Source organism: Humidesulfovibrio sp., assembly GCF_030689645.1.
Taxonomy (GTDB): Bacteria; Desulfobacterota; Desulfovibrionia; order Desulfovibrionales; family Desulfovibrionaceae; genus Humidesulfovibrio.
This window is the reverse complement of the sequence record NZ_JAUYFU010000024.1, coordinates 1-113073: the sequence shown is the minus strand read 5'-3', so window position 1 is coordinate 113073 and position 113073 is coordinate 1. Positions and strand designations below refer to the sequence as shown.

The 113073-nt window shown below is 62.1% G+C and carries 109 protein-coding genes, 5 tRNA genes and 2 pseudogenes (1 of these 116 only partly in view); 38 read left to right on the top strand and 78 right to left on the bottom strand.

Features of this window, described 5'->3' with window-relative positions; all coding sequences use genetic code 11:
- Positions 1-2886, top strand: partial view of an efflux RND transporter permease subunit gene (locus Q8O35_RS03875; RefSeq protein WP_305570797.1) — the 3' portion only. It extends 237 nt beyond the left edge of the window; 2886 of the gene's 3123 nt are visible here — the last part of the coding sequence; the start codon falls outside the window, past its left edge; it ends in the stop codon at positions 2884-2886.
- Between the two features lie 103 nt (positions 2887-2989).
- On the opposite strand, the gene Q8O35_RS03870 is transcribed toward Q8O35_RS03875, so the two are convergent.
- From Q8O35_RS03870 to Q8O35_RS03845, 6 genes are all read right to left on the bottom strand, one after another.
- On the bottom strand, positions 2990-3277 hold the full coding sequence (locus Q8O35_RS03870; RefSeq protein ID WP_305570795.1) for a metal-sensitive transcriptional regulator: 288 nt from the start codon (positions 3275-3277) through the stop codon (positions 2990-2992).
- Positions 3278-3614: 337 nt separating this feature from the next.
- A complete protein-coding gene (locus Q8O35_RS03865; RefSeq protein ID WP_305570793.1) occupies positions 3615-4715 on the bottom strand; it encodes a rhodanese-like domain-containing protein in 1101 nt (366 codons plus the stop codon).
- A gap of 72 nt (positions 4716-4787) precedes the next feature.
- Positions 4788-5507 (bottom strand): formate dehydrogenase subunit gamma, encoded by a 720-nt coding sequence (locus Q8O35_RS03860; protein ID WP_305570791.1) that lies wholly within the window; start codon positions 5505-5507, stop codon positions 4788-4790.
- Positions 5494-6276: a 4Fe-4S dicluster domain-containing protein gene (locus tag Q8O35_RS03855; protein WP_305570789.1), complete on the bottom strand. Its 783-nt coding sequence runs from the start codon at positions 6274-6276 to the stop codon at positions 5494-5496. The genes Q8O35_RS03860 and Q8O35_RS03855 overlap by 14 nt, the downstream gene beginning before the upstream one ends.
- Positions 6273-8468 (bottom strand): molybdopterin-dependent oxidoreductase, encoded by a 2196-nt coding sequence (locus Q8O35_RS03850; RefSeq protein WP_305570787.1) that lies wholly within the window; start codon positions 8466-8468, stop codon positions 6273-6275. The genes Q8O35_RS03855 and Q8O35_RS03850 overlap by 4 nt, the downstream gene beginning before the upstream one ends.
- 75 nt (positions 8469-8543) lie before the next feature.
- Entirely contained in the window at positions 8544-8861 is a 318-nt protein-coding gene (locus tag Q8O35_RS03845; protein WP_305570785.1) for a cytochrome c, read from the bottom strand.
- A 219-nt stretch (positions 8862-9080) separates the two neighbouring features.
- On the opposite strand from Q8O35_RS03845, the gene Q8O35_RS03840 reads away from it, so the two are divergent.
- The 4 genes from Q8O35_RS03840 to Q8O35_RS03825 all read left to right on the top strand — a co-directional run bounded on the left by Q8O35_RS03840 (position 9081) and on the right by Q8O35_RS03825 (position 14696).
- Positions 9081-10745, top strand: a complete 1665-nt coding sequence (locus tag Q8O35_RS03840; protein ID WP_305570783.1) for an FmdE family protein — start codon at positions 9081-9083, stop codon at positions 10743-10745.
- A gap of 154 nt (positions 10746-10899) precedes the next feature.
- The gene (locus tag Q8O35_RS03835; RefSeq protein ID WP_305570781.1) at positions 10900-11880 is read left to right on the top strand and encodes a serine/threonine protein kinase; all 981 of its coding nucleotides are present in this window, start codon (positions 10900-10902) and stop codon (positions 11878-11880) included.
- Positions 11881-11905: 25 nt separating this feature from the next.
- Positions 11906-12361, top strand: coding sequence for a universal stress protein (locus Q8O35_RS03830; protein WP_305570779.1), 456 nt, complete (start codon positions 11906-11908; stop codon positions 12359-12361).
- A gap of 112 nt (positions 12362-12473) precedes the next feature.
- Positions 12474-14696, top strand: coding sequence for a caspase family protein (locus Q8O35_RS03825; protein WP_305570777.1), 2223 nt, complete (start codon positions 12474-12476; stop codon positions 14694-14696).
- Positions 14697-14875: 179 nt separating this feature from the next.
- On the opposite strand, the gene Q8O35_RS03820 is transcribed toward Q8O35_RS03825, so the two are convergent.
- Positions 14876-15412 (bottom strand): hypothetical protein, encoded by a 537-nt coding sequence (locus tag Q8O35_RS03820; protein WP_305570775.1) that lies wholly within the window; start codon positions 15410-15412, stop codon positions 14876-14878.
- Positions 15413-15599: 187 nt separating this feature from the next.
- Between Q8O35_RS03820 and carB the strand changes: the two are divergent.
- From carB to Q8O35_RS03785, 7 genes and pseudogenes are all read left to right on the top strand, one after another.
- Positions 15600-18833 (top strand): annotated as a pseudogene (carB, locus tag Q8O35_RS03815) (carbamoyl-phosphate synthase large subunit).
- 105 nt (positions 18834-18938) lie between these two features.
- On the top strand, positions 18939-20342 hold the full coding sequence (gene purF / locus Q8O35_RS03810; RefSeq protein ID WP_305570773.1) for an amidophosphoribosyltransferase: 1404 nt from the start codon (positions 18939-18941) through the stop codon (positions 20340-20342).
- Between the two features lie 81 nt (positions 20343-20423).
- Positions 20424-21434 carry an SIS domain-containing protein gene (locus Q8O35_RS03805; RefSeq protein WP_305570771.1) on the top strand — a complete coding sequence of 337 codons (1011 nt, stop codon included), beginning with the start codon at positions 20424-20426 and terminating at the stop codon, positions 21432-21434.
- A 3-nt stretch (positions 21435-21437) separates the two neighbouring features.
- A complete protein-coding gene (locus tag Q8O35_RS03800) occupies positions 21438-21977 on the top strand; it encodes a zinc/iron-chelating domain-containing protein (protein ID WP_305570768.1) in 540 nt (179 codons plus the stop codon).
- A 48-nt stretch (positions 21978-22025) separates the two neighbouring features.
- The gene (locus tag Q8O35_RS03795; protein ID WP_371133092.1) at positions 22026-24371 is read left to right on the top strand and encodes a penicillin-binding protein 1A; all 2346 of its coding nucleotides are present in this window, start codon (positions 22026-22028) and stop codon (positions 24369-24371) included.
- 280 nt (positions 24372-24651) lie between these two features.
- The gene (locus tag Q8O35_RS03790; RefSeq protein ID WP_305570764.1) at positions 24652-25458 is read left to right on the top strand and encodes a PhzF family phenazine biosynthesis protein; all 807 of its coding nucleotides are present in this window, start codon (positions 24652-24654) and stop codon (positions 25456-25458) included.
- 106 nt (positions 25459-25564) lie between these two features.
- Positions 25565-26491, top strand: coding sequence for an AEC family transporter (locus Q8O35_RS03785; protein ID WP_305570762.1), 927 nt, complete (start codon positions 25565-25567; stop codon positions 26489-26491).
- A gap of 195 nt (positions 26492-26686) precedes the next feature.
- Here Q8O35_RS03785 and Q8O35_RS03780 read toward each other — a convergent pair whose 3' ends face one another.
- Complete coding sequence (locus Q8O35_RS03780) at positions 26687-27991, bottom strand: DUF401 family protein (RefSeq protein WP_305570760.1); 1305 nt, start codon at positions 27989-27991, stop codon at positions 26687-26689.
- Positions 27992-28139: 148 nt separating this feature from the next.
- Between Q8O35_RS03780 and Q8O35_RS03775 the strand changes: the two genes are divergently transcribed.
- On the top strand, positions 28140-28676 hold the full coding sequence (locus Q8O35_RS03775) for a hypothetical protein (protein WP_305570758.1): 537 nt from the start codon (positions 28140-28142) through the stop codon (positions 28674-28676).
- On the opposite strand, the gene Q8O35_RS03770 is transcribed toward Q8O35_RS03775, so the two are convergent.
- Positions 28673-29212: a tetratricopeptide repeat protein gene (locus Q8O35_RS03770; protein WP_305570756.1), complete on the bottom strand. Its 540-nt coding sequence runs from the start codon at positions 29210-29212 to the stop codon at positions 28673-28675. The genes Q8O35_RS03775 and Q8O35_RS03770 overlap by 4 nt on opposite strands.
- 127 nt (positions 29213-29339) lie before the next feature.
- On the opposite strand from Q8O35_RS03770, the gene Q8O35_RS03765 reads away from it, so the two are divergent.
- From Q8O35_RS03765 to Q8O35_RS03745, 5 genes are all read left to right on the top strand, one after another.
- Positions 29340-31139: an aldehyde ferredoxin oxidoreductase family protein gene (locus tag Q8O35_RS03765; protein WP_305570754.1), complete on the top strand. Its 1800-nt coding sequence runs from the start codon at positions 29340-29342 to the stop codon at positions 31137-31139.
- Positions 31136-32392: a class II aldolase/adducin family protein gene (locus tag Q8O35_RS03760; RefSeq protein WP_305570751.1), complete on the top strand. Its 1257-nt coding sequence runs from the start codon at positions 31136-31138 to the stop codon at positions 32390-32392. Before Q8O35_RS03765 ends, Q8O35_RS03760 begins: the two co-directional genes overlap by 4 nt.
- An 87-nt stretch (positions 32393-32479) precedes the next feature.
- The gene (locus tag Q8O35_RS03755) at positions 32480-33388 is read left to right on the top strand and encodes a DMT family transporter (RefSeq protein WP_305570749.1); all 909 of its coding nucleotides are present in this window, start codon (positions 32480-32482) and stop codon (positions 33386-33388) included.
- Between the two features lie 2 nt (positions 33389-33390).
- Positions 33391-34137, top strand: a complete 747-nt coding sequence (locus Q8O35_RS03750) for a M48 family metallopeptidase (RefSeq protein ID WP_305570747.1) — start codon at positions 33391-33393, stop codon at positions 34135-34137.
- 158 nt (positions 34138-34295) lie between these two features.
- The gene (locus Q8O35_RS03745) at positions 34296-34877 is read left to right on the top strand and encodes a rhodanese-like domain-containing protein (RefSeq protein ID WP_305570745.1); all 582 of its coding nucleotides are present in this window, start codon (positions 34296-34298) and stop codon (positions 34875-34877) included.
- 57 nt (positions 34878-34934) lie between these two features.
- Here Q8O35_RS03745 and Q8O35_RS03740 read toward each other — a convergent pair whose 3' ends face one another.
- Positions 34935-35783, bottom strand: a complete 849-nt coding sequence (locus tag Q8O35_RS03740) for a 1,4-dihydroxy-6-naphthoate synthase (RefSeq protein WP_305570743.1) — start codon at positions 35781-35783, stop codon at positions 34935-34937.
- 155 nt (positions 35784-35938) lie between these two features.
- Here Q8O35_RS03740 and Q8O35_RS03735 point away from each other — a divergent pair, with 155 nt between their 5' ends.
- The 4 genes and pseudogenes from Q8O35_RS03735 to Q8O35_RS03720 all read left to right on the top strand — a co-directional run bounded on the left by Q8O35_RS03735 (position 35939) and on the right by Q8O35_RS03720 (position 39706).
- On the top strand, positions 35939-36625 hold the full coding sequence (locus tag Q8O35_RS03735; protein ID WP_305570741.1) for a TetR/AcrR family transcriptional regulator: 687 nt from the start codon (positions 35939-35941) through the stop codon (positions 36623-36625).
- 46 nt (positions 36626-36671) lie between these two features.
- Positions 36672-37718 (top strand): annotated as a pseudogene (gene mqnE / locus Q8O35_RS03730) (aminofutalosine synthase MqnE); the annotation flags it as partial.
- 54 nt (positions 37719-37772) lie between these two features.
- Positions 37773-38861, top strand: coding sequence for a cyclic dehypoxanthinyl futalosine synthase (gene mqnC / locus Q8O35_RS03725; protein ID WP_371133091.1), 1089 nt, complete (start codon positions 37773-37775; stop codon positions 38859-38861).
- Positions 38861-39706 carry a menaquinone biosynthetic enzyme MqnA/MqnD family protein gene (locus Q8O35_RS03720; protein WP_305570739.1) on the top strand — a complete coding sequence of 282 codons (846 nt, stop codon included), beginning with the start codon at positions 38861-38863 and terminating at the stop codon, positions 39704-39706. Before mqnC ends, Q8O35_RS03720 begins: the two co-directional genes overlap by 1 nt.
- A 19-nt stretch (positions 39707-39725) precedes the next feature.
- Here the strand turns inward: Q8O35_RS03720 and Q8O35_RS03715 are convergent, their stop codons facing one another.
- The 48 genes from Q8O35_RS03715 to Q8O35_RS03480 all read right to left on the bottom strand — a co-directional run bounded on the left by Q8O35_RS03715 (position 39726) and on the right by Q8O35_RS03480 (position 72061).
- The gene (locus tag Q8O35_RS03715; protein ID WP_305570737.1) at positions 39726-40622 is read right to left on the bottom strand and encodes a selenium metabolism-associated LysR family transcriptional regulator; all 897 of its coding nucleotides are present in this window, start codon (positions 40620-40622) and stop codon (positions 39726-39728) included.
- Positions 40623-40745: 123 nt separating this feature from the next.
- On the bottom strand, positions 40746-41162 hold the full coding sequence (gene rplQ, locus Q8O35_RS03710) for a 50S ribosomal protein L17 (protein WP_305570735.1): 417 nt from the start codon (positions 41160-41162) through the stop codon (positions 40746-40748).
- Positions 41152-42192, bottom strand: a complete 1041-nt coding sequence (locus Q8O35_RS03705) for a DNA-directed RNA polymerase subunit alpha (RefSeq protein WP_305570733.1) — start codon at positions 42190-42192, stop codon at positions 41152-41154. Before Q8O35_RS03705 ends, rplQ begins: the two co-directional genes overlap by 11 nt.
- A 12-nt stretch (positions 42193-42204) precedes the next feature.
- A complete protein-coding gene (gene rpsD, locus Q8O35_RS03700) occupies positions 42205-42831 on the bottom strand; it encodes a 30S ribosomal protein S4 (protein WP_305570731.1) in 627 nt (208 codons plus the stop codon).
- A 17-nt stretch (positions 42832-42848) separates the two neighbouring features.
- Positions 42849-43235 carry a 30S ribosomal protein S11 gene (rpsK, locus tag Q8O35_RS03695; protein ID WP_305570729.1) on the bottom strand — a complete coding sequence of 129 codons (387 nt, stop codon included), beginning with the start codon at positions 43233-43235 and terminating at the stop codon, positions 42849-42851.
- Between the two features lie 103 nt (positions 43236-43338).
- Complete coding sequence (gene rpsM, locus Q8O35_RS03690) at positions 43339-43719, bottom strand: 30S ribosomal protein S13 (RefSeq protein ID WP_305570727.1); 381 nt, start codon at positions 43717-43719, stop codon at positions 43339-43341.
- Between the two features lie 18 nt (positions 43720-43737).
- On the bottom strand, positions 43738-43851 hold the full coding sequence (rpmJ, locus tag Q8O35_RS03685; protein ID WP_089271614.1) for a 50S ribosomal protein L36: 114 nt from the start codon (positions 43849-43851) through the stop codon (positions 43738-43740).
- 135 nt (positions 43852-43986) lie between these two features.
- Entirely contained in the window at positions 43987-44757 is a 771-nt protein-coding gene (gene map / locus Q8O35_RS03680) for a type I methionyl aminopeptidase (protein WP_305570720.1), read from the bottom strand.
- Positions 44758-46077 (bottom strand): preprotein translocase subunit SecY, encoded by a 1320-nt coding sequence (gene secY, locus Q8O35_RS03675; RefSeq protein ID WP_305570718.1) that lies wholly within the window; start codon positions 46075-46077, stop codon positions 44758-44760.
- A gap of 6 nt (positions 46078-46083) precedes the next feature.
- Positions 46084-46530: a 50S ribosomal protein L15 gene (rplO, locus tag Q8O35_RS03670; RefSeq protein ID WP_305570716.1), complete on the bottom strand. Its 447-nt coding sequence runs from the start codon at positions 46528-46530 to the stop codon at positions 46084-46086.
- Positions 46527-46700 (bottom strand): 50S ribosomal protein L30, encoded by a 174-nt coding sequence (gene rpmD, locus Q8O35_RS03665; protein WP_305570714.1) that lies wholly within the window; start codon positions 46698-46700, stop codon positions 46527-46529. Before rpmD ends, rplO begins: the two co-directional genes overlap by 4 nt.
- A gap of 32 nt (positions 46701-46732) precedes the next feature.
- Positions 46733-47224, bottom strand: coding sequence for a 30S ribosomal protein S5 (gene rpsE / locus Q8O35_RS03660; protein ID WP_305570712.1), 492 nt, complete (start codon positions 47222-47224; stop codon positions 46733-46735).
- 11 nt (positions 47225-47235) lie between these two features.
- On the bottom strand, positions 47236-47595 hold the full coding sequence (gene rplR / locus Q8O35_RS03655) for a 50S ribosomal protein L18 (RefSeq protein WP_305570710.1): 360 nt from the start codon (positions 47593-47595) through the stop codon (positions 47236-47238).
- Positions 47596-47607: 12 nt separating this feature from the next.
- Positions 47608-48147 carry a 50S ribosomal protein L6 gene (gene rplF / locus Q8O35_RS03650; protein ID WP_305570707.1) on the bottom strand — a complete coding sequence of 180 codons (540 nt, stop codon included), beginning with the start codon at positions 48145-48147 and terminating at the stop codon, positions 47608-47610.
- A gap of 12 nt (positions 48148-48159) precedes the next feature.
- Positions 48160-48543 (bottom strand): 30S ribosomal protein S8, encoded by a 384-nt coding sequence (gene rpsH, locus Q8O35_RS03645; RefSeq protein WP_305570705.1) that lies wholly within the window; start codon positions 48541-48543, stop codon positions 48160-48162.
- Positions 48544-48562: 19 nt separating this feature from the next.
- Positions 48563-48748 carry a type Z 30S ribosomal protein S14 gene (locus Q8O35_RS03640; RefSeq protein ID WP_305570703.1) on the bottom strand — a complete coding sequence of 62 codons (186 nt, stop codon included), beginning with the start codon at positions 48746-48748 and terminating at the stop codon, positions 48563-48565.
- Positions 48749-48760: 12 nt separating this feature from the next.
- Positions 48761-49300, bottom strand: coding sequence for a 50S ribosomal protein L5 (gene rplE / locus Q8O35_RS03635; RefSeq protein WP_305570700.1), 540 nt, complete (start codon positions 49298-49300; stop codon positions 48761-48763).
- 9 nt (positions 49301-49309) lie between these two features.
- Positions 49310-49630, bottom strand: coding sequence for a 50S ribosomal protein L24 (rplX, locus tag Q8O35_RS03630; RefSeq protein ID WP_371133088.1), 321 nt, complete (start codon positions 49628-49630; stop codon positions 49310-49312).
- A 30-nt stretch (positions 49631-49660) separates the two neighbouring features.
- Positions 49661-50029 (bottom strand): 50S ribosomal protein L14, encoded by a 369-nt coding sequence (gene rplN / locus Q8O35_RS03625; RefSeq protein WP_305570698.1) that lies wholly within the window; start codon positions 50027-50029, stop codon positions 49661-49663.
- 8 nt (positions 50030-50037) lie between these two features.
- Complete coding sequence (rpsQ, locus tag Q8O35_RS03620; RefSeq protein WP_305570696.1) at positions 50038-50304, bottom strand: 30S ribosomal protein S17; 267 nt, start codon at positions 50302-50304, stop codon at positions 50038-50040.
- A 4-nt stretch (positions 50305-50308) separates the two neighbouring features.
- A complete protein-coding gene (gene rpmC, locus Q8O35_RS03615) occupies positions 50309-50503 on the bottom strand; it encodes a 50S ribosomal protein L29 (protein WP_305570694.1) in 195 nt (64 codons plus the stop codon).
- Complete coding sequence (rplP, locus tag Q8O35_RS03610) at positions 50503-50919, bottom strand: 50S ribosomal protein L16 (RefSeq protein ID WP_305570692.1); 417 nt, start codon at positions 50917-50919, stop codon at positions 50503-50505. Before rplP ends, rpmC begins: the two co-directional genes overlap by 1 nt.
- Positions 50920-51558, bottom strand: a complete 639-nt coding sequence (rpsC, locus tag Q8O35_RS03605) for a 30S ribosomal protein S3 (RefSeq protein ID WP_305570690.1) — start codon at positions 51556-51558, stop codon at positions 50920-50922. It abuts the gene before it with no gap.
- A gap of 9 nt (positions 51559-51567) precedes the next feature.
- Positions 51568-51900: a 50S ribosomal protein L22 gene (gene rplV, locus Q8O35_RS03600; RefSeq protein ID WP_305570688.1), complete on the bottom strand. Its 333-nt coding sequence runs from the start codon at positions 51898-51900 to the stop codon at positions 51568-51570.
- 12 nt (positions 51901-51912) lie between these two features.
- Positions 51913-52191, bottom strand: coding sequence for a 30S ribosomal protein S19 (rpsS, locus tag Q8O35_RS03595; protein ID WP_305570686.1), 279 nt, complete (start codon positions 52189-52191; stop codon positions 51913-51915).
- A gap of 9 nt (positions 52192-52200) precedes the next feature.
- Positions 52201-53031 (bottom strand): 50S ribosomal protein L2, encoded by an 831-nt coding sequence (gene rplB, locus Q8O35_RS03590; RefSeq protein WP_305570684.1) that lies wholly within the window; start codon positions 53029-53031, stop codon positions 52201-52203.
- Positions 53032-53033: 2 nt separating this feature from the next.
- On the bottom strand, positions 53034-53324 hold the full coding sequence (gene rplW / locus Q8O35_RS03585; RefSeq protein WP_305570682.1) for a 50S ribosomal protein L23: 291 nt from the start codon (positions 53322-53324) through the stop codon (positions 53034-53036).
- A gap of 1 nt (position 53325) precedes the next feature.
- On the bottom strand, positions 53326-53946 hold the full coding sequence (gene rplD, locus Q8O35_RS03580; protein WP_305570680.1) for a 50S ribosomal protein L4: 621 nt from the start codon (positions 53944-53946) through the stop codon (positions 53326-53328).
- Positions 53947-53957: 11 nt separating this feature from the next.
- The gene (gene rplC / locus Q8O35_RS03575) at positions 53958-54590 is read right to left on the bottom strand and encodes a 50S ribosomal protein L3 (protein WP_305570678.1); all 633 of its coding nucleotides are present in this window, start codon (positions 54588-54590) and stop codon (positions 53958-53960) included.
- A gap of 13 nt (positions 54591-54603) precedes the next feature.
- Positions 54604-54921, bottom strand: a complete 318-nt coding sequence (gene rpsJ, locus Q8O35_RS03570) for a 30S ribosomal protein S10 (RefSeq protein WP_305570676.1) — start codon at positions 54919-54921, stop codon at positions 54604-54606.
- Between the two features lie 206 nt (positions 54922-55127).
- Positions 55128-57206, bottom strand: a complete 2079-nt coding sequence (gene fusA, locus Q8O35_RS03565; protein ID WP_305570674.1) for an elongation factor G — start codon at positions 57204-57206, stop codon at positions 55128-55130.
- Between the two features lie 17 nt (positions 57207-57223).
- Entirely contained in the window at positions 57224-57694 is a 471-nt protein-coding gene (rpsG, locus tag Q8O35_RS03560) for a 30S ribosomal protein S7 (RefSeq protein WP_305570671.1), read from the bottom strand.
- Positions 57695-57716: 22 nt separating this feature from the next.
- Positions 57717-58088 (bottom strand): 30S ribosomal protein S12, encoded by a 372-nt coding sequence (gene rpsL, locus Q8O35_RS03555; RefSeq protein ID WP_305570669.1) that lies wholly within the window; start codon positions 58086-58088, stop codon positions 57717-57719.
- Positions 58089-58250: 162 nt separating this feature from the next.
- Complete coding sequence (gene rpoC / locus Q8O35_RS03550; protein WP_305570667.1) at positions 58251-62408, bottom strand: DNA-directed RNA polymerase subunit beta'; 4158 nt, start codon at positions 62406-62408, stop codon at positions 58251-58253.
- A 96-nt stretch (positions 62409-62504) separates the two neighbouring features.
- Positions 62505-66605 carry a DNA-directed RNA polymerase subunit beta gene (gene rpoB / locus Q8O35_RS03545; RefSeq protein ID WP_305570665.1) on the bottom strand — a complete coding sequence of 1367 codons (4101 nt, stop codon included), beginning with the start codon at positions 66603-66605 and terminating at the stop codon, positions 62505-62507.
- A gap of 348 nt (positions 66606-66953) precedes the next feature.
- Complete coding sequence (rplL, locus tag Q8O35_RS03540; RefSeq protein WP_305570663.1) at positions 66954-67334, bottom strand: 50S ribosomal protein L7/L12; 381 nt, start codon at positions 67332-67334, stop codon at positions 66954-66956.
- 47 nt (positions 67335-67381) lie between these two features.
- The gene (gene rplJ / locus Q8O35_RS03535; RefSeq protein ID WP_305570661.1) at positions 67382-67939 is read right to left on the bottom strand and encodes a 50S ribosomal protein L10; all 558 of its coding nucleotides are present in this window, start codon (positions 67937-67939) and stop codon (positions 67382-67384) included.
- Positions 67940-68093: 154 nt separating this feature from the next.
- Complete coding sequence (gene rplA / locus Q8O35_RS03530; protein WP_305570659.1) at positions 68094-68801, bottom strand: 50S ribosomal protein L1; 708 nt, start codon at positions 68799-68801, stop codon at positions 68094-68096.
- Between the two features lie 12 nt (positions 68802-68813).
- Positions 68814-69239 (bottom strand): 50S ribosomal protein L11, encoded by a 426-nt coding sequence (gene rplK / locus Q8O35_RS03525; protein WP_305570656.1) that lies wholly within the window; start codon positions 69237-69239, stop codon positions 68814-68816.
- A 49-nt stretch (positions 69240-69288) separates the two neighbouring features.
- Positions 69289-69849, bottom strand: a complete 561-nt coding sequence (nusG, locus tag Q8O35_RS03520; protein WP_305570654.1) for a transcription termination/antitermination protein NusG — start codon at positions 69847-69849, stop codon at positions 69289-69291.
- A 21-nt stretch (positions 69850-69870) separates the two neighbouring features.
- The gene (gene secE / locus Q8O35_RS03515; protein WP_305570652.1) at positions 69871-70131 is read right to left on the bottom strand and encodes a preprotein translocase subunit SecE; all 261 of its coding nucleotides are present in this window, start codon (positions 70129-70131) and stop codon (positions 69871-69873) included.
- 25 nt (positions 70132-70156) lie between these two features.
- A tRNA-Trp gene (locus Q8O35_RS03510) sits at positions 70157-70233 on the bottom strand.
- Positions 70234-70243: 10 nt separating this feature from the next.
- Complete coding sequence (gene rpmG, locus Q8O35_RS03505) at positions 70244-70393, bottom strand: 50S ribosomal protein L33 (RefSeq protein WP_305570650.1); 150 nt, start codon at positions 70391-70393, stop codon at positions 70244-70246.
- 3 nt (positions 70394-70396) lie between these two features.
- The gene (gene tuf / locus Q8O35_RS03500) at positions 70397-71590 is read right to left on the bottom strand and encodes an elongation factor Tu (protein WP_305570648.1); all 1194 of its coding nucleotides are present in this window, start codon (positions 71588-71590) and stop codon (positions 70397-70399) included.
- Between the two features lie 44 nt (positions 71591-71634).
- Positions 71635-71710: transfer RNA gene (locus tag Q8O35_RS03495), tRNA-Thr, on the bottom strand.
- A 36-nt stretch (positions 71711-71746) separates the two neighbouring features.
- Positions 71747-71823: transfer RNA gene (locus Q8O35_RS03490), tRNA-Gly, on the bottom strand.
- 71 nt (positions 71824-71894) lie between these two features.
- Positions 71895-71980 (bottom strand) — tRNA-Tyr (locus Q8O35_RS03485).
- Positions 71981-71986: 6 nt separating this feature from the next.
- A tRNA-Thr gene (locus Q8O35_RS03480) sits at positions 71987-72061 on the bottom strand.
- Between the two features lie 222 nt (positions 72062-72283).
- Here Q8O35_RS03480 and Q8O35_RS03475 point away from each other — a divergent pair.
- From Q8O35_RS03475 to Q8O35_RS03465, 3 genes are all read left to right on the top strand, one after another.
- On the top strand, positions 72284-73300 hold the full coding sequence (locus Q8O35_RS03475) for a tRNA-dihydrouridine synthase (protein ID WP_305570646.1): 1017 nt from the start codon (positions 72284-72286) through the stop codon (positions 73298-73300).
- A gap of 101 nt (positions 73301-73401) precedes the next feature.
- Positions 73402-74250, top strand: coding sequence for a 4-hydroxy-3-methylbut-2-enyl diphosphate reductase (gene ispH, locus Q8O35_RS03470; RefSeq protein WP_305570644.1), 849 nt, complete (start codon positions 73402-73404; stop codon positions 74248-74250).
- A gap of 29 nt (positions 74251-74279) precedes the next feature.
- On the top strand, positions 74280-75254 hold the full coding sequence (locus tag Q8O35_RS03465) for a chemotaxis protein (protein ID WP_305570642.1): 975 nt from the start codon (positions 74280-74282) through the stop codon (positions 75252-75254).
- A 35-nt stretch (positions 75255-75289) separates the two neighbouring features.
- Here Q8O35_RS03465 and Q8O35_RS03460 read toward each other — a convergent pair whose 3' ends face one another.
- The 8 genes from Q8O35_RS03460 to Q8O35_RS03425 form a co-directional block, all read right to left on the bottom strand.
- Positions 75290-76636, bottom strand: a complete 1347-nt coding sequence (locus tag Q8O35_RS03460; protein ID WP_305570640.1) for an Nramp family divalent metal transporter — start codon at positions 76634-76636, stop codon at positions 75290-75292.
- 18 nt (positions 76637-76654) lie between these two features.
- On the bottom strand, positions 76655-77935 hold the full coding sequence (locus Q8O35_RS03455) for a magnesium transporter MgtE N-terminal domain-containing protein (RefSeq protein ID WP_305570638.1): 1281 nt from the start codon (positions 77933-77935) through the stop codon (positions 76655-76657).
- 143 nt (positions 77936-78078) lie between these two features.
- Positions 78079-78324: a twin-arginine translocase TatA/TatE family subunit gene (gene tatA, locus Q8O35_RS03450; RefSeq protein WP_305570636.1), complete on the bottom strand. Its 246-nt coding sequence runs from the start codon at positions 78322-78324 to the stop codon at positions 78079-78081.
- Between the two features lie 181 nt (positions 78325-78505).
- Positions 78506-79501: a Holliday junction branch migration DNA helicase RuvB gene (gene ruvB / locus Q8O35_RS03445; RefSeq protein ID WP_305570634.1), complete on the bottom strand. Its 996-nt coding sequence runs from the start codon at positions 79499-79501 to the stop codon at positions 78506-78508.
- 27 nt (positions 79502-79528) lie between these two features.
- A complete protein-coding gene (gene ruvA, locus Q8O35_RS03440; protein WP_305570632.1) occupies positions 79529-80140 on the bottom strand; it encodes a Holliday junction branch migration protein RuvA in 612 nt (203 codons plus the stop codon).
- Positions 80137-80643, bottom strand: a complete 507-nt coding sequence (gene ruvC / locus Q8O35_RS03435) for a crossover junction endodeoxyribonuclease RuvC (protein WP_305570630.1) — start codon at positions 80641-80643, stop codon at positions 80137-80139. Before ruvC ends, ruvA begins: the two co-directional genes overlap by 4 nt.
- 1 nt (position 80644) lies before the next feature.
- Positions 80645-81388: a YebC/PmpR family DNA-binding transcriptional regulator gene (locus Q8O35_RS03430; RefSeq protein ID WP_305570628.1), complete on the bottom strand. Its 744-nt coding sequence runs from the start codon at positions 81386-81388 to the stop codon at positions 80645-80647.
- A 54-nt stretch (positions 81389-81442) separates the two neighbouring features.
- Positions 81443-82042 (bottom strand): RlmE family RNA methyltransferase, encoded by a 600-nt coding sequence (locus Q8O35_RS03425; protein ID WP_305570626.1) that lies wholly within the window; start codon positions 82040-82042, stop codon positions 81443-81445.
- Between the two features lie 68 nt (positions 82043-82110).
- On the opposite strand from Q8O35_RS03425, the gene Q8O35_RS03420 reads away from it, so the two are divergent.
- Entirely contained in the window at positions 82111-83679 is a 1569-nt protein-coding gene (locus tag Q8O35_RS03420; protein WP_305570624.1) for a glycosyltransferase, read from the top strand.
- Positions 83680-83694: 15 nt separating this feature from the next.
- On the opposite strand, the gene Q8O35_RS03415 is transcribed toward Q8O35_RS03420, so the two are convergent.
- The 3 genes from Q8O35_RS03415 to Q8O35_RS03405 are packed head-to-tail and all read right to left on the bottom strand — an operon-like array spanning position 83695 to position 85547.
- Positions 83695-84369 (bottom strand): GDSL-type esterase/lipase family protein, encoded by a 675-nt coding sequence (locus Q8O35_RS03415; protein WP_305570622.1) that lies wholly within the window; start codon positions 84367-84369, stop codon positions 83695-83697.
- A gap of 5 nt (positions 84370-84374) precedes the next feature.
- Positions 84375-84899 (bottom strand): hypothetical protein, encoded by a 525-nt coding sequence (locus Q8O35_RS03410; protein ID WP_305570620.1) that lies wholly within the window; start codon positions 84897-84899, stop codon positions 84375-84377.
- Between the two features lie 33 nt (positions 84900-84932).
- Positions 84933-85547 (bottom strand): hypothetical protein, encoded by a 615-nt coding sequence (locus Q8O35_RS03405; RefSeq protein ID WP_305570618.1) that lies wholly within the window; start codon positions 85545-85547, stop codon positions 84933-84935.
- 220 nt (positions 85548-85767) lie between these two features.
- Here Q8O35_RS03405 and Q8O35_RS03400 point away from each other — a divergent pair, with 220 nt between their 5' ends.
- Positions 85768-86154: a hypothetical protein gene (locus Q8O35_RS03400; protein WP_305570616.1), complete on the top strand. Its 387-nt coding sequence runs from the start codon at positions 85768-85770 to the stop codon at positions 86152-86154.
- An 18-nt stretch (positions 86155-86172) separates the two neighbouring features.
- On the top strand, positions 86173-87162 hold the full coding sequence (locus Q8O35_RS03395; protein WP_305570614.1) for a 4Fe-4S binding protein: 990 nt from the start codon (positions 86173-86175) through the stop codon (positions 87160-87162).
- Between the two features lie 119 nt (positions 87163-87281).
- Here the strand turns inward: Q8O35_RS03395 and Q8O35_RS03390 are convergent, their stop codons facing one another.
- The 7 genes from Q8O35_RS03390 to Q8O35_RS03360 form a co-directional block, all read right to left on the bottom strand.
- Complete coding sequence (locus Q8O35_RS03390; protein WP_305570612.1) at positions 87282-87572, bottom strand: hypothetical protein; 291 nt, start codon at positions 87570-87572, stop codon at positions 87282-87284.
- 18 nt (positions 87573-87590) lie between these two features.
- A complete protein-coding gene (locus Q8O35_RS03385) occupies positions 87591-88814 on the bottom strand; it encodes a class I SAM-dependent rRNA methyltransferase (RefSeq protein WP_305570610.1) in 1224 nt (407 codons plus the stop codon).
- On the bottom strand, positions 88811-91243 hold the full coding sequence (hypF, locus tag Q8O35_RS03380; RefSeq protein ID WP_305570608.1) for a carbamoyltransferase HypF: 2433 nt from the start codon (positions 91241-91243) through the stop codon (positions 88811-88813). The genes Q8O35_RS03385 and hypF overlap by 4 nt, the downstream gene beginning before the upstream one ends.
- Before the next feature lie 100 nt (positions 91244-91343).
- Positions 91344-92276 (bottom strand): DUF362 domain-containing protein, encoded by a 933-nt coding sequence (locus Q8O35_RS03375; RefSeq protein ID WP_305570606.1) that lies wholly within the window; start codon positions 92274-92276, stop codon positions 91344-91346.
- A 226-nt stretch (positions 92277-92502) separates the two neighbouring features.
- On the bottom strand, positions 92503-92871 hold the full coding sequence (locus Q8O35_RS03370; RefSeq protein WP_305570603.1) for a hypothetical protein: 369 nt from the start codon (positions 92869-92871) through the stop codon (positions 92503-92505).
- A 2-nt stretch (positions 92872-92873) separates the two neighbouring features.
- A complete protein-coding gene (locus Q8O35_RS03365; protein WP_305570601.1) occupies positions 92874-93479 on the bottom strand; it encodes a hypothetical protein in 606 nt (201 codons plus the stop codon).
- A gap of 66 nt (positions 93480-93545) precedes the next feature.
- Positions 93546-95114, bottom strand: a complete 1569-nt coding sequence (locus tag Q8O35_RS03360; RefSeq protein ID WP_305570599.1) for a glycosyltransferase family 9 protein — start codon at positions 95112-95114, stop codon at positions 93546-93548.
- Positions 95115-95437: 323 nt separating this feature from the next.
- Between Q8O35_RS03360 and Q8O35_RS03355 the strand changes: the two genes are divergently transcribed.
- From Q8O35_RS03355 to Q8O35_RS03315, 9 genes are all read left to right on the top strand, one after another.
- Positions 95438-95746 (top strand): DUF485 domain-containing protein, encoded by a 309-nt coding sequence (locus tag Q8O35_RS03355; protein WP_305570597.1) that lies wholly within the window; start codon positions 95438-95440, stop codon positions 95744-95746.
- The gene (locus Q8O35_RS03350; RefSeq protein WP_305570595.1) at positions 95746-97293 is read left to right on the top strand and encodes a cation acetate symporter; all 1548 of its coding nucleotides are present in this window, start codon (positions 95746-95748) and stop codon (positions 97291-97293) included. The genes Q8O35_RS03355 and Q8O35_RS03350 overlap by 1 nt, the downstream gene beginning before the upstream one ends.
- 86 nt (positions 97294-97379) lie before the next feature.
- Positions 97380-98903 (top strand): putative nucleotidyltransferase substrate binding domain-containing protein, encoded by a 1524-nt coding sequence (locus Q8O35_RS03345; protein ID WP_305570592.1) that lies wholly within the window; start codon positions 97380-97382, stop codon positions 98901-98903.
- 112 nt (positions 98904-99015) lie between these two features.
- Positions 99016-99657 carry a hypothetical protein gene (locus Q8O35_RS03340; protein WP_305570589.1) on the top strand — a complete coding sequence of 214 codons (642 nt, stop codon included), beginning with the start codon at positions 99016-99018 and terminating at the stop codon, positions 99655-99657.
- Positions 99658-99737: 80 nt separating this feature from the next.
- Entirely contained in the window at positions 99738-100679 is a 942-nt protein-coding gene (locus tag Q8O35_RS03335; protein ID WP_305570587.1) for a GGDEF domain-containing protein, read from the top strand.
- A 109-nt stretch (positions 100680-100788) separates the two neighbouring features.
- Positions 100789-102483: a YcaO-like family protein gene (locus tag Q8O35_RS03330; RefSeq protein WP_305570585.1), complete on the top strand. Its 1695-nt coding sequence runs from the start codon at positions 100789-100791 to the stop codon at positions 102481-102483.
- A 618-nt stretch (positions 102484-103101) separates the two neighbouring features.
- A complete protein-coding gene (locus Q8O35_RS03325) occupies positions 103102-105981 on the top strand; it encodes a DNA methyltransferase (RefSeq protein WP_305570583.1) in 2880 nt (959 codons plus the stop codon).
- A 375-nt stretch (positions 105982-106356) separates the two neighbouring features.
- On the top strand, positions 106357-109203 hold the full coding sequence (locus Q8O35_RS03320; RefSeq protein ID WP_305570581.1) for a class I SAM-dependent DNA methyltransferase: 2847 nt from the start codon (positions 106357-106359) through the stop codon (positions 109201-109203).
- Positions 109196-109888 (top strand): hypothetical protein, encoded by a 693-nt coding sequence (locus tag Q8O35_RS03315; RefSeq protein ID WP_305570579.1) that lies wholly within the window; start codon positions 109196-109198, stop codon positions 109886-109888. The genes Q8O35_RS03320 and Q8O35_RS03315 overlap by 8 nt, the downstream gene beginning before the upstream one ends.
- A 259-nt stretch (positions 109889-110147) precedes the next feature.
- On the opposite strand, the gene Q8O35_RS03310 is transcribed toward Q8O35_RS03315, so the two are convergent.
- Positions 110148-110825, bottom strand: a complete 678-nt coding sequence (locus Q8O35_RS03310) for a hypothetical protein (protein ID WP_305570577.1) — start codon at positions 110823-110825, stop codon at positions 110148-110150.
- A 409-nt stretch (positions 110826-111234) separates the two neighbouring features.
- Here Q8O35_RS03310 and Q8O35_RS03305 point away from each other — a divergent pair, with 409 nt between their 5' ends.
- Positions 111235-112158, top strand: a complete 924-nt coding sequence (locus Q8O35_RS03305; protein ID WP_305570575.1) for a hypothetical protein — start codon at positions 111235-111237, stop codon at positions 112156-112158.
- Positions 112159-112193: 35 nt separating this feature from the next.
- On the opposite strand, the gene Q8O35_RS03300 is transcribed toward Q8O35_RS03305, so the two are convergent.
- A partial coding sequence (locus tag Q8O35_RS03300) for a hypothetical protein (RefSeq protein WP_305570573.1) occupies positions 112194-113073 on the bottom strand: 880 nt, incomplete at its 5' end.

The window sequence follows — 113073 nt, the reverse complement described above, 5'->3', positions numbered from 1 at the left end:
ATGACCTCCACCAACACGCTGGGCAACACGCGCATCACGCTCCAGTTCAGCCTGGACCGCAACATCGACGCCGCAGCCCAGGACGTGCAGGCGGCCATCGCCGCGGCCCAGCGCAACCTGCCTTCAGACCTGCCCACCCCGCCAGTGCTGCGCAAAGTGAATCCTGCGGACCAGCCCATACTGTACCTGGCTGTGTCCTCGCCCACCCTGCCGCTGTATCAGGTGAACGAGTACGCCGAGACCCTGCTGGCCCAGCGCATCTCCATGATCAGCGGCGTGGCCCAGGTGATGATCTACGGCCAGCAGAAGTACGCCGTGCGCGTACAGCTGAACCCAGAGCAGCTCTCGGCCCGCGACATCGGCGTGGACGAGGTGGCTGAGGCCGTGCGCAAGGGCAACTCGAACATCGCCACCGGCACCATGGCCGGCCCCACGCGTGAGTATACGGTGGAGGCCAGCGGCCAGCTCAAGGACTCCAAGTCCTACCTGCCGCTCATTGTGGCCTGGCGGAACGGCTCGCCCGTGCGCATCTCCGACATCGGCACGGCCATCGATTCTGCCGAGAACAACAAGCGCTTCAACCGGTTCAACAAGATTCCAGCCATGGTGCTCGCCGTGCAGCGCCAGCCCGGCACAAACACAGTGGGCGTGGTGGACGCCATCAAGAAGGCTTTGCCCGGCTACGTGAGCCAGCTGCCCGCCTCGGTGCAGGTCGACACCCTCATCGACCGTTCGGAATCCATCCGCGAAAGCGTGGATGACGTGAAGTTCACCCTGGTGCTCACCGTGGTGCTGGTGGTGCTGGTCATCTTCCTGTTTCTACGCAACCTTTCCGCCACGTTCATCCCAAGCCTGGCCCTGCCCATGAGCGTCATCGGCACCTTTGCCGTCATGCTCCAGCTCAAGTTCAATCTGGACAACATTTCGCTCATGGCCCTCACCCTGGCCGTGGGCTTCGTGGTGGACGACGCCATCGTGGTGCTGGAAAACATCGTGCGCCACACCGAGGCCGGAATGGCCCCGCGCGAGGCGGCCCTCAAGGGCTCCGGCGAAATCGGCTTCACCATCGTGTCCATGACCATCTCACTGGCCGCAGTGTTCATCCCGGTGCTGTTCATGGGCGGCGTCGTGGGGCGGCTGTTCAACGAATTCGCCGTCACCATCATGACGGCCATCCTCATCTCCGGCTTCGTTTCCCTGTCGCTCACGCCCATGCTGGCGAGCCTGATGCTTAAGCAGGGCGCCCACGCGGCCAAGGAGGCCCACGGGAAGTTCTACAACGCAACAGAGCGCGCCTTCCAGGCCATGCTCGACCTCTACCGCACCACCCTCACCTGGACCATGGTCCACCGCCGCCTGACCCTGGGCTTTTCGCTGCTGCTGCTGCTGCTCACAGGCTTCCTGTTCGTATACATCCCCAAGGGGTTCATCCCCAGCGAGGACATCGGCCAACTGGTGGGCGTCACCGAGGCCGAACAGGGCATTTCCATCGAGTACATGCTGGAGCACCAGAACCGCGTGGCCGACATCATCGCGGCAGACCCCAACGTGGAGGGCTTCATGTCCCTGGTGGGCGCGGGCGGACCCAACCCGGCAGGCAACTCAGGCCGCCTGCTCATCCGCCTGAAGCCCCGCCACGCGCGCGACATGAGCGCCGACGAGGTGCTGCAAAGCCTGCGCAAGAAGCTCGCGAGCGTCGTGGGCATCAAGACCTTTCTGCAGAATCCGCCGCCCATCAACCTTGGCGCCAGCTACACCAAGGCTCTGTACCAGTTCACCCTGCAAAGCCCCAACACAGCGGACCTGTTCCAGCGCTCCCAGGCTCTTGAAGCCCGCCTGCGCGAGCTGCCGGAGCTGCAGGACGTGAACAGCGACCTGCAACTCAAGAACCCGCAGCTGAATCTTGCCATTGACCGCGACAAGGCCTCGGCCCTGGGCCTCACGGCCATGCAGATCGAGGACGCCCTCGGCATCGCCTACGGCCCGCGCGAGGTGTCCACCATCTTCGCGGCCAACAACTCGTACAAGGTGCTCATGGAGCTTGAGCCGCGCTTCCAGCGCGACCCCTCGGCTCTGGACATGCTGTACGTGCGCGCCACCGGCGGGAAGCTCGTCCCCTTCTCCACCCTGGTGAAGCGCGAGGTAAGCGTCGGCCCCATGGCCGTGAACCACTCGGGGCAGCTGCCCTCGGTGACCATCTCCTTCAACCTGCGCCCCGGCGTGTCCTTGGGCGAAGCCGTGGACAAGGTTCAGGCCGTTGCGCGGGAGGTTCTGCCCGCCACCTTCAGCACCACCTTCCAGGGCACGGCGCAAGCCTTCCAATCCTCATTCAAGGGATTGTGGCTGCTCCTTATCGTGTCCATCGTGGTCATCTACATCGTGCTGGGAATCCTCTACGAGAGCTTCATCCACCCGCTGACGATTCTTTCGGGCCTTCCCTCGGCTGGCGCGGGCGCACTGCTCACCCTCATGATCTTCCAGCTGGACTTGAACCTGTATGGCTTTGTCGGAATCATCATGCTCATCGGCATCGTGAAGAAGAACGCCATCATGATGATCGACTTCGCCCTGGAGGCCCAGCGCGTGCAGGGCAAAGACGGGGCTACGGCAATCTTCGAGGGTGCGCTGGTGCGCTTCCGGCCCATCATGATGACCACCATGGCGGCGCTCATGGGCACCCTGCCCATCGCCCTGGGCTTCGGCGCAGGCGCGGAGGCGCGCAGGCCCCTGGGCCTGGCGGTGGTGGGCGGGCTTCTGGTTTCGCAGCTTTTGACGCTGTACTTCACGCCTGTGTACTATGTGTACCTGGACAAGCTGCAGCATAAGATTTCGAGCGCCATGGGACGCGGCAAAGCGCAACGCGCCGAAAACGACGCGAAGGCCTAAGCGGCGGAAGCCTAAACCTCAGGGGATTGAAAAGCTGCAAGTCAGCGCCGCCAGCCCTGGAGAGCGGAAGCGCATGGCCGGGCAAGGTGTCAGGCGGGCAAAATTAACCGTCGATGAAATTCGACACGAGCTTCATGAGCTTCTCGTACTGGGCGTTGGGATCGCCGCTCTGGGCGGCCTGCTCGTTGCAACGCAGCAGATAGCGGCGCATGATCTGGGTGGTGGCAGACCGCAGGGCCGAACGCACCGCCCGCACCTGCACCAGAATGTCCTCGCACTCCTTGCCCTCGTCGATCATGCGCTGAATGCCGCGCACCTGCCCCTCAATGCGCTTCATGCGGGCCATGACGTCTTTCTTGAGGGCTTCCTGATCCTTCACTTCCTTGGCCATGACCGCCTCCTGAGATGCTTGTACAAAAGACCCGCCAGAATTCCTGTCCGGCTGCCCCGCCAGCGCAACGCCAGCGCAACACGCCCCCTGCCGGCACGGGGTATCCGGGGTGCAAAGGCCACCGCCAGAAATCGGCATGTCATTGAAACCAGAACTTGGCAAGAAAAGCCTCCGCAAGCGGGCCAAACGCCCAAAGCTGCACAGGGCTTTTTTGCTACCCGAAATTCCCGACAACTTCAATCGGAAATACCCGTTAGGCAGGGCATGAAATCCGCCGTCGAAAATCAGTCAGGACACGCGGGCCGGAGACATTCGCCCCCGACCCGCGGCATTTCGGCTACTTCTTCTTGTTGTCGGTGATGGTGCAGGTGCCGTCCTTGGACCACTTGGTGGTGGCCTCAAGGTAGAACACGTCCTTCACATCCTTGCGCAGGTCGCGAGTCATGTAATAGGCCTCGCCGCTGCGGGAGCCGGTGGCGCAGACGAACACCACGGGCTTGTCGAACTTCATGCCGGGCAGCTTCTTCTCAAGCTCATTCACCGGGATGTTCACGGCGCTGGGGGAATGGCCCGCAGCGAACTCGTCGGCGTCGCGCACGTCGATGAGTTGGATGCTGTCCGGCTTCTCGGCCAGGATCTTCTTGAACTGCTCCACGCTGATGGCGCCTTCAACGCCGCCTGTCTGCACCTTCAAACCGCCGCCCGATGCGCCGTACAGCTTGGCCCAGGCAGGTTCGCCAGCCTCACAGACCTTCACGTTGGAGTAACCGAGGGCCATGGCCTTCCTGGCGCTGGAGTGGCTCAGGGGGCACTCGTAGCCGCCGCAGAAGAACACCAGCTGAGTGGACTTGTCGACAGGCAGCAGGCCGGTCTTCTTTTCGAAGCCGGAGTCCGGGATGCTGACGGCGGAGGGGATGCTGCCCTCAAGGAACTTCACCAGCGGACGGGAATCCACGAGCAGGAAGGTTTCGCCCTTGGTCAGCATCTCCTTCACGTTCTCCACGCCGATGGCCGGATAGTTGCCAGCCTTCACCCACTCCGGGTAGCCGCCGGGGTAAACCTTCACGTTCTTATAGCCAAGCTTCTCCGCCTTGCGCGCGGAGTTGTGGGAAAGCTTGCACTCCGGGCCTTCGCAGTAGAACACCAGGGTGACGTTCTTGTCCTTGGGCAGAAGCTCGGCGGCCTTCTTCTCGAACTCGCTGTCCGGCAGGCTGATGGCCGTGGGGATGTAGCCCTGGATGTACTTGCCCTGGTACGGGCGCGAGTCGATGAGCTTCACGCCCTCGGGGTTCGGCACCTTGACCAGGGGCTTCACGTAATTGATGTCTACGAGGTTCTTGTAGAAATAGTCCGGGTTGGCGGCCTGGGCCTGGACCGCGAAGGCCAGGGTGAGCAGGGCCAGCATAAATACCTGCAACAGTCGCTTGCCGTGTCTCATGTCAGTCTCCTTACGTTCGAGGGTTTGCAGACTCTCGGGCCGGTGGATTCCCGCCGTACCCGCTATTGCCGATCACTTTGCGCCGGGCTCGCCCTTGTCCAGCGCATCCACCCAGAGGCCGTGGTGATGGCGGGCGTAGTCACGCGGCACGGTGCCCGTGAACATGGAGCGGAAGCCGGGCTTCTCCTCCGGCGAGATGGCCGCCATGTAAATGTGCACCAGCAGGCCCGCGAACACGAGACCCACGGCCAAGTAGTGCAGGGTCACGGCCCAGCCCACAAGCCACACGACAGAGGCGGGCAGAATCTTGTCCGAGGCCAGCAGGATCATGCCGGTTGCGCCGATGGCTATGCCCCCCAGGACGGACGCCTGGGCAAAGGCCTTCTGGCCCATGTTGTAGTAGCCCTGGGGGGGCAGCTCGCCGCCTCCCCCGACGGTCATGCGCAGCATCTTGCGGACCATCCAGGTGAAATCGCCGGGGCGCAGGCTGAAGATCTCGCGCAGGAAGAACCGCGTTCCGCCAGCGTTGACGCCCATGTAAATGACGATGCCCACCAGCCAGACCACCCCGACCACCTCGTGGAGCACCAGAAGCACAGCACCGCCTGCGCTGCCGCCGCCAAAAAGAGCCCGTAGGACATCGGGCAGCCAAGCGCCCAGGGGGTTCAGCTTGTCGTTCTTGATGAGCCCCAGACCGCTGACCAGGAGCACCAGCCAGCAGGCCGCGTTGAACCAGTGGATGCGGATGTCCGAGGGGTCGTGGCGCTTGATTTCGTTGTTAGCGGGCGTCATGGCCGTCCTCCTTCTTGTCCTTTTCCGGGCCTTCGTGCGGCGTGCCGACATCCGGCTTCTGGCCGACCAAAAGCTGCCGGCCCAGCATGGCCAGCACGCCCAGGCCCGAGAGTCCCACGGCGTACTTCACCAGCGGGGCCACCACCTGCGAAAGGGCGTCAAAGCTCAAGGGGTTCACCGGCTTCACCGCCCAGCCGTCCGGCGCGGTGCTGGCGATGTAGTACATGTTGGGTTTGGTGTCGTTTTGCTTGGCGATGACGCGCACCACCTTGCCCTGGTTGGCTGCAAGCAGCTTGGCGGCATCGCTGTTCGGATCGCTGATGTCGCCGAAGACGCGGGCCTTGGTGGGGCAGGTGTCCACGCACGCGGGGGGCAGTCCGGCAGCCCGGCGCTCCGGGCAGTAGGTGCACTTGTCCGCGATGCGCCGCACCGGGTCGCGGAAGCGCGCGCCGTAGGGGCAGGAGGGGATGCAGTTGCCGCAGCCGATGCACAGCTTGGGATCGATGACCACCGAACCGTCGGCCTTGTCCTTAAAGGTTGCTCCGGTGGGGCAGGCAATAACGCAGGAGGGCTCGTCGCAATGCATGCAGGCGCCGGGCTGAAAGTGCCCACGGCCCAGCTTCCCATTCTCAACGGGCGGCACGGCCTCCTTGATCCAGTTGCGCCACACCCCGCGCGACACGCCGTTGGCCTGTTTGCAGGCGGCCACGCAGGCCTTGCAGTCGATGCACTTTGCCGAGTCTATGACCATGGCGAGCTTCGCGTTCATGCGGCCCCCTTCTTCTTCACGCTGACAAAGGTCTCGTGGATTGCTGAGTTTCCGCAGATGGCGTCGAAGCGGCTCTCCATGAGTTCGACGATGCTGGCCCCCACGCCCGTGGTGTGCGAAAGCTTCCCGGAGATGGTGCCGAAGCCGGAGAGCATATACACCGTGTCCTTGCGGATCTTCGGCGTCACCAGGGCCTTCAGTTCACCCTTGCCCGCCGGGCTTTCCACCTGCACCACATCGCCCTGCTTCACCCCAAGCTCCTTGGCGCTCTCCTCGTTCAGCCAAAGGGTGTTCTCCGGCTCAAACTCGGACAAGAGCGCGTTGTTGGTGCTGCTGGCCTGGGTGACGCAGGCGCTGCGGCCCGCCACAAGCCGGAACTTCCGGCCAGCATCCGGGGAAGCTTTGGGCGAAGCGTACACGGGCAGGGGATCCAAACCCAGGTCCGCATAGCGGTTGCTGTAAAGTTCGATCTTCGTGCTGGGTGTCTTGAAGGGCTGGCCGTCCGTGCCGCCAAGGGGCGGATTAGGTGGATAGTACACGCCGTCGCGCTTCAGGATCTCCGCAGCCTCTGGCAAGGCGGCCAGCTGCATCTCGCGGTACTTTGGAATGTCAAAATCAAAGGCCTCGGGGAAGCCGAGCTTGACCGAAAGAGTCTTCAAAATCTCAAAGACTGGCCGCGACTGGTGCAACGCGGGAATAACCGGATCGCGCCAGACCAGGCATGCGCCTTCTGCTCCGGCCTGCAACGCCTGCACCGGGTCCTGGCGTTCCAAAGCGCTAGGCGCCGGCAGCACCAGGTCGGCCATCCAGGCCGTGTCGCTCATGGCGATATCCACCACCACCATAAACTCCAGCTTGTCGATCATCTCGCGGGTCTTCCTGCGATCCGGCGCCGTGGCCATGGGGTTGGTCTTATACACAAACCAGCCCTTCAGCGGATAGGGGGCGCCCTTGATGATATTCTCGCGGGTAATGACGAAAGACCCCTCGTCGTCGAACAGCAGGGGAACACTCTTGGCGTCCACGCGGCCCGGAGGATTGTCGTCGTAGAACGGCGGCTCAAAGGGCACCTTCTTGAGGCCCGCCGGGCGTGCCGGAACCAGTCCGCCCGGTCGGTCCCAGTTGCCCAGGAGCGCGTTGACGATGGCGAAACTGCGGCGGATCTGGGTAGAGTTCTCGTAGTCCGAGCTGCGGCGGCCTGGGTAGACCATGGCAGCAGGCGCGGCAGCAGCGAGCTCTCGTGCCATGCGAAGGATGTCCGCAGCCGGGATGCCGGTTTCCGCCTCGGCCCAGGCGGGCGTCATCTCCGCCACGTGGGCGGCGAGCTGGTCCAGGCCGCTTGTGCGCTCAGCCACGAACTTCGGGTCGTACAGCTTCTCGGTAATGATGACATGGGCCAGGGCGAGCATGAAGGCCATGTCCGTGCCGGGCTTGATGGCGTGCCATTCCGAGGCCAGAGCGGCGCTCTTGGTGTAGCGCGGGTCCAGCACCACAACCTTCGCGCCTTCGCGCATGATGGTCATGAGGTCCATGCTGTCCGGCGTCACCAGGGCCTCCATGCGGTTGGCCCCGGCCAGGATGACGTACTTTGAGCTTCGCACGTCGGGCAGGGGCACATCGCCGAAGGTATCCACAAAGGCCCGGTTGCCGGAAAGCAGGCACAGGGACTCATGACTGGTGATGTTGTAGGAGCCGAAAGCCTCGGCGAAGCGGTGCACGAACTGGCTCTGAGTGTCGGCCCCGGCGCTGAAAAGCATGCCGCAGCGGGTGTACTTGGCGGCGATGTCCTTCATCTTGGAAGCGGCGAGATCCAGAGCTTCGTCCCAGCCTATGGCCTTCCACTTGCCCTCGCCCCGGTTGCCCACCCGCAGCATGGGGGTCTTTATCCGCTCGGGATCGTAGACCTGATCCACGCCTGCGTTTCCCCGCGCGCAGAGCATGCCGCGCGACTTGGTGAACTTCGGGTTGGGGTCGAGCTTCTTGATGACGCCGCGCTCAACCCGGGCGATGAGCCCGCAGCGGTTGAAGCACATATCGCAGGCCCCGAACTTCGACTCCCACTGCGGAGCCGTGACGGCCCCTGCCGCCCTGGCCTCCGGGGCCAAAGCCGCCTGGGCGGCTGTGGCCGCCGTGGCGGTGGCGGCCATTCCGGCAAGGCGCAGGAAGTCGCGGCGGGAAATATTGCTGCTCATAGGTGTTCCCCTTGCCGCCCGGCGGAAGAGCTGGTCTGGCCGCTCCCGCCGGGCGTGGTCATTGATTGCGCAGATCTAGTTGCACTTGGCCGGAGACGGGGAATCCTTGGCGAAGTCGTGCAGGTAGGCGAAGATGTCGTTCTTCTCCTCCGGGGTCACGCCCTTCCAGTCCTTGTAGCACTTGATTGCTTCGGGCTTGGCGAAGGCCTTCTTCCATTCGGCCTGGGTCTTGGAGCTGGGGGAAAGGTCGGATGCGCTCACGCCGTGGCAAGAGCGGCACTTCTGGCGGTACAGGTACTTGCCCTTGCGGGCGTTGCCCTCAGCGGCGAAAGCCAGGCTCACGGCGGCCAGGGCCAGGATCAGGGCGGCGAAAAGAGTGGTGCTGCGCTTCATTGTCGTCTCCTCCGGGTTTGTGTTCCCATTATTTGCGGCCAAACCACAGGCGGCCGCACTTTTCACTAGCGTTGATACCCCAATACCGGTATGGGGTATTTACGTCAAGCATCCAGCGGCAATTTTCGTTAAAAAAGTTGACCCGAATCCCCCTGCGCGATAGGGGTGAAACTCTTATGTTAATTCCAGCATAACTATCTAAATCCAGCGGGGAAAAACATGAACATAGGCCCGTACACCTTTGAGGAATTCAAGGCCAAGGCTGCGGCCTTTCACGGCTACCCCGCCCCTGGCCTGCTCATCGGCGGGTATATGGTGGAGCTGGCCCGCCGCCAGCTGCCCACAGGAACCCTCTTCGACGCTGTGGTGGAAACGGCCAAATGCCTACCCGACGCCGTGCAGATCCTGACCCCTTGCACCGTGGGCAACGGCTGGGTGAAAGTCCTGAACCTGGGACGCTACGCTGTGTCGCTGTACGACAAATACACAGGCGTCGGCGTGCGGGTCTGGCTCGACGTGGAAAAGATGGAACCCTATGATGAGATACGCGGGTGGTTCCTCAAACTCAAGAAAAAAGCCGACCAGGACACTGACCGGTTGTTCCGCCAAATTGAAGAAGCTGGCGAGAACCTTTGCTCCATGACCGCGGTGCAGGTGGACGAGCGCTTCCGCAAACACAAGAGCATGGGCCGCGTGGGCATCTGCCCCATCTGCACGGAGGCCTATCCGCCCAGCGACGGCGCAATCTGTCGCGGTTGCCAGGGCGAGGCCCCATACGGCGAGGCGGGCTGCCGCGTTCCCGGGCAGGTCCGGGAGGAAGCTAGCCCCCAGGTCGACACCGGCCCGCAGCTCACCGCCGTCCCTATTTCCGAGGCTGTGGGGCAAAAGACCCTGCATGACATGACGCGCATCGTGCCTGGCGAAAGCAAGGGCGTGGAATTCAGCAAAGGGCACGCAATATCCGGCGGGGACGTGTGCCGCTTGCAGTACATGGGCCGGGCCCATGTGTACCTGGAGCAGGACGCGCCCGACGGCTACCTCCATGAGAACGAGGCCGCGCTTGGCTTCGCCAGGCTCATGGCGGGCGAAAACGTGGCCCACGACGAGACGCCGCGCGAGGGGAAGATCAACTTCCGCGCCACCGCAACCGGCGTGCTGCTGCTGGACCGCGAGCGCCTGGAGGCCTTCAATCTGGTGCCGGATGTCATGGCGGCCAGCCGCCATCACGGCGTGCTCGTTGAAGCGGGCAAGGAGTTCGCCGGGGCGCGGGCCATCCCGCTCTATCTCTCCACCGAGAACTTCCGCAAGACGCAGGCCGTTCTGGCGAGCGGCCCGCTGTTCACAATCGCGGCCATAAAACCCGCGCGCGTGGGCGTGCTGGTGACAGGCACCGAGGTGTTCCAGGGCCTCATCGAGGACAAGTTCGCGCCGGTGATCCGCGAAAAGGTGGAGCGTCTGGGGTCGCAGGTGGTGTCCGTGGACATCGTGCCTGACGACGCCGAACGCATCGCCCAGAGCGTTGGCAAGATGCTCGCCGCAGGGGCAAACCTCATCGTCACCACGGCAGGGCTTTCCGTGGACCCGGACGATGTGACCCGCAAGGGGCTCCTCGCCGCTGGCCTGACCGACATGCTTTACGGCGCGCCCATCCTGCCCGGCGCCATGACACTGCTGGGCCGCTTGGCCTGCCCGGCCGGCAGCGCGCAGGTCATGGGCGTGCCAGCCTGCGCGCTCTTCCACAAGGCCACCAGCTTCGACATCCTGCTGCCGCGCGTGCTGGCCGGAGTGGAGATAAAGCGCGCGGATTTGGCGCAGATGGCCGAGGGCGGCTTCTGCCTGGGCTGCAAGACCTGCGTGTTCCCCAAGTGTCCCTTCGGCAAATAGCGCAGCAGCAACCACAAACAATACGGGCCGCTTCTCCAGCATTATGTGGAGAAGCGGCCCGCCGCTTTTGGAAAAGGGCTTCGAAAAGCCCCATTGCTTGACCATGCGTGGCGAAATGCCTAATCTGTGTTATGGCTGAACCAGGAGGCGCATCATGCCCGAACCAGTTCCAAAGCCCGCTTCTTTATCAGTGCGCGCCCTCATGGAGCGCTTCAATCCCCCGGTAAGCGTGCGAAGCTTCGGCACCGTGTTCATCGACACGACCGAGTTCATGAGCATTACCTACGGAGACGTCATCTTTGTGGGCGGCCGCCACTACCTTGTGCTAGGAGACGAGCGCGAACGGCGCTTCGGCATGGAGGATCCCAAGTTCTGGGTCAAACGCTGCGTGGAGATGGAGAGCGGCCAATATCGTATTCTGAAGCTGGAGTTTCAGGAGACCTTCGACCAGCACATCGGACCGCTGACCATCACCTGCCACCGCAGCGCCGCCAAGGAAGCGCGCATCCTGCGCTTGGTTGCGGGCGACAAACGCTTCATGCAGGGCCAAACACACCGCGACGAACGCGGCAATCTGGTGCGGGTGCTGGAGCGCGTGGCCGGACGCAGGCTGGACCTGAACGTGGAGGATCTGCATGTCGATCACCGGACCTACTTCCACGAGATCTACCCCGGCATACTGGAACGCTACATCGAAGCCTGCCGGGCCATCCACTTTCTGCACCAGAATGGGGAAAGCCACGGAGACATCCGCCGCGACCACCTCTATGTGGACCACAAGACCGGCGACTATTGCTGGATCGACTTCGACTACGGTTACGACGCCACCGAGAACCCCTTCGGCCTGGACCTCTTCGGACTGGGCAACATTCTGGCCTTCATCACCGGCATGGGCGTGCACACGACACAGGACAGCGCCCTGGCCCACCCCGACGCGCCAAACATCATCGAAGCCGACTGCGCCCTATTCTTCCGCCACCGCATCATAAACCTGAAAAAGCTGTTCCCCTATGTGCCGGAGGAACTGAACCGGGTGCTCATGCACTATTCCTCCGCGTCCGAGGTCTACTACGAAACCGTGCCGGAACTCCTGGCCGATCTTGAACCCTGCATCCCCCTGCTGCGTCGGGCCTGAGCCCAACAACACCCAAGGAGGCCCCATGGACTTCAAGAACATCCTCATCGCGGTGGACGCTTCGGACAATGCCCGGCGCGCGGTGCACTACACTGCGGAATTGCTCGGCACGGCCTCTGGAGTCCGCGTGACCCTGCTCTACATCGAGCGCGCCCCTGGCCGCGACCGCTTCGACAGCGAGGACGCCTGGCTGAGCCAGTGCAGGCTGGAGCATGACCGCGTGTTCGACTTCCTCAAGGACGCGCGCGTCATACTTCTGGCCGCAGGCCTGCCGGGGGAAGCCGTGGTGGAGCGCACGGTTTTGTGCAGCGCGGAGCCCAGCATCGCCCAAACCATCCTCGAAATACAACAGGAGGGCGACTACGGCACCTTGGTTGTGGGCCGCCGCGGCCTCACCAAGGGCGAGGAGTTCCTGTTCGGCAGCGTGTCCACAAAGCTGATTCACAACGCGCGCAACTGCGCCGTATGGGTCGTGCAGTAGCCAAGGCACGGAGCGCAACCCCTGCACAGAGCGAAAGGACCTCATCCACACTTGCATTTGCTTGCAGCTTTGCTAACATTCAAAAATAAGTATTTCGAGACAGGAGGCTGCCATGCGATGCCGCGTGTTCCGCGCACTGCTGATTTGCATCCTGGCTCTGTCCTGTCTTTCGCGCCACGCACTAGCCGGTGGTGAACAACGAATCGCCCTGGTCATCGGCAACAGCGCGTATAAAAGCGCCCCGCTCAAGAACCCCGCCAAAGACGCCCGCGACATGGCGACTCTGCTCAAATCCCTGGGCTTCAGCGTGACCCTCAAGGTGGACGCAGGCCAAAAGGACATGGAGGAGGCCGTCCGCCAGTTCGGCATGGATCTGCGTGGCGGCGGCGTAGGCCTGTTCTACTTCGCCGGGCACGGCCTGCAGGTGCAGGGCAGCAACTACCTCGTGCCCGTGGACGCCAAAATCCAGACCGAGAGCGACGTGCGCTTCGAGTGCGTGGACGCTGGAAGGGTGCTGGGCAAGATGGAGGATGCGGGCAACGCGCTCAACATCGTCATCCTCGACGCCTGCCGCAACAATCCCTTCAGCAGAGGCTTCCGCAGCGCGGAGCGCGGCTTGGCCGAGATGCGCGCACCCACGGGCTCGCTCATCGCCTACGCCACGGCGCCAGGCTCCGTGGCCAGCGACGGAACGGGAGAAAACGGCATCTACACCAAGCACCTGCTGCAAACCATGCGCACTCCGGGTCTGCCCATCACCGACGTGTTCATGCGCGTGCGCATGGGCGTGGTGGCCGAGACTGGCAAAAAACAGGTGCCTTGGGAGTCCAGCTCGCTTACCGGCTATTTCTATCTCTCCGGTGAGGGTCAGGCAGCGCAGGCGCCGCCACCAGCCGCCCCTGCCACCGCCCAGCCGCAGGCATCAGCACCGGCTCCAGCACCGGTGGCGCAGCCGCTGGACATCAAGGCTGAGAAGAAGCGCATGGCCGAGGAAGCAGAGCGCCTGAAGCGCGAAAAGCTGGAACTGGTGCAGCTCCAATCCCTGCAAGCCGAAAAGGAGCGTCTGGAGGCCGAGCGCGAAAGGCTGACCCAGGCCAAGCAGTTGGCCATGGCCGCCCGACCCAAGCAGCCGCCCCCACCGGCACCGACCAGCCCGACAGCGCAGCAGTCCAAGGCGACCCGGGCCGCCAACGCGGCCTACTTCCCGCTCCTGGCCCGCGATGGCGTCAGCGAGGCCCAGAAATATTTTGAGAACGCCGTGCAGGCGCACCCCGATGACGCCGACGCCCGCGCAGGTCTTGCCATCTCCTACCTGCTCACCCGGCGCGAGGCCGACGCCAAGTATCACGTGCGGCGTGTGGAGGAGTCCGGTCTCACCACGCCGGGAACACGCGTCGCGCGGGGCTTGATGCTCGGCATCGAAGGGCGGCAGACGGACAGTTCCTACCAGCTCAACCGGGCCTTGGAGGAAGGCGCGGACAAGGCCCTGGTGCAACTGGCCATGGCCACGGCAGCCGCCAAGACGAACGAGCTGGACCAGGCAAAGAAGGCCTTGGACGATTACCGCACCCTGGTCCCGGAGCGCGAGCAGAGCGAGTACGCGCGCGAACTGGCGCGCAAGGTTGATCTGAAGGGCAGGCTGGTAGGCACCTTTTACTGGACACAGCAGGACAAGGCCATCACCGGTTTCGTCAACACCATCACCTTTGTACTGAACGGCGAGACCCTGGCTGGAAGCGGCGGCGGGGCCAACCAGGCCACGGTGACCGACATCAAGATCACCGGAAAGACCCTGACCTTCCGCTGGTCCTTCAGCATGGGGCTCTTCGGCACCGGCTATTACGACTTCACCTGCGACCTTTCCGGCGACCTGGACACCATCCCCATCTCCGCGCGCGACTCAAGCTTCGGCGGGATCTGGAAAGGCTACCTCATCCGCCAGGGCAGCCTGGCCCAAAGCATGGCCTACCATGGCAGCCCTGCCGACTGTTTCATCGCAACCGCGGCCTACGGCGAACCATGGGACGAGCATGTGGCCACCCTGCGCCGCTTCCGCGACACTGTGCTTCTGCAGTCCAGCCTGGGGCGCGGTTTTGTGGAGACGTACTACAGCCTGAGTCCGCCCGTGGCCGAAGCCATACGCGAACGCCCGTGGGCACGAGCCGCTGTGCGCGGAGCGCTAGCCCCAGTGGTGCTCCTGGCCGCAGCAGCCAACGGCGACCCCGAAAGCCTGTTCTGGACCCTGTTCACGGCGGCTCTGCTCTGTGGCGCGGCGGGCCTGCTGGCGATGCGGACGAAATTGCGGAGCAGCGGCCCCAGTGGTCGAAGGGATTAGTCCACCCGGCCGCCCCTTAGAGAGACAAAAGGGCATTCGGCAGAACCCGAAAAAGCCCAAGGCCGCCAACGGAAGCCCATCTTCCGCCAGCGGCCTTGAACCAAGGGTATGTTTTTCAAGAGGTCTAGCTCTTGCCTGTCTCATCGACCCCGCGCAGCCAAGCCTTTAGGGTGGTGCCGTTATTTCTCCGGCGCAGGCTCTGGTGCAGGCTCTGGCGCAGAAACGGCAGAGCTTGATTCCGCTGGCTTCAGTCCGGCAGGCTTCCGCACGAAGCAGACCCGGGTGACGAGGCCGGTCTGGGCCTTATAGTAGATCATTACGTTGTAATGCTTGGCGGACGAATAAATCACCGCTTCTTCGATGGCGTCGTAGGCCTTGATGAACAGGCCAAAAATCTCGGAGATGAGCCCCCGGCTGGCCTCAGGCTCGGCCTGAATCTCCACCGTGCCACCGAACTTCTCCACCTTGCCAAGCCACTTATCCAGACGTTCTGGTATGTTGTTCAACGTTATTGCGGCTGGGAATACCACCGTCACCTGCGGCTGATCTGCCGACAGGGCGGACGAAAGTTTGCGGTCAAAGCTGCCAGAATCAAGAAACTGCACCTCCTGCTGCGCCGCAGCAATGCTGGCAGTCTTTTGCGAAGCGCATGATGCGAGGAAAAGGGGCAGGCACAGCGTGAACAAAAGTCGAAGCACGGCTTTTGAGCGAATCATGGAACGCTCCTTGGACAACTTTTATGACCAATACAATAAATATAATTAACCAAACACCGATTGTCAACGCGGTCCGGCCCTTCCTCCGGGGGGGCAAACTCCTTGCCTCTTGCCTGACGGGTGCTTATCGAGTAGAACTCTCCCGTTTCAAGGGACGGCAGAAACCTTTCACCCAAGCGGCGGAAAAATGCCCAAGCGCACAGACATCAAAAAGATCATGCTCATCGGCTCCGGCCCCATCGTCATCGGTCAGGCCTGCGAGTTCGACTACTCCGGCACCCAGGCCTTGAAGGCCCTCAAAGAAGAAGGTTACGAAGTCATTCTGGTCAACTCCAATCCGGCCACCATCATGACCGACCCGGAGCTTGCCGACCGTACCTATATCGAGCCCATCGAACCAGGCACTGTGGCCAAGATCATCGAGAAGGAACGCCCAGACGCCCTGCTGCCGACCCTCGGCGGCCAGACCGCGCTGAACACCGCCCTCGAACTCGCCAAAATGGGCGTGCTGGAGAAATACGGTGTTGAGCTCATCGGCGCCTCGGTGCCGGTCATCGAAAAGGCCGAAAGCCGCGAACTCTTCCGCGCCGCCATGGCCAAGATCGGCCTCAAGGTGCCCCAGAGCGGCATCGCCCGCACCATGGACGAGGTGCGCGAGATTGGCCGCACCCAGCCCTTCCCGCTCATCATCCGCCCGGCCTTCACAATGGGCGGCACCGGCGGCGGCGTGGCCTACAATATGGAAGACCTGGAGTCCATCTCCGCCCAGGGTCTGGCCGCCAGCATGAAAAGCGAGATCATGATCGAGCAGAGCGTGCTGGGCTGGAAGGAATTCGAGCTTGAGGTGATGCGCGACAAGAAAGACAACTGCGTCATCATCTGCTCCATCGAGAACGTGGACGCCATGGGCGTGCACACGGGCGACTCCATCACCGTGGCCCCCAGCCAGACCCTCACCGACGACGAATATCAGAAGATGCGCGACGCGGCCCTGGCCATCATGCGCGAGATCGGCGTGGAGACCGGCGGCTCCAACGTGCAGTTCGCCATCAACCCAGCCGACGGCGAAATGATCATCGTGGAGATGAACCCCCGCGTGTAGCGCTCCTCGGCGCTGGCTTCCAAGGCCACGGGCTTCCCCATCGCCAAGATCGCGGCCAAGCTGGCCGTGGGCTATACCCTCGACGAGATCCCCAACGACATCACGCGGGAGACCATGGCCAGCTTCGAGCCGTCCATCGACTACTGCGTCATCAAGATTCCGCGCTTCACCTTTGAGAAGTTCCCCGGCAGCGAGGACTACCTCACCACCTCCATGAAGAGCGTGGGCGAGACCATGGCCATTGGCCGCACCTTCAAGGAAGCCCTGCAGAAAGGCCTGCGCTCCCTGGAAGTGGGCATGCCTGGCCTGGGCAAGAAGTTCGAGACCTGCGGCATCGACCGCGATGAGCTTTTGCGCCTCATGCGCAAGCCCAATTCCGCGCGGCTCTTCGCCATCAGAAACGCCATGCGCTGCGGCTTCACCAACGAGGAGATTCACCAGGCGTCCTTCATCGACCCCTGGTTCCTGCGCCAGATCCGCGACATCCTGATCATGGAGGAAGAGCTGTCGGCTTTCGGCTTGAGCGATGAGATCTCGGCCGCGAACCCGGCCCTGGCTCCGCTCCTGAAGCGTGCCAAGGAGTACGGCTACTCCGACAAGCAGCTCTCCGTGCTCTGGAAAATGAGCGAGGACGGCCTGCGCGCCCTGCGCAAGAGCCTCGGCATCGCACCCACCTACTACCTGGTGGACACCTGCGCGGCCGAGTTTGAGGCCTACACGCCCTACTACTACTCCACCTACGAGACAGGCCGCGAGATCGAGTGCAAGGACCTGAAGAAGGTGGTGATTCTTGGCGGCGGCCCCAACCGCATCGGCCAGGGCATCGAGTTCGACTACTGCTGCTGCCACTCGTCCTTCGCGCTCAAAGAAATGGGAATCCAGTCCATCATGGTCAACTCCAACCCGGAGACCGTGAGCACGGACTATGACACATCGGACCGCCTGTACTTCGAGCCCGTGACCTATGAAGACGTGCTGAACATCGTGGAGTTCGAGAAGCCCCTCGGCGTCATCGTGCAGTTCGGCGGCCAGACCCCGCTGAATCTGGCCGTGGCGCTCAAGAAAGCCGGCGTGACCTTGCTTGGCACCCCGCCGGAAAGCATCGACCGCGCCGAGGACCGCGAACTGTTCTGCGCGCTCATCCGCAAGCTGCACCTGAAGCAGCCTGCCAGCGGCACGGCCATGACCCTCACCCAGGCCAGCGAGATCAAGGACGGCCTGGGCTACCCCCTGGTGCTGCGCCCCTCGTACGTTCTGGGCGGGCGCGGCATGGAGATCGTGTACGACGACGAAGAGTTCAACAACTACTTCCGCAAGGCGACCGTCATCTCGCCCGAGCATCCCATCCTCATCGACAAGTTCCTTGAGAACGCCATCGAGGTGGACGCGGACGCCCTTTCCGACGGCGAAGACACTTACATCGGCGGCATCATGGAGCACATCGAGGAGGCCGGCATTCACTCCGGCGACTCGGCCTGCGTGCTGCCCCCGCACACCATCGCCCCGGAGCTGGTGGCCGAGATAGAACGTCAGACCAAGGAGCTCGCCAAGGAGCTCGGGGTCATCGGCCTCATGAACATCCAGTTCGCCATCAAGGACGGCGAGGTGTTCATCCTTGAGGTGAACCCGCGCGCCTCGCGCACTGTGCCCTTTGTCAGCAAAGCCACGGGCGTGCCCCTGGCCAAGCTGGCCACCCGCGTCATGCTGGGCGAGAAAATTAGGGATCTCAAGCCATGGGACATGCGCAAGAGCGGACACGTTTCCGTCAAGGAATCCGTGTTCCCCTTCAACCGCTTCCCCGGAGTGGATATCCTCCTCGGACCTGAAATGCGCTCCACCGGCGAGGTCATGGGCATCGACGTGAGCTTCGGCCTGGCCTTCATGAAGGGGCAGCTGGCAGCGGGCCAGCGCCTGCCGGAAGAAGGCACGGTGTTTTTGTCCGTCAACGACCGCGACAAGGTGGGCATCACCCCGGTGGCCAAGGCCTTTGAGGACCTGGGCTTCAAGATCGTGGCCACGGGCGGCACTGCGGACCACCTCGCCAGCAAGGGCGTCACGGTTGAGCGGGTGCTCAAGGTCAACGAGGGCCGCCCCAACATCGTGGACCTCATCAAGAACAAAAAGATCGCCCTTGTGGTCAACACGCCCTCCGGCAAGAGGACGGTGAACGATTCTAAAGAAATCCGGCAGACCACGCTGCTGTACGGCGTGCCTTACACCACCACGGTGTCCGGCGCGGCCGCAATGGCCCAGGCCATCCGCGAAGAGCGCGGCCATGGGCTTTCGGTGCGGTGCTTGCAGGACTATTACGGCGATTAGCTCCAGGCGCTTTTGCGCCAGGGGCCGGGCGGCCGGGAGCGGATTGACCGCTCCCGGTGCGCGAGGCGTTGTTCCCCGGCCCGGACAAAAACTCAAGGACACACCATGAAACGCGAGTATTGCGGTCTCTTCGGCATTTATGGCCATCAGGAGGCCGCGCGCATGGCCTATTTCGGACTCTACGCCCTGCAGCACCGCGGGCAGGAATCGGCCGGCATCGTCACCTGGGACGGCGGCGCCATACGCGAGCACCGGGGCATGGGCCTGGTGCACGACGTGTTCAACGAGCGGCACCTGGGCAAAGAGCTCAAGGGCCAGATCGCCCTGGGACATATCCGCTACTCCACCACCGGCGTGTCGCTCATCAGAAACGCCCAGCCCTTCCTGGTTCGCTTCAAGGATTGGCATATCGCAGTCGGCCACAACGGCAACCTGGTGAACACCCTTGAGCTGCGCAACGAACTGGAAAGCCAGGGCTCCATCTTTCAGACCACCATGGACACGGAAGTGTTCGTGCACCTCATCGCCAAATACCTGAACGGCAGCACCATCGAAGAGGCCATCCTCAAGGCGTGCGCAAGGGTCAGGGGCGCTTACTCGCTGCTCATCATGGCCAACAACAAGCTCATCGCCGTGCGCGACCCCCACGGAGTGCGCCCGCTTGTGCTGGGACGGCTGAACGACAACTACGTCTTCGCCTCCGAAACCTGCGCCTTTGACCTCATCGAGGCCGAGTACATCCGCCAGGTGGAGCCCGGCGAGATGCTCGTGGTGGAGGGCGGACGCCTATCCAGCCATCGCCTGCTGGAAAAGGCCCCGAAACGCCAGTGCATTTTCGAGCTCATCTACTTCGCCCGGCCCGACTCCATGGTCTTTGACGAGGGTGTGTACGAACGCCGCAAGACCATGGGCGCGACCCTGGCCAAAGAGGCCCCGGTGGACGCGGACTTCGTCATGCCCTTCCCAGACTCCGGCAACTACGCCGCCGTGGGCTATTCCCAAGCCTCGGGCCTGCCGCTGGAGCTGGCAATGATCCGCAACCACTATGTTGGCCGCACCTTCATCCAGCCCAGCCAGGACATGCGCAACTTCAGCGTGCGCGTGAAGCTGAACCCCGTGCGCAGCATGATCGAAGGCAAGCGCATCCTCATCGTCGAGGACTCCATCGTGCGCGGGACCACCATCCGCACCCGCGTAAAAAAACTGCGCGAGCTCGGCGCACGCGAGATCCACATGCGCGTGTCCTGCCCTGCCATCCGCTTCCCCTGCTTCTACGGCATCGACTTCTCGAGCAAGGGCGAACTCATCGCAGCCACCACTCCGGTGAACGACATCGCCCGGTTCATCGGACTGGACAGCCTGCACTACCTGTCCATACCGGGCCTGCTCGATTCCGTGAACGAAAAGAACGCCCACTGCCTGGCCTGCTTCGACGGGAACTATCCCATCGAGCCCTGCAACCATCAGGGCAAGATGTGCCTAGAAAATGAGAGCAAGGTCACGGGATAGCGCCAGGGTGTCTTGGAAAGGCGATCCGTGCACGGTTCTGCGGGCGGCGAGATTGACCAGACCACACAAGGGAGGCCAGCCATGAGCCGCGGCGAACACAACGGCACCCCCCCGCCCGGCGGCTGGCTGGAACTGGCGCGCGAGGTGCTCGACATCGAGATCGAAGGCCTTGCCGCAGTTCGCAACCAGCTGAACGGCGGCTTCGAGGAAGCTCTTGAACGCCTGGCTGCCTGCACTGGCCGCGTGGTGGTTTCCGGCATCGGCAAGTCCGGCCTGGTGGGACGCAAGATCGCGGCCACTTTGTCCAGCACGGGCACAGCCTCATTCTTCCTGCACCCGGTTGAGGGCGCCCACGGCGACCTGGGCATGATCCGCCCCGGCGACGTGGTGCTGGCCCTGTCGAATAGCGGCGAAACCGACGAGCTGAACACGCTTCTGCCAGCGCTCAAGAGCCTCGGCGCGGTCATCGTGGGCCTCACCTCCGGGGCCGACTCCACCCTTGCGCGCCTGGCCGACGTGGTCATCGAGGTGCGCGTTCCGCGCGAGGCCTGCCCCATGAACCTGGCCCCCACGGCAAGCACCACAGCGGCTCTCGCCGTGGGCGACGCGCTGGCCGTCTGCCTCATGCGCATCAAGGATTTCGGCACAAAGGACTTCAAGCGCGTGCATCCCGCCGGGGCGCTGGGCGCGCGCCTGTCACAGAAGATCGCCAGCCTCATGCACACGAAGAACCTGCCTGTAACTCGCGATTCGGCGCCGCTGACTGAGGCTCTGGCCGCGCTCAACACCGGGGGCTTCGGCCTCGCGGCGCTGACGGACGCGGACGGAAGGCTCACCGGCGTGCTCACCGATGGCGACGTGCGGCGCATGCTCTGCAAAAGCGGCTTCGACCCGGTTCGCCCGGCGGCCGAGGTAATGACCAGAGATCCGCGCAGCGTGACGGTCACGTCCAGCGCGGCCCAGGTGCTCGACCTCATGGAGGCCCGGCAGATTACCGTCTTGCCGGTTTTGGACGAAAACGGCTTTCTGGTGGGTCTGGTGCATGTGCACGACCTGCTGGGGAAGGGCCGGGTGCGCTTTGCGCCGGAGTAGCCCATGGACACAGACGCCGGTTCCGATTCAGATGTATGCGCCCGTTGCGGCGAACAAAACGGAAGCTGCTGCACCCTGGTGCCCGGACAGGAAGAATACTGCTTCCCGCTGTCGGCCGACGAGCGCGCCGTCATGGAAAAAGCAGGGGCAAAGCCGGAACACTTCTTTCGCCAACACAACACGCAGCCTTTCCTGGATAACCTCAACCGCCTGTTCCCGAATGAAGCGGACTGCATCAACAGCCTGTTCCCTCCAGACGGCTCGCACGACCGGCTGGCAATAACCCCGCAGGGATCCTGCGAACTGCTGGGAAGCGCGGGCTGCGGGTTGCCGCGACAATCGCGCCCCTACTACTGCCTGCTGTATCCCTTCTGGCTCCGACATGGGCGGGAACTGTATTTCGAGTCAAGCAACTGCCAAGCCCAACGAGAAGCAGGCGGCGGCGGGGCTGGGCTTATGAGACGACTCAACATGACAAGCGCGGACATCCGCCGCACATACCGGGAACTGCGCAGAGCCTGGGGCCTGCCGGAGCAACGTTAAATGCCGAAGAAAAATGCAAAAAAGACCGCCACCAAAAGGGTATCGTCCATGAGATGGAGCCGCAGGTTCAAGCGCAAGATTATCTGGACCATCCTCGCCGTGCCCGCAGGAGCTGTGCTGTGCGCAGCCCTGGCCTTCTGGTTTTTCTCCCGCGACCTGCCGGGCTTCCGCAACATCACGGACTACAAGCCGCCCCTGGTGACCACGGTTCTCTCGCGCGAGGGCCGAGTGCTTGGCTATTTCTACAAGGAAAAACGCTTCCTGGTGCGCCTTCAGGACATGCCAGCCTTTCTGCCCAAGGCCTTCCTGGCGGCGGAGGACTCCGGTTTCTACAAACATGACGGCATCGACCCCTGGGCCATTTTCCGCGCCTCGCTCATGAACCTCAAGGCTGGCGGCATCAAGCAGGGCGGCAGCACCATAACCCAGCAAGTGGTCAAGCGCCTCCTGCTCTCGCCCGAGAAAAGTTTCGAGCGCAAGATCAAAGAGGCCGTGCTGGCCTACCGGCTCGAAAACTACCTCACCAAGGACGAGATCCTCACCATCTACCTGAACCAGATTTTCCTGGGCTCCAGGGCGTATGGCGTTGAAGCCGCCGCACGGGAGTTCTTCGGCAAGCACGTGAAGGACCTGACCCTGGCCGAGTCCGCCATTCTGGCTGGCCTGCCCCAGGCCCCCAGCCGCTACAACCCGCTCTCCGACCCGGAGGCCGCCAAGTCCCGCCAGAAATACGTGCTGGAGCAGATGCTCTCCCAGGGCTGGATAACCCAGGCCCAGTTCACCCAGGCGCTGAATCAGAAGCTGGTGTACAAGAGCATGGAGGACCACTCCTGGAAGGTAGGCGCCTACTACCTTGAAGAAGTGCGCCGCTTCCTCATCGACAAATACGGCGAGGACGAAGTCTACCAGGGCGGCCTCACCGTTGAAACCGCCTGTGAGATTCCGCACCAGATCGCAGCCGACAACGCCATGCGCCGTGGCCTGGCCGATGTGGCCAAGCGCAAGGGCTGGGAAGGTCCGGCAGCGCGCCTGAAGCCCGAGGAATACAACCGCTTTCTGGACGAGGGCCGCACCGGCGAAGCCATCAAGCCCGGCACCTGGATGCGTGCCCTGGTGGTGGACTCCGCCAAGGACAAGGCCACGGTTCGCTTTGGCCAGAACACCGGAGAAATTCCGGCCAGCAGCACCATGTGGTGCCGCAACGCGAAAAAAAGCGTCACCGGCGACGCGGCCCCAGTGCCCGGCGATCCCTCGCGCATCATGCGCAAGGGCGATGTTGTCTGGGTCACCGTGCGTGAAGCCAAGGGGAACGGGCACTTCGTGCTCAACCTGGAGCGCGAGGCCGGGCCCGAAGGGGCGCTGGTCTCCATGATGCCGGAAACCGGCGAGGTGGTTGCCCTGGTGGGCGGCTTCAGCTTCGAAAAAAGCCAGTTCAACCGCGCCACCCAGGCCAAGCGTCAGCCGGGCTCGTCCTTCAAGCCCGTCGTTTACAGCGCCGCCCTGGACCACGGCTTCACGCCGGCCAGCGTGATAATGGACGCGCCCATCGTCTTCGCTAACGCCGAGGCCGGAACCATCTGGCGCCCGGAGAACTACGAGGACATCTTCTACGGCCCCACGCTGCTCTCCACCGCGCTGGCGAAGTCACGCAACCTCGTCACCATCCGCGTGGCCCAAAAAATCGGCGTGCGCACCGTCATCGAACGCGCGCGCGCCCTCGGCATCGAAAGCGAAATGCCCGAAAACCTGTCCATCGCGCTGGGATCCTCCGCCGTCACCCTGACCAACCTCTGCCAAGCCTACACGGCCTTCGCCCGCGGCGGCAGCTACGTGAAGCCCCGCCTGGTCCTGAGCGTCAAGAGCGCCTGGGGCGAAACCCTGTACAAGTCCGAGCCGGAATACGTCGAGGCCATCAGCCCGCAGAACGCCTTCCTCATGGCCTCCATGTTGAAGGAAGTCATCAACGTGGGTACCGGCGGCGCGGCCAAAGTTCTGGGCCGCCCCCTTGCAGGCAAGACCGGCACAACCAACAATGAGCAGGACGCCTGGTTTATCGGCTTCACCCCGCATCTGCTCACCGGCGTATACGTCGGCTACGACCAGCTGCAATCCATGGGACGCGAGGGCTCCGGCGGGCGCACCGCCCTGCCCATCTGGCTCGAATACCGCAAGGTCATCGAGGACCGCTACCCGCCCGACGACTTCCTGCCGCCCGAAGGCATCGTCTGGGCGAGGGTGGAGAACAGCCAGGCCGTTGGCTCCAAGGGACAACCCGCACCAGAAAGCTACTTCCTGCCCTTTGTGGAGGGCAGCCAGCCCGGCACCACCGACGTGGGCGCGGCTGCAACAGGAAGCGCCACCAGCGACTCTGACCTCATGAAGCAGGGGTTCTAGGCAAGAAACGGCTCAGACAATATGCTCCGCAGGCCGCAGGAATACTCAATCCCCCAGGCCCTCATATATGACGGCGGATTTCTGAGCGGTTCCCGCTTGGGAATCCGCCGTTTGCGCAGGGATGGCGTGACAAAAGCCGAGAGCTCCATTGGAGCCGTCCCGCGAAATCGCCCTCGCAAGGGTCTTGCCAGGGCGGGGCATTCTGGTGATGATGCGCAACCAGGGCCATTGCTCCGACAAAAGCCAAAGTTCCAGGCTGGATAATCACCGGAGGCCGCACATGCAGCGCTCGTATAAGCTCTATCAGGTGGACGCCTTTGCCGAAGGCGTGTTTTCCGGCAACCCCGCAGCCGTGGTGCCCCTTGAATCATGGCTGCCGGACGAAACCCTCGCCGCCATCGCCGAGGAGAACAACCTCTCTGAGACCGCGTTCTTTGTGCCCGTCGAACCGGGCTGCTATCACCTGCGCTGGTTCACCCCAACCTTCGAAATAGACCTGTGCGGACACGCCACCTTGGCCTCAGCCTGGGTGGTGTTCAACGAGTTGCGCTTCACAGGCGCGAGAATCCGCTTTGAATCCAAAAGTGGTCCGCTGTTCGTTGAAAAGGACGGCGACATGCTGGCCCTGGACTTCCCCTCCTGGCCGCCAGAGCGCGTGGAGGTGACACAGGCCATGACTCGCGCCTTCGGGGCCGAACCGCTGGAGGCCTGGGCCGGGCGCGACCTGCTCTGCGTCTTCGCAAACGAGGACGTCATCCGCACCATGCAGCCCGACCACGCGGCCTTCCACACCCTGCCCTACGTGTGCAACATCGCCAGCGCGCAAGGCCGGGCGGGTGGTGAATACGATTTCGTGTCCCGCGTGTTCTGCCCGGAGGTGGGCATTCCCGAAGATCCGGTTACAGGCTCGGCGCACAGCCTGCTGACGCCCTTCTGGGCGGCGCGCCTGGGCAAGACGAAGCTCAACGCCTGCCAAGCCTCGAAACGCGGCGGGCGGCTCTTTTGCGAGCTCAAGGGCGACAGGGTGCGCATGGCGGGCCGCGCGGCCCTCTACATGCGCGGCGAAATCATGCTGGAAGGCGAATGATGAGCGCAGAGTCCGTGCGCATGCACGGGGACGCTGGCGCTTGCCCGTGTCGCTTTGCGCTGGTGCAGGGCGTTGGCGCCTATGACTTCGTGAAGGCGCGAACCTAGTGGACAGCCTCTTCGTTGCGGTCAGCTGCCTGCTGCTTGGCGTTCTGCTGCGCCGCCTGGGCAGACTGCCCGAAGGCGCGGACCGGACCATCTCCGGCGTGGTGATCCAGCTGTCCACCCCTGCCGTATGTTTTCTGGCCGCGCGGACCATGCCCATCTCCGCCGAGATGCTCCTGCCCGCCAGCATGGCCTGGGTTATCTTCGCCGGGGGCTTCGCCTTTTTCGGCCTGGCGCAGCGCATCTTCGGCTTCTCGCGCGAAACCTTCGGCTGCCTCATGCTCACAGCGGCCTTAAGCAATGTCATTTTCATCGGCCTGCCCATGATCGAGGCCTTCTTCGGCCATGAGCTCGTCTATGTGGCGTTCTTGTGCGACAGCCCCGGCACCTCGCTGGTGCTGGCCCTGCCCGGCGTGCTTCTGGCCATGCGCTTTTCGCCCTTGGAACGCCCCGGTGGGAGCGCTGCTTCTCAAGTCTGGCAATCCGTGCGCCGTGTAATATCTTTCCCGCCCTTTCAAGCCCTGTTGCTGGGCCTTGTCTTGCGGGGCGTGTCGCTTCCAGAATGGCTGCTGGGCGGCCTCAGGCACATCGGCATGACCCTGGTGCCGCTCTCACTGTTCGCTGTAGGGCTGGGGCTGACCCTGCGTCCGCCCAGGGGGGCCATCAGGCCGCTGGCCCTGGGTCTGGCCTACAAGCTTGCGCTGGCGCCGCTCTTGATGCTCGGCGTGGCGGCATGGGGCTTCGGCAACACGGGCCCCGTGGCCCAGGTGACGGTTTTCGAAGCGGCAATGCCGCCCATGGTCCTCGGCGGCATCCTGGCCACGGACAACGGCCTGGACCCCAAGCTGGCTGCGCTCCTGGTGAGCGTGGGAACCCCGCTGTCCTTCCTCACCCTGCCCCTATGGCACTGGCTGCTGACCGGACTTTGAATCCCATGGGCACAGTAACACGAATTTAAAATACTTGCTACAGTCGGCCCCTTGTGGCAAGATTCCCCTGCTGCAAGCGCGAGACCCCCTCGCTCAATGCACGGGAGCCACGGCCAGTGCGACGGTCCTCTCACAGCAACTGGATGGGCGGTTGATTTCTGGCCGTGGCCCCAAGATCAGCCCCGCACAGCGACGTTAGAGCAGACGCGTAAGCGCCAAGAACCAGGCGATGCCGCAGGCCAGCAAAATCCCGCAGGGAACGAGCAGCCGCCGCCAGGCAGGGCCCAGGTCTACCCCGAAGAATTGGCAGGACAGGATGAAGCACACGTGCAGGGGTGAAACCATGACCCCGGTGAAACCGGCAAAGAGCCCCAGGGTCAGGTAGGGCAAAAGCTGATCCCCTGCGCCTATGTTGTGCAGCACGCCCAGGATGATGGGGAAGGTTGCGCCCACAAAGGCCACGGTGATGCCGGAGATGAGACCCACCAAAAACGGCAGGCCCAGCGTAAGCGCAAAAAGCGCCCCATGGCCTGAGGCCACCTTGGCCAACTGCTCCACAGCGCCGGAAGCCTGCAACACGTCTTTGAACACCAGCACCGACACCACCAGCGCCACCAGCCGATAGAGTTCGCGATCGGTCAGCACCCCGGCCACAAAGCCCGGCCCCACGCGGTTCTGGATCAGCGCGCAGGCGATGGCCAGGACAAGAGCGGCCATGATGCCCAGCTCGAAGGGCAGGCCCGGCGCAAGGAAGGTCATGCCCACCTCGAAGCCCAGGCCGCAGCAAATGGCGATGAGCATGGGCAGCCCTTCAGTAAGGGCGGCACGAACGTCGCGCGGGACGCTGCCCTGCGGGTCAGCCCCAGCAAGATGCGCTGTGGCCGGGCGCATGATGAACCGCCAGCCAATAAGCATGCACAAAAAAATGCACGGGCTGGTGTAGACGATGAGCCGCGCCAGCGGCACCCCGGCCAGGGTGGAGGTGAGGATGATGCCCGGATACAGGGGCCAGCAGAGCTCCCAGAGATGCCGGAACCAATAGTTAACCAGGGCCGTGTCGCGCCGGTGCAGGCCCAGATCGTCGGCCATATCGCGAACAAGGGGCGCGGAGAACACCGCCCCGCCGGGCATGGGCAGAAAGCCCACCAGGGCGGGAAAGAAGGCCAAGCGCAGCTTGGGGTCAACCAGAAAGCCTGTGGCAGCCTGCATGAGCCGCCTGGTCTGACCGCTTTTCTCCAGCACCTCGGACAAAAACAGAATGAGCGCAAGAATGAGCACCAGGAAGATGGTCTCACGCTGGAACATTGACAGGGCAGCCACCTGCGCCCACTGCGCCATGGGCATGTGAAACGAAAGGGCAAGCACCAGTCCGCCTGCCAGCACCGAGAGCCACAAAGGCTGGCGCAGACGCAGGCCGAGCAGCATGACGCCGAAGGCCAGCAGCACCTTGCCCAGGGGCATGAGCTGCACGAACGTATCGGTGATTTGGAAGTCGGGCACGGGGAGTCTCCTGTACGCCCAGGCAGGGCGCAGCGACGCATTGCCATGATTGAGACGCGGTGATACTCCCTTTGCGCGCGGACGGGAAGCCCTGGCACGAGGCCCTTCCCGCCCAGGCTCAGCCACCACGTCTACAGGAGAAGCCCCCATGTCCACCGCGAAAGACACCACTCCCGCCGCAGCCGAAAGCCTTGTGCAGGACGCCGAGCTCAAAATAGCCATGCGCGCGCACATCACCGCAGTCATCATGGACCGCGTGTCCCAGGACGAGGCCCGCCGCGCCGAGGCCCTTCGCGATTATCTGGCGGTGACCCAGGCCGCGGCCGACCTCGCCGCCGCAGACACCCTGGCCCTGATGGTGCCGCCGCTCATGCCCTCGCTGTACCGCCGCTGGATCGGCATGTTCGCCGACCGGCTGTTCGCCACCGCGCCCGAAGAGCAGCTGCGCGTGCTGTGCGATGGCAGCGAAGAAAACGGCGCAGCCCTGGCGCTGATTTTTGTCATGTTTCTGGAATCGGAGCGCATGGAAAAGCAGATGAGCGCGGACCTCTGCGCCTTTGGCCAGAGCGCGCAGGGCGAGGAAGGCGTAAACGCGCAGATGGCCGACATCGCGGCCAGCTACATTCGCGCCCGCGTGGCAGTGCTTGCCGGGAAGGACGACGAAAAAGCCAAGAAAGACAACTAGGCGGTCTTGGGCTGCGCCAGCACGCGCTCCACGGCATCGGCCACGGAAGCGGCGGCAGGCAACTGTTCCTCTGCCGCAGTCTCCACAAGGGCTATCTGCAAATTCAATTCGCGCTGCAGCACAACGCTGTGAGGATCGAAAAAGAGCTTCCAGACCACGGCAGCCTTCTGCACGCGGTCTAGACGCGCCAGCACCAGCCCTAAAAACAGGATGGCCCGGTTGTTCTTGCGGTCTTTTTGCAGCAGGCGCTCAAACTCCACCTTGGCCTGGATGTACTGCCCCTGCCGGTACAGGCACTCCCCGTAACGCTGGCGGGCCTCGGCGTTGTCCGACTCCGCCTGCAGAAAAGACTTGTAGAACCCCGCCGCAGCGGGAAAGTCCGCAGCCGCATACGCCGTGTTGGCCTGGGCCAGCATCGGCGCGGTCTGCGAGGCCGCTGCCATGGGCGCTGACTCCGCACCGCGGGCGCGATCCAAAAAACCGAACAGCAGCCTGCGCCGCGAAACGTCGATCTCTTCCTTTTTGTCCTGGGCCACCTGTGGTCCTCCTGCGTGTGCAAGGCGCGTTCGGGCCTTGCGATTCCTGGCGGCAGAGCATACTTCTTTCGGCCACGGGGTCAAGCCGCCAAAACCCCGCGCCATCTCCCGGAGGCAGGAAAAACGCATGACAGGCCAACTCTTTGGATGGACAGGCAGGTACCTGCGCGTCGACCTCTCCACCGGCGCGAGCGAAAACCTGCCTCTGCCTGAGGACATTCGCCAGACATTTCTCGGCGGGCGGGGCCTGGGCGGTTTTTTCCTGCGCGATTTCGCTACCCTGCCCTGCGATCATCCGGACATGCCGCTCATCATCGCCTCCGGCCCGCTAACCGGGACAAATTCGCCAGCAAGCAGCCGCTGCCACATTATGAGCCGCTCGCCCCTCACCGGAGCAATTGGCGATGCCAGCGTCGGCGGTCGCCTGGGCCTGGAACTCAAACACGCAGGCTATGACGCCCTGGTCGTCACCGGGCAAGCGAATACGCCCTGCGGCATCGAAATTGACGACCACGAGGTGCGTTTCACTGACGCCACCAACCTCACGGGCCTCCCCACGCCCGATGTCTTCGCCAAGCTGCGCGCGCACCGGCCCACGGGCTGCATCGCGACCACCGGGCCAGCGGCCGAAAACGGCTGCCGCTTCGCCAGCATCATGGTGGACACCTACCACAGCGCGGCGCGCTGCGGCCTGGGCCTGGTGGCTGGCCTCAAGAACCTCAAGTACATCGCCGTGCGCGGAACCGGGGCGACCCAAGTGGCCGACCCGGCAGGTCTGGCTGCTGCGGTGGAGGATATTGAACGCCTGGCCAACGCCTCTCCGGCGCTCATGGGCCAACACGGCTTTGCGCGCTATGGCACCGGCAGCCTTTACGACCTCATGGACTCCCGGCGCATGATGCCCACGGACAATTTCGCGCGCACGCACTTTCCTCCTGCCCCGGGAATAAACGCCTACGCCTATGCCCAGCGGTACCACCCGGTGCGCCGTGGCTGCCCAGGCTGCCTTGTGCAGTGCAAAGGCCTTTCTGGCGATGGCCGCCCCTTGCCGGAATACGAGGCCATGAGCCACTTCACAGCGCTCATCGGCAATGAGATGATCGAGCTGGCCATGCGCGCCACGGATTTTTGCGCCTGCCTGGGCCTGGATCCCGTGAGCGCTGCCTCGACCCTGGCCTGCCACCGGGAGCGCACCGGCGAAGACTACGGCCCGGACCGGGTGCTGGCACTGCTGCTGGGCATGGCCACAAGCCAAGGCCCAGAGGCCGAGCTTGGCCGGGAGCTTGGTCAAGGCGCTGCGAGCTACGCCGCCAGCCACGGACGCCCTGACCTGGCCATGAGCGTGAAGGGTTTGGACCTGCCCGCCTATGACCCGCGCGGGGCCTACGGCCTTGCCCTGTCCTACGCGGTGAGCACCCAGGGCGGCAGCCATCTACGCGCCAACCCCCTCAGCCACGAGGTGCTGCGCAAACCCGTGGCCACGGACCGTTTCAGCTTTTCCGGCAAGGCGCGCAGCATCAAAAGCGCAGAGGACATGCTGGCCGCAGCCGACTCCCTGCCCATCTGCCGGCACCTGCTGCTGGCCGCCAGCCTGGAGGAATACGCCAAAGCCTTTGCCGCGGTGACGGGTCTTCCTGCAACTGCGGGCGACCTGCTGCTGGCCGGAGAGCGCATCTGCATGCAAGAGCGTTTGTTGAACGCGCAGAACGGCTTCACAGCCAAGGACGACGACCTGCCGCAGCGCTTCTTCACCGAATCCGGCAGCGGCGCGCCGGACCTGCCGGTGCCGCCCATTCCTCGCCAGGACTTCCTCGCTGCGCGCGCGGCCTACTACCGCATCCGGGGATTGGACCTAAACGGCCTGCCCACGCGGGACACGGTCCAGCGCCTGGGCCTGCCCTGGCCAAAACAATGGGAGCGGGCATGAACGACCAACTTGCGAAATACGCCGCGAAACTGGCGGACGCCGGGTTGTGCGCACCAGGGGAGCCGCTGCTTGCAGCCCTGGACGCCGAGCTTTCCTTCAACCACGCGGGCGACCCGCGCCAGTCTCTGGCCGTGGAGGTGCTCCTTGGCCTGGGGGCCAGCGCCCTGCTCCTGGCCGAGCCCATCGGGGCGTGCCAGGCCACGATGTACGCTCTGGCGCGAGAAGCGCTGGAACAGGGCGAGGCCGCCGTCATCCCCGGAGACTGCGAGACGCGCACCTTTTTGCACGACCTGCCCGTGGTGAACGGCCTCGACACCGCGTTGATCCTTCAGGCCCTGCGCCGCCGCAAGGGCTGCATCATTTTGCACCAGGGCCGGGCGCTCATGGCCGCAGCCGGGTCCGTGAGCCCGGAGCAGACCTTCGTCACCGCCAGTTCCATGGCCTTTGCCTGCTTCGTGGCCTACTTCGCCAAACATCTGCGCGATGCGCGCGCCGGGCAGATAACCAGCGCGCGCCGGGCGGAGTTCGCAGCCATCCGCGCCCTGCTGGATGCGGACATGGCCCGCTTGCCGCAAACCGCGCCGGAGCTTCTGTCCGGTCCCTTCGCCAATGCCGACCAGGCGCGGGCCGCCATGATCCAGGCCGGGCGCGCCGTGGTGGAGCACGGGCTGGTGGACTCGTCCTTTGGCAACGTGTCGTGCAGGCAATCAACAACTGGCGGCGAGCTTCTGCTCATCAGCCAGACAGGCAGCGCCCTTGACGAGCTGGGCGGCGTCATCGACCCCTGCCGCATGGATGGAACCTCCTGCGTGGGCCTCACGGCCTCCAGCGAGCTCACCGCGCACAAGGCCATCTACGACGGCGGACCGGCCAAAACCATCCTGCACGGGCACCCACGCTTCGCAGTTATACTCTCCATGGACTGCGAAAAGCTCGACTGCCCCGGCCTGGGCAACTGCCACCGGGCCTGCGCCACGCCCCGCGCCGTGAATGGCGATCCGGGCGGACTGCACATCCCCATTGTGCCGGGCGAGGTGGGCACCGGCCCGTTTGGCCTGTGCAACACCCTGCCTCCGGCGCTGACATCTGGAGGGGGCCAGCGCGGGGTCATCGTTTACGGACACGGGCTCTTCACCACCGGAGCTGTGGACTTCCGCGACGCCTTCGCCACGTTGCTGGAGGTGGAGCGCTTTTGCCGGGATGAGTATTTCCGCCGCGTGGCGGGGTTGGATCAACAAAACGACGCGGGCTGATCAATTATTGTGACTTCACTTCCGCTGCTGCTGGTGCTACCCCTGCCTTCCCGCCACCACTCGACGGGCTAACCAGGGGTTTCAAACATGACCGAAGAACGCCGCGCCGCGCTTTTGCCCATCCTGGCGCTCACGGCGGCCAGCATCCTCTGGGCCAGCGCGTTCATCGCCTTCAAGCTGGCCTTCCAGGCCTACGACACCATGTTCGTGGTCTTCGCGCGCATGCTGGTGGCTTGCGTCTGCTTCATCCCCCTGTACCCGCGCTTCCGCTCCCAGCCCTACCGCAAGGGCGACTGGAAACCCATCGCGCTCATGGGCCTGTGCGAACCCGGCCTGTATTTTCTCTTCGAGACCGCAGCCATCAAGAACACAGAGGCGGCCCAAGCGGGTATGATCGTGGCCATGCTGCCCCTGCTGGTGGCCGTGGGCGCTCATTTCATCCTCAAGGAACGCGTCAGCCTGCGCACCTGGGCCGGGTTCGTGGTGGCCGTCATCGGCGCGGCCATGCTTTCGCTCATGTCCACGGCAACGGAGAACGCGCCCAACCCGACCCTGGGCAACTTCCTGGAGTTCCTGGCCATGATCTGCGCCATGGGTTACACCATCCTGCTCAAACAGCTCTCCGCACGCTACTCGCCAATGTTTCTGACCTTTACCCAGGCTGTGTTCGGCGGCTTCTTTTTCCTGCCGCTGATGTTTCTGCCCGGCCAGAGCCTGCCCACGGAGTTTGTGCTCATCCCGGCCCTGTCCATCATCTACCTGGGCGCGGCAAGCACCTTTGGGGCCTATGGCCTGTACAGCTATGGCGTGAGCAAGATCCCCGCCAGCCAGGCCTCGGCCTTCGTGAACCTCATTCCCGTTGTCACCGTGATCATGGCCCGCCTGGTGCTGGACGAAGTGTTCAGCCTGGGTCAGTATCTGGCATCGGCCCTGGTGCTGGGCGGCGTGCTCTTGAGCCAGGACCGCAAGCCCAGGAAGGCCCCGGCCAAGGCCTGAACATGCTCGGTTTTCTGAAGCACAAGCCAGCCGCGCCCACACAGGTTAACCTCGTGCTTGGTGAGGAGCGCATAGCTGTTGCGGTGGAGTTCGACCGCTTCCGCACCCTGCGCATCTCCATCCGGCGCGACGGGACCGTGCGCGTGCGCGCCCCCAAAGGCGCTAGCCTCACCTTCGTCCACGAGCATCTGCAGGCCAAAGCCCCTTGGATTGAGCTGCACCTGGCGCGCTTCCGCGACCGGAGACAGGCAGCGCCCCCCCTGCACTACGTCAACGGCGAGGCCCACCCGTTCTTGGGTCAACGCTACACCCTTCTCGTCCGTCAGGAAGGGCGCAACTCCGTGCGTCTGGCCGGGGATGGCCTGCTGGTGACCACCCGCTCTGAGCCTAAGCCGGAGACTGTGCGCAAATTGTTGGACGCCTGGCACCTTGATCAGGCCCGTGAGGTGTTCACCAAGGTCATCCGCGAGCTTCTGCCGCGCATGGACGCCCACGGCGCACCCAGGCCGCAACGGCTCAAGATCCGGGCCATGACCAGCCGCTGGGGCAGCTGCTCCCGTGCGGGCTGCATCAACCTGAACCGGCACCTCATCAAGGCTCCGCTTCCGTGCATCGAATTCGTGGCCGCCCACGAGCTGTGTCACCTGCGGCACCATGGTCATAACGCGCAATTCTATGCCCTGCTCACAGCAGTGATGCCAGACTGGCGTGAGCGCAAGAAGCTCCTGGCCGACCAGCCCGTCTCCTAACCACATCCACACCTGGAGCAGGAATCTGCTGCCAGCTGGCGGGATGCATCAATTACGCTCATCCTCCGGCTAAACTTGCCTTCATCAGAGCCTCTCTGTATTTTATGGATATAAAGGGCAGCATGCTCCACCGTCGCACCAAACTCAGGAGGATATCCATGTTCCAGCGCATAGTGTTTCAGCTCGCCTGCGCCCTGGTCTTGTGCCTTGGCCTTGCTGCCGCCGCCCTGGCTGCGGAACCTCCACAGGACCAGCGCAAGCACACGGCTCTCGGAAAATACGTCACTGCAGCCGAAGCATACGATCTTTGGCAAAAGGGCGGCGGCAAGGTCGCCATCGTGGATGTGAGAACACCTGAGGAATACGAATTCGTCGGCCACCCGCCCATGTCGCCCAATATTCCTGCGCAGCTCCGGCTAGGCGGGCCAGGCGCCGGGAAGCAGGACATGCCCCTGGCGGACAACCCGGCCTTCGTGGACCTCATGAAGCAGCGTTTCAAGCCCGGCGACGCCATTGTGATCATGTGCCGCTCCGGTTACCGCAGCGCCTTGGCCGCCCGCAAACTCATCGCCGCCGGCTTCACCAACGTCTACAACATGGTGGATGGTTTCGAGGGAGACACGGTGGCGGACAAGGCCAGCAAGGACTTTGGCAAGCGCAGCCTGAACGGCTGGCGCAACTCCAACCTGCCGTGGACCAACGACCTGGATGCAAAGCTGATCTACCAGCCCAAGAAATAAGCTTGCGCCTACGGAGCCGGACGCGCTGGTGGGGCTTCCCCCTGCTCCGGCCCGGCGCTACAGCCCGGCATCCGCCTTCAGGTACACGTCTTGCGGCAAACCGCCCGCGCCCCTTCTGGCCTCGGCCATGAGCGCCAGCCCGGCGGCCTCGCCTTCCGGCCCGATGTCCAGACTGGCATCAGTGACAAAGGTTTCGATGTGCCGAGCGATGACGCCTGGATCCATCTCCTGCGCGTGTTCGCGGATGTAGCCCGCGCTGGCCTCCGGGTGCTGGCGCGCATAAAGCAGGCTGGCGCGGATGCCCTGGTTGACGGCTCGCGCCAGATCCAAACCATGGGAGCGCCGCATGACGATGCAGCCCAGCGGAATAGGCAGGCCGCGATCCTGCTCCCACCAGGCGCCCAAATCCAGCAGACGGGAAAGCCCCTGCTCCGCATAGGTGAAGCGGCCCTCGTGGATGACCACGCCCGCGGCGCAGGCACCGGAAATAACGGCGGGCATGACCTCGTCATAAACCATTTCCGCAACCTGCGGCGATATGCCGCGCTCCCGGCAGAGCAATCCGAAAATGAGATTGGCCGTAGTGCGGCTGCCTGGTATGGCCACGGTCTGATCGTCCAGAGCCTCAAGGCGAGTGCCCCCCCTGCTCACCAGGATCGGCCCAACGCCACGGCCAAGGGCTCCCCCCGAGCGCAAGATGCGGTACTCGTCCAGCACGTCGGCAGCGGCGGCAACAGAAACCTTGCAGACATCCGGCGCATGCTTGGCGGCGGATTCGTTCAGGCGCTCCACATCAGCCAGGGTGATGTCGAACTCCACCCCAGGCACGCGTACCAATCCGTTCGCCAGGGCGTGAAAGATGAAGGTGTCATTGGGGCAAGGCGAAAAATTCAGGGACAGACGCATGGCAAACCTCCGAGACACTTGAACTTCCAGCACAGACGGATGCGATTGGCGTACGAGGGCGGTTGACAGGAAATGACCGCAAGCATACGAATGACCACCCGGTCATTTCTCCGGGCAATGTACCCGGCCAAAGCCGGAGAGGCAAGCTCCAAGCAATGGATATCCCGCGCTCAACCTTCGACAACCTGGACCCGCAGAAGCGTGGCCGAGTGCTTGAGGAATCCTTGCATGAGTTCGCGGAGCATGGCTACCATCAAGCCAGCGTGAACCGCATCGTGGGGCGGCTCGGTATCGCCAAGGGGTCGCTTTTCCAGTACTTCGGGACCAAAGAAGGCCTATTCCGACACCTATTCGCCCGCGCGCTCGACGAGATCAAGACCCCATTGAAAGCCATCCGCGACGCGGACAGCGCAGAGCCCTTCCCGGTGCGCCTGCGCCGCGTGTTCGTGGCCGGCGCTGCCTTTGCCCGCTCGCATCCGCTCATCTGGCGGGTGTACCGGCGCATGGTCACCCAGGACGACTTCCCCCTGCGGGCGCTGTTGCTTTCGCAAGTACGCGACGAAGCTCTGACGTATTTCCGCGAACTGGTGGAGGGCGGGCAGGCCCGTGGCGAACTGCGGCCCGACGTTGACCCGCAGGCCGCCAGCTTTCTCATCGAGGCGGCCCTGGACCGGGCCTTGACCGCCCAGGATTCGCCCCTTTTGGACGCAGGCTTCGGTCTGAGCCACGACGACGAAACAACCCGCCAAGCGCGCCTTTCGGTCTTGGCGGACATCTTGAGCCAGGGCTTGCTGCTGGCTCCCCGAGGATACTCCGATGACAACAGAAACATTAATAATTGACGAGAAACGCTTCGCCGCCTTAGGGCTGACCGACATAGCCCGGAAGGTCGCGTCGGGACAACGCCTGAGCATCGAGGATGGCCGAAGGCTCTACCAATGCCCGGACGTCACCGCCGTGGGGGCTCTGGCGCACTTTCGGCGCACCCAGCTGCACGGCGACCGCGCCTTTTTCGTGGTGAATCGGCACATCAACTACACCAACGTCTGCGTCAACGGCTGCGCCTTCTGCGCCTACCAGCGCACCAAGGGCGAGGAAGGCGGCTTCGAGCTGTCCATCGCCGATGCGGTGGAGCGTTTACAAAACGCCCCCCTGCCCCCGCGCGAGGTGCACATCGTGGGCGGCTGCCATCCGGACCTGCGGCTATCATTCTTCGTGGATCTGCTGCGCGCCGTGCAAAAGTCCCTTCCCGACGCGACGCTCAAATGCTTCACCGCTGTTGAGATCGCCCACTTCGCCAGCCTGGAAGGCATCAGCACCCGCGAGGTGCTGCAAAGTCTCAAGGACGCCGGACTGGCCATGCTGCCAGGCGGCGGGGCGGAAATCTTCGAGCCCAGCGTGCGCCGCCGCATCTGCCCAAAAAAATCCACGGCAGAGGAATGGCTACGCATCCACGGGGAAGCCCACCAACTGGGGCTCGCCACCAATTGCACCATGCTCTTCGGCCATCTTGAGAACATCGACGACCGGCTGAACCATCTGGACGCCCTGCGCCGACAGCAAGACCTGTCCCGACAGCATGGGAGCGACGGGTTCACCTGCTTCATCCCCCTGCCCTTCCAGACGGAGAACAACGCCATCAAGGTGGAGCAGCCCCTCACCGGCGTGGACGAACTCAAGACCATCGCCATCAGCCGCCTGATGTTGGACAACATCCCGCACATCAAGGCCTACTGGGTAATGCTCACCGTGAAGCAGGCCCAGGCCGCCCTGTTCTTCGGGGCCGACGACCTGGACGGCACGGTGGTGGAGGAGAAGATCGGGCACATGGCCGGGGCCACCAGCGAGCAAGGGCTCACCAAAAGCCAGTTGGAGGCCATGATACGCGGCCTGGGCCTGACGCCTGTGGAGCGCGACGCACGCTTCAACCCCATAAATGTGGCGAAGCCAGCGCCCAAAGCCTGGACCGACGCGCCCTCCTCCGCCACCTTGCAGGGGCTGCTGGACGCCGCCGCCGCCGGGGCGAGGCTGGACTTCGACACCGCCCGCGTCCTGTACCGGCATGCCGAACTGCACGCGCTGGGGCACGCCGCGCACAAGGTTCGCCTGCGCAAACACCCCAAGCCAATGGTGACGTACGTGGTTGACCGGAACATCAACTACAGCAATGTCTGCGTGTGCGCCTGCCGCTTCTGCGCCTATTATCGCGCTCCGGGAGACAAGGACTGCTTCGTGCTTTCCTTTGAAGAGATCGGTAAAAAAATCGAGGAGACCCTGGCCCTGGGGGGCACCCAAATCCTCATGCAGGGCGGACACCACCCGGACCTGCCGCTTTCATGGTATGAGGACATGCTGACCTTCATCAAGGACAACTACCCCATCCACGTACACGCGTTCTCACCGCCGGAGATAGCCCATTTCGCCCAACTGAGCGGTTTGAGCACCGTCCAGGTCATCACCAGGCTGAAGGCTGCGGGCCTGGACTCCATACCCGGCGGCGGCGCGGAGATCCTGGTGGACAGCGTGCGCGCCAAGGTTTCGCCCAACAAATGCCAGGCCGGGCAGTGGCTCGGCATCATGGAGGAGGCCCACGCGCTGGGCTTGCGCACCACGGCCACCATGATGTTCGGCCACGAGGAGTCCGAGGATGACCGCTTGCGGCATCTGTTCAGCGTGCGCGAAAGCCAGGACCGCACCCATGGTTTCACTGCCTTCATCCCCTGGACCTTCCAGCCGGAGAACACGAACATCAGCGCCCGGCCTCTGACCAGCGCGGAATACCTACGCATGCTGGCTCTCGCGCGGCTGGTGCTGGACAACGTGGAGAATGTGCAAGTCTCCTGGGTCACCATGGGACCAAAAATCGCACAGTTGGCGTTGTATTTTGGTGGCAACGACTTCGGCTCAACCATGATTGAGGAGAACGTGGTGCGCGCGGCAGGAGTCAGCTTCCGGCTCTCGCGGCAGGAGATTGACACCCTTGTGCACGCGGCAGGCTTTGAGCCCAAACAGCGGCGTATGAACTACGCTCTTGTGACCCAGGATGGCGAGACTGATGCAGCTGAGGGCCTTGCCTGATGCACGGCACGCCTTCCCCCATCCGCCTGGGCCGCATCGGCTACCTGAACGTGCTGCCCCTGCACTATCCGCTTGAGCAGGGCATCCTTAAGGGCGACTTCGAACTCGTTTCCGGCCCGCCTGCAGAGCTGAACATTCTCATGGACCGTGGCCGCCTGGACCTCTCAGGCTGCTCATGCATAGAGTATGCGCGCCACCCGGATAAGTACTTTGTGGTGCCGGACCTGGCCATCGGGAGCCGGGGCCCGGTTCAGAGCGTGCTGCTGCTCTGCCGCACAAGACCAGAAGACCTGGACGGCAAGACCATTCTGGTGAGCGCACAGACCCATACCTCCGCCGCCCTGGTGGATCTGCTTTTGCGCCAGCACATCGGCGTCAAACCAAGCTACCGCACGGGAGACGCCACGGCCATACTGGAAAATGGCGATCGCCCCGAGGCCATCCTCTGCATCGGGGACGAGGCGCTCAACCTGCGTAGGCACCCAGACTACCCGCACCGCATGGATCTGGGTGAGTCGTGGCGGGAATGGACAGGCATGCCCTTCATCTTCGGGCTATGGATAGCCAACCGCGAGGCCGTGCGAACGCGCCGGTCCGAGGTGGTGGCCGGAGCCAAGCTTCTCATCGAGGCCAAGAAATGGGGGCAGGGACATCTGGGCAGGATTTCTGCCGTGGCGGCCAAGGGCAGCATTCTTACCGAAGCGGAGATGCGCTCGTATTTCGCTGGGTTGGTGTATGATCTTGGGGAGAAGGAGCTTGCAGGCCTGCGGCTGTTCTATGAGCGTCTGGCGAAGGCGGGAGTGATTCCCGCCCCGCCAGAGCTATGCTTCCTATCACTGGAATAAAATGACAGAAGTTCGAGACCTAGCCCTTGGTCGCGTTGCGCACGTGTTCGATGAACAGGCTGGCTGCGGGCAACAGATCGCGGCCCTGGCGCTGAATAAGGTAGAACGAGCGCTCCAGCTTCTGGGCCATAACATCAAGCACGACAAGTTCGCCGCGGTCTAGATACGGCTGCGCTGCAAGCTTTGAAACCACGCTGACTCCCAGGCCTGAGCGAACGCATTGGATGGCCGCTTCGGTGCTCTCCACCCACAAACTCACCTTAAGGTCGTTGATGGCGATGCCCGCGCCCTTCAGCAGGGTCTCCAAAAACCGTCTCGTGCCCGATCCGCGCTCACGAAGTATCCAGGGCCAGACGCGCAGATCGCGTAGAGTCTTGGGTTCAGAGCGGCCCTCCATGAGGCAAGGCGCGGCCAACATGACCAGCTCGTCGCGATGCAAAGGGTAGGATGCGATGCCCTGCTGCTCCGGCTGCGACCCCACTATGCCGAGTTCTAGCCGGCCCTGACCAACTTGGCGAATGATGGAGTCAGTGTCGCCAATAGTCATATGCACGCGCAACGATGGGTATAGGCCGAGAAAGGCTTTGAGCAGCGTCGGAAGGATGTAGTTCGCTGGAATGGTGCTGCCACCCAGAAGCAGATCGCCTACCACCATATCGCGCAGCAAGCCAATTTCTGAGTTGATGCGCCCAACCTGTTGAAAGACCTGCTTGGCGCCCCGGTAAAGAACCTCGCCAGCCTGCGTGGGAAGAACCGTGCGACCCAAACGGTCAAAGAGTGGTACGCCGAGCTCCTCCTCCAGATTCGCAACATGCGCGCTGATGGTTGGCTGGGAAAGCTGGAGCTCCAGCCCGGCCTTGGAAAAACTTTTCAATTCGTAGACCTTGCAAAAGGCCTCTAGTTTTCGAAAATCCATCCGGCACCTCCGATCTCAAAGCCTTCTACCATCGAATATACCTATAGCGCAAGCCAAAAAAAAGGACGGCGAACCGTCCTTTTCATAAAATGAATACTTTCTTAATGGCGCATGAGTCGAGGCTTATTCAGCAGCCTTTTCCTCGGCCTTGGGAGCGGCGGTTTCCACAGCGGCCTTCTCGGCCAGCTTGGTCAGCTCGAAGATGACCATGGGAGCGGAGTCGCCAATGCGTGGCTGGGAAAGCCTCACGATACGGGTGTACCCGCCCATGCCGCCGACGTAGCGGGGACCGACAACGTCGAACAGGTGCTTAACCATCTGGTGGTTGCCCAGCACCTTGAAGGCCTGCCGACGAGCGGGCAGATCGTTCTTCAGAGCCAGGGTGATCAGACCGTCGACCACGCTCCGCAGTTCCTTGGCCTTGGCCTCGGTGGTGCGGATGGTTTCGTAGGTCATGACGGCCCGGGCCATGTTCTTGAACATGGCGCTACGGTGAGAGCTATTGCGATTGAGCTTGCGCCCGGACTTGTTATGCCTCATTTCTTTCTTTCCTCTTGAGCAATTCCTGGAATTTTTTCTCCACGACCTCGTCGGTCATGCCAAAGCGCAGGTCCATGCTCTCCAGAACGCGGCGGATCTCATCCAGGGACTTGCGGCCAAAGTTCTTGGTCTTGAGCATGGCGCCCTCGGTGCGCTGAACCAACTCGCCCACATAGGCGATATTGGCCGCCTTGAGGCAGTTGGTGGCGCGCACAGACAGCTCAAGCTCGTCAATGCTCTTGAGCAGATTGGGATTCAGGTCCATGTCGAGGTCAGCGCTCTTCTTCTTGTCCGAGGACTGCTCGTCGAAGTTGATGAAAACGCTGAGCTGGTCCTTGAGGATCTTGGCGCTGTAAGCCACCGCGTCCTCGGGGGACAGGGACCCGTCGGTCCAGACCTCAAGCAGGAGCTTGTCATAATTGGTCATTTGGCCGACGCGGGCCTGCTCAACCATGTAGGCCACCTTGCGCACCGGGGCGAAGCTGGCGTCCAGGGTGATGAGCCCGATCTCGTCTTCCAAGCCCTCATGCATCTCGGAGGGCACGTAGCCCTTGCCCATGCGAATCTCAAGCTCCATACGCAGCTCGCGGTCCTCAGAGAGGGTGGCGATGAGCTGATCAGGATTCAGGACGCGCACGTTCTGGTTTTCCTTGATGTTGGCGGCGGTCACCGGGCCTTTCTTCTTGGCTTCCAGCACGAGCCTCTGCGGCTCGACGCTGGTCATGGCCAGGCGGACCTGCTTGAGATTGAGGACTATCTCGGTGACATCCTCAAGCACGCCCTTGACCGTGGTGAACTCGTGCTGAACGCCTTCGATGCGGACAGCGACAATGGCCGCGCCCTGCAACGAAGACAGCAGCACGCGCCGGAGCGAGTTGCCGATGGTGGTGGCAAATCCGCGCTCCAGGGGCTCGCACACGAATTTCCCATACATGTCGTTAGACTTGGGATCGCGCGCGAGCTGTTCCGGCCTCACCAGCTCGGACCAGTTGCGTGTATTGATAAGCTTGTCGCCGTTTTGAATAAGCATGTCTACACCTGCTTATTTGGAGTACAGTTCGACGATGAGCTGCTCATTGATCGGGAACTGGATGTCTTCCCGGGTCGGCAGAGCCTTCACAACGCCTTTGAAAGCGGCGCCGTCGCTCTCGAGCCAGGAGGGGCAGCCACGGCGGGCAATAACTTCCTGTGCCTCGGTGATGACAGGAACCTTGCGGCTCTTCTCGCGCACCTCAACGACGTCGTTGGGGCGGATGAGCAGAGACGGAATGTTCACCTTGTGACCGTTCAGAGTGAACAGGCCGTGACGCACCAGCTGGCGGGCCTGGTCGCGCGAATTGGCGAAGCCCAAGCGGTAGATCACGTTGTCCAGACGACGCTCAAGCAGAATCAGCAGGTTGGCGCCGGTGACGCCCTTCTGATCCTCAGCGCGCTTGAAGTAGTTGCGGAACTGACCTTCAAGGATGCCGTACATGCGGCGCACGCGCTGCTTTTCACGCAGCTGCACGGCGTAGTCGGTAAGCTTCTTGCGGAGCTTGCCGGCAAAGCCGGGAGCGTAGGGACGACGCTCATAGGCGCACTTATCGGTGAAGCAACGGTCGCCTTTCAGAAAAAGCTTCTGGCCTTCGCGGCGACAGAGCCTGCATTTCGCTTCGGTGTAACGAGCCAAGTTGTTCCTCCTTGGTCTTAGACGCGACGGCGCTTGGGAGGCCGGCAGCCGTTGTGCGGGATGGGGGTCACGTCGCGGATGAAGCTGACCTTAAAACCCACGTTGTTGATGGCACGCATGGCAGCCTCACGACCGGAGCCGGGGCCTTTGACAAAGATGCCGACCAAACGCATGCCGCAATCCTGGGCCTTGCGTGCGGCGGTCTCCGCGGCGATCTGCGCGGCGAAAGGCGTGCTCTTGCGAGAGCCCTTGAAGGAAGCGCCAGCGCTACCCCAGCTCACCACATTGCCCTTCAGGTCGGTGAAGGTGATGATGGTATTGTTGAAGCTGGCATGCACGTGAGCCAAGCCCACGGGTATGCTCTTCTTCTCTTTCTTTTTCCCTGTGCGACGGGGTTTAGCCATGTCTGTCCTCGCTTCGCCCGCAGGCGATCATATCATTCGGAAAAGCACGGACACCATGATTGCTCATGGCGTCCGAGATTCATTCCCCGAAGAGACCCCCCACCTATTTGGCGGGAGACTTCTTCTTGCCCATCACGGTGCGGCGCGGTCCCTTACGGGTACGCGCATTGGTGTGGCTGCGCTGACCACGCACGGGCAAGCCCTTGCGGTGCCGGAGGCCACGGTAGCAGCCAATGTCCATCAGGCGCTTGATGTTCTGCGTCACGTCGCGACGCAGGTCACCTTCGACCTTGTGGTTGGCCTCGATCTCCACGCGAATGAGGTTAACTTCCTCATTGGAGAGACCGTCGGTATTCTTGGTCCAATCGATTCCGACTGTGTCGAGAATCGAAAGCGCTGTCGTACGGCCAATGCCGAAAATATACGTCAGCGCGATGTCCAGCCGCTTGTTTCTGGGCAGATCAACGCCTGCAATGCGAGCCACTCTTGTACCCCTCTCTGATTAACCCTGGCGCTGCTTGTGCCGGGGATCCTCGCAGATAACCCGCAAAACGCCGCGCCGACGGATGATTTTGCACTTGGGACACATCTTCTTCACGGAAGGCCGTACTTTCATGCCCTACTCCACTTTGCTCGGCTCCTCACGTAAAGGTGCCGTTCTACACAGTATGCTTGGCCTGAGGCCGAGCGTTAACGACCATTCTTAAGACGGAGGAAAATATATGCCTTGTTCAAAGAACGCAAGCTTTTTCTAGTCGCTTACCGTTAAAATAACCGGACCGTCATGAGTCACTGCCACCGTATGTTCAAAATGGGCGGCAAGTTTACGGTCCTTGGTCACTGCGGTCCAGCGATCCTCCATAATATCCACATCATAACTGCCCTCGGTGATCATCGGCTCTATGGCCAGGCACATGCCAGGCTTGAGCGTCACACCGGCAAGCCCGCGGGGAACGAAGTTCGGAATTTCTGGCTTCTCGTGCAGCTTGACACCAATGCCATGCCCAACGAACCTCCTAACCACTCCAAACCCGGCCTCTTCACAGTGATGCTGTATTGCAGCAGACACATCGTAGAGGTTTGCCCCGCTGCGCACCTGGGCTATGCCCAGGTCCAGCGAATCCTTCGTCACATCCATAAGGCGCTGCGCAACAGGACTTACAACTCCCACAGCAAACGTCCTCGCGGAGTCACCGTGGAAACCCTGATACACAACCCCCATATCAATGCTCACTATGTCCCCCTCCTTGAGAATGCGCTCGGTGGCGGGGAACCCGTGCACGATCACCTCGTTCACGGAACAGCAGATTGCGTATTCAAAGCCAAGGTAGCCTAAAAAAGCAGGCTTGACCTTGTACTCATCGCACATTCTGCGCGCAATGTCTTCAAAGAGCATGGTCGGCACGCCGGGTTTAACGGCTTTGCCTATTTCATCCAAGATGCGGGACACGATACGCCCGGCCTCGCGCATGAGGCCAAGCTCCTTCTCGTTCTTGAGAAAGATGCCGCGCGCCTTTTTCAACTACTGCCTGCCCTTGATGCGGGCCTTGCCACCGCCCATCAGACCTTCGTACTGACGGGAGATGAGATAAGACTCGATTTTACCCATGAAGTCCATGGCAACGCCAACCACGATAAGCAAGCTCGTGCCGCCAAAGTAGAAGGGAATGTTGAACTGGCTGATGAGCAGCATGGGCAAAACACAGATCACCGACATATAGATGCCGCCCCACAAAGTGATGCGCGCAAGAACTCTGTCGATGTATTCCCGGGTTTTGGCCCCGGGGCGTATGCCAGGAATGAACCCGCCCTGCTTCTGGATGTTCTCAGAGATACCCTTGGGATCAAAGAGAATAGCCGTGTAGAAGTAGGCGAAGAACAAGATGAGGCCAATGAAAGCGACATTGTAAATAATCGACGAAGGTGTCATGTATTGAGAGATCTTCTGAAGCCACTCAACACTGGAGAAGTTCGCCAGCGTAGCAGGGAAGAGCAGAATGCTCGATGCGAAGATCGGGGGAATGACGCCTGCGACGTTGACGCGCAAGGGAAGGTGCGTGGTCTGGCCGCCGACCATCTTACGACCAAGCATTCGCTTCGCGTAATGGATGGGGATACGGCGCTGACCGCGCTCCACGTAGACAATGAAGACCAGCACGGCGCCCATGAGCGCCAGGATGACCAGGAGCATGATGAGCGAAAGCTCGCCTGCGCCGACCAACTGGAAGGTGTTCATCAGGGCTGAGGGCAGCCCAGCAACAATACCTGCGAAGATGATCATAGAGATGCCGTTGCCGATGCCCTTTTGGGTCATCTGCTCACCCAGCCACATGAGAAACACGGTGCCTGCGGTCAATGTGACCATAGTCACCAAGCGGAAGCCCCATCCCCCGAAGAGGACCAGCGACTGTCCTGTTGGACTCGACATGCTCTCAAGGCCCACGGCAACGCCAAAGCCCTGAATGCAGGTGATGAGTACCGTGCCGTAGCGCGTATACTGGGTGATTTTCTTACGGCCCTCCGCGCCCTCCTCCTTGCTCAACCGCTTAAGCTCGGGGCTCACGACGGTAAGAAGCTGGAGGATAATGGACGCGGAGATATAGGGCATGATGCCCAGTGCGAAAATAGACAGTTTTTTCAAGCCACCGCCGGAGAACATATCAAACAGGCCGAACAGGGTGTTCGAAGCGCTGTTGAAGAACTCCGTCAGAGCATGGCTGTCCACGCCCGGCACCGGGATATGGATCCCGAGGCGGTACACGGCCAGAAGAACGAAGGTCCAGAGGAGCTTTTTCTTCAGCTCGGGCAGGCGGGCGAGATTTTCAACACCGGAGAGCGCCACGGTTGGTTAACCTTCCAGAGCCTTGACGGTTCCGCCAGCCTTGGTGATCTTCTCCGCAGCAGCAACGCTGAAACGGTGAGCCTCCACGCTGACTTTGACGGCCACTTCACCACGGGAAAGGATCTTCAGCGGTGAGCCTGGCTTGCACAGGCCGCGCTTGTAGATGTCCTCAAGGGTGATTTCAGTGGCGTCTGGAAAGGCCGCCAGCAGGTGGTCGAGGTTAATGGCCTCGTACACCACGCGGTGCGGGTTCTTGAAGCCGCGCTTGGGCAAACGGCGGGCCAGAGGCATCTGGCCGCCTTCGAACCAAGCCGGACGACCGCCGCCGGAGCGGGAGTTCTGTCCTTTATTGCCACGACCGGAGGTGCAGCCTGAGCCGGAGCCGGGGCCACGGCCAACGCGCTTGCGCTGAGCATACTCTTCCGGGAAGGGATACAGATCGTGCAGTCTCATGACTTAGTAACCTCAACCAGGTGCTTCACTTTCTCAACCATGCCCGCAACAGAAGGGGCTTCCTCAAACGTCTTTTCCTGCCGGATGCGCTTGAGGCCCAGAGCGTCCAGCGTTTTGCGCTGGGTGGGCGAACAACCGATGCGGCTGCGGAGGAGTTTAATCGTAACCACGGCAAACCTCGTATATGAACCCGGTGAGGGGTCTACTTCCTGGGGGTGGACAGCGTCTTGCCGCGCACTTCGGACACGCTCTCTGCGCTGCGCAGGGAGGCAAGTCCGCACATGGTGGCGCGCAAAACGTTGTGCGGGTTGCACGTGCCGATGGCCTTGGTCAGGATGTCGTGGACACCCACGGCCTCCATGACCGCGCGCACCGGGCCGCCGGCAATGATGCCGGTACCGCGGCTGGCGGGCTTCAGCATGACGCGCCCGGCGCCGAAGCGGCCGAGAACCTCATAAGGCAGGGTGCCGTCGAGCACGGGCACGGTGATCATGTCCTTGCGGGCGCGATCAGTAGCCTTGCGAATGGCCTCGGGCACTTCATTGGCTTTTCCAAGGCCGTAACCGACCTTGCCTTTCCCGTCACCCACGACGACCAGGCAGCTGAAGCTGAACCTGCGGCCGCCTTTGACGACCTTGGCCACGCGGTTCAAGTACACGATCTTTTCGATGAAACCGGAATCGTTCTGTTCCATGTCAACCCACCCTAGAATTTGAGGCCGCCCTCGCGGGCGCCGTCAGCAAGGGCCTTGATACGGCCGTGGTAGATGTAGCCGTTGCGGTCAAAGACCACGGCCTCGATGTTCTTGGCTTTGGCCTTCTCGGCAATATCCTTGCCGACAATGGCCGCACCCTCGCGATTGGCGCGAGCCGTCTGTCCCGCACGGGCCAGAACGAGAGTGGAAGAACTCACCAGAGTGGCGCCAGTCTCGTCGTCCACGAGTTGGGCGTAGATGTGAAGGTTGGAGCGGAAAACCACCAGACGGGGCTTCTGCTCTGTGCCATTCACCTTTTTGCGGATGCGCAGCTTTCTGCGAGCCCGCGCTTGTTCTTTGGTCTTCTTCATAGCCGCACTCCGCTATTTTTTAGAACCGGACTTGCCGGCCTTACGCCTGATGTGTTCTTCCGCGTACTTGATGCCCTTGCCCTTATACGGCTCGGGCGGGCGCACACGACGGATCTGTGCGGCCACTTCGCCCAAAAGCTGCTTGTCGATGCCGGTCAAGTTCAGCTTAACGCCTTCAACCGCCGCATCGATGCCCTGTGGCAAGGGAAACTCCACCGGGTGCGAAAAGCCCACGGTGAGAACCACTTTCTTGCCCTGGACCGCGACCTTGTAACCAACGCCGATGACCTCAAGGGTCTTCTGGAAGCCCTTGGTGACTCCCTCAATGCAGTTGGACAGCAGGGTGCGGCGCAGACCGTGCTGGCTGCAAGCCACACGGGAGTCGTCCACGCGATTGACCGTGACCTCGGAGCCTTCCACCACATAGGTGACGCTCGGATGCACGGGGGTGGACAAGGAACCCTTGGGGCCCTTGATCTGCACGGCGTCAGCGCCGACTTTCACCTCCACCCCGGCAGGGATGGGAACAGGTTTTTTCCCGATTCGAGACATGACTGACCTCTTTTACCAGATTTCACACAGAAGTTCGCCACCGATCTTATCGGCGGCGGCCTGTCCACCCACGAGCAAGCCGCGGGAAGTAGACAGGATGCAGATCCCCAGTCCGTTCTGGACCTTGGGGATGTCCTCGACGCCAACGTAAACGCGGCGTCCCGGGGTGCTGACCTTCTTGAGGCCGCAGATGGCGCGTTTGCCAGCAACGTACTTAAGGGTCAACTTGAGCGAACCTTCAGAGCTCGCGCAATCGGTGATGTAGCCTTCGTCCTTGAGGATTTCGGCGATAGCCGTCTTCATCTTAGAACCGGGCATCTCCACAGTGGAGTGGAAGGCGCCATGGGCGTTCCGGATGCGCGCGAGCATGTCGGCAATGGGATCAACGACAGACATTGTCAGTACTCCTTGAGACTTACCAGCTGGCTTTGCGCACGCCGGGGAGTTCGCCAGCCAGGGACTTGTTGCGGAAACAGATGCGGCAACAGCCGTACTTGCGCAAAAACGCCCTGGAGCGTCCGCAGATGGGGCAGCGATTGTATGCCCGGACCTTGAACTTCGGCTTGCGTTGGGCTTTCACCCTGAGACTAGTCCTTGCCAAACCGGTTTCCTCCTATTTTTTGAAAGGCATGCCAAGGAGGTCGAGCAGCAGCTTGCCTTCCTTGTCCGTCTTCGCGGTGGTGGAGATGGTAATATTCATGCCTTTGACTTTCTCAACCTTGTCGATCTCCAATTCGAAGAAGATCGTGTGCTCCTTGACGCCCATGGTGAAATTGCCGCGGCCATCGAAGCCACGATCAGGGACACCACGGAAGTCACGCACGCGAGGCAGAGCAAAGGACACCAGCTTATCGTAGAAGTCCCACATGCGCTCCCCACGAAGGGTCACGCGGCAGCCCACAGGCTGGCCTTCGCGCAGCTTGAAGGCTGCGATGGACTTCTTGGCACGAGTGACAACAGCCTTCTGTCCAGCGATCTTGGTCAGCTCGATGACGGCTTCGTCAATGAGCTTCGCGTTCTGGCTGGCTTCGCCGAGGCCGATGTTCAAAGAGATCTTGGAAACGCGGGGAATCTCCATGTTGCACTTGTAACCGAACTCTTTCTTGAGTTCAGCGACAACCCGCTCGTTGTAGTCTTTTTCAAGCCGTCTCATGGCGCACACCTACTGGATGGTTTCGTTGCACTTCTTGCAGAAGCGAACTTTCTTGCCGTCCTCGTTCACCCGATAACCGACACGGGTGGCCTTGGCGCAGGCGTTGCAGACCACAGCCACGTTGGAGACGTGCACCGGGGCTTCCTTTTCCACAATCCCGCCAGGCTGATTGGCGTAAGGATTGGCCTTGGTGTGACGGCTGACCTTGTTGGCGCCTTCGACAAGGACGCGGTCCTTCTTGCGAAGGATCTTGATCACTTTGCCGATCTTGCCCTTGTCCTTGCCGGCAAGGATCATAACCTTGTCGTCTTTCCGAATCTTACAGTTCATGATTCTATCCTTTCGTCCCAATACCAGAAGCTACAGGACTTCTGGGGCCAGGGATACGATCTTCATGAAGTTCTTCAGGCGAAGTTCGCGCGCAACGGGTCCGAAAATACGGGTTCCCAGGGGCTCGTTCGCATTGTTCAGAAGAACTGCGGAGTTGCTGTCAAACTTGATGTAGGAACCATCGGGACGGCCAACTTCCTTGCGGGTGCGGACCACAACGGCCTTCATCACAGCGCCCTTCTTCACCTTGGAATGAGGCATAGCGTCCTTGATGGACACGACGATGATGTCGCCCACCGAGGCGTACCGGCGCTTGGAGCCGCCAAGCACCTTGATGCAGCAGACCAGTTTCGCGCCGGAGTTGTCGGCGACATCGAGATTGGATTCGCTCTGGATCATGGCTGCACCTACACCGCTTTCTCAACGATTTTGGACAAGTGCCAACGCTTGCGGGCGCTCATGGGGCGATGCTCGATGATGGTCACGGTATCGCCGATGCCGCAGTCGTTGTTGGGGTCATGGGCCATAAACTTCTTGCGGCGACGAATGTACTTCTTGAACAGGGGGTGCTTCACAAGGGTTGCAACGCTGACCACGATGGTCTTGTCGCCCTTGTCGCTCACCACAGTTCCGGTCAGGGTACGCCGGTTGCTTTCGTGAGTGGTTTCAGCCATTGGCTTATGCTCCCAGTTCGCGCTGACGCTGAATGGTCATAATGCGCGCGATAACTTTCTTGACAGCGGGAATGCGCTGGGTGTTTTCCAACTGCGCCGTGGCGTGCTGGAAGCGCAGGTTAAAGAGTTCCTTGCGGAACTCGGCCAGCTTGGTGGACAGCTCTGCAGCGTCCAGGGCGCGAATATCTTTAGCGTTCATTACTCAGCCCCCTCCTTGACCACGATGACGGTCTTGACGGGCAGCTTGTGCATGGCGCGGGTAAGCGCCACTTTGGCCACCTCAAGCTCGACGCCCTTGACTTCATAAAGGATGCGGCCAGCACGAACCGGAGCGGCCCAGCCCTCAAGAGCGCCTTTACCGGAACCCATGCGGGTTTCAGCGGGCTTCTTGGTCATCGGGTAGTCTGGGAACATGCGGATCCAGACCTTACCGCCGCGCTTGATATGGCGCATGATGGCGATACGGGCGGCCTCGATCTGCTGGCTCGATATCTTGCCGGGCTCCAGGGTCTTCAAGGCCACGTCGCCAAAGGCGATGGTGCTGCCCTTAACGGCAGGCCCCTTGATCCGGCCCTTTTGCTTCTTCCGGAATTTCGTCTTTTTGGGAGACAGCATTTACTTACCTCTCTCGTCGAGAATCTCACCCTTGAAGATCCACACCCGGACGCCAATGATACCATAGGTAGTTTTGGCGGTGGCGTAGCCGTAGTCGATGTCGGCGCGCAGGGTGTGCAGGGGCACGCGGCCGTCACGGTACCACTCGGAGCGGGCGATCTCGGCACCAGCCAGGCGGCCCGCACAGGCGACTTTGATGCCCTCAGCCCCGAACTTGCGGGACAGGGCGACAGTGCGCTTCATGGCCCGGCGGAAGGCCACGCGGCGCTCCAGCTGGGTCGCGATGCTCTCGGCCACAAGCTGGGCCTCGACCTCAGGACGACGGATCTCATTCACCTCGATGGTGATGTCCGTTCCGAATTCCTTCTTGAGGTCTTCACGCAGCTTTTCAATCTCCGCGCCCTTGCGGCCGATGACAATGCCCGGACGGGCGGTGTGCAGCACAAGGCGCACCTTGCCACCAGCGCGCTCGATCTCGATTTTGGCGAGACCCGCGTGGTAGAGCTTTTTCTTGACGTACTTACGCAGCTGGTCATCCTGGAGCACGAAGGCCGGATATTCCTTCTTGCTGAACCAGCGGGAAAGCCAGTTCTTATTGTATCCCAGGCGGAACCCGATCGGATGGACTTTCTGACCCATGGCGCCCCCCTACTTTTCCTTCACGATAACGGTTATGTGGCTGGTGCGCTTGTGGATCCGGTAGGCGCGGCCCATGGCGCGGGGCATAATGCGCTTCCACGACGGGCCTTCGTTCACCATCACATTGCCGACCACGAGGGCGTCCACGTCGCAGCCGGGGATCTGCCCGGCGTTGGCGATGGCCGAATACAACACTTTACTGATGAGCTGAGCCGACTTTTTGGGCGTGAACTTCAGGATGTTCAGCGCATCCTCAACGGGCTTGCCCTTGATGTTCTCCGCCACGATACGCACCTTACGCGCGGATACGCGCAGGTACTTGGCGATAGCTTTGGCTTCCATTGGTAACGCTCCCTACTTGCCCTTGGCTTTCTTGTCCGCAGCGTGACCGAAGAAGGTGCGGGTGGGCGAAAACTCGCCCAGCTTATGCCCGACCATGTTCTCGGTGACGAACACGGGAATGAATTTCCGGCCATTGTGGACGGCAAAGGTGAGCCCGACCATCTCCGGAAGTATGGTTGACCGGCGGGACCAGGTTTTAATAACGCGACGGTCCTTGTTCTCGGTCGAGGTCTCGATCTTCTTCTGAAGATGCCCGTCGACGAAGGGACCTTTTTTGATAGATCTGGCCATGTTATACTCCTACTTCTGCCCGCGGCGCTTGACGATGAGCTTCGAGGACGACTTCTTCGGCTTGCGGGTCTTGTAACCCTTGCTCGGCATGCCCCACGGGGAACACGGATGCCTGCCGCCGGAGCTCCTGCCTTCGCCGCCGCCCAGAGGATGGTCAACCGGGTTCATGGCCACGCCGCGCACTTCGGGGCGCTTGCCCAACCAGCGGTTGCGACCGGCTTTGCCCAGGGCGATTTTCTCGTGGTGGATGTTGCCCACCTGACCAATGGTGGCCATGCAATGGGAAAGCACCTTGCGAACCTCGCCCGAGGGAAGACGAAGCAGGGCGTATGCGCCCTCCTTGGCCACCAGCTGGGCGTAGGCTCCAGCGGCGCGGCAGAACTGGCCGCCACGGCCGGGGTGCAGCTCGACGTTGTGGATCACGGTGCCCACGGGAATGCGGGACAAAGTGAGCGCGTTGCCGGGCTTGATGTCGGCGGTATCGCCGGCCAGGATGTTGTCACCAACCTTGAGACCAAGGGGGGACAAGATATAGCGTTTTTCGCCGTCTGCGTAGTGCAGAAGAGCGATGCGCGCGCTGCGGTTCGGATCATACTCCACGAAGGCGACCTTGGCCGGAATGCCGGTCTTGTCGCGACGGAAGTCGATGATGCGATACGAGCGCTTGTGCCCACCGCCGCGACGGCGGGAGGTGATGCGTCCAAAGTGATTGCGACCGGACTTCTTCGAAAGACCAACGGTAAGGGAAGGCTCGGAGGTGCTCCGGGTGATCTCCTCAAACGTCGAAATGGTCTGGAAGCGGCGTCCAGCCGATGTGGGTTTAACCTTGCGGATGGACATGGCTAGACTCCCTCGAAGAACTCGATTTTGTCGCCCTCTGCCAGAGTGACGAAGGCCTTCTTGTACCCCGACACCTTACCGATGGTCCGCCCATGGCGGAGTCGGCGGGAGGGACGCCTGCGGACAATATTCACGGCCTCGACATGGACGCCGAAAGCGGCCTCAACGGCGCGCTTGACCTCGATCTTGTTGGCGCTGGGTGCGACAACAAAGGAAACCTGGTTCAGGTATTCCTTAGCAAGGTTGGCCTTCTCAGTGATGACGGGCCGGATGATGATTTTCGTGTAGTCCATACTACTTCAACCTCTCCTGGACGGAAACAGCCGCACTCTCAAGCATGACCAGCTTCGGATAGAGCAACACATCATATGCGTTGAGCTTGTCAGCCGGAAGCAGCTTGATGCCGGGTAGATTGCGCGCTGAAAGAAGCAGGTTTTTATCCGCTTCGTTGAAAACAATCAAGGCCTTTTCCAAACCGAGGGCCTTGGCCACTTCGGCGAAGCGCTTGGTCTTGATCTCCGGCATGTCGATGGTGTTCAGCACCATGAGGTTGTCCTCGAGAAGCCGGGAAGACAAGGCCATCTTCAGAGCCAGGCGGCGCACCTTGCGGTTCACTTTGAACTCATAGCTGCGGGGCTGGGGTCCAAAGATGATGGCGCCACCGCGCCACAGGGGCGAACGGTTGGAACCGGCGCGGGCGTGGCCCGTACCCTTCTGCTTCCAGGGCTTCTTGCCGCCACCGGAAACATACGCGCGGGTCTTGACGGCGTGGGTGCCGACGCGCTTAGCGGCCAGCTGTGCACGCACAACGAAGTGAAGGATCTCGGGGCGGACTTCCACCTCAAAGACATCAGAGGACAGGTCAATGCTGCCCACTTCCTTCTTCATCTGATCGAACACGGTAATGGTTGCCATGTGTGTATCCCCTACCCGGCCTTGCGGATCATAACCAAGCCGTTTTTGCAGCCGGGCACCTGGCCCTTGACCACGATGATGTTCTCCTCAAGGCGGACATCAACGATCTCGACGCTCGGCAGGGTGACGCGCTCGTCGCCCATGTGTCCGGGCATCTTCTTGCCCTTGAAAACGCGCGAGGGCTCGGTGTTGGTGCCGATGGAACCACCGGAGCGGTGAACCTTCTCCGCGCCGTGGGTAGCTTTGAGGCCCTTGAAGTTGTAACGCTTCATGACGCCCTGAAAGCCCTTGCCCTTGGAGGTTCCGGTGACCTTAACCTTTTCGCCAGGCTGGAAGATGTCGACAGTGATGTCCTGGCCGACTTCGTATCCGTCCACCACATCCAGAGGAAACTCCCTCAGATGACGGTAGAAACCCTTACCGGCCTTGGCCTGATGGCCGAGGTCGGGCTTGTTGAGCTTGCGCTCAGGAATGGCGTCAAAGCCGACCTGCAGGGCATTGTAGCCCTCTTTCTCCGAGGTCTTGACCTGGAGAACCGGGCAGGGACCAGCAGAAATAAGGGTGACAGGCACGATGGTGCCGTCATCCGCAAAGATCCGCGTCATGCCAAGTTTACGTCCGAGAAGTCCGAGAGTTTTTGACATTTCCCGCACCTCCCTACAGCTTGATCTCAACGTCAACACCGGCGGGCAGCGAAAGCTTGCCCAGGGCGTCGACGGTCTGCTGGGTGGGCTCCAGGATGTCCAAAAGGCGCTTATGAATGCGCATCTCAAACTGCTCACGGGACTTCTTGTCCACGTGAACGGAGCGGTTGACGGTTGTTCTGTGAAAGTTGGTGGGAAGGGGCACAGGCCCGGCGATAGCCGCACCGGTGTTCCGGGCGGTATCGACGATTTCCGTCACCGCCTTATCCAAAATGCGGTAATCGTAAGCCTTGAGCTTGATCCGAATACGATCGCTCGTCATCGCAGCCATAAACTCTCCTTCGTTTCCGGGGGCTTACAGGCCCCTCGCCACCAGCGCCCATGCGCCTGTGACTCCGCGGAAATGCTGGGGGTTAACTGGTTCTCGACAAATGTTCCGGGGACAGCCCCCGGATATTTATTAAACAGCGGAAGGATGCCTTACGTGCTCCGCTCCTCTCCTGTCAAGGAGAAAAGCGGAGCACGGCATCAATCAGCCTATTTCTTCTTCATCAGTTCTTCAGCAATGCTGTTGGGCACCTGCTCGTAATGGTCGAACTGCATGGTGAAGGTGGCGCGGCCCTGGGTGCGGGAACGCAAATCCGTGGCGTAGCCGAACATGTTGGACAGAGGCACCTGAGCGCGAATGACCTGGGAGGTGACACGCGCCTCCAGGTTGCTCACGCGGCCACGACGACCGTTCAGGTCGCCCATGACGTCACCCAGGTAATCTTCGGGGGTGACGACCTCGACGCTCATGATGGGCTCGAGAAGCACAGGGCCAGCCTTCTTGGCGGCTTCCTTGACGGCCATAGAGCCGGCAATGTAGAAGGCCTGTTCGCTGGAGTCCACCTCATGGTAGGAACCATGAACGAGCTTGACCTTGACGTCCACGGCGGGGAATCCGGCCTGGATGCCGTTCTTCAGGGCATCTTCAATGCCGCGGCCCACCGGGGCGATGTATTCCTTGGGAATCAGGCCGCCCTTGATCTCGTCGTCGAAGAGATAGCCGCCAGCGGGGTTGGGCTCGATCTCAATGACGACGTGGGCGTACTGACCGCGGCCACCGGTCTGCTTGGCGTACTTCATGTCGCACTTCGCAGGCTTGGTGATGGTCTCGCGGTAGGCAACGCGGGGCGCGCCCACGTTGGCGTTGACGTTGAACTCGCGCAGAAGGCGATCAACGATGATCTCCAGGTGCAGCTCGCCCATGCCAGCGATAAGGGTCTGACCGGTCTCCTCGTTGCCCTTGACGCGGAACGAGGGGTCTTCCTTGGTCAGCTTGGCCAGGCTCTGGGAGAGCAGATCGCGGTCAGCCTTGGTCTTGGGCTCGATTGCGACCTCGATGACGGGTTCTGGAATGTCCAGGGACTCCAGAATGACCGGAGCCCGAAGGTCGGCCAGGGTGTCGCCCGTGGAGACGCTCTTGAGACCGACGGCTGCAACGATGTCGCCAGCCAGAGCCTCTTTGATCTCCTCACGCTTGTTGGCATGCATCTTGAGCAGACGACCAATGCGCTCCTTCTTACCGCTGCCTGCGTTCACAACTGTGGCACCGGATTCGATGCGACCAGAATAGATGCGCAGGAAGGTAAGGTGACCGACGAAGGGGTCTGTCATGAGCTTGAAGGCCAGCGCAGCAAGCGGCTTGGTGTCGTCGCAGGGGCACTCGATCTTCTCTTCTTCATTATCGGGGCTGATGCCGACCATGGCCGGAATGTCCAGCGGGGAAGGCATGTAGTCGATGACGGCGTCGAGCAGGGACTGAACGCCCTTGTTGCGGAACGCGGTTCCGCACAGCACGGGGCAGATCTTCATGGCGATGGTGGCCTTGCGGATGCCCAGGATGATCTCGTCCTCGGTGAGTTCCTCACCGTTGAGATACTTCTCCATCAGGGCTTCGTCTTCTTCGACCACAGCCTCGAGCATGACCTTGCGGAGCTCGTCGTACTTGTCTTTCAGGTCGGCTGGCACTTCGACGATATCAAAGGCGATGCCCTTGTCGGACGGAGCGCCGGTGTACACGATGGCGTTTCCGCGCACCAGGTCCACCATGCCGTTATAGGTGTCTTCGGAACCGATGGGGATGTGCAGGGGCACGGGTTTTGCGCCCAGGCGGGTCTTGATCATGTCGACGCAACGGAAATAATCCGCGCCGACACGGTCCATCTTGTTCACGAAGGCGATGCGCGGGACGTTGTAACGGTCGGCCTGACGCCACACCGTTTCAGACTGGGGCTCAACGCCGGCAACGGCGTCGAACACAGCCACGGCGCCGTCGAGCACACGCAGGGAGCGCTCCACTTCCATGGTGAAGTCGACGTGACCCGGGGTATCGATGATGTTGATGCGGTGATCGCGCCAGAAGCACGTGGTCGCCGCGCTGGTGATGGTGATGCCGCGCTCTTGCTCCTGCACCATCCAGTCCATGGTGGCGTTGCCGTCATGGACTTCGCCGATCTTGTGGGACACGCCGGTATAATAGAGGATGCGCTCAGTGGTAGTGGTCTTACCGGCATCAATGTGGGCCATGATGCCGATGTTGCGCTGTCTCTCGCTTGGGACGACTTTGGACACGTGTGCTCTCTCCGTGACTACCAGCGGTAGTGGGCAAAGGCCTTGTTCGCCTCGGCCATCTTGTGGGTTTCTTCCTTCTTCTTCACGGCGCCGCCGCGATTATTGAAGGCGTCCAGCAGTTCGCCAGACAGACGGTCAACCATGCCCTTCTCACCGCGGGAGCGGGAGTAGCTGATGACCCAACGGATGGCCAGAGCGCTCTGGCGATCGGGACGCACTTCCATGGGCACCTGATAGGTGGCACCACCAACACGGCGGCTTTTCACCTCGGTGTGGGGGCGCACGTTCTCAAGAGCCTTTTCGAAGGCGCGGATGGCGTCTTCCTTGCTCTTCTCGCCCAGGACTTCGAGGGCGTCGTAGAAGATCCGCTCAGCGGTGCTCTTCTTGCCGTCGAACATGAGGCGGTTGATGAATTTGGCGGCCATGCGGCTGCCGTAGACCGGATCAGGCAGAACCTGACGCTTGGTGACTGGACCTTTGCGGGGCATGAGTTCTCTCCTTTCCCTGGCGTTACTTCGGGCGCTTCGCGCCGTACTTGGAACGACCCTGGCGACGATCGGACACGCCGGCGGTGTCGAGCGTGCCACGGATGATGTGGTAACGAACACCGGGAAGGTCCTTCACGCGGCCGCCGCGAATAAGCACAACAGAGTGCTCCTGAAGGTTGTGACCCTCACCGGGAATGTACGCGGTGACCTCGATGCCGTTGGTCAGGCGCACACGGGCAACCTTACGCAAGGCCGAGTTCGGCTTTTTAGGCGTGGTGGTGTACACGCGGGTGCACACGCCGCGGCGCTGCGGGCACTCGAGCAGTGCCGGGGTCTTTTTGCGCTTGCCGATCTTTTTGCGCGACTTGCGGATCAACTGGCTGATAGTAGGCATGAACCCTCCGAGAAATTGCTTAAATACAATGCAAGAGGACCGCTCTTATGCCGGAAGCGGCCTGATGTCAAGCCCCTCACCACTCCCCCGATCAAGGGGAAAATGGGCGGGAACCCGTGCAGGCCCCGCCCCGTATGTGTTTTCGCCGCCGAAGCGGCATGACTAAATCGGTTCAATTAAGAGAGGATCCTCTTCGAGATCCTCCAGGAACTTGTCCGGACGCTCCGGCTGATCGGGCACGGAAATCTCCGCATCGGCGTACTGGCGATAGCCGGTTCCGGCGGGGATGAGACGTCCAACGATGACGTTTTCCTTCAGGCCGCGCAGGGGGTCGGACTTGCCCGCCAGCGAAGCTTCAGTGAGCACCTTGGTGGTTTCCTGGAAGGAAGCCGCCGAGATGAAGGAATCTGTGGACAGAGAGGCCTGGGTGATGCCCAGAACGAGGGTCTCGGCGGTGGCCGGTGCGCCGCTCTTGGCCAGAACCTCTCTGTTTTCTTGCATGAACCGAACCTTATCCACCTGCTCGCCAATGAGGAAGGTGGTGTCGCCCGGATCAATAATGCTGACCTTCTTGAGCATCTGGCGAACGATGATCTCAATATGCTTGTCGTTGATGTTAACGCTCTGCACGCGGTAGACGTTCTGGATCTCTTCCACCAGGTAACGCGCAAGATGCTTTTCACCCTTGATCTTCAGGATGTCGTGCAGTTCGGGGTAACCTTCGGTAAGCAGGTCGCCAGCCTCCACGAAGTCGCCTTCCTGGACGGTGATGTGCTTGCCCTTGGGGATGAGGTATTCCTTGCTTTCGCCGGTTTCCGGCACAACCACGATCTTGCGCTTGCCCTTGCTTTCAGCTCCGAAGCCGACGATGCCGTCGATTTCAGACACAACGGCCTGGTCCTTGGGCTTGCGAACCTCGAAGAGCTCGGCAACGCGCGGCAGACCGCCGACGATGTCCTTGGTCTTGGAGGATTCACGCGGGCGGCGGGCGACGATGTCTCCAGCCCTGATCTCGTCGCCGTCCTTAATCATAAGGATGGCGCCGACCGGCATGGGGAACTCGGCCTTGAGCTGGCTGCCCGGACGAGGCACCACGTTGCCCTTCTCGTCCGTGATGGAGAGGGTGGGCTTGAAGTTGGTGGTGCGGTACTCGATGATCGTATAGGTGGCGCGCTGCGTCATGTCGTCAATGCGCTCCTGATACGTCTTGCCTTCAATGATGTCGCGGAAGTGGACGATGCCGTTGACGTCCGCGATGAACGGTTCGTTGAACGGGTCCCATTCGGCGATCTGCTGGCCCTTGCGGATTTCCTGGCCCTCGGTGACGAGCAGACGCGCGCCGGAAGGCAGGGTGTACTTCTCGCGCTCGCGGCCCTGTTCGTCAACAACGCCCACCTGGCAGCTCTTGCCGAGGACCATGACCTGGCCTTCGGAGTTGGCGACGTTTCTCATGCGCGAGAACACGATGCGGCCATTGTGCTGGGCTTCGACGCTCGACTGCTCGATTTCGCGCGATGCCGTGCCGCCGATGTGGAAGGTGCGCATGGTGAGCTGGGTGCCAGGCTCGCCGATGGACTGCGCCGCGATGATGCCGACGGTCTCGCCCACGTTGACGATGTGGCCGCGCGCCAGGTCGCGTCCGTAGCAGCTTGCGCAAACGCCGATGGGGCTCTTGCAGGTCAGGCCGGAACGGATGGTGATGGAGCCGATGCCCGACTGGTCGATGCGTTCGGCCAGAGCCTCGTCGATGAGCGTGTTGCCTTCCACGATGAGCTCGCCGTTGTCCTCGTCGAACACCGGGAACATGGTGGTGCGGCCAAGAACGCGCTCGGCCAGGCGCTGCTTGATCTCGCCGTCCTTGATGTAGTGGGTGAGTTCAAGGCCGTCCACGGTTCCGCAATCGATCTCGGAAACAGTGACGTCCTGGACAACGTCCACCAGGCGGCGGGTAAGGTAACCGGAGTTGGCGGTCTTGAGCGCCGTATCCGCGAGACCCTTACGAGCACCGTGGGTGGAGTTGAAGTACTGAAGCACCGAGAGGCCCTCGCGGAAACTCGCGGTGATGGGCGTTTCGATGATTTCACCGGAAGGCTTGGCCATCAGGCCGCGCATGCCGGCCAGCTGGCGCATCTGGTCCTGGTTGCCTCGAGCGCCGGAGGTGGCCATCATGTAGATGGGGTTGAAGCTCGCGTTGACTTCGGCATCGCCGGTTCTAGCGTCGATGACCGTATCGCGCGAAATCTCCTCCATCATCTGAAGGGAGACCTCGTTGGTGGTCTTGGTCCACACGTCGACGACCTTGTTGTACTTTTCCGTGCGGGTGATGATACCCTCGCGGTACTGTCCTTCAATGTCCTCGACTTCCTGCTGGGCGCTGGCGATGAGCGCAGGCTTCTTGTCCGGGATCTTGAGGTCCTTCACGCCGATGGTGATGCCGGCGCGGGTGGCGTACTCGTAGCCCAGGCTCTTCAGCTTGTCGCACAGGATGACCGTGGCCTTGGTGCCTGCGGTGCGGTAGGCCATGGTGACCAGGCGGCCGATGTTCTTCTTGTTCAGCACCAGGTTGACGTTCTCGAAACCCAGCTTCTCGGGCAGGAGTTCGCCAGCGATGATGCGGCCGCAGGTGGTCTCGGTGAGCACGCCGCGCACGCGGCACTTGATGCGGGCATGCAGCCCCAGGTGACCGGAGTGGTGGGCGGCGATGACTTCCCAGGCGTCTGTGAAGACCATGTCCTCGCCCTTTTCAAAGCTGCGCGAGGTGGTCAGGTAGTACAGACCAAGAACGATGTCCTGGCTGGGGTTGATGACGGGCGAACCGTTGGCTGGCGAGAGAATGTTGTTCGAGCTCATCATGAGCACGCGGCATTCGATCTGCGCCTCAACCGAGAGGGGCACGTGGACAGCCATCTGGTCGCCGTCGAAGTCCGCGTTGTACGCGGCGCAGACGAGGGGATGCAGCTGGATGGCCTTGCCTTCGATAAGCAGGGGCTCAAAGGCCTGGATGCCGAGCCTGTGCAGGGTCGGGGCGCGGTTCAGGAGGATGGGGTACTCGCGCACCACATCTTCCAGGATGTCCCACACAACCAAGTCCTCGCGCTCGACCATCTTCTTGGCGCTCTTGATGGTGGTGGCGATCTCGCGCTTTTCAAGCTCGGAATAGATAAACGGCTTGAACAGCTCAAGGGCCATCTTCTTCGGCAGGCCGCACTGGTGCAGCTTCAGGTTCGGACCCACAACGATGACCGAACGGCCGGAATAGTCCACGCGCTTGCCGAGCAGATTCTGACGGAAGCGGCCCTGCTTGCCCTTGATCATGTCGGACAAGCTCTTGAGCGGGCGGCCATTTGTGCCGGTGATGGCGCGGCCGCGGCGGCCGTTGTCGAACAATGCGTCGACGGCCTCCTGCAACATGCGCTTTTCATTGCGGATGATGATGTCCGGCGCGCCAAGCTCCAACAGCCGCTTCAGACGGTTGTTGCGGTTGATGACGCGGCGGTACAGGTCGTTCAAGTCGGAGGTGGCGAAGCGACCGCCGTCCAGCGGCACCAGGGGGCGCAGCTCGGGCGGGATGACCGGCACCACTTCCATGACCATCCACTCCGGCTTGTTGCCGGAATCGATGAAGGCCTCAACAATTTTGAGGCGCTTGGTGAGCTTCTTCTTCTTGGTCTGCGAGCGCGTGGTGGCGGACTCTTCGCGCAGGGTGGCGCGCAGTTCCTCAAGGTTGATGGCCTCAAGCAGCTTGCGCACGGTCTCTGCGCCCATGCCCACCTTGACCACGTCTTCGCCGTAGTGGTCGATGACCTGCAGGTACTGGTCTTCGCCAAGCACCTGCAGCTTCTTCAGGCTCGTGTCGCCCGGATCGAGGACGATGTACGAGTCGAAGTACAAAACCTTCTCAAGGTCGGCCATGGTGATGTCAAGCAGCGTGCCGATCTTGGAGGGCAGCGTCTTGAGGAACCAGATGTGGGCGACCGGTGCGGCCAGTTCGATGTGGCCCATGCGCTCGCGGCGGACCTTGGAGGCGATGACCTCGACGCCGCACTTCTCGCACACGATGCCGCGGTGCTTCATGCGCTTGTATTTGCCGCAATTGCACTCGTAGTCCTTCACCGGGCCGAAGATCTTGGCGCAGAAAAGGCCATCGCGCTCCGGCTTGAAGGTGCGGTAATTGATGGTCTCCGGCTTTTTGACTTCACCGAAAGACCACTCCCGGATTTTCTCCGGAGAGGCGATGGATATCTGGATAGCCTTGAGATTGCGGCCAGCAAGGCCCAGGCTCGGCGCTCCACGCTGGGTGAACAATTCGTCCAAGGTCATGAAGTTCCCTCGTAAGTTTGACAGTTCCCTTGTTGGTCCGGAAGTCCGGACCGACCCACCACTCGGTCAGGGGGCTGGGGGGATAGCCCCCCTGCCCTACTGCCGTCTGATGGGCTTTTTCTTCTCGTCCTGGATCAGGTTCACATCCAGGCCCAGGGACATCAACTCCTTGATGAGCACGTTGAAGGACTCGGGCAGGCCGGCCTCCAGGAAGTTGTCGCCCTTGACGATCTTTTCGTACATTTTCACACGGCCGGCAACGTCGTCGCTCTTGACCGTGAGGAATTCCTGCAACAGGTAAGCTGCGCCGTAAGCCTCTAGCGCCCAGACTTCCATTTCGCCGAGACGCTGGCCGCCGAACTGGGCCTTGCCGCCCAGAGGCTGCTGCGTCACCAGGGAGTATGGGCCCGTGGAACGCGCGTGGATCTTTTCGTCAACCAAGTGGTGAAGCTTCAGCATGTACATGACGCCCACGGTGACCCGGTTGTGGAAGGGTTCGCCCGAACGTCCGTCGTACAGGGTGATCTTGCCGTCGTCGGGCAGGCCGGCGTGCTGCAGCCAGCCCCAGATCTCGGACTCGTCCGCGCCGTCGAACACCGGAGTCTTGGTGATGATGCCGTGGCGCACGGTTTTGGCAAGTTTCTTCAGTTCCTCGTCGTCCAGGCTGGCGATGAGTGATTCGATTTCCTTGGAGCCGAACACGGCGTTCATATCCTTGCGGACCTGAACCATGGCCTCGCCGGACTCCACCATATTGGCGATCTGAGCGCCCAGCTCGCGGGCTGCCCAACCGAGGTGGGTCTCCATGATCTGGCCGATGTTCATGCGCGAAGGCACGCCCAGCGGGTTCAGCACGATGTCCATGGGGGTGCCGTCGGCGAAGAAGGGCATGTCCTCCTCGGGCAGGATGCAGGACACGACGCCCTTGTTGCCGTGACGGCCAGCCATCTTGTCGCCCACGGAGAGCTTGCGCTTCACGGCGACATAGACCTTGACCATCTTGATGACGCCAGGAGGCAGATCGTCGCCCTCGGTGACCTTCTCGCGCTTGTTGTCGTAGACGGCCTTGATGAACTTGATCTGGCGGTCGTAGTCGTTCAGGATGCTGCGGATCGAATCGTTCACGTCCTTGGAGGAGAAGAGCCCGGACAGCTTCTTGAGCGGAAGCTCGTCCAGAACCTCGCGGGTAAACGGACGATCGGCGTCGATGAGCACCTCGCCCTTCTTCTTGCCCATGACGGACTGGGAGACCTGCTTATTCTCAGCCACGGCCCACACGCGTTCGCGGACGTTGTCCGTCAGAGCGGCCACGTGCTTCATTTCCTTCATGTCGAAGTCGGAAAGCGCGGCCTGCTCAATGGCGTGGGTGCGGTCATCCTTCTCGCCGGAGCGGCGGTTGAAGACCTTCACGTCAACGACAGTGCCCTCGATTCCGGGCGGCACTTTGAGGGACGTATTCTTTACATCGCGCGCCTTGTCGCCAAAGATGGCGCGCAGCAGTTTTTCTTCAGGCGTGAGCTGGGTCTCGCCCTTGGGGGTGATCTTGCCCACGAGGATGTCGTCGGGCATGACCTTGGCGCCCAGGCGGATGATGCCGCAGTCGTCAAGGTTGCGCAGCATCTCCTCGCTCACGTTCGGGATGTCGCGGGTGATCTCTTCGGGTCCGAGCTTGGTGTCGCGGGCGACAACCTCGAACTCCTCGATGTGCACGGAGGTGTAGACGTCCTCCTTCACCACGCGTTCGCTGATGAGGATGGAGTCTTCGAAGTTGTAACCGCACCAGGGGGTGAAGGCCACGAGCAGGTTCTTGCCCAGGGCAAGCTCACCGTCGCGGATGCCAGGGCCGTCGGCCATGACATCGCCCTTCTTGACCTTCTGGCCCACCTGAACGCAGGGGCGCTGGCCGAAGCAGGAGTTCTGGTTCGACTTGTGCCACTTCTGCAGCTCATAGTGAACCGCGCCGCCGGTATTGGGCGCCTCGGCGTCCTCATAGTTGACGATGAGGCGCTCGGCGTCGACGAAGTGAACCACGCCGTCGGCGCGGGCAAGGATGCACGCGCCGGAGTCGCGGGCGACCACGCCTTCCATGCCGGTGCCAACCAGGGGCACGTCGCACTTGAGCAGGGGCACCGCCTGACGCTGCATGTTGGAGCCCATGAGTGCGCGGTTGGCGTCGTCATGCTCCAGGAAGGGAATAAGCGCCGCAGAGATGGACACGATCTGGCTCGGACTGATGTCCATGAGCGTGACCTGCTCCTTGGGCACGAAGTTGGGGTCGCCAGCCTGGCGCGCCTGCACCAGAGCCGGGATGATCTTGTTCTCCGCGTCCAGGGGAAGGCTGGCCTGGGCCACGGCTTCGCCCGCTTCGCGGCTGGCGTCCATCCACACGATCTCGTCGCCGGCGGCGGTATCCTTGACCACGCGGAATGGGGTCTCGATGAAGCCGTAGTCGTTGACTCGGGCGTAAGTGGTGAGCGACACGATCAGGCCGATGTTCGGTCCTTCAGGAGTCTCAATGGGGCAGATGCGGCCATAGTGCGAGGTGTGCACGTCGCGCACCTCGAAGCCCGCGCGCTCGCGGGTCAGGCCGCCGGGTCCCAGAGCCGAGAGGCGGCGCTTGTGCGTCACTTCGGACAGGGCGTTGGTCTGGTCCATGAACTGCGAGAGCTGGGATGTTCCGAAGAACTCCTTCAGCACTGCGGCCACGGGCTTGGGATTGATGAGGTCATGAGGCATGAGCGTGGACACTTCCTGCAAGCTCATGCGCTCCTTGATGGCGCGCTCCATGCGGACGAGGCCGATGCGGTACTGGTTTTCCACCAGCTCGCCCACCGGGCGCACGCGGCGGTTGCCCAAGTGGTCGATGTCGTCGGCGGGACCATGGGAGTCCTTGAGCTTCACCAGGACCTTGACGGCCTTGAGGATGTCCTCATTGGTCAGGGTGCGCAGCTCCAGGGACTCGTTGATGTCCATGCGGGTGTTCAGCTTGTAGCGGCCCACGGTGGACAGGTCGTAGTAGTCCGCGCTGCGGAACAGGTTCTCGAAGAAGCTTGAAGCGATCTCGGCCGTGGGCGGCGAGCTCGGACGCAGGCGGCGGTAGATCTCGATCTGCGCGCTGGCGATGTCCGTGGTCTTGTCAGCGGCCAGGGTGTCGCGCATGGAGGAGGAAACGTCCATGCCGCGGGTGAACAGCACGCTGATCTCCTGCACGTCCTGGGAGCGGATGCGCTCGATGAGGTCGGCGGAGATCTCCTGCGCAGCCTCGGCGACCACTTCACCGGTGTTCAGGTCCACGATGTCGTGGGCCAGATACTGGCCGATGAGGGATTCCGGGGCGACTTCTATGGCGCTCTGGCCGTCCTTAATCATCTTGCGCCAGGACCCCTTGGTGATGGGGCGGCTCTTCTTGACCAGAACCTTGCCGTCGGAAAGCACAACGTCAACGTAGGCGTCTTCCTTCCGGTACTGGTCCTCGCGCATCTTGCGCAGCACGCGCTCGCCATTGAATATATATTCTTCATGGTCGTAGAAGTAGTCCAGAATGTCCGTCTTGGTCATGCCCATGGCCTTGAACAGGATGGTGGCGGGCATTTTCCGGCGACGGTCGATGCGGACATACAGGATGTCCTTGTGGTCGAAGTCAAAGTCCAACCAGGAGCCGCGCATGGGGATGATGCGGCAGGAGTACAGCACCTTGCGGCTGGAGTGCGTCTTGCCCGAGTCATGCTCGAAGATGATGCCGGGCGAGCGCTGCAACTGGTTGACGATGACACGCTCTGTGCCGTTGATGATGAAGGTGCCCTTGTCGGTCATCAGCGGCAGCGTGCCGAAATAGATGTCCTGTTCCTTGATGTCGCGGATGGTGCGGGCGCCGGATTCCTCGTCAACGTCAAAGACCACCAGGCGCACAATGAGGCGCAAGGGGGTTTCGTACGTCAGGCCCTTGGCCAGGCACTCGTCCTCGTCATACTTCGGGTCCTGGATGATGTAGCTGACATACTCCAGGCTTGCGGTGCGGTTAAAGTCCTCGATGGGAAAAACGGAGCGGAACACAGCTTCGAGGCCGAGATCGGCACGGCTGGCCGGCGGTTCGTCGCGTTGCAGGAATTTCAGGTAGGAATCCACCTGGAGTTCCAGCAGGTGCGGGATTGGCAGGCTGTTGGCGATCTTACCGAAATGTTTCGTGAGTTGGGCCATTATCACCTCATCGAGCGAGACGGTTTGTGTTCACGGGAAAAGGAAAAGCCCAGGCGCACTGCGCCTTTGGGCAAATATCTGGTCCCGGTCCAAAAAAAGCGGGTCACGTTGCGTCACGTCTTGTAGTCCCCAAATGGAATTAGATCTCCGCAGGGGGGTGGGAAAAATTCTTATTATAGATCGCGCTATTACGGCAGCGGCTCATCCTGCATTCCGGCCTTCCGGCGCAGGTCAACCCGCACCGCCAATGGCGGCAGCGGGCTCCAGAAAAAAGAGAGACGGAGCGAAGGACGCATCCCGGTGGGAATGCGTCCTTCGCCCGGTATATCTCAAAGTCTGAGCAAAAAGCTACTTGACCTCGACGACGGCGCCGGCTTCGGCAAGCTGCTTCCTGGCGTCTTCGGCGTCAGCCTTGCTCACGGCTTCCTTGATGGTCTGAGGAGCGCCGTCAACCTTGTCCTTGGCTTCCTTCAGGCCCAGGCCGGTGAGGGCGCGGACAACCTTGATGACGCCGATCTTGTTGGCGCCGGCTTCCTTCAGGATGACGTCGAACTCGGTCTTCTCTTCAGCGGCTTCAGCCGGGGCAGCGGCAGCGGCCGGGGCGAAGGCAGCCATGGGAGCGGCGGCAGATACGCCGAACTTCTCCTCAAGCTCCTTGATGAAGTCAGCCAGATCGAGAACGGTCATGCTGGAGATGAACTCAACAACCTGCTCTTTGGTCACGGACATGATATATTCCTCCTGGAAAGTATCGTTTGCTTAAAGTTGACTGGGGTTTAAAGGGCCTCAGGGGCCTCAGTGGCCTCAGGTGCGGCGCCGCCTTCCTTCTGTTCCTTGATAGCATTCAAGGCATACAGGAAATTGCGGAGCACAGCCGCGAACACGTTGACGAAGTTGGTGGGCACCGCATTCATGGTGCCGAGCAACTTGGCCAGAAGTTCGGGCTTGCTGGGCAGCATTGCAAGCTGCTTCACGCCCTCCTCGTCAAGGAACTTCCCTTCAAGGCTGCCGTAACGCAGGGAGAGCTTCTTGCTCCCCTTGACGAACTCGGACAGAGCCTTGGCCAGGGCTACTGGATCATCGTAGCCCAAAGCAACCGCGCAGTTTTCTTTCAGACGATCATTGAGGACGTCGTGGGACGTCTCTTTGAGCGCCAACCGGGCCAGGGTATTCTTGACGACTTGGTAATCGACTCCGGCTTCGCGGAGCTTGGCGCGCAGAAGAGTCATCTCCTCCACTCCCATGCCCTTGAAGTCGGTGACGACGGCGATGTTCGCCCGTGCAGCCTTTTCGTGCAGCTGCTCGATGATCTGGGCTTTTTCGTGCCTATTCACCGTGTCTCGCTCCTCGTCGTTCATTGGCCCGGAAAGCAAAGTCCGTCTCGGCAGGCGTTATTAAGGACCCTGAGGCCCACCTGCTTTCTTCGACTTAAACTTCCCGTGCTATCTATGCAATCCAGCGAAGGCGGCCATTCCGCCCGCACCAGTTTTAGCCTTCCAGAAACTTCCGGATGGACAAAGTGTCGACCTTAATGCCGGGGCCCATGGTGGTAGCCACGGCCATGGCCTTCAGGTACGTGCCCTTGGCGGTGGACGGCTTCAGCCTGTTCACAGCCTCAAGCAGGGCGCTCAAGTTTTCGCAAAGCTTCTCAGGGCCAAAGGACTTCTTGCCGATGGGGGCGTGCAGGATGCCCGCCTTGTCGACCTTGAACTCCACGCGGCCAGCCTTGACTTCACGCACGGCGTCGCCGACGTTGAAGGTGACGGTGCCGGTCTTGGCATTGGGCATCAGGCCGCGGGGGCCGAGCATGCGGCCGATCTGACCGACCTTGGCCATCATGTCCGGGGTGGCGATGGCGGAGTCGAAGTCCAGCCAGCCGCCCTTAATCTTCTCGACCAGCTCATCGCTGCCGCACTCGTCGGCTCCGGCCTCGCGGGCCTCGGCTTCCTTGTCGGTCTTGCAGAACACGATGACGCGGATGGTCTTGCCCAGGCCGTTCGGCAGGGGCACGGCGCCGCGCACCATCTGATCGGAGTACTTGGGATCAACGCCCAGGTTGATGGCCACATCGACGGTCTCGTCGAACTTGGCGAAGGAGCTCTCTACAGCCAGCTTCACCGCATCGGCCACAGCGAAACGCTGTGTCGCATCAAAGCCTTCGGAGGCCTTGTTGTAGTTTTTTCCGTGTTTCGGCATGACGTATCCTCGCTACCCTTTGACTTCAAGGCCCATGCTGCGGGCGGTGCCGATGACGCAGTTCATTGCGGCCTCAAGGGACTTGGCCGTAAGATCCGGGGTCTTCAGCTTGGCGATTTCCTCAATCTGGGCCATGGTCACGGAGCCGACCTTGGTCTTGTTGGGTTCGCCGGAGCCCTTCTCGATCTTGGCGGCTTTGAGCAGCAGGACCGGAGCGGGCGGGGTCTTGGTGATAAAGGAGAAGGTGCGGTCAGCATAAACGGTGATGATCACCGGGATGATCATGCCCTTCTGGTCCTGGGTCTTCGCATTGAAGGCCTTGCAGAACTCCATGATGTTGACGCCATGCTGGCCCAAGGCCGGTCCCACCGGAGGGGACGGGTTGGCCACGCCGGCAGGAATCTGCAGCTTGACTTTGCCTGTGATTTTCTTGGCCATGTGTATATCCTCGCAAGCGGTTTCCCGCCGCAGTCGGTCAAGGGTCCGTCTAGCCCTTCGTCACCTGGACGAAGTCGAGCTCCACCGGGGTTTGACGCCCGAAAATGGAGACAGCCACGCGGAGCTTACCCTTGTCATAATTCACGTCTTCGACGACGCCGTTAAACCCGCTGAAGGGGCCGTCGATTACCCGCACCTCGTCACCACGCTCGAAGTGGAACTTGGGACGGGGCTGTTCCTGCCTGCTCTCCATCATGGAGAGAATGGTCTGGGCTTCGCTGTCGCGCATTGGGGTGGGACGATTTTTACCGCCCACGAATCCCGTAACGCGTGGGATGGACTGAATCAGATGCCACGAATCGTCCGTAAGCATCATCTTCACCATCACATAGCCCGGATAAAACTTCCGGGTGCTTGTCCGGCGCTCGCCCTTGACCATTTCCACCACTTTTTCAGTGGGCACCACGACTTCGAGCACCTGGCCATGATCTTGGCCTGTGCGCATCATCTCGGTGATGGTCTGCTGTACACGCTGCTCGAATCCCGAGTACGTGTGGACGATATACCAGCGGGCCGGCTTTTCCCCGCCAACGGCGCTATCTTCATTCACTTGCGCTCACCTGCCAGGGATTTAGGACAGCACAGCTTCAACGACCTTGGACAAGCCAAGATCGATGACGCCCAGGAACAGCGACATGACCGCAACAAGGATCATCACCGCCGCACAGGTAGCAACAGTCTCCTTGCGAGTGGGCCAGGTGATCTTTTTAAGTTCAACCTGGGCTTCCTCGAAGAAGACCTTGAGTTCCTGGGCCTTGGCTGAGACGCCCGATGGTTCGGGCGTTTCGTTGCCTTGCTGGCCGCTGGAGCCTTTCGCTGTATTTTTAGCCATTTTTCTCCCCATTTTAGGGGTAAGTTGGCAGGCCAGGAGGGATTCGAACCCCCAGCATCCGGTTTTGGAGACCGGCGCTCTAGCCGTTAGAGCTACTGGCCTGCGCGATGAACTACTTGGTCTCGCGGTGGACTGTGTGCTTCTTGTCGAAGGGACAGTACTTGCTCACTTCGAGACGACCTGTAGTATTCTTCTTATTCTTCGAGGTCGAGTAATTGCGCCGCTTGCACTCGGTGCAAGCAAGCTGAATGTTGACGCGCATGGATTACTCCAGAATCTCGGTAACAACACCCGCGCCAACGGTGCGGCCGCCTTCGCGGATGGCGAAGCGCAGTCCCTGCTCCATGGCGATGGGGTGGATCATGTCAACGATGAAGGTCGCGTTGTCGCCGGGCATAACCATCTCGACGCCCTCTTCCAGGGTCACGACACCGGTGATGTCAGTGGTGCGGAAGTAGAACTGGGGACGGTAGCCGGAGAAGAACGGAGTGTGACGTCCGCCCTCGTCCTTGGACAGGACGACGACCTCGGCCTTGAACTTGCGGTGGGGCGGAATGCTCTTGGGCTTGGCCAGAACCTGGCCGCGCTCAACGTCTTCACGCTTGATGCCGCGCAGCAGCACGCCGACGTTGTCGCCAGCATTGCCCTGGTCAAGGATCTTGCGGAACATCTCGACGCCGGTGCAGGTGCTCTTGACGGTGTCCTTGATGCCGACGATCTCGACTTCGTCGCCCACGGTGATGACGCCGCGCTCGACACGACCGGTCACGACGGTGCCGCGGCCAGAGATGGAGAACACGTCTTCGATGGGCATAAGGAAGGGCTTGTCGATGTCGCGCTTGGGCTCAGGAATGTAGGTGTCGCAAGCGTTCAGGAGCTCGAGGATGCACTTGCACTCTTCGCTCTTCGGATCGTCGCTCTCCAGGGCCTTCAGGGCGGAACCCTTGATGACCGGGATGTCGTCGCCGGGGAAGCCGTACTTGGTCAGCAGCTCGCGAACTTCGAGCTCGACGAGCTCCAGCAGTTCGGCGTCGTCGACCATGTCGCACTTGTTCATGAAGACGACCATGTGAGGCACGCCGACCTGACGGGCGAGCAGGATGTGCTCACGGGTCTGGGGCATGGGGCCGTCGGTGGCGGCCACGACGAGGATCGCTCCGTCCATCTGGGCGGCGCCGGTGATCATGTTCTTAATGTAGTCGGCGTGGCCCGGGCAGTCCACGTGGGCGTAGTGACGATTGTCGGTCTCGTACTCCACGTGGGCGGTGGCGATGGTGATGCCGCGCTCTTTTTCTTCAGGAGCCTTGTCGATCTGGTCGAAAGCCACGTAAGTGCCCTTGCCCAACATGGACGCCGTCTTGGTGATGGCGGCGGTGAGGGTGGTCTTGCCGTGGTCGATGTGGCCGATGGTTCCGATGTTGACGTGAGGCTTCTTGCGCTCGAATTTAGCCTTGCCCATGTTCAACCCCCTGGTTCTGGTCTGCGGTTGTCGAGAAAGATTTGTGGAGCCCATGAACGGAATTGAACCGTTGACCTCTTCCTTACCAAGGAAGTGCTCTACCGACTGAGCTACATGGGCTTAAGCGTCGTTATAGGAGGCCCCATTGGCGCGGACTGGAGCGGGAAACGGGACTCGAACCCGCAACCCTCAGCTTGGAAGGCTGATGCTCTAGCCAATTGAGCTATTCCCGCGTGCAGAATCCTGTAGTCCCTGCGGCCAGGGACACGCCCTGCCTCCTACAACGTTGCTTGCCGCGTAAAAGTGGTGGTGGGGGGAGGATTTGAACCTCCGAAGGCTTACGCCGACAGATTTACAGTCTGTTCCCTTTGGCCACTCGGGAACCCCACCATGAACTGGAGCTGGCGATGGGACTTGAACCCGCAACCTGCTGATTACAAGTCAGCTGCTCTGCCATTGAGCTACGCCAGCGCGTGAACGAAGATGCATACGCGCTTCACTCACAGATTGCAAGGACTTTATGTTCCCAGATGGCGCTGGGCCGTCCGCAATCCCTCGTTTCCGAGGCCGCTCTGAATATTTGGTTTGGCCCTCCTTTGTCAACACCTTTTCTTTTGAACATCGAAAAAATATGGCCTTCCACACGAAGTACCCTTTGACGAACGCTCCATTCCACCCTATTTCCCCCCTGCCATGCACAAAAACACAACCACACTCCCCTTCGGACCCAATGCTCCCTGGCTTGCCCCCTTGGCCGGATATTCCGACCTTCCCTTTCGAACTTTATGCCGAACCTTCGGCGCCGCCTGCACCGTGACCGAAATGGTCAGCGTCAAGGGACTGGTTTACGGCGGCTTCGGCACCGAGCGCCTCCTCCTCACAGTTCCCGAGGACGCCCCCCTGGTGGTGCAGCTTTTCGGCTCGGAGCCGGAGATATTTGAACGCGCCATGCCTCTACTATTGGAACGCGGGTTCACCCACTTCGATCTCAACGCCGGCTGCTCCGTGCGCAAGGTGAACAAAAGCGGTTCCGGCTCAGCCCTCATGAGCCGCCCCGCCCTGCTGCTCAAAATCGCTGAGACCATGGTGCAGGCAGCCGGGCCAGGCAAGGTGGGCGTCAAGATGCGTCTGGGGTTCACCCCTGGCGAGGAGAACTTCCTTGAAGTCGGGCGGGCCTTGCAGGATCTCGGCGCAGCCTGGCTCACCCTGCACCCCCGCACGGCCAAGCAGCTCTTCGGCGGAGAGGCTCGCTGGGAGGCCATCGGCGAGCTTGCACGCGCGGTCGAAATCCCCGTGCTGGCCAGCGGCGACCTGTTCACTGCCGAAGACGGTGCGCGCTGCCTGTCAGAAACAGGCTGCGCTGGGGTCATGTTCGCACGCGGCGCCCTCACCGATCCCATGATATTCCAGCGTCTCAAGGATATCCTGGCTGACCGCGACCCCGCCCTGCGCACTGCCGAGAGCCTGGCCGAGGCCGCCCTGACGCACATACGCCTGTGCCAGGAGCTGGACCAGACCCCACGCGCCTTTCGCGCCTTGCGCGCCTTCCTGCCGCGCTACGCCAAGGGGTTCACCGGCATCCGCGCCTTGCGCCAGGCCCTGATCACTTGCCGCAACTGGGACGAACTCACGGCCATGGCCGGAAGCATCGCCCACCTTGCAGCCGACCACGTCCCATTAGACCATTCGGACCTGACTCAAGATCTCTGAGCCTCGGCTCTGTTGACTCATGGCTCCGGCTAAGTCAGAATGATTTTATAACCGCCTTGTTTTGCTACAGCACGGCACTCCGCCGCAGAAGAGAGGTTCTGATGGAAGTTGTTCGCGCGCGCCTGGCGGGGTTCTGCATGGGCGTCGGCCTTGCCCTAAAGAAACTGGATGCCCTGCTTGAGGCCCACGACAACCGTCCGACGTTCATGCTTGGCCCCATCATTCACAACCCCCAAGTGCTGGAGGACTATGCCAAGCGTGGGGTCGGACTTGTCAAAGCCCCCGAAGACCTGCCCTCCGGCTGCCGCGTGGTCATTCGCGCCCACGGCATTCCGCGTCAGGCGGAACAGGCGCTGCTGGACCGCGGAGTGGAGGTGGTCGACGCCACCTGCCCCAAGGTCAAGCGCGCCCAATTGCTCATCAGCGGCGAGGCGGAAAATGGCCGCACCCTGCTGCTTTTTGGCGAAGACGACCACCCTGAGGTGCGCGGGCTTTTAAGCTACGCCGGTCCGGATTCCTTTGTCTTTGAAACACGCGAAGAACTGATCCGGCACCACCTTGACCCTGCCGCAAACTATTTCCTGGCCGCTCAAACAACCCAGGACCGCCAGGGTTTCCTGCAAATACAGGAGGACCTGGCAAAACGCCTTCCTGGCGGAGCGCCAGCCCTGGAAACCATCTGCGATGCAACTCGTCTGCGCCAGAACGAAGCCATACGGCTGGCCGGACAGGCCGACTGCGTCATCGTGGCCGGGGGCAAGGCCAGCGGCAACACGCGCAGACTCTCGCAAGTCATAGAGGCCAAGGGAACGCCCACAGTGCTGGTGGAAACCGTTGACGACTTGAATGCGCTTGCTTTACTGCAATATAAGCGCATGGGCTTAACTGCTGGCGCATCCACGCCGAAAAGCATAATTGATGACATTGAAGCCTTCCTCCAGGCTTTGTAGTCCATGAACCGCCCACGCATGGAGCCGCCATGAGCACGAACATGACCAACATTCTTCTCGAGGCCGGAACCAACGAGCTTGAGATCGTAGAGTTTTACCTCGAGGAACCGGGGCCTGCCGGGGGCGAGCCTTATCGCGGCTACTACGGCGTCAACGTCGCCAAGGTGCTGGAGATAATCCGCCTGCCACGCATCACGGAGATGCCGCAGGTTTCCCATCCCTCTGTGCTGGGAGCCTTCAACCTGCGCTCCCAGATCATCCCCCTGGTGGACCTTGGAGTGTGGCTGAAGAAGACCCGACACGACTCCGAACCGCCCAAGGTCATCGTCTGCGAATTCAACAACGTTACCACGTCCTTCCTGGTCAGCGGCGTCAACCGCATCCACCGCATCAGTTGGGAGGAGGTGGAGGCGCCCAACAAATATATGTCCGCCCTGGCCTCCAACTCCATCACCGGCGTGGTGCGACTTGAGGGGCGCATCATCTTCCTGCTGGACCTGGAGAAAATCGTGGCGGAGCTGAACCCGGAGCTTGGCCTGCGCTTCGACGAGAACGTCACCTGGGAGGCGGGCGTCCAGTACCGCGCCCTCATCGCCGACGACTCCACCCTTATTCGCGAAATGATCGGCGACCTTCTGCACCGCGCCAACTTCCTGGTGGAAAAAACCAACCACGGCGGCGAGTGCTGGGAGCGGCTCATGCAGATCAAGAAGATCGCCGAGACCGAGAACCGCCCGGTGACGGACTATGTGCAGGTGGTCATCTCCGACATTGAAATGCCCAACATGGACGGGCACAACCTGACCAAGCGCATCAAGGATGACCCGGTGCTCAGGGAGCTGCCGGTTATCCTGTTCTCCTCCATCATCACCGACAAGCTGCGCCACAAGGGCGAGGCCGTGGGCGCTGACGACCAGATCAGCAAGCCTGAGATCACGCACGTGGCAAAACGCGCCGTTGATTTGATCAAGACCCGCATCGCCGCAGCCGCAGCCACCGCCTAGGCAGTCATAAACACTAAAAGAAACCGCCCGGCTCCTCACAACGAGGGGCCGGGCGGTTTCTTTTGGCCAGCACAGCAGGCCAGCGCCGGTGTGCGGCTCACCTGCCCATGAGCAGGGCGATGAAGCCCGGGTGGATGAGATCGGGTCATAATCAAAGTAAGGCCCATGACGATGACCACCGTGCCCCAGGCGATGACGTTGAACACCGGGCCGTTGACGTAGTCGCCCATGAGGCGCTTGTCGTTGATGAGCCGCAGCATGAATATCAGCACAAAGGGCAGCACCGCACCGTTCACAACCTGGGAAAGGTACATGATGGCGATGAGCGGCGCCTCGGGCCAGAGAATGATGCCTGCGGAGATGCCGATGATGAGGGTGAACAGCCAGAAGAACTGCGGGGCCTCGCTGAAGTCCTTGTCCACGCCAAGCTCCCAGCCCATGCCCTCGCAGATGTAATACGAGGTGGACAGGGGCAGCACGCAGGCGGCGAAGAGCGAGGCGTTGAACAGGCCCACGGCGAAGAGTCCGGTGGCGTACTCGCCCACCAGCGGCGTCAACGCCATGGCGGCATCCGCAGCGGTCTCGATTTTGATGCCGGCCTTGAAGATGGTGGCGGCGCAGGCCACCACGATGAAGAAGGCCACGACAATGGCCATGACGCAGCCAACGATGACATCCAGTCGAGAGAAATTGTAATTTTCCTTGGTGATGCCCTTCTCCACCACGCTTGCCTGCTGGTAGAACTGCATCCACGGAGCGATGGTGGTGCCGATGACGCCGATCATCATGGTGACGGAGCTGGGCGTCACGTGCATGTCGGGCACGGCGGAGGCGCGAAGCACCTCGCCCCAGTCCGGCCCGGACATGAAGGCCGCCACGGGATAGGCCACATAGACAACGCAGGCCACGAGAAAAACCTTCTCCACGATGCGATACGAGCCCTTAACGATGAGCAGCCACACGGCGATCGCGCCCAAGGGAACGGAAATGTATTTGCTGACGCCGAAAAGCTCCATGCTGGCGGCGATGCCGGCAAACTCGCTCACTGTGTTGCCAAGGTTAGTCAACAATAGGGCGATCATGACGTAAAAAGTTATTTTGACGCCAAAACTTTCGCGAATAAGGTCGGCCAGCCCCTTGCCAGTCACCGCGCCCATGCGCGCGCACATCTCTTGAATAACGACGAGCGCCACGGTTGTGGGCAGCATCATCCAAAGAAGAGACATGCCGAACTGCGCGCCGGCAAGAGAATAGGTCGTAATGCCGCCCGCATCGTTGTCGACGTTGGCGGTGATGATGCCCGGACCGAGAAGAGCAAGAAACATGACGATGTTCCTGCGGTTCAGCTTGCCCAGTGACGGAAAAATGGAAGTAAGGCTCATGGGGGTGCCGCCAGGAAGCTAGAAGTTGCGCATGGCCTTGTACTGTTTCCAGCGCAGGGCAAAAGGCAGAAAGTGCTCGATGATGTCGTCCGAGGTGACGATGCCGGCCATCTTGCCGTCTTCCTCAAGCACTGGGACGGAGGCCAGCTTGTACTGCACCACCAGCTCCAGCACGTCCTCAAGGGATGAGTCGACCTGCACGCTCTTGGGGTTGCGGCTCATGATGCCGGAAATGGGGTCTGATCCGCGCGCAAGAAGCAGGCGTTTGAGGCTCGCCACGCCCAGAAGCTGCTCGTCCGGATCTAACACATAGATATAATAGATGGAGTCCATCTCCGCTCCGAGCAGGCGCACCTGGGCCAAAGCGTCATCTGCCGTGGCAGCCGGGGGAACGAAGAGGAACTCGTTGTTCATCAGGCCACCAGCCGAGTCATCCTCGTGCTCCAGCAGTTCCTGAACCTTTTCCGCGTCCTCGGGGTCCATTTGGGCCAGCAGTTCCTGGGCCTTCTCGTCGGGCAGTTCGGCCAGAACGTCGGCGGCTTCGTCGGGCGGCATTTCTTCCAGAACATCGGCGGCGTGCGAACTCTCCATCTGGGAAAGCAGCCGGCTGGAATCCTCGGGCTCCATCTCGCCCATGGCCTCGCCCGCAGCCTCCACATCGATGGAGTTAAGCACTGCGGAGACGTTGCCATGAGGCAATTGAGCAAGAATGTTGGCCAGATCGGCCGGGTGCATGTCGGAGAGTTTGTCGCGGGTGACGGTGAGGGTGAGATTGGTGAGATTGGCGTCGAGGGGCTGAACCAGCAGCCAGTCGATCTCCTTGGAGGCGAGCTGACGCTTCATCGCCCCGCCCAGGAAATCCCAGGCCCTGAGATAGCCTAAACGCCGCAGGATGCCCCGGAAGCCGATGTCGACGGCGGAGAGGCACAGGCCTCCGTCTGGGGAAAGGGCCAGCTTCAGATCGTTGACGCGAACAACGCGTGCCCCGTCCACATCAACAATCTGCTTATCGAGAATGTCGCGGCGCATGAGCACCTCGTTCTCGGACTCCGGCAGATTGGGCAGGGTCTCGGGTTCGCCTTTCAGCGACACGACAACGTCGTTGAACATTGCCAAATCGCTGAAAGCCACGCGGCGCGTTTCGCCGTTGGCCTTAACCAATATATGGTGGACCACGGGCAGGGGATCGCCAGGGCTCATGGCTACATCAAAAAGCCGCCCAACCTCGCGGCCGGAACGGCTGATGACGCTACGGTCCAGAACCGCGCTTAAAAATAAATCTTTGGCGTGCTGGGACATGGCAGCCTCCCCGGGCGCTTCGGCGCTCCTTCGGATAACAAAACACGAAAGCCCGGCAGCCCGCAATGGCACGGACTCCGGTGGCCTTAATGCCGCCGGGCTTCAGGACTGGTCAAGACAACCAGTCACGGCGCGGCGGCGCACTATTTTCGTGTATCCGTACTCTGGGTAGGCTGAGCCGACTGAGCCGACTGGGCGGGCTGGGCTGGCTGGGCTGGCTGGGCGGGCTGTTCAGGCTGGTCAGGCGTGCCGTCGAGTCCCTTGCGGAGCTCGCGGATGCTTTTGCCAATACTTGCGCCCAACTGCGGCAGCTTGCCGGGGCCAAAAACCAGCAGGGCGATTCCAACGATGAGCAGCAGGTGCATGGGCTGAAAAAGCTGTCCGAACATGGCTGTTCCTCCGTGTTCCCATGGAGCGGGCGGCCCTAAGTCGCATCCAGGTCCAGGGGAGGTCTTGCGCCGAGTCATCGGCGTCATCCGGTTCGGGACGTCATTCGAAAAAACGAACGGGTGTACCGAGTCATTAGCGATTTATGAGAACGACGATCTGCCGTTCCACACCATTTATCCTCTACAGGGAACCGTCGCCGCCGTCAAGCCGCATTTTGAGGTGTTGATAGGCCTTGGCCGTAGCTACACGACCGCGCGGCGTGCGCTTTATGAAACCGCACTGGATAAGAAACGGCTCATAAATATCCTCAATCGTTCGAGATTCCTCGGAACAAGCCACCGCGATGGTCTTGACGCCAACAGGCCCGCCGCTGAACTGGTTCACAATGAGCGAGAGGATCTTTCTGTCCATCTGGTCAAGGCCGTACGGATCAACGTCGAGCTTGTCGAGGGAGTCCTCGGCCAGTTTCTTGTCCACAATGCCCTGGCCGGAAACAACGGCATAGTCGCGAATGCGCCGCAAAAGCCGCCCGGCGATGCGGGGAGTCCCGCGCGAACGCCGAGCGATGGCCCAGGCGCCCTCCTCTGTCATTTTGACCCCAAGGATGCCTGCGGCGCGCAGGACAATGCGCGAGAGCTCCTCCGGCGAGTAGAACTCCAACCGGAATACGCAGCCGAAGCGGTCGCGCAGGGGCGAAGTGAGCAGGCCCACGCGGGTGGTGGCCCCCACAAGGGTGAACGGCTCCAGGTCAATTTTCACGGTGCGTGCGCCAGGCCCCTGGCCGATGATCAGGTCGATCTTGTAGTCCTCCATGGCGGGGTACAAAATCTCCTCCACTGTGGCCGGCATGCGGTGGATTTCGTCGATGAACAGGATGTCGTGCTTGGAAAGGTTGGTCAGAATCGCCGCCAGGTCGCCCACGCGCTCAAGCACCGGGCCGGAGGTCGAGACCATGCTCACCCCCAGTTCGCTGGCCATTATCTGGGCGAGGGTTGTCTTGCCCAGGCCGGGGTTGCCGGAAAACAGGGTGTGGTCCAGGGCCTTGCCGCGCTCACGCGCAGCCTGGATGAACACGGAGAGGTTCGAGCGCACGTCCTCCTGCCCGATGAAGTCGGACAGGCGCTGGGGGCGGATGGTGTCGTCCGCCTGGGGCCGCTTCGCGGCGTCATCGCTCATGGCTTTGCTGCCTCCGGTTCATGGCCCTTATGCCCGTGCAGCGGCGATCTTCTTCAAGGCCGCGCGGATGGCCGAACTGGCGTCAATGTCCGGCTCGGCCTCAAAAATATCTCGCATCATGGGACGGGCCTCGTCCTCCGTATAACCAAGGGCCTTCATGCCCGAGAGGGCGTCGAAGTACTCGCTCTGGGGGGCGTCCTGCGGGGTTGGCGCCAGGGTGGGGCCGGTCTTGATGCCCGCCACCTTGTCCTTGAGCTTCCACATGATCTCCCGCGCGGACTTGGGCCCGATGCCGGGCACAGTGGCCAGCATGTCCGCGTCCTCGCGCAGCACCAGTTCGCGCAAATGGTCCGGCCTGAAATGGGAAAGGATGGACAGGGCCTTTTTCGGCCCCAGTTTATCAATGCCGATGAGCAGGCGGAACAGGTCTCGGTCGTCTTTGGCGGCAAAGCCGTAAAGGTCGAGGGCTTCCTCGCGCACGATGGTGTGCACGAAAAGCTGCACCTCGGCGCCCTTCTGCGGCAAGCCCACAAGTGCGGTGGTGGGCAGGGCCAGCTCGTAGCCAACGCCGCCGGGGGTGAGCAGCACGCAGCCCTTGGACGTAACGTCCAGCAAGCGTCCTTCGAGGTAAGCTATCATTTGGCCCCCATCAGCTTGCGCATGCGCCGCTCGTTCAGGTGGCAAATGGCCACGGCCAAGGCATCGCTGGCGTCGAGCGCCCAGTCGGGCTTCTTGACCCCAAGAATCTGCGCAACCATGAAGGCCACCTGCTCCTTTTCCGCCCGGCCCACGCCCACCAGGCTTTTTTTGACCATGGTGGGCGGGTACCCGGCAACGGAGAGGCCTGCAACAGCGCAGGCGGCCATGGCCGCGCCCCGCGCCTGCCCCAGCTTGATGGCCGAGGCGCTGTTCTTGGACACGAAGACCGACTCGATGGCGGCCTCGGTGGGGCAATGGTCTTTGATTATCTCGGCGACGCGGGTGTAGATGACTCCCAGGCGCTCGGCCATGTCGCCCCCGGAAGGGGTGCGGATGGTGCCCACGGCCACGAGTTCGGCGCGGCCAGAGGTCTCGCGCACCACGCCAAAGCCGGTGACCTGGCTTCCGGGGTCAAGCCCCAGCACGGCCACAGGCGCAGCCATGCTACCCCAGCTCTTCCATTATTTCGTCCGTGAAGTCGGCTGTGACGTAGACGTTGGACACGTCCTCGTTCTCCTCCAGATTCTCCATGAGCGTCATGACCTTGCGGGCCGTGTTCGCATCCACCGCAGTCAGATTCTTGGGCAGCATGGTCAGCTCGGAGTTCTCCACCGCGATGCCAGCGTCCTCGAAGGCCTTCTCCACTGCGGAGTAGTTCTCTGGAGCAACGCGCACCTCAAGGGTGCCCTCTTCGGCCACCACGTCGTCCGCGCCAGCCTCCAGGGCCACTTCCATGATCTGGTCCTCGGTGTACTTGGTGGGGTCGAAGGAGAGCACGCCGCGCTTGTCGAACATCCAGGCCACGCTGCCGGGCTCTCCCATGTTGCCGCCAGCCTTGCCAATGATGTGGCGGACTTCGGCGATGGTGCGATTCTTGTTGTCCGTCGCCACCTCAACAAGCATGGCCACGCCGCCTGCTGCATAGCCTTCGTACATCATCTCAAAGATTTCGCCGCCAGCAAGCTCTCCGGTGCCCTTTTTGACGGCCTGGTCGATCTTGTCATTGGGCATGTTGGCGGACTTGGCCTTGGCGATGACTGCGCGCAGGCGGGCGTTCATATTGGGATCGCCGCCGCCCTTGGCCGCAAGGATGATATCCTTGGTGATTTTGGTAAAGACCGCACCCTTCTTGGCATCGGTCTTGGCCTTGGCGCGTTTGATCGTGGCCCATTTGCTATGTCCGGACATGAATCCTCCAAAATGAATTATAATGGGAGCCCAGCAGCTCCGAAACAGTAAACTTTACAGAACCTCGCCCCGAAAGCCAAGCCCAAGAATGAAGGTCTCCTTGCTTTCCGCCCGCGAGCTTTTCGGCTTGAAGCCGCGCACCTTTTCAAAGTACGGGCGCAACGATTCCTGGAAGCCCTTGGCGTCCGGGCCCTCAAAAATCTTCGCCACGAAGTTTCCGCCGGGCTTCAGCCTGCGCAGAGCCACGTCACGAGCGCGTTCGCACAGCTCCACGCTGCGCGCCTGGTCCGTGAACTTTATCCCAGTGGTGCGCGGCGCCATGTCGCTCATGACGAAATCAAAGGGCAGATGCGGCTCCATAAGGGCCAGAAGCTCCGGGGTGTCCTCAAAGGCATCATGCACAAGAAACTGGACATTATCCGGAAATTCCTGCTCTGTGGTCTGGATGTCCAGGGCGAGGACAAAGCCTGCCGGGCCAACCTTCTTGGCCGCGAAAAGCGTCCAGGAGCCAGGCGCCGCCCCCAGGTCCAGCACCTTGAGACCTTGCTTGAGGAGCGAGAACTTGGCATCCAGCTCTTGCAGCTTGTACACGCTTCGCGCAGGGTAGTTTTCCGCCTTGGCGCGCTTGAAGTAATGGTCGCGATATTCTTTCATGGCACGTCCTGTGCGAGCACCAGTAGCGTAATCCGCCAGGCTTGCCAAGAACGCCGCAAGGAGCCTCCATGCCCGATCAGGCCCAAAGCCGCCCAAAGCGTCCCAGAATTCTGGACGCCCTTGGCCTGCCCAAAACCCTGCCAGCCTCGCATCAGGACTTCCTGACGCTTTTCCGACCCGAACCCGCCGGGGAGGACCTGCTGCTCCTGGGCCTTGGGCCGGAGCCAGAGCGTCTGCCAGAGCGGCTGGCCGAGTTTGTGCCGGATCTTCTGGGCACGCCGGGCCGCGTGCGCTACATCGAGGCCCCGGACATGGCGGCGCAGCTCGGCGAGGACTGGCGTTCGCGCATCCCTGCGGGCTACGAGGAGCTGCCCGCCGCCGACATCGCATCCTTTGCGCAAGGGGCCGCCGTGGTGCTCTACCGTCCTGGCCCGCGCCTGTTTCCAGACTTCTGGGGCCCGCTGCTGGCGCGGCTTCAACTGGCCCTCCTGGCTCAAGCCCCCCTGGCCCCGGACCCGCGCCTGGTCTGGCTGCCTGGCGGGGAGTCCGGCCTGCTGCGCGTGGAGCTGCGCGAAGCTTTCGAGGCTCTCGGCTTCCGCGTGCGCGAGGTGCCGAATGAATCGGCGTTGCGCGGCCTGCTGGCCGGGGGCGAACGCCCTGCCCTGTACCTCAGCGTGAATTTCCGAGGCATCGATTCCCTGGGCGAGGCAGCGCACCTGCTGGAAGCCGCCGGGGCCAGGGTGGCCGTGTGGTGCGTGGACAATCCGCTGCACCTGCTTTCCGGCCTCAAGGCGCGCTTCTGGACCCGGCTCCCGCTCCTCGTCACCGACGACTGGTTCCTTGAGCCACTGCGCAGGCTGGGCGCGCAAAACGTCCACCATTTGCCCCTGGCTGCCCGGGCGAAAGAGCTGGCCAGCCCGCCGCGTCCGCCCGCCCCCGCCTTCGCGGATCTGGCGGGGCGACTGGTGTTCGTTGGCCGAAGCGCCTTCCCCGGCAAGTCTGATTTCTTCGCAGGCTGCACAACGCCAGCCGCAGCCTCAACCGAGGCTGAACGTTTGCAGCAGGACGGAGGACGTCCGGATTTCGGCTGGTGGCTCACGCGGCTGGGCATCGACAGGCTGTGGCCCGGAAACGAGGTGCGGCGGGCAGGCTTCTGCGCCGAGGAGATGGGCAAGGCATGGCGTACGGCTTGCCTGTGCCGGGCGCTGGAGGATCTTTCCGGCGCGCTCACGATATTTGGCGACGAAGGCTGGCGGGATCTTTTACCGGAGGGGACGGACCTGCGGGGCCCTGTTGACTATTACACGGCGCTGCCGGACATTTGCGCCAGCGCGGGCGCCTGCCTGAACTGCACCAGCCCTCTCCTCCCTCGCGGCCTCACCCAGCGGCATTTCGACACCTGGGCCAGCGGCGGGCTCCTGCTCACCGACGCCACGCCCGGCCTCTCGCTCTTCCCGGCGGAACTGACGCGTGGAATCACCTTCCGATCGCCACAGGACATCGCTCCGCGCCTTCGGGCGCTCTGGTCGTCGGCCTCCGGAGCCGAAGCCCTCAAAACCGCCTGGCGCGCGGAGCTTGCAGCAGGGCACACCTATGCCCACCGCCTCCAGCGCGTGCTGGAGGTCGCCGGGCTCTAGCGCAGCGGCCAGGGCCTATTCGGGCAGCGGGGGCTCGTCGAGAAGCGGCAGAAGCTGCGGAGCCAAGGCCTGGGCCAAAATAGCCGCGCCCTTGGCGCTGGGGTGCACGCCATCGGCCTGATAGCAGCCGATCTGGCCGTCGAGCGGATCCAGAATGTGCGTCATGCAGGGAATTTCCAACCGTCGCGCCAGCTCCGCGTGCATCCTGTTGAAACGCTCAACGTAGTCGGCGGTGTACAGGGGCGGGGCCAGGGGCACCAGCCCGGCAAGATCCGGGTCGTCGTAGGGCTTGAAAAGATCCATGCTGGTGCGCCAGCCCGCCAGAAGCACGGCCACGCCTTCCGCGCGCAGGGCGGTGATCATCTTGTACAAGGCGTCGCGGGTCTCATCCAGGGGCAGGCCCTGGTAGCAGTCGTTGGCGCCGAATTCCAGCAACACGGCCCTGGGCTTGGCTGCCAGCACTTCTGAAAGACGCTCCAGCCCGTCCACAGAGGTGTCGCCGGACACGCCGAAATCAAGCACGCGCACGCCCTTGGCGCCGCCAGCTCCCGCCTTGACCAGCTCGGCCTCAAGCTGCGCCACGAGGCCATCCTGAGTGGAAAGGCCCCACCCGGCCACGAGGCTGTCGCCATAGGCAGCCAGAATGACGCGATTGTCCTGCTGCGCTGAGAGGGTTGGGGTCTGCTGCATGGCGGCTATCCCTTGCTGACCCAGACGGCCACGGTGCGCGTTTCCTCGGCCCACTTGGACGAAAGGCGCACGGTCAAGAACTCCTTGTACACGCTGTCCAGCAGCTCCAGACACTGCTCCACCAGGAACAGCTTCTCCAGCACGCGGGCGTCCGGGTCAGTGTCCTCGCGGTCGCTGGTCTCAACCTTGGGCGTTTTCAGGCCGGACACGGAGAAATCGGTATCCTTGAGGGTCATCTGCCAGGACTCCGGGTCGCGGTCAAAGCGCAACTGGGCGCGATTGACCTTCTTGCCCGTGCGCAGACCGCTGCGCGCCTCGGTGAGCTCGCCGCTGGGGCTCTTGACGGAGGCCGACTCCAGGCCCTCGCCGTCGCCGCCCTGGACGCTCAGGCGTTCTTCCATGCGCAGATTAAACTCGCGCCCATCCTTATCCTTGAATACGCCGCCCCGCGCCTCCGTTACATGCCACAACCAGGTCAGGAAATCCTGCCCGAGGATGGTGTTCTCGCGTTCAGCCAGTGCCAGATCCATATGCTATTCTCCCTTTTCGGCCAAAGCGCCCGGCTAGATGAAAGACGTGGGTTCGAGATGCTCCAGGCGGGAGGCGACGCCCTCGCCCAACATGTCCATGGCCAGGAAGAACGGCGTCAGCGGCTCCAGATTCAACCCGAAGGACAGGTTGAAGTGGTCCTCGAACAGGGTCTTGGCCTTGGCGTTTGTGCTGCAGAACAGGATGCGCCCGGTCTGGGTGTTCCATACGGCGTCGAACACGGCGGGCACCGGCAGGCTGCGCGCCCGCAGGCGCAGCATCACCTGGTCCTTGATCTCGCGGCGGCGGTCCTTGGAGATGAAGGCCTTGCCCTCAGCCTTGGCCTGGTTCAATTCCTGGGCCAGGGCGATCATGCAGTGCTTCTTGAACACGGCGGGCGGAATGCGCCGGGTGTCGAGCCGGAGGCTGAAGCACATGTAGTGGCCCTTCTCCGGCGGGGAGTCGGCCCAGTCCATGTCCAGCATGTTGTCCAGGTTGCACCAGCCCCACGAACGCTCGTCCGTGGTGGCGTCGATGTCGCGGAAGGCATTGTCCGCAAGGCGTTTGGGAACCTCGCGCCAGAGCGAGTCCTGGATTTCCTCCACCACGCGGTAGCGGGTGATTCCAAGGCTTGTGGAAAGTATGGACACGGGAGCCTCCTTGACGGGTTTCATCGGGTGCGGGGCAAGGGGTACCGGGAAAGGCGCGTTCTGTCCAGATGCCCCGGCAGGGCGCACGCCTCGGCCCTTGCCAGCCGAATCCTGACTGCGCCCCTTGCCAGCGCCCCTTGCCAGGGCGCTCCGCCAGGGCTATCCTCAGCCCTGCATGGCCGACATCCCGGCCTGCGCCAAGCCCTGCAAGGAGCCTCCCATGAGCAGCACCAAAGCCGCCGAGCCAGCCACGCTCTTGGCGGATTATCTTGATGAAAAGGCCCGCCGCGTCAAAGCCATTGAGACCCAGGCCGAGGCCATCATCCACGACAAGGGCGACCAGGCCGGATACCAGGCCAAAATGCGCGAGAAGGCGGAGCTGCTCTCCGCCCTGGCCGTCGAGGCCGCCCCGCTGGTCAAGGCCCTGGAGCCGGACCTCGCGGAGGCCGTGGGCGAGCGGCTGAACGGCTTCTCGAACAACGCGGCCATGTCCTTGCAGGTGGGCAGCGTGTTCTTCATGTCCGCCCTGCTCTACCCTGACGACCACAAACCCGGCGAGCCCAACAATCTGGAACTCTTCGCGGCAGAGGTCCGCAGCTGGGTGTAAGCCCGGCAGCTTCCCGCCATGCGCCAACGCCTCACACCTTCGAGCCTGCGCCTTCTGGTGCAGGGGGGCTTCGCTTTGTTCCTCGCCTGGATCTGCGTACGCTTCCTGGCCCACGTGCAATGGGCTCTGGGGCAGACAGAAATCTGGACGCCCAAACCACCAGCCGTCGAGGGTTTCCTGCCCATCAGCGCGCTGATGGCGGCCAAGCGTTTGCTGTTCACCGGGGCCTACGACCCCATCCACCCGGCCGGGCTGACCATATTCCTGGCCATTGTGGGCATGAGCCTGCTCTTGCGCAAGGGCTTCTGCGGCCTGCTTTGCCCCGTGGGACTCGTATCCAACGGGCTGGAGCGCCTGGGACGAAAGCTCGGCATTGTCTGGCATACGGGCCAAACGGCCCGCAGGCTCCTCGGCGTGCCCAAATATCTGCTTCTGGCGGCGTTCGGCTATGCCGTCCTGACCATGAGCGGGGAAGACATCGAGAGCTTCCTGCGCGCGCCCTTCAACCTCGTTGCCGACACCAAGATGCTGCTGTTCTTCCAAAGCCCCTCCGCCCTGACCCTGGGCGTGCTGGGGGTGCTGGGCGCCGCGTCCGTGGTGATTCCGGCCTTCTGGTGCCGGGCGCTGTGCCCCTATGGCGCGCTCCTTGGCCTGTTCTCCTGGCTCTCGCTCACGGCGGTGACCCGCGATGCCGAGGCGTGCATATCCTGCGGGCGCTGCGCCAAGGCGTGTCCTGTGGCCCTGCCCGTGGACACGGCCCAGCGCGTCACCTCGCCCGATTGCCAGGGCTGCGCGGAGTGCGTGAGCGCCTGCCCGGTGGCGGGTTGCCTGGGCGTGCGCATCCTGGGCTGGCGCGCGCCCTGGTGGAGCATCGCCGCCGGATGCCTGGCGATCATCATCGGGGCGTCTGTGCTGGCCGATGCGCTGGGCTGCTGGCAGTCTCCCATTGCGCCGCAGATGGTGCGGCGCATGCACATGCTCGTGTTCGGCGGCATGCCGGGCTTCTAATAGTAAACACGGCGCAAGGGCGCTGCTGACAAACGAAACAACGGACGCCGCCAAGCCTCATGCTTCGCGGCGTCCGATTTGTTTGCTGCCCGTTGCGTCAATGCGAAGGCTTGTTGGGGCTAGTAGTCCAGAAGGTCCAGGCGCACGCGCGTCAGACGGTCGGCCGGGAGGCGGGAGAACCGAGCCAGCCCGTGGCCAAAGCTCGGCAGAAACTGGAAGGCCCAGTCCCCGCCGGTGCCGAAGCCGTTGATTATCTCGGTTTCTATGCCCGCACGCACCAGCACGTCGGCCTGATCGCCCTCCAGGCTTTTGAGGGCGTCGAGGATGGCGGGCACCAGCCCGCAGGTCACATGGCGCAGGTCGATTATCCGGGGGCCGCCGGTCTGCGCGGGAGAGTCCATGTTGTTCATTAGGTCCACTCCCAAAGCTTACAGGCCCTTGCCAGGCCGCGCGATGCGGCACAGGAAGCCCTTGAGGTATTCCGTCTCCGGCATGGCCGGGTGGATGGGGTGGTCCGCCGCCTGGTGGCACTGGCGCAGGATGGTCAGGCGCACCCCGGCGTCTCGGGCGGCGCCGGAGAGCACCTTGCGCAGATCGTCGCGGCCAACGTGCTGGGAGCAGGAGCAGGCAATGAAAAAACCGCCGTCCTCCACCAGCTCAAGGGCCAGCCTGTTGACCGTGCGATAGGCGGCCAGCCCCTTCTCCATGTCCTTGCGCCGCTTGACAAAGGCCGGTGGATCCACGCTCACCAGCCCAAAGCGCCGCCCTTCGGCGCGCAGATTCTTCAGGCCGGCCATGGCGTCGGCCTCCAGCAGCTCCACACGGTCCGCAACGCCGGAAAGCGCCGCGCTCTTGGCCGCGTACGAAAGCGCCACAGCCGAGGCGTCCAGGCATACGGCCCTGGTGGCCCCGGCATGAGCGCAGGCGATGCCCAACCCCCCGGCGTAGGAAAACACGTCCAGCACGGCCCGCCCGGCGGAAAGCGAGGCGGCCATGGCGCGGGTTTCGCGCATGTCGTAGAACCAGCCGGTCTTCTGCCCGCCCGCAAGGGGGAACACGAAGCGGCAACCGTTCTCCTGGATCTCAGCCTCGTCGGGCGCTTCGCCCGCTGCCAGCTCCACCAGGCGCGGCAAGCCTTCCAGCTCCCGGCCCGGCAGGTCGTTCTTCATCAGGATGCCCCGCGGGGCCACAAGCTCCGTCAGCACGTCCACGATGTCCTGACGCACGCGCTCCATGCCCGCAGTGCCAATCTGCACGGCCAGCACGTCGCCGAAGCGGTCCACCACAAGGCCGGGCAGGCGGTCGGCCTCGCCGAACACCAGCCGGTAGTACGGTGCGGCGTAGAGGTCTTCGCGCAGGGCCAGGGCAGCGCCCAGGCGGGCGCGCAAGAGCTCGGCGTCCAGGGGCCGCGTGGCGTCCTGGGTGTATACCCGGCCAGCGATGAGCGCGCCGGGGTTCACGTAGGCCGAGCCAAGGGGACGCCCCTGCGACGACTCCACGCGCGCGCACTCGCCGGGCGCAAAGCCCGTGAGCGGCGTCTTGGCCACGTCCACTTCGTTGCTGAAAATCCACAGGTGCCCGGCGCTCAGGCGGCGATCCTCGTTCTTGCGCAGGGCCAGGGTGCGCATGGGGGTCTGGGTGTCGGCGCTCATATGGGGCACGACCCGCGCAGGGTCAGCAGGCGCTGGCCGTAGGCGGCCTGTCCGAGTGAGATGCAGCCGTCGTTGGGTGGGAGAAGCTTGTGCGTCAAGGGTATGAGACCTCTTTCGGCCAGGGCGACGGGCAGTTCCTGGGCAAAGGTGAGATTTTGCATCACCCCGCCGGACAGAGCCACGTGCTTTGTGCCGTGTTTTTTGGAGAATCGCAGGGCCATGTCGGCCAGGCCGGTGATAAGGCTGGCGTGGAAGCGCCGGGCCATGACAGGAACGCTTTCCCCCGCATTCATGTCGTGCAGCAAACCACGGAACAGGCTGTAGGTGTCCAGTTCTCGGGGAACCTGGTCTGTCTCCAGGCGCGATGTGGCTGTCTGTTTCAGAAGCGAGCACGGATACTCGGCGGCATCGTTCAGGGGGATGGAGAGATCCTGGGCGCGCTCAAGCAGGATTGCCGCCTGCCCTTCGTAACTCATGCGGTGGCACAGGCCCAGCATGGCCGAAGCCGCGTCGAAGAGCCGCCCGCAGCTGGAGGTCAGGGGGCAGTTGAGGTTCTTGCGAAGAATCTGCGGCAAAAACGCGCTGGCCTGCTCGAATTCCGGCAGCCAGGACCAGGGGGGGCTGCCGTTCTGCCCGCTGGCCAACATGTCCAGCTCCCAGAGCATGGCCTGGGCCAGACGCCAGGGCTCATGCACAGCCGCCTCGCCGCCGGGCAGGCTGAACTCCGTGAAATGCGCCAGACGCTCATGGTGCAAGGTGTTGGTGTCCACCAGCAGACACTCGCCGCCCCAAATGGACCAGCTGGTGCCAAAGTTCAGGCTGGGCTGGCTGGTGCCGAAGCCCGTGCCGTCCAGCGCGAGGCAAAGGGCTGGCCCCTGGTGCTTGTTCTCGGCCAGCACGGAGTGGGCGTGGGCGAAGTGGTGTTGCAAAGCGGTGATGGTCACGCCGGTCTTGCGGGCCATTTCCTGGGCCACGCTGGTGGTCAGGTAGTTGGGATGCAGGTCGCGCACCACCAGTTCAGGCTCGGCCTGCAAAATATCCTGAAGGTGCTCCACCATCTCGTGATGGAAGCCCAGGGTCTCGATGTTCTGCATGTCGCCCAGATGCTGGCTCACAAAGGCCTGGTCGCCCTTGGTCAGGGCGAGGGTGCATTTGAGCTCCGGCCCCAGACCCAGGACGCTCGGCCCGGATCCGGCCAGGAAAACGGGCTGCGGCGCAAAACCGCGCGCGCGGCGCAGGTACTGGGTCTCGCCGGTTTTTGGCAATACGCGCAGCACGGAGTCGTCGGTGCGGATGAGGATGTCGCGATTGTGGAACATGAAGATGTCCGCAATCTCGACCAGACGGCCCAGAGCCTCGCGGTTTCCCAGGCAGATGGGTTCGTCGCTCATGTTGCCGGAGGTCATGACCAGGGCGGCGGGCATATTCTGCCGCTCCTGCGACAGCAGCCGGCAATAGCGCTGGAACAGCACATGGTGCAGCGGCGTGTAGGGCAGCATCAGGCCCACATGGTCCACATTCGGGGCAACGGAGGCGGCCAGAGGCGCTCCGCGCGTTTTTTCGCACAGCACTATGGGCCGCACCGACCCGGCCAGCCATTCCTCCTCAGCCAGAGTAAGCTGCGCCAGGGAGCGGGCCGTCTCCAAGTTGGGCACCATGACGGCCAGCGGTTTATGCGGACGTTTCTTGCGGCGGCGCAGTTCGCGCACGGCCTCCTGGCTGGTGGCGTCGCACACCAGATGAAAGCCGCCCAGCCCCTTTACTGCAGCGATGCCGCCCTGCAATAGAATCGCCGCCAGCTTGCGCATGGCCTCATCGCGCCGGGCCACAACCATCCCCGAGCGGTCCGCAAGCCATACCTTGGGGCCGCACACCGGGCAGGCGTTGGGCTGGGCATGGAAGCGCCGGTCGCGCGGGTCGTCAAACTCACGCTGGCAGTCCGGGCACAGGGGGAAGCAGCTCATGGAGGTGTTGAGGCGATCGTATGGAACGGATCGCGTGATGGTGTAGCGCGGCCCGCAGTTGGTGCAGTTGGTGAACGGATACAGGAACCGGCGGTTGGTCTTGTCCAGAAGCTCGGCCTGGCAATCCTGGCAGGTGGCGACATCCGGGCTGATGAGCACATCGTGCCCGCCGCCGCCCGTGCTCTTGCGGATGCTGAATCCGCTGGCACCCGGATCCGGGGCCATTTCCTGCACGGTGACGCGCAGGATGCGCGCCAGGGGCGGCTGGTCGGACTCAAGGCGGCGGCCGAACAGCTCCAATTGCCTGGGCAGCCCCTGGACCTCTATGACAACGCCTTCCGGGGTGTTGCGCACCGTGCCTGAGAGGTTCAGCTCCTCGGCCAGACGAAAAATAAAGGGACGGAAGCCGACGCCCTGCACCTGTCCGGTGACAACGAATCGGCGGCGGATATCAGCGCTTGCCATTGTCGCTCCTTCCCTCCAGTTATTGTGTGGTGATAGCCAAGGCCGGGACAGGATGCAAGGCCCGCAGCGCAACAACCCGGATCAGCGGCGCAGCCGCCGATCAGCCCAGCCGGTCCAGCAGGCTCTTCATCCTCCCGCGCACAAAGCGCAGGGGCTCAAAACGCATGGAATCAAGCACCGGCTGAATGACGAATCCGGAGGCATCGAAGGCCTGCGGCGCATCAAGCGGAAAGCTGGCGGCCAGCGGGTCTGCTCCGGGCAGGTCGCGCCGCAGCGCCTCGGCCCACAGAGGAACGGCCTCATGCCCCAGGCCAAGCAGCCGGAACAGCGCCACATCCAAGGCCAGGGGCGTGGCCGAGGCCCCAAGCAGCCCAAGATGGAAGCCCTCCCCATGCACAGGGCCGCCCCGGTGCATGGCCACGATTCCGTCCGCCACGCCCGCAACGGGCGGCAGGGCCGCAAACACGTCGAGGATCATGGACTCCATGGCCCCAGGCGTTTCGCCCAGGCGCATGTGGGCCAGGGCCTTGCGGCAGCCGCACACGCACCCAAAAAGATTCTTCACGCTGGCCGTGGCCCGGAACTGGCCGTGGGACTTGAGCCGCGCCAGGCTGACGATGCTGTCGGCCTCCAGCGCCGTGCGCGACACCCCGATGCTTCCGCCGCGGGAAAGGGCCAGGGGCGCGGGCCGGCCCAAGGTGGTCACGCGCAGGTCCAGCTGGCGCAAGGCGTTGTCGAGCCCGCAGGCCCGAGCCACGCGCTCCGCGCTGCCAAAGGCCGGGGAGTCGGCCACCCGCACAATGACTCCGACATCCAGCAACTGCGCGCACACGGCCCGCACGGCCTCGGGGTGGGTGCAGGACAAGCCCGCGTTCCCGCGGGACACGAGGTTCGGCTTCACCAGCACGCGCTGCCCGCGAGCGAAATGCAGGCCGCTCGCGCCGAAGAGGCGCTCCACAGCGCCTTGCAGCGCCTGGCGGTCGTAGGACTCCTGACGCAGCAGGGCCACGGGCATGGCGGATGATTCGGACATGTAGGCAGAGCGGTAGCGTGGAACAGGGTGCGGTGGCAAGGATTTGCAGGCAGAGCCCCGTCAGGAGCGGCGCTGGTGCTCACGGCTCACCACGCCGCAGCACTCCGAAAACTGTTGAACAGGGCATTATTGATCGAAGCCGGGAGGGCAAGATTTTACGGAGGCAGAGGAGAGTTCAGGCGCGCCAAGCGGTCCGCACATGGCGGACCGCTTGGGCCATGAAAAGTTAGCTGGTCTGACTGATGTAATGGCTCTGGATGCGCTGGGTGGGGCGCGAGGCGCGTCCGTAGCCCGCGTGGCGTTTCTGCTCCTGATCGGTGCGGCGCATCTGATCGCCCAAATCTTTGTGCAACCTGCCAGCCTCGTCGATGATCTTGGCCTGCAGGTCTTTGAGTTCCGTGAGCCTGTCCAGCAATTCGTCCAGGCTCTGGTTTGCGGGCGTCTCCAGACTCTCTTCCGAGAGCGCCTGGTTCAGCAGGGTGTCGCGTCCAAAGGCCAGGGCCTCGGCCTTGTCCACATCGCCTGCGGCCAGATGGGCCAGCTCTTGCCGCCCCAACTCAATGGCCTTGTCCAGCAGCTTGAACGCGGCATGCATGGCTACGCCTTCCCGGATGTCCGGACGTCCTCGCGCAGCAGCGCGACGACCTTCTTCCAACGGTTGACGGCAGGCAGAAACTCATATTCCAGCAGGTCGGCCAAAAGGATCCAGTCCTCATTCTCCAGCACGGAGGTCATTTCGGTGAACAGGCCGGAAAGCTGGTCGCTGGCCTCCAGAAACTCCTTGTGATCCTTCAGGGCGAACTCGCCGCGCAGCACGCTGACCATGCCTATGAAGTCGCGGGTGACATCCAGCAGATCCTGGTAGGTCTCCAAAGCATCAGCATCGTCGGCCTGACGGAACATCTCGGCCACGCGGGTGGCTCCCTCGCCCATGAGGGTCACGACCTTGTACAACTCGCGGGTGATCTCAACGGCGATCTCAGCCACACCCAAGGTGCGGATCTCCACGGTCTGCACATCGTTCAGATCAATGTCCTCGGCCTGATGCGGATAGATTTCGGAAAACGGCTTGTCGTTGACGAACACGTCCGTCACCACCCGGTCTTCGAGGGTGCCTTCTTCCATGACCTTGACGAAAATCTGGTCGAGGTTCTGAAAGCTCGACACTTCCATGTCCTGTTTCTGTCCATCGATAAGAATCATATCTTCCCCTCCTTGGGTGGTGCTTTTGTCCGGATGTAATTTCTTGGTGCGGCTCTTCGCAAACAGTTATGCAAACTCAGTGCCAAAAACTACGCAGCGGTGCATACCCTTCAGCAACACGGTGAATCGCCCCGCCAGGGCCAGAATCGCGGTCAAGTCCAACCCAGGGCGCTCTGCTTCAAATGTCCACAGGGCGGCAAGCAAGGCCAATTGCTCTTGGGCTTCAAGACTGCCCCGCACCCGTTGCCAGGTTGCCAGAAACTTGGTCTTCACGCTGGGCACAGGGTCGCGCGCCAGGAGCTCGCCCTGCCGAGCCAGCAGATTCAATAGGGTGAGAGCCTCTCCAAGGGACCGCGACAGGCTCTCCGTGGTCTCCGCAGACAGCCCGGCGGGTTCTGCGACAACGGGTGATTCCTCACCGTCAAGATATGGACGATACAGCCTGCGCTGCAGCCGGATGAACCGGGTGCGGTCCATCGCCTCGTGGCCGGACAAACTTTCGAGGTCCAACAGGCCTTCTGCCCCCATCACCGTTCGCCAGACCCGCGCGCCGGGCACGCGCACGGCGTCGGCCTTGCCTCCAGCCAGCATGTCCGCCGCCAAGGCCAGCACACCTGCTGACTTGATGGCCCTGCGGCAGGAGTGCCCTTCGCCGCAGTCTGCACCAAAGGCGCAAGGATGACAGGCCTGGTCCGGCTCCAGACTGATGCTGCCGGGCAGGTACGGGCCGGTGTCCCAAGGTTGGGCCGTGCACAGAAAAATCGCCAGGCAAGGCACGTTCAAACCCGCAGCCAGGTGCATGGTTCCGGTGTCGTTGGTGATGATGAGACCGCAGGCGCTCAGGGTTGCCGCGAGCTCGCGCAGATTCGTCGCGCCCAGAAGGTCTGCCACGGGCGCGCCGCAGAGGGCCTTCAGCCGTTCAGCCAGGGGCTTCTCCGATTCCGTGCCCACCAGCACCGGAGCATAGCCCGCCTGGGCAAGGCCGCGCGCAACTTCAGCGAAATGCTCAACAGGCCAGCGCCTGCGGTCCTCGCTTGCGCCCAGTTGCAGGGCCACAAAGCCTCGGGCTGGGGCGGTGGGCAGCAGGGCCAGCAACCGCTGCCGCGCATCCTGTTTCTCCTCGTCCGAGGCACCGCGCAGTCCGTGGCCCGCAGGGGCTCCCTGCTGCCCACCGATGCGCCGGAAGAGATCCACGACATTGAAGGGGCTGGAGCCACGAGAGGTGGCGGCCAATTGCAGAAAAGCCGCCCACAGGCTCGTGTCGGCGTTGAAGCCAAACTCGTCCAGAGCGAAACCCAGGGTCTGCGGGGCCTGAAAGTTCATGGCCAGCAGCCGCGCAGGCTCGGAAGGCGTCAGATTGATGACGGCATCGGGCGCGAACTGGGTGCGTACGGCCTCAACAAGTTCGCGATGCACGCCAAGGGCGCTGTGCCAGTTGGCATCCAGCCGGGCCAAGAGGCGCGCTCCGGGCAATGGGAACACCTCCGAAACGTCGCGCATGAGGGCTGCGGCAGGCGCGAAGTTGTCCAGGCACACCAGCCCTACGCGGTGCCCCTGGGCCGCCAGACCTGTTATGGTCGGCTGGGACTGGAGCAGATCGCCCAGCCGGGTGAGGTTCAACACAAGGACATTCATAGGCGCTCCGGCAGATGTTTCTTCCGCCAAGCGGAAGCAAGAAGCCTGCCGATGGAGCAAAACAAGCAGGGGGGTGCTCATTACGCACCGTTCACCGCCTTGCGGGGGGCTCGCCGACCACTTGCCTGCGGCGAACGGCGAGATATGACGGGTGAGTGTTCAACCGGCTAAAATGATTGCTCACCGCCACAGAGCAGCCGTTTGGCGAAAGAAGCTGTCGCAGGCTGCAAATTCTGCTACTGCTGAATCTCAAAGAAGGCGCCGCCGCCGCCCGGGCAGGCCGGGAGCGGTTCCACGCCACAACGAGCAACAGGAGGAGCATCATGAAAAAAGACGCGCAGACAACCATCGACTCGCCCGAGTTCAAGGACCTGGTCGCAAAGAAGGGATCCGTCTCGGCAATACTGACGGTGATAATGCTGGGGGCGTATTTCGGCTTCATCCTGACCCTGGCCTTCGACAAGAGCCTGCTTTCAGGAATGCTGACGCCCGGCCTCTCCGTTGGAATTCCCGTGGGCCTGTTCGTCATCGTGCTGGCCTGGGCGCTCACCGGAGTCTACGTGTTCTGGGCCAACGACAAGTATGACAGCGCTGTGAACAAAATCCGCCAGGGACTCAAGAGGAGCGAATAATGGACCAGTTCACCACCACCATCGGACAGCCCAACCTCACGAGCATCCTGTTCTTCTTCGTGTTCATCTCCGTCACCATGGGCATCACCTACTTTGCGGCAAAACGCACCAAAACCACAGCGGAGTTCTACACCGCCGGCGGCGGCATCTCCGGCTTTCAGAACGGCCTGGCCCTGGCGGGCGACTACATGAGCGCGGCCAGCTTCCTGGGCATCGCCGGGCTCGTGTCCCTCAAGGGCTACGATGGCCTCATCTACTCCATCGGCTTTTTGGTGGGCTGGCCGCTCATCATGTTCCTCATCGCCGAACCCTTGCGCAACCTGGGCAAGTACACCTTCGCCGACGTGGTGGCCTACCGCCTGTCGCAGAAGCCCATCCGCATCGCGGCGTCCGTCGGCTCGCTCATGACCGTGTGCTTCTACCTCATCGCGCAGATGGTGGGTTCCGGCTCGCTCATCAAGATGATGTTCGGCCTGCCCTATGAGGTCGCCATCGTATTCGTGGGCGCGGTGATGATCGCTTACGTGCTCTTCGGCGGCATGCTCGCCACCACCTGGGTGCAGATCATCAAGGCCGTGCTCCTTTTGGGCGGGGCCACGGCCCTCGTGATCATGGTCCTCATGCAGTTCGACATGAACCCCGTGAAGCTCTTCGCCGCGGCCCAGGCCAAGTACGGCGACAAGGTGCTGGCTCCCGGCGGCCTGGTGTCCAATCCCTGGGACGCCGTCTCCCTTGGCCTCGCCCTCATGTTCGGCACAGCCGGACTCCCGCACATCCTCATGCGCTTCTACACCGTGCCCGACGCCAAGGCCGCGCGTAAGAGCGTGTTCGTGGCCACCGGCTTCATCGCCTTCTTCTACATCCTCACCTTCATCATCGGCTTCGGCGCCATGGTGCTCGTGGGCCAGGACGTCATCACGGGCATCGACAAGGGCGGCAACATGGCGGCCCTGCTTCTGGCCGAGGTGACCGGCGGCACCATGTTCCTGGGCTTCATCGCCGCCGTGGCCTTCGCCACCATCCTGGCCGTGGTGGCCGGGTTGACCCTGGCCGGAGCCACCACCCTGTCCCACGACCTCTATGTGAACGTGTTCCGCAGCGGCAAGGCCAACGAATTGGAAGAGGTGCGCGTGGCCAAGGCCGCCACCCTGGCCCTTGGTGTGGTGGCCGTGGCCTTGGGCCTGGCCTTCAAGGGCCAGAACGTGGCCTTCATGGTGGGGCTGGCCTTCGCCATCGCCGCTAGCGCCAACTTCCCGGCCCTGCTCCTGTCCATCACCTGGCGCAAGTTCAGCACCTTCGGGGCCGTGTGCTCAATCGTGACGGGAACAACTCTGGCCGTAGTGCTCATCATCTTCAGCCCCACGGTGTGGGTGGACATCCTGAAGAACCCCATGGCCGTGTTCCCGCTCAAGAATCCGGCGCTCATCTCCATCGCCGGAGCCTTCCTGGCTGGGTACATCGGTTCGCTCATCAAGGGTGACGCGGACGCCGAAGCGCGCTATGCCGAGCAGAAGGTCCGCAACTACCTGGGCGTGAACGTGGAATAACGCCGCCCTCGCTCCAGACGACAGCTCCCCCCGCCCCGGCAACTTGTCAGGGCGGGGGGAGCCTCATGCCCATGAAGGAGTCGCCCATGCACGAACCAGACGCTTCCGGCGCGCCGCACCTGCCCGACCCCTTCCTGCGCCTCAAGGCGTCGGACGTCCCCACGGCAGCGCCGGTCTTCGTGAACGCTGGCGCAACAGTTGCCGAGGCCGCGAGAGCCATGGCCATGGCCGGGGCCACCGCAGCCCTGGTGCGGCCCGAGTTGAAGCATCACACGGCGGACCTGGGCATCCTCACCGAGCGCGACGTGCTGGTGCGCGTGGTGGCCGCAGGGCTCGACGCCGCAAATCTGCCCGTGACGCGCATCATGTCCCACCCGCTCATCACCGTGCGTCCCGGCGATCTGCTCATTGAGGCGTTCTCGCGCATGGTGCGACACGGGGTGCGTCGTCTGGTGCTTCTGGACGAGTCCGGCGCACCCGTGGGGCTGCTGGGCGAAGGCGACATGCTGGCGGCCCGAGGCGAAAGCCCCTTGGCCCTTGCGGCAGAGATCAACGCGGCCTCAAGCGAGGCCGCCCTGGCCCGCGCTTTTCAGCGTCTTCAGCGCCTTGCGGCACGTTCCGTGGCCGAGGGCATCGGCTCCAGTGCCGTGGGCAGGCTCATCAGCGAGATGCACGACCGCATCATGTCCCAGGCCTGGGGTCTGGCTCTGGCGCAGGCCACGGCGGAACACGGGCCAGCCCCGGCCTCCCATGCGGTGTTCTTACTGGGCAGCCAGGCCCGGCGCGAGCAATATCTGGCCACGGACCAGGACCTTGCGCTGGTCTTCGCCGGGGGCGACCCGAAGTCGGAAGCCTGGTTCGCCGCCCTGGGCGAAGGGCTCACGCGCATTCTGCTGAACCTGGGTTTTCCCCCCTGTCCCCGGCGCATCATGCTCGACAACCCGAACTGGCGGCGCAGTCTGGACTCATGGATGGATTTGGCCGACAACATTGCTGACAGGCCCGACGCCGAAGGCGTGGTCACGGCCTCGCTGCTTTCCGACCTGCGCCCCCTGCCTGCGCCGCCTGGTCAGGGAGGCCAATCCGGCAGCGCAGCGGACCCGGACCTGGCCCATGGCCTGGGCCTGGGCATGGCCGCGCGCTTCAGGGGCAGCGCGCTCCTGCTCAAGTGCATGGCGCGGGAGGCCGTGCGCTTTGCCCCGCCCCTGGGGCTGTTCGGGGGCTTCAGCCTCAAGAAGGACGCCGAGGGGCGCGGCAGCGTTGATTTGAAGCGCGGCGGCGTGTTTCCCATCACTCAGGGCGCCAAGGTGCTGGCGCTGGAGCACGGCCTGCACGAGACCGGCACTCAGGAGCGCTTGCAGGCCCTTGCCCGTGCGGGAACTCTTGACCGGCAGCAGGCCGAGGGGCTGTGCGAGGCCAATGCCTTTCTGCAAACCCTGCGCATGCGCGCCCAGGCCGAGGCCATAGGCCGGGGCGAGACCCCTGACAACGCCATCCGGCCAGAAGAACTGGGCAAGCTTGATGGTGAACGCCTGAGAGGCGCCTTCAAGCTGGTGGCCGATTTCCAGGGCATGCTTTCCGGAGCCTATGCCCTGCACCTGATGGGCTAGACCACCTTGGTCAGGGCGCGCAGCCCCAGCAAACGGCACAAGCAGCTTGGGGAAAGAATCGAAACCACATCCGGCCCTTGCCATTTCCCCTGGCATTGCCTACCTGTGGCGCATGGACCTGCGCGAAGCCCTGCCCATCCTCTTCTGCTCCACACCCAAGGCCAAGGTCATGGCCTACCTGCTCACGCTCATTCTCATAACGCTCTTCGCCGGGGGCCTGCACGGCTTCGCCTTCCTGCTCATCCCCCTCGGCCTGGACGTCTACGGGGCTTTCTTGGTTAAGGACAACCACAAGGCATTTCAGGAAGACGTGCTGGAAAACCTGGAGAAGGAATGCCTGCGCGCCTGCGGCATCGACAAGTCCCAGCCCAACTATCCCTTCTACGAAATCGGCGGGGCCATCCCCCACTGGATGCTCAAGGAGCACAAGGACGAAGTGCGCTACACCATGATGGCCCCAAAGGACGACTTCGTGGTCATCGCGGGACGCAAGGGGAGCATCTTTCCACTCAAGTCGTACTTCCCGGTGGCCTACCAGACAGAGGACACGGGCACCCGCGATGTGTACTACTCAGACATCAGCGCCGTGGAGCTCTCTGGCAAAACGCTCATCATGACCACCGCCGCAGGCGACACGGTCTCCTACGCGGGTCAAGGCGACAAAGCCGCCCAGGCCGTCGAGCACATCCGAAAGCGCCTGCGCGAGTTCAAATCCCGCCGCCCCGCCACTTCGGCGCAACAGGAACAATCTTAAAGTTCAGCCAACTTGCGCAGCCGCCCTCGAACTGCTATGCGTAGGAAGCTAAAGCCTCACTCGTAACGAGGAGCCAAGTCATGGACCCGCGCGATCATCTCCCCCCCCTACGCCTGAAAGGCCTGGGAGTGTTGGGGCTTTTGCGCCTGTACAGCGCGCTTTTGCTGCTGTTGCCCATACTGCCCCTGCTGCTCTACTGGCTGGCCACAAGCCTCAATGCCCTGCCCATCAGTCTCGAATGGCTTCTGATCGTCAGCATGGCGCTGGCCCTTGTATTCTCAGCCTTCCTGGGACACGCCATCGCCCGCACCATCCTCGATCCCTTGAAGCTCCTGGTGCAGGGCGCGCAGAAAATTCAGGACGGCGAGTACGGCCACATCATCGATCCCGCCGCCACTCTGGACGCACCCACGGAATTCAAGCAGCTGGTGCGGGCCTTCAACCGCATGTCCGCCACGGTGCTCGACCACATTGAAACCATACAGACAACCTCACGCACGGACCAGCTTACCGGCATGAGCAACCGCCGCCACCTCATGGCCGAGGGCTACCGCATCCTGAGCGTCGCCTTGCGCGGCGGCAAGCCCTGCTCCAGCCTGATGATCGACATCGACCACTTCAAGAACGTGAACGACACCCATGGCCACCCCGTAGGCGACAAGTTCCTCATCCACATCGCCGGGTGCATCGCCTCGGCCATCCGCGAATCGGACATGGCTGCGCGCTACGGCGGCGAGGAATTCGTCGTGCTGGCCCCCAACGCCTCCCTGACGGAGGCCCGCACCCTGGCCGAGCGCATCCGCGAGACAGTGACCTCCACGCCGCTCAAGCTGGGCGACATCGTGCTGAACAATACCGTCAGCATCGGCGTGGCGGAGTACGCAGCCGAGCCGCAGTTCGGCGCCAGCATCCTTGAGGACATGATCGAGAAGGCCGACAAGGCCCTGTACCGGGCCAAGCAGTGCGGCCGCAACCGTGTGGAGTCCTGGCCCTTCCCCGACGGCCCGCCCGACTGCCCCTGATTATCCGCCCCACTCCTTGCGCCCGGCGCCCTGTCGGCCTAGAGTCACCGTGCAGGCATGGATACCGCCATTTTTTGCCTAAACTGAACCCAATCCCTTTGGAGCCCCCATGCGCTACGAACTCCGCCTCATGGACACTCTTTCCGGCGTCGGTTGTTTTGCCGCCCACCCAGGCCCGAACCTGAGCTTTTCGGAGATGCTGGCCCATCTGCGCGAACACCCCCTCGACGACTTCATGCATCAGCATATGCTCTTTAAGCTGGGTGAGCACCGCACGAAGAAGGTGGAGAAGCTCATGGAGGAGGTGCAGAAGGACGGACAAATCACCGACCCCATCCTGGCCGCGCTGCTTTTCGAGGCCTGCCTGGGGCATGAGCGCTTCGCTCACCTCTTGCCGCGCATGGCCGCGCTGGACGCCCTGGAGCTGTCCCGCCACACCCCGGCGGTGCACATCCGCTCCCATCTCTTGTCTGATCAGCACCTGCACAACGCCTGGACCATGCGCATGCAAATGAACATTGTGGGCCACGAGGCCCTGCCAGCGCCGCAGGACATCGGCATCGACACGCCCTACGGCAAAGACGCGCTGCCCAAAGGCCCAGCGGTGACGGCCAAGGAAATCCGCCACCGACTGGCTGCAACCCTGCCCCCGGCCAAGGCCCGCCGCCCGGCACAGGAAACCTGCGCCCACGCCCTCAAGCAACTTGACGCCAAAAACGTTTTTCTTGGAAAAGAGATGGCCCACAAGGCCTCCCTCTCGCCTGTGGCGCTGCTGCGCATGTGGCTGGTGGAGCTTTCCGTCAAAAGCGGCGGCATGAACTACAGCCTGTCCGGCATGCAGACCAGCTACGGCCGAGGCCTGGACATGGATTCAGCCCGGGCCTCCTACAGCATGGAGGTGGCCGAGCGCGTGTCGTCTTATGCCAGCATGGGTTCGCGAGGCGTCATGGGTCTGGCCTACGATTGCCCCATCACCCGCGGCAGCCATGCCGAGGTCTCAGCCACAGGCCATGCCCTGGACCTCGACCGCGTGCGCTTCGAAGCGCCCTACGCCGGTCAGACCATCCACTGGATGCCCGCCCAGGAGCGTTGCGAAAACGGCCTGCGCCCCAGCCTGGTGCCGGTGCAGTTCGTGTATCTCTTCGCCAACTTGGAGGAACAGAGCCTGTTCAGCGCGCTTGGCTCCACCGGTCTGGCGTCTGGAAACACCATGACCGAGGCCAAGGTGCATGCCCTGGGCGAGGTCATTGAGCGCGACGCCGAGGCTGTGACGCCCTTCGACCTTTCGCGCTGCTTCCGCCTGGAGGCCAAGGACGAACGCGTGGCCAAGCTGCTGCACGACTATGAAGACTGCGACATGCACGTATGGTTCATGGACTGCACTTCGGAATTCGGAGTGCCCTGCTACAAGGCAATCGTCACCGGGCGCCACGGAGACGTGAACAAGGGCATGGGCGCCGGGCTTTCCGGGCCACGCGCAGCCATCTCGGCCATGACGGAGATCCCTTACCCCTTCCCCGGACCGGCCACGCAGAAGGCCCCGGAAGGCTTGCCCGTGCGCAAGCTTGAGGATCTGCCCGACCATGCCACCGGCAGCGCCGAGGGCGACCTCATGGTGCTGGAGGAGACGCTTCTTGCCAATGGCTATCCGCCGACGTACGCGGACCTGACGCGCAGGGATCTGGGCATTCCTGCGGTGCGGGCCATCGTGCCAGGACTTGAGTGGGTGGCGGACTTTGACCGCTTTTCGCGCCTAGCGCCCCGCCTTTACGCAAACTATCTTCGCTCGTTCATAGCACATTAGGCATATTCCAGCCGGGTTCGCGTTGACGCTGGCCCGCCTCGGCATGTAGGACTGTGCCCGGTTGCCCGGGTGGCGAAACTGGTAGACGCAAGGGACTTAAAATCCCCATTTTTATACCTTTATTCGTGGGGTGTGTCAAGGACACACGCAAATAACACGCTGATTTTCAACAGATTTCCATGCAAATTCGCCAGAGCGAATGCCCCACGAGTGGCGGCTTCTTGACCCAAGATGCGGGCTACGACGCATACGGGGCCGACACCAAGCTGCACGGATCCATTTCGAGGCAACTCAGGGGTGCCCTGGCGTGGGAATATTGAACGAGGAAGGGGGCCGCGAGGCCCCATTTTTGCTGCCCGCCACTGCGACCATCATGCGCCCTTCTGCCAGAGCGGCCCCCCGTGTGCTGAGGCCCCTTCTGCCCTTCCCACAGGCGCTCGCTACGGCAAACGGAGCCGGGATTGATCTAGTCACCCGAATGAAAGCGAGGCCCACCAGAACAGCGTCCTGCCAGAGCTTCTGTTGCCTTGAAAACCCTTTCGATATACCAATCTCCAACATGTTTCGATCCTCGAAAGCCCGTTCTGGGCAAGGTCGCATTCTGTCTGGAGGGCACTGGTGAGCATCCGCGAAACGAAGCTGGAAGAATTCAACGCCTACGTCCAGTCGCTCAAGGGCGACGAAAAGGGCGAAGCCCAGGTGTTCTGCGACCGCCTGTTCCAAGCCTTCGGGCACGCCGGGTACCGGGAAGCCGGTGCCACGCTCGAACACCGTGTCCGTATCGGCAAGGGCACCAAATTCGCCGATTTGTTCTGGAAGGACACGATGCTTCTGGAGATGAAGAAGCGTGGCGCCGTGCTGGAGCGCCACTATCGCCAGGCCTTCGAATACTGGCAGTACCTCGTCCCGAACCGCCCCCGCTACGTCGTGCTCTGCAACTTCGACGAGTTCCTGATCTACGACTTCAACACGCAGCTCGATTCGCCCGTGGACCGGGTGTCTTTGGCGGATCTGCCGCGGCGCTACAGAGCGTTCAGTTTCCTGCTCCCGCAACCGACCGAGCCGCAGTTCCAGAACAACCTCGTGTCCGTCACGCGGGATGCAGCCGACAAGGTAGCCAAAGCTTACAGGGCCATCAAGACGCGCACGCAGGACCAGAAGCTGTCCCAGCACTTCGTGCTCCAGTGTGTTTTCGCCATGTTCGCGGAGGACTTTGACCTGCTGCCAAAGGGGCTGTTCTCGGAGTTGCTCCAAGAATGCGTCGGCGGGAAGAGTTCCTATGACCTCATCGGTGGGCTGTTCAGGCAGATGAACACCCCGGAACGCGCCAAAGGCGGACGGTTTCAAGAGGTCGACTACTTCAATGGCGGGCTGTTCGCCGATGTCCGACCGCTCGACCTGACCTCTGACGAGGCGCGCATGCTCCATGACGCAGCGCAGGAAGATTGGAGCCGCGTCCAGCCCATGATTTTCGGCTCTATTTTTCAGGAAAGCATGGATGGCGAAGAGCGGCACGCCTTCGGCGCGCACTTCACCAGCGAGTCCGACATCCAAAAGGTAGTGCTGCCGACCGTCGTCCGTCCGTGGCGCGAGCGCATCGCCAAGGCCAAGACGCGGAGGGAACTGTTGGCCCTGCGTGGCGAGTTGAGCGCCTACAGTGTACTCGACCCTGCCTGCGGGAGCGGCAATTTCCTCTATGTAGCCTACCGTGAACTGCGGCGAATCGAGCTGGAGCTTCTGGAAAAACTCGCCCGGGTGGACAAGCCCGAGAGCGTGCGCGAGTTCGCCCTGGCCTCGGCCGTGCGTGAGACGAACTTCTACGGCTTTGATAACCACGCCTTCGCCGTCGAACTGGCCAAGGTGACGATGATTCTGGCGAAGGAGCTCGCCCTGGTTGAATCCGGCGCATTCTTTCGCGGCCTCGGCATCAACGCTCCGGACTTGGGCGGCGCGCCCCTCCCGCTCGTCAACATGGACGAGAACATCGTCTGCGCCGACGCCCTGTTCAACCCTTGGCCCGAGGCCTCGGCCATCATCGGCAACCCGCCTTTTCAGTCCAAGAACAAGATGCAGCAAGAACTCGGCGCGGACTACGTCGGCAGGTTGCATGCCGCTTTCGGAGACCGCATCCCCGGCCGGGCCGACTACTGCGTCTACTGGTTCCACCGCGCCCACGACGAACTGCGGCCAGGCGGCCGGGCGGGTCTTGTGGGCACAAACACCATCCGCCAGAACTATTCCCGCGAAGGCGGGCTGGATCACATCGTGACACACGGCGGCACCATCACCGAGGCCGTTTCGACCCAGGTATGGAGCGGCGACGCCGTGGTGCATGTGTCCATCGTCAACTGGGTCAAGGGCGAGGCTGATGGTCCCATGAAGCTCGCCACGCAACTGGGCGACCAGACTGGAAGCCCGTGGAGAGTGGTCGACTTGCCGCGCATCAGCGCCGCACTTTCTGCCGACGCCGATGTCACAGGGGCCAAGGATCTAGCCGCGAACGCCCAGTCGAACGCGTGCTATCAGGGCCAGACGCACGGGCACAAAGGCTTTCTGCTCACGCGGACGGAGAAGGACACCCTGCTTCGCAGAGCGCCTCGGGAAGCCAAGGTGATTTTTCCGATGCTGATAGCGGAGGAGCTTCTCGGCGCTGCGCCGCCCGCTCCGAAACGCTGGGTCATCGACCTCTCTCCGCGTGACATCATGGAGGCCATGCGCTTCGAGCACTGCTTCGCCAGGCTACGCCAACTCGTCCTGCCCGACCGCGAACATGCGGCACAGGAGGAAAAAAAACGGAACGACGAAGCCAAGAAACAGAACCCGAAAGCAAAGGTGAACCTGCATCACGCCAAGTTTCTGGAACACTGGTGGCATCTCTCCTATCCCCGTAGGGAACTCATCGCGCGCCTGGATGCGCTGCCACGCTACATCGCTTGTGCCCGCGTGATGAAGCGCCCCATCTTCGAGTTTGTGAGCGCTCAGATTCACCCCAATGACGTTGTCATGTCCTTTGCCCTTGCCGACGACTACAGCTTCGGCATCCTGCAGTCCGGCCAGCACTGGGCCTGGCTCAAGGCGCGCTGCTCCACGCTCAAGGGCGACTTCCGGTACACCTCGGACACCGTGTTCAACTCCTTTCCGTGGCCCCAGGCGCCCAACCAGGGGCAAGCCCTCGCCGTGGTACAGGCCGGGCGCGAGTTGCGCGCCATGCGCAACAGCGCCATGCAGCGTATGGGATGCTCCCTGCGCGCGTTGTACCGCTCGCTCGACGTCGCAGGGAAGAACCTGCTCAAAGACGCCCACACGAAACTGGACGAGGCCGTGAGGCAAGCCTACGGTTTCACTGCCGGGGAGGATATGCTGGAGTCATTGCTGGCGATGAACTTGGCGCTAGCGGTTCGTGAAGCTGCCGGAGAGACAATCGTCGGCCCAGGTCTCCCGCCGGATGTCGGCGACTCGGCCCTGTTCATGTCCGAAGACTGCGTGCGCATGGACTGAAAGGCGTAGAATGCTGCGGACCTGCTCTCGCAGATTGAAAGAAGTTCCTTTGTTTCTCAAGGGCAGCAGAGCGCCCAGTGCCCACTCCGAGATGGTCGCGAGGAGCTCCCCCCGGCGGCGGCTGCCATGCTTGATCACCGACCACCACAGCGCAGGAAATGGGTTGAACGGAACGCCTCCAGTGGCCTTACAAGCTGACATTGTTATTAAAATACGGCATTCTTGACCGGATGCCTTTACAAACTGCACACCCTGTGACAAGGTGTCATGAATGGTCCTTACGTGGGTGCCTCATGCGGACGAGAGCCCCCAAGATTGACGTTCGACAGCGCCTAATCTGGAGCGTGCCTTGTTCCCCACAAGCAGAGAGTAGCTATGACCAAAATTCTCGCACAGCTACATCTCACGGCAGAAACCGCTCCACCCGGTCTTGAAAAGGTTTGCGCCTCACCTCCCGCCACTCTTGCGATTGACGAGCAAATAGCTCTGCGCCAAGCGTACGCTTTGTGCGACCGTATCGACTATGTCTTTTTCCGACGCTTTGCCGACGGCCGCTCGTCACAAGTCGCCGCCTACGTCATCGATGAGGCGGACTCGAAGTTTTCGTCCAACGACATCTGCGACCTTCATCACCGTCTGTGGTTGAGCGGGATGTCGCCATTGCTCTATGTGAGCTGGCAAGACCATGTCGATGTCCTGTCGTGCGCTTCAGGCGCCGCCGCCAAAAGCAAAGAGGACTGGAAGCCGAAACCGTTTGCAGCGATTTCCGACTCTAGGCGGATTTCAGCGGCGCTCGACGACCGCCCCGAGCGGTTTTCGGCTTACAGGCTCGCCGACGGGACGTTTTGGGAGGACGAGCGAAACGCCAAGCACGTCAAGCCCAACAAAGGGGCACACAAGGTCTTGATCGAGAAGGTCAAGGACGCTGACGAGAAGCTTGGCGGGGCAAACAACCCCATGGCTCGTCGACTTCTCCTGCTGACACTTCTTGTGAAATACCTTGAGGATCGCAAGGTCTTCCCTGCGGAGACCCAAAGCTGGTTCTCTTTGTTCCACCCAGGCGCGAAGTCGTTTCTGGATGTGCTGAAACAGGCGACCCCAGGTGACGTCGTTGTGATGTTCAAGGCCCTGGAAGAGAAATTCAACGGTGACATTTTCCTACTGCCGGAGGGTGGACAGACCCTAGACGAGCGGATGCTGCGCAAGCTCGCCGACGTCGTGCAGCCGAGGAGCGACGCCAGGGGACAGCTCTATTTCTGGGACATTTACTCATTTGAGTGCATCCCGGTCGAGGTGCTCAGCCACATTTACCAGCTTTTCGCTGAAGACGGCACAGGCTCTGTTTTCACTCCGCCGCTTCTCGTCAACCTGCTGCTCGACCAGGTCATGCCGTTGGACAGGCTGCAGGGGAACGAGACCTTTTTGGACCCAACGTGCGGCTCGGGCATATTCCTGGTCGCGGCTTTCCGGCGTCTCATTTATGCCCGCCTCGCCACGAACAACTGGGGCAAGCCAAACCCCGGCGACCTAAAGCAGCTGTTGGCGGATAGCATTTTCGGGATTGAGCTCCAGGAGGAGGCTGCCCATGTCGCGTCCTTCAGCCTGGCCTTGGCAATCTGCGACGCCTTGCAACCAGACATCATTTGGAAGGATCTGCGCTTCGACAAGTTGATGGATCGGAACCTGTTCGTCGGAGACTTCGCTAAACTGGCGGCGGCGGCAAAACGGCACACCAAAGGCTCGAATGGGTTTGATGTCATCGCCGGAAATCCGCCTTTTCAATCCAAGATCACTCCCGAAATGGCATTGGACTTGGCGGGCCGAAACGGCTCTGTCCCAGACCAGCAGATATCACACTACGTCCTTGAGGCATGCCTAAAATCGTGCCTCACCCCGTCCGGCCAACTCTGCATGATTCAACCAGCGGGGTTGTTGTATAACAATCAGACGGTTACGTTCCGGAACTCACTCTTCGCCTCGCACTTGGTTGATACGGTTTTGGATTTCGTCTCTATTCGTGGGCTGTTTCAAGGAGCTGACCCCAAAATCGTCGCAATCCATGCGAAGAACCATACGCCGAATTCAGGGCATGTGATCCGGCACTGGACATTCCGACGGACCTTCGCCACAAAAAACCAAATCAGCTTCGAGCTGGACCATTACGACCACCATAAAGTCCCACAAGGCATGGTCAAATTGTATCCGTGGGTATGGAGAGCAAACCTTCTAGGGGGCGGAAGGCTTTTCCATCTAGCCAAGCGTCTGAAGGAGATGCCTTCTCTCGGTGATACCATCTCTGCTAATGGGTGGAAAATTGGTGAAGGATATATTGCCGGCAAGGGAGGCAAGACCGAAGCGAAATGGCTCACGGGAAGGCCACTTCTACCGACTGCGGCCTTCAATAATGACACTATTTCACCAAACGCATTGCTGACAGTCGAGAGCGATGACGACAAGTATCATAGACCGCACAACGAAGCCCAGTTCTGTGGTCCATTAGTGTTGATTAAGGAACACGAAAAACTTCACTGCGCGTTCTGGGAAAGCGGACCGCTAGCATACCGGCATGAGATAATAGGTATTATTGACCCAGCCAAGCGTGCCCAGCGGCTCAAGGCCTTCCGGCTGCAGTTCTTAAAAAATAGGGAAGTTCTGCGTGCGTGCTGCTATTTGTTGAGCACACGCCTTTTTATTGCAAAGGCCACTGCGCTTTTGAAAGAAGACATTGTTAGTCTCCCTTGGCCACAGGATGGCGACTGGCAATTGGCCCCTTGGGAAACGGATTTGCTCAATGACCTTTGTTCATACATGGGCGACTATGTCCGCCTTGGGCAAGATTCGCCCCTCCTAAAATCCAAGGCCTCCACGGAAGACCTCCAGGCCTATTCCGAGACATTCTTGAAGCTGATGCGTCGGGGCTTCCCTCAGGCAAGTCTCGCCACTCAAGGGCAGGCGGAAGGCCTACGGCTTCAGGCATTCAGCCTCACCGGTGAAGCAACGGTCGACTGGCTGGCTGGGGATTGGGCGCAGCACCTCAAGAGTACGATTTTTAAACAATTCGGCATGGCGTTGAGCACCGTGCGGGTTGTGCGTTTTTTTGAAGCGGACATGGTAATCCTCATAAAGCCCGACCTCTTGCGCTACTGGATACGGTCTGCCGCCATTCGGGATGTCGACGGCATTCTCAAGGACATCATCGATGCGGACAATCAGGATGCATGAACCCAGCGTAAAGGCTGGGAATGCGCCCGCCAAACTGAAAAGCATCCTTGTCTCGAACGTCATGGATTTCGTGTTCGAGCACCTGGACGCCTGGCGTGACTCGAAGCGGGAGCCCTGTGTCGCAGAGAGCAAGCTCAATGAACAACTCTGCGTCCACCTGTCGTACAAAGCGCGGAACGATGGACTGTTCTTGTTCCACCATGAGCAATCACAGGCAGGTCAACGCCGTATCGACATCGCGGCAAAACCGGCGTCCGCCGCCATTCTCGCGTGCGGCTACGAATCCATGCACGACAGCATTACCGTGTTTGAAGCGAAGAGGCTGCCTGCGTCAACAAAGGCCCGCAGAGACGAGTATGTCACCGGATGTACGGCAACAAGCGGTGGCATTCAGCGATTTCGGTTGTGCCTGCACGGCCAGGAGCACGACACAGCAGGCATGATCGGCTATGTCCAAAAAGACGGGTTTGAATCAGTTCACAGCCACATCAACAGCAGTTTCGCACGAATCACAGGCTGCACTGATGGCCTTGAGTGGACTCAAGATGACAGCCTGAACCCGCTGGAAATCGACAAGATCTGCGGAAAGGCCCGCACGGAGTCAGCGCATTCGCGCTGCGACGGTACAACCATCCGCCTCCATCACCTGTGGATCGATATGAACCTGGGCCAGCCGCACGAATAACCCGCTATTGACGTATCCCCGCCTCCCTTCGTTGAAATCGCTTCCGCCTACGTCTTCACGCCCGCAGAAAGCTGAATCGCCTTGAAGAACGACCTCGGGGCTCGGGGCTGTGCCACAGACTGACGTTCTTTCGGGCATGAGGCTGACTTGGCGACTTGCTCAAGCCGTTCATTGCTGAAGAGGAATCGGCTCAACAAAAGGGGGGCCGTGGCTCCCTCTTTTGCTTGTGCCGTCTCGCTACGGCATGGGTATCAGACGGCTAGTCGTTGAAGCTGCTGCAAGAAGAGAACGAGTCGTCAGAGCTGCTGCTGGACCAGCTATCCTCGAAACTACTCGACGAGAGCGAGTCATCGTAGCCTGACGAGCTAGAGAAGCAGTCGTCGTCGTGATGCGTGGGGTCCATAGGCGTATCGTGGTATATGTTGCCCCCCAGGTGCGCACAGGACGGGTCCGTCATCCAGTCCGTATCCGAGCTGAAAGCAGATTCGTAGCTGCTAGTGGCGCTATCGCCTATCGTGCCGCTCGCCATCCAATCATCATCGCTAGAATGGCCGAGCGTGTCCGTGTTGTAGCTGTCGTCTATCGCGCTGCTGTCCGACCAATCGTCGCCGCTGGAAAGAAACGAGCTCTCATGCGTAGAGAGATTGCTACCGAAGAGGGCACCTGTGTGGTAGCTGTCGTCCGTGTCAGCGCTAACCGGCGCGTAAGCCACCGCATCCGAATCCTGGCCACGCTGACGCAGGAGCATTATAGCGATGAGGAGGGCGCCGCAAATGAGGATTCCGTCCATATTTTCTCCTTGTGCTTTGTGCGATTTTGGAATCAACCTATAGCACAAACTCGAAGAAGAGCCCAGGAAAAAGTGATCGTCTTCAGATAGTTGCGCGCCATCCCCCTGCGCGCCGACTAGCTGCCAGGAATCCGGCGCGATCGACAAGGTACTCCGCAGGATTCAACCGTCAAGCAAGGCGCGGCGTCGAGATTCCAACACCACTGTATCCAGCCGCTACGCCCCTTCACATCATCTTTGACCCGAGCCCCCGCCAGAGGCGAGGCATCTTCGACCGTCGCCCACAAGCGAGGAGCTGCACGAGCCAGCGGCGGACGGCAAGGCGCGGCGTAGCCGCCCCCGCCAGGGGTTGCCTTGCCGCGCGTCGTGCTTGTGCTACCTTCTCGGTAGCGAAGGTCTCGCTGAAGGAAACGAAAGAAATTTCTTCCCTACAGCACAGTGGTACGGTGCTGAAGTCAAGACTTCGAAATCGTCATTTCGCAAATTTTGATCTAGATTTTTAAGCGATAATTCGAGAGATCGTGGATCCTTTTGACCAGCAATAAAGGAGAAAACCATGGTCGAAGAAATCGCTCTCGTCACTCTCAAGAAACCTGTCGTGCTGCCGGGGCTGTCGCACCGAACCGGCAAGCCCTGCCGGACAGTGAACACCCGGCAAATCGTCGTGCGTCGGGAAGGCTACCAACTCGCCGTCGAAGGGTGCCTCGACCTCCGCGGCGCGCCGCATCGTACCGCGCTACGCATCATTATGCGTGTACAGCGCGGGCTTGTGCAGCACGCGGAGAGCCTGTCGCCAAGCCATGAGATAGTAGCGAGCTTGGCCAGTCTCCCCATCGGCATCGACATGAGCATGGCCAACGTACCAAGCGCCTACTACTCGCTCGCTTCCTTCGACGCCGTAGAGCTGATCGGCGGATGGGCCGATACCCAGGGCAACGTCACCGTGCAGATGAGGCCGGTGTGTGGCTTTCTGGCACCACGCGTTGACCCCGTAATCGCGCCGTGGCGGCAGCTCGGGCACCTATGGCCCAATGGCCAATTTGCGCGCCCGGGCGGTTCCGAGATCGTGTCCTTCGTGCGCAACGCCGGTGTGATCCTCGCAGGACTGCTCCCGGCTGCTGTAGTCTGCGAGACCGAGGAGCGCTTCACTTGCGCCTGGGGTACTGGCTGGAGACCGGAGCGTATCTCCGAAAGCGCGTTGAGCTTCGCTTCGAAGATAGCCGACCAGTACCGCCAAAGGAAGTTCGTCGACTTCACGCCAGACCTTGTGCGCGAAGCCGCCAAGAATATTCCTGTACGCCCTTTCGGGGCTGCGTGGGATAGCCGCTGCAAGCCGACAGCACCACGACAGACGTGGCGCAACGGCTACTCCCGTGCCGGGAAGCTCGTCGCAGCGGAGGATTGGACAGTGGCCCAGTTCTTCATTCGGACAGAAGCGCCAGGAGCGCCGAGGGTAAGCGAAAACGTCGTAGAACGCTAAAAAATGGGCGGGGGAAACCCCGCCCTCTCACTTGCTCACTTCTCTTCACTTTCTTTGGCCGTTTTCTCGCGCTTGCGTCTCTCAATCTCGGCACGAACGCGGCTCGGAAGCACGCCGGCAGCAAGCGACTCCTCAATCAGTCTGCCCTCATCCGCCTTGGCCAACACAACGGCGAGCATGTTAACATTTGACTGCTGCTCAATCATGCAATCTTTTGCTTCCACGAGGCGCTTTGCCCAAGCAGCGGCATTCGTGGCTTCCTTAAGGCGCTTCGTTGCTGCCGCCCAAAAGCGGATGCCCTGCTTCTTCTTTGTCCAGAGCGCGCTGCCAAGGATCGCCTCGACTTCGTCGGCAGGTCGATTGCTTAATGCCATCACCAGGTTGCGGCGCCCAGCAGCGTCCTGCCGATCTCCATACGAAACAGCCGAAGCCATGAGTCTGGAGACAACCTCTGGATCAACTTCACGCGGCATTTCGGCGGCAGTAGGTTGTACCAAGCCACCCGCCGGCATAAACTCAATCAGCCCACGGGCGACAGGCTTGCGCTCAAACACCACTCGGTCGCCTTGCACCTCGCCAGAAAATTGAGTTTCTGGATGGTGGAACGTCAGCTCCGCTATCGCTTCAGTGAGACTACTCTCGAGCGCTTCATCAAGCCCGACGCCGGCGGCATTGGCCAAGCTGAGGGCGTCAACAGAGCCAGTCCCATCCCTGGGCATGTCGCGCTGAATCTGTGCTGCGATGAAGGCTGCTGAACCGCTCATTCCCATAATGTTGCTCCTTTGGAAGTGATGCGAGCAGTACACACTTTCTCGCGGCAACAATGCAAGCGCCCGGAGGGGGGGGGTGGAAAAAATTGAAGTTGACCACTGAATCCATTCTACCCAAGCCCAAATCTGATGACTAATCGGCTCC

Excerpts from the sequence above, each read along its gene's own strand:
- Q8O35_RS03870 (WP_305570795.1), bottom strand. The coding sequence starts at position 3,277 with ATGGCCAAGGAAGTGAAGGATCAGGAAGCCCTCAAGAAAGACGTCATG.
- Q8O35_RS03865 (WP_305570793.1), bottom strand. The coding sequence starts at position 4,715 with ATGAGACACGGCAAGCGACTGTTGCAGGTATTTATGCTGGCCCTGCTC.
- Q8O35_RS03860 (WP_305570791.1), bottom strand. The coding sequence starts at position 5,507 with ATGACGCCCGCTAACAACGAAATCAAGCGCCACGACCCCTCGGACATC.
- Q8O35_RS03855 (WP_305570789.1), bottom strand. The coding sequence starts at position 6,276 with ATGAACGCGAAGCTCGCCATGGTCATAGACTCGGCAAAGTGCATCGAC.
- Q8O35_RS03850 (WP_305570787.1), bottom strand. The coding sequence starts at position 8,468 with ATGAGCAGCAATATTTCCCGCCGCGACTTCCTGCGCCTTGCCGGAATG.
- Q8O35_RS03845 (WP_305570785.1), bottom strand. The coding sequence starts at position 8,861 with ATGAAGCGCAGCACCACTCTTTTCGCCGCCCTGATCCTGGCCCTGGCC.
- Q8O35_RS03840 (WP_305570783.1), top strand. The coding sequence starts at position 9,081 with ATGAACATAGGCCCGTACACCTTTGAGGAATTCAAGGCCAAGGCTGCG.
- Q8O35_RS03835 (WP_305570781.1), top strand. The coding sequence starts at position 10,900 with ATGCCCGAACCAGTTCCAAAGCCCGCTTCTTTATCAGTGCGCGCCCTC.
- Q8O35_RS03830 (WP_305570779.1), top strand. The coding sequence starts at position 11,906 with ATGGACTTCAAGAACATCCTCATCGCGGTGGACGCTTCGGACAATGCC.
- Q8O35_RS03825 (WP_305570777.1), top strand. The coding sequence starts at position 12,474 with ATGCGATGCCGCGTGTTCCGCGCACTGCTGATTTGCATCCTGGCTCTG.
- Q8O35_RS03820 (WP_305570775.1), bottom strand. The coding sequence starts at position 15,412 with ATGATTCGCTCAAAAGCCGTGCTTCGACTTTTGTTCACGCTGTGCCTG.
- purF (WP_305570773.1), top strand. The coding sequence starts at position 18,939 with ATGAAACGCGAGTATTGCGGTCTCTTCGGCATTTATGGCCATCAGGAG.
- Q8O35_RS03805 (WP_305570771.1), top strand. The coding sequence starts at position 20,424 with ATGAGCCGCGGCGAACACAACGGCACCCCCCCGCCCGGCGGCTGGCTG.
- Q8O35_RS03800 (WP_305570768.1), top strand. The coding sequence starts at position 21,438 with ATGGACACAGACGCCGGTTCCGATTCAGATGTATGCGCCCGTTGCGGC.
- Q8O35_RS03795 (WP_371133092.1), top strand. The coding sequence starts at position 22,026 with ATGAGATGGAGCCGCAGGTTCAAGCGCAAGATTATCTGGACCATCCTC.
- Q8O35_RS03790 (WP_305570764.1), top strand. The coding sequence starts at position 24,652 with ATGCAGCGCTCGTATAAGCTCTATCAGGTGGACGCCTTTGCCGAAGGC.
- Q8O35_RS03775 (WP_305570758.1), top strand. The coding sequence starts at position 28,140 with ATGTCCACCGCGAAAGACACCACTCCCGCCGCAGCCGAAAGCCTTGTG.
- Q8O35_RS03765 (WP_305570754.1), top strand. The coding sequence starts at position 29,340 with ATGACAGGCCAACTCTTTGGATGGACAGGCAGGTACCTGCGCGTCGAC.
- Q8O35_RS03760 (WP_305570751.1), top strand. The coding sequence starts at position 31,136 with ATGAACGACCAACTTGCGAAATACGCCGCGAAACTGGCGGACGCCGGG.
- Q8O35_RS03755 (WP_305570749.1), top strand. The coding sequence starts at position 32,480 with ATGACCGAAGAACGCCGCGCCGCGCTTTTGCCCATCCTGGCGCTCACG.
- Q8O35_RS03750 (WP_305570747.1), top strand. The coding sequence starts at position 33,391 with ATGCTCGGTTTTCTGAAGCACAAGCCAGCCGCGCCCACACAGGTTAAC.
- Q8O35_RS03745 (WP_305570745.1), top strand. The coding sequence starts at position 34,296 with ATGTTCCAGCGCATAGTGTTTCAGCTCGCCTGCGCCCTGGTCTTGTGC.
- Q8O35_RS03740 (WP_305570743.1), bottom strand. The coding sequence starts at position 35,783 with ATGCGTCTGTCCCTGAATTTTTCGCCTTGCCCCAATGACACCTTCATC.
- Q8O35_RS03735 (WP_305570741.1), top strand. The coding sequence starts at position 35,939 with ATGGATATCCCGCGCTCAACCTTCGACAACCTGGACCCGCAGAAGCGT.
- Q8O35_RS03720 (WP_305570739.1), top strand. The coding sequence starts at position 38,861 with ATGCACGGCACGCCTTCCCCCATCCGCCTGGGCCGCATCGGCTACCTG.
- Q8O35_RS03715 (WP_305570737.1), bottom strand. The coding sequence starts at position 40,622 with ATGGATTTTCGAAAACTAGAGGCCTTTTGCAAGGTCTACGAATTGAAA.
- rplQ (WP_305570735.1), bottom strand. The coding sequence starts at position 41,162 with ATGAGGCATAACAAGTCCGGGCGCAAGCTCAATCGCAATAGCTCTCAC.
- Q8O35_RS03705 (WP_305570733.1), bottom strand. The coding sequence starts at position 42,192 with ATGCTTATTCAAAACGGCGACAAGCTTATCAATACACGCAACTGGTCC.
- rpsK (WP_305570729.1), bottom strand. The coding sequence starts at position 43,235 with ATGGCTAAACCCCGTCGCACAGGGAAAAAGAAAGAGAAGAAGAGCATA.
- rpmJ (WP_089271614.1), bottom strand. The coding sequence starts at position 43,851 with ATGAAAGTACGGCCTTCCGTGAAGAAGATGTGTCCCAAGTGCAAAATC.
- rplO (WP_305570716.1), bottom strand. The coding sequence starts at position 46,530 with ATGAGACTGCACGATCTGTATCCCTTCCCGGAAGAGTATGCTCAGCGC.
- rpsE (WP_305570712.1), bottom strand. The coding sequence starts at position 47,224 with ATGGAACAGAACGATTCCGGTTTCATCGAAAAGATCGTGTACTTGAAC.
- rplR (WP_305570710.1), bottom strand. The coding sequence starts at position 47,595 with ATGAAGAAGACCAAAGAACAAGCGCGGGCTCGCAGAAAGCTGCGCATC.
- rplF (WP_305570707.1), bottom strand. The coding sequence starts at position 48,147 with ATGTCTCGAATCGGGAAAAAACCTGTTCCCATCCCTGCCGGGGTGGAG.
- rpsH (WP_305570705.1), bottom strand. The coding sequence starts at position 48,543 with ATGTCTGTCGTTGATCCCATTGCCGACATGCTCGCGCGCATCCGGAAC.
- rplE (WP_305570700.1), bottom strand. The coding sequence starts at position 49,300 with ATGAGACGGCTTGAAAAAGACTACAACGAGCGGGTTGTCGCTGAACTC.
- rplX (WP_371133088.1), bottom strand. The coding sequence starts at position 49,630 with ATGAACTGTAAGATTCGGAAAGACGACAAGGTTATGATCCTTGCCGGC.
- rplN (WP_305570698.1), bottom strand. The coding sequence starts at position 50,029 with ATGATCCAGAGCGAATCCAATCTCGATGTCGCCGACAACTCCGGCGCG.
- rpsQ (WP_305570696.1), bottom strand. The coding sequence starts at position 50,304 with ATGGCTGAAACCACTCACGAAAGCAACCGGCGTACCCTGACCGGAACT.
- rpmC (WP_305570694.1), bottom strand. The coding sequence starts at position 50,503 with ATGAACGCTAAAGATATTCGCGCCCTGGACGCTGCAGAGCTGTCCACC.
- rplP (WP_305570692.1), bottom strand. The coding sequence starts at position 50,919 with ATGCTGTCTCCCAAAAAGACGAAATTCCGGAAGAAGCAAAAGGGCCGG.
- rpsC (WP_305570690.1), bottom strand. The coding sequence starts at position 51,558 with ATGGGTCAGAAAGTCCATCCGATCGGGTTCCGCCTGGGATACAATAAG.
- rplV (WP_305570688.1), bottom strand. The coding sequence starts at position 51,900 with ATGGAAGCCAAAGCTATCGCCAAGTACCTGCGCGTATCCGCGCGTAAG.
- rpsS (WP_305570686.1), bottom strand. The coding sequence starts at position 52,191 with ATGGCCAGATCTATCAAAAAAGGTCCCTTCGTCGACGGGCATCTTCAG.
- rplB (WP_305570684.1), bottom strand. The coding sequence starts at position 53,031 with ATGTCCATCCGCAAGGTTAAACCCACATCGGCTGGACGCCGCTTCCAG.
- rplW (WP_305570682.1), bottom strand. The coding sequence starts at position 53,324 with ATGGACTACACGAAAATCATCATCCGGCCCGTCATCACTGAGAAGGCC.
- rplD (WP_305570680.1), bottom strand. The coding sequence starts at position 53,946 with ATGGCAACCATTACCGTGTTCGATCAGATGAAGAAGGAAGTGGGCAGC.
- rplC (WP_305570678.1), bottom strand. The coding sequence starts at position 54,590 with ATGTCAAAAACTCTCGGACTTCTCGGACGTAAACTTGGCATGACGCGG.
- rpsJ (WP_305570676.1), bottom strand. The coding sequence starts at position 54,921 with ATGGCTGCGATGACGAGCGATCGTATTCGGATCAAGCTCAAGGCTTAC.
- rpsG (WP_305570671.1), bottom strand. The coding sequence starts at position 57,694 with ATGCCCCGCAAAGGTCCAGTCACCAAGCGTCAGGTTCTGCCTGATCCG.
- rpsL (WP_305570669.1), bottom strand. The coding sequence starts at position 58,088 with ATGCCTACTATCAGCCAGTTGATCCGCAAGTCGCGCAAAAAGATCGGC.
- rpoC (WP_305570667.1), bottom strand. The coding sequence starts at position 62,408 with ATGACCTTGGACGAATTGTTCACCCAGCGTGGAGCGCCGAGCCTGGGC.
- rpoB (WP_305570665.1), bottom strand. The coding sequence starts at position 66,605 with ATGGCCCAACTCACGAAACATTTCGGTAAGATCGCCAACAGCCTGCCA.
- rplL (WP_305570663.1), bottom strand. The coding sequence starts at position 67,334 with ATGTCCGTGACCAAAGAGCAGGTTGTTGAGTTCATCTCCAGCATGACC.
- rplA (WP_305570659.1), bottom strand. The coding sequence starts at position 68,801 with ATGCCGAAACACGGAAAAAACTACAACAAGGCCTCCGAAGGCTTTGAT.
- rplK (WP_305570656.1), bottom strand. The coding sequence starts at position 69,239 with ATGGCCAAGAAAATCACAGGCAAAGTCAAGCTGCAGATTCCTGCCGGC.
- secE (WP_305570652.1), bottom strand. The coding sequence starts at position 70,131 with ATGGCTAAAAATACAGCGAAAGGCTCCAGCGGCCAGCAAGGCAACGAA.
- rpmG (WP_305570650.1), bottom strand. The coding sequence starts at position 70,393 with ATGCGCGTCAACATTCAGCTTGCTTGCACCGAGTGCAAGCGGCGCAAT.
- tuf (WP_305570648.1), bottom strand. The coding sequence starts at position 71,590 with ATGGGCAAGGCTAAATTCGAGCGCAAGAAGCCTCACGTCAACATCGGA.
- Q8O35_RS03475 (WP_305570646.1), top strand. The coding sequence starts at position 72,284 with ATGCACAAAAACACAACCACACTCCCCTTCGGACCCAATGCTCCCTGG.
- ispH (WP_305570644.1), top strand. The coding sequence starts at position 73,402 with ATGGAAGTTGTTCGCGCGCGCCTGGCGGGGTTCTGCATGGGCGTCGGC.
- Q8O35_RS03465 (WP_305570642.1), top strand. The coding sequence starts at position 74,280 with ATGAGCACGAACATGACCAACATTCTTCTCGAGGCCGGAACCAACGAG.
- Q8O35_RS03460 (WP_305570640.1), bottom strand. The coding sequence starts at position 76,636 with ATGAGCCTTACTTCCATTTTTCCGTCACTGGGCAAGCTGAACCGCAGG.
- Q8O35_RS03455 (WP_305570638.1), bottom strand. The coding sequence starts at position 77,935 with ATGTCCCAGCACGCCAAAGATTTATTTTTAAGCGCGGTTCTGGACCGT.
- tatA (WP_305570636.1), bottom strand. The coding sequence starts at position 78,324 with ATGTTCGGACAGCTTTTTCAGCCCATGCACCTGCTGCTCATCGTTGGA.
- ruvB (WP_305570634.1), bottom strand. The coding sequence starts at position 79,501 with ATGAGCGATGACGCCGCGAAGCGGCCCCAGGCGGACGACACCATCCGC.
- ruvA (WP_305570632.1), bottom strand. The coding sequence starts at position 80,140 with ATGATAGCTTACCTCGAAGGACGCTTGCTGGACGTTACGTCCAAGGGC.
- ruvC (WP_305570630.1), bottom strand. The coding sequence starts at position 80,643 with ATGGCTGCGCCTGTGGCCGTGCTGGGGCTTGACCCCGGAAGCCAGGTC.
- Q8O35_RS03430 (WP_305570628.1), bottom strand. The coding sequence starts at position 81,388 with ATGTCCGGACATAGCAAATGGGCCACGATCAAACGCGCCAAGGCCAAG.
- Q8O35_RS03425 (WP_305570626.1), bottom strand. The coding sequence starts at position 82,042 with ATGAAAGAATATCGCGACCATTACTTCAAGCGCGCCAAGGCGGAAAAC.
- Q8O35_RS03420 (WP_305570624.1), top strand. The coding sequence starts at position 82,111 with ATGCCCGATCAGGCCCAAAGCCGCCCAAAGCGTCCCAGAATTCTGGAC.
- Q8O35_RS03415 (WP_305570622.1), bottom strand. The coding sequence starts at position 84,369 with ATGCAGCAGACCCCAACCCTCTCAGCGCAGCAGGACAATCGCGTCATT.
- Q8O35_RS03410 (WP_305570620.1), bottom strand. The coding sequence starts at position 84,899 with ATGGATCTGGCACTGGCTGAACGCGAGAACACCATCCTCGGGCAGGAT.
- Q8O35_RS03400 (WP_305570616.1), top strand. The coding sequence starts at position 85,768 with ATGAGCAGCACCAAAGCCGCCGAGCCAGCCACGCTCTTGGCGGATTAT.
- Q8O35_RS03395 (WP_305570614.1), top strand. The coding sequence starts at position 86,173 with ATGCGCCAACGCCTCACACCTTCGAGCCTGCGCCTTCTGGTGCAGGGG.
- Q8O35_RS03390 (WP_305570612.1), bottom strand. The coding sequence starts at position 87,572 with ATGAACAACATGGACTCTCCCGCGCAGACCGGCGGCCCCCGGATAATC.
- Q8O35_RS03385 (WP_305570610.1), bottom strand. The coding sequence starts at position 88,814 with ATGAGCGCCGACACCCAGACCCCCATGCGCACCCTGGCCCTGCGCAAG.
- hypF (WP_305570608.1), bottom strand. The coding sequence starts at position 91,243 with ATGGCAAGCGCTGATATCCGCCGCCGATTCGTTGTCACCGGACAGGTG.
- Q8O35_RS03375 (WP_305570606.1), bottom strand. The coding sequence starts at position 92,276 with ATGTCCGAATCATCCGCCATGCCCGTGGCCCTGCTGCGTCAGGAGTCC.
- Q8O35_RS03370 (WP_305570603.1), bottom strand. The coding sequence starts at position 92,871 with ATGCATGCCGCGTTCAAGCTGCTGGACAAGGCCATTGAGTTGGGGCGG.
- Q8O35_RS03365 (WP_305570601.1), bottom strand. The coding sequence starts at position 93,479 with ATGATTCTTATCGATGGACAGAAACAGGACATGGAAGTGTCGAGCTTT.
- Q8O35_RS03360 (WP_305570599.1), bottom strand. The coding sequence starts at position 95,114 with ATGAATGTCCTTGTGTTGAACCTCACCCGGCTGGGCGATCTGCTCCAG.
- Q8O35_RS03355 (WP_305570597.1), top strand. The coding sequence starts at position 95,438 with ATGAAAAAAGACGCGCAGACAACCATCGACTCGCCCGAGTTCAAGGAC.
- Q8O35_RS03350 (WP_305570595.1), top strand. The coding sequence starts at position 95,746 with ATGGACCAGTTCACCACCACCATCGGACAGCCCAACCTCACGAGCATC.
- Q8O35_RS03345 (WP_305570592.1), top strand. The coding sequence starts at position 97,380 with ATGCACGAACCAGACGCTTCCGGCGCGCCGCACCTGCCCGACCCCTTC.
- Q8O35_RS03340 (WP_305570589.1), top strand. The coding sequence starts at position 99,016 with ATGGACCTGCGCGAAGCCCTGCCCATCCTCTTCTGCTCCACACCCAAG.
- Q8O35_RS03335 (WP_305570587.1), top strand. The coding sequence starts at position 99,738 with ATGGACCCGCGCGATCATCTCCCCCCCCTACGCCTGAAAGGCCTGGGA.
- Q8O35_RS03330 (WP_305570585.1), top strand. The coding sequence starts at position 100,789 with ATGCGCTACGAACTCCGCCTCATGGACACTCTTTCCGGCGTCGGTTGT.
- Q8O35_RS03320 (WP_305570581.1), top strand. The coding sequence starts at position 106,357 with ATGACCAAAATTCTCGCACAGCTACATCTCACGGCAGAAACCGCTCCA.
- Q8O35_RS03315 (WP_305570579.1), top strand. The coding sequence starts at position 109,196 with ATGCATGAACCCAGCGTAAAGGCTGGGAATGCGCCCGCCAAACTGAAA.
- Q8O35_RS03305 (WP_305570575.1), top strand. The coding sequence starts at position 111,235 with ATGGTCGAAGAAATCGCTCTCGTCACTCTCAAGAAACCTGTCGTGCTG.